This is a genomic window from Variovorax sp. Soil_C_17, assembly GCF_057657265.1.
The window spans coordinates 276,041-388,186 of record NZ_JBDGIT010000002.1; the positions used below are offsets into that span (position 1 = coordinate 276,041).

The following is a 112,146-nucleotide window of genomic DNA, read 5'->3' on the forward strand; positions in this document are numbered from 1 at the left end:
GCCGGTGGTGATCAGGCACTCGTGGAGCCTGGTGCGCTTGCTCACGCGGATGCGGCGCTCGTTCATGAAGGCGCCGCGGCCGCGGGTGGCGGTGAACAGGTCGTTGCGCGTCGGGTCGTAGATGACGGCGTGCTCGACCTTGCCCTTGATCGCGAGCGCGATCGAGACGCAGTAGACGGGGAAGCCGTGGATGAAGTTGGTGGTGCCGTCCAGCGGATCGATGATCCAGACGAAGTCCGAATCCTTGGCGCCGTGCTCGGTGCCCGATTCTTCGGCGAGGATGCCGTGTCCCGGGTAGGCGCCGAGCAGCGTTTCGATGACCGCCCGCTCGCTCGCGTGATCGACCTCGGTGACGAAGTCGTTGACCTGCTTCTGCGAGACGCGCACGGCCTCGATGTCGAGCGCAGCGCGGTTGATGATGGCGCCGGCGGCGCGGGCGGCCTTGACGGCCACATTGAGCATGGGGTGCAGGTTGGGAGACGACATCGGATTGTGGGAAGAACGGCGGGCGGGGCCCTGGGAAGGCGGCCCGGCGATGCAGGCGGCGAGAATTGCGGATTTTACCGGGTCGGGGCCGGCCTCCGTCCGATCCCTCTTCCGTCCGTCCATGCGCACTCGCTTCATCCTGATCCAGACCAGCCATGCCGGCAACGTCGGCGCCGCCGCGCGCGCCATGAAGACCATGGGCTTCGACGAGCTGGTGCTGGTGGCGCCCCGCTGGGCCAACGTGCTGCGGCGCGAGGAAACCATCCAGCGCGCCAGCGGGGCGCTGGACGTGCTGGAGCGAGCCCGCATCGTCGACACGCTCGACGATGCGCTCGACGGCGTCACCCACCTCTGCGCCACCGCGATGGTGCCGCGCGACTTCGGCCCACCGACGCGCACGCCGCGCGAGCACCTGGGGCCGCTGGCCGCCGGGGACGAGCAGCACGTGGCCTTCCTGTTCGGCTCGGAGCGCTTCGGCATGCGCAACGAGGACGTGTACCGCTGCCATGTGGCGCTCAGCATTCCGACCGACCCTGACTTCGGCTCGCTGAACCTGGGCGCGGCGATCCAGGTGATCGCCTACGAATGGCGGCTGGCCCTCGGCGGCTTCGGGGTGCGCGAGGCGACCGCGCCGGTGTCGGCCGCCGACGCACGGGCGGTGGCGGGCATGCTGGAGCACTGGGAGCGCTCGCTGGTGCAGATCGGCTTTCTGGACCCGGAAGCGCCCAAGAAGCTGATGCCGCGGCTGCAGCAGCTCTTCAACCGTGCCCAGCCGACGCCTGAGGAGATCCACATCCTGCGCGGCATCGCCAAGGCCATGGCCGATGCGGCGGGCGGCGGGAGCTACAAGACCCCATCGCCCGCGCGCGATGAACCCAGCCCTTAGACTGCGCAGCCCATATCGTCATAACAAGAACATCCCATGTTCTCGCGCCTGCGCTCCGACATCCAGTGCATCCTCGACCGCGATCCGGCGGCGCGTTCGCGCTGGGAAGTGCTGACCCTCTACCCCGGCCTGCATGCCCTGGTGCTGCATCGCATGGCGCACTGGTGCTGGGGCCACGGCCTGAAGTGGGTGGGCCGCTTCGTCTCCTACGGCTCGCGCTGGCTCACCGGCATCGAGATCCATCCGGCCGCCGTCATCGGCGATCGTGTGTTCTTCGACCATGCGATGGGCGTGGTGGTCGGCGAGACGGCAGAGATCGGCGACGGCTGCACCATCTACCAGGGCGTGACGCTGGGCGGCACCTCGCTCTACAAGGGCACGAAGCGGCACCCGACGCTGGGCAAGGATGTGGTGGTGAGCGCCGGGGCCAAGGTGCTGGGCGGCTTCGTCGTGGGCGACGGCGCCAAGATCGGCAGCAATGCGGTGGTGATCAAGCCCGTGCCTGCGGGGGCGACCGCCGTCGGGATCCCGGCGCGCATCATTCCGGCCAGCACGGCAAGCAGCGGCGATTCGAGCAGCACCGAAAGGAAGTTCGAGGCCTACGGGATCACGCAGGAAGACGACCCGCTGTCGCTGGCCATGCGCAGCCTGATCGACAACGCATCGAGCCAGGAGCACCAGATCGCGCTGCTGTGGCAGGCGATCGAGACGCTGTCGGCGCAGCCGGGGAAGAAGGACTGCGTGCCCGGGGACGCAGCGACCAAGGAATGCTTCGAGGCGCAGCGGCTGACCGAACTCGTCGGCAAGTGACGCTCCGGCTCCTTCAGGGGGTCGGGGGCCGGATCGCCGACTTCGGCCTGAAGGCCTTGCACACCGCCTCGTCCGTTTCCAGATAAGGCCCACCGATCAGGTCGATGCAGTAGGGCACTGCCGAGAAGATGCCGGGCACCACCTGGGTGCCGTCGGGGCTCTTCAGCCCTTCCAGCGTTTCCGCGATGGACTTCGGCTGCCCGGGCAGGTTGATGATCAGGCTCTTGTCGCGGATCACCGCCACCTGCCGCGACAGGATGGCGGTCGGCACGAAACGCAGGCTGATCTGCCGCATCTGCTCGCCGAAACCCGGCATCTCCTTGTGGGCGACGGCCAGCGTGGCCTCGGGCGTCACGTCGCGCAGGGCCGGGCCGGTGCCGCCGGTGGTCAGCACCAGCGAGCAGCCGGCGTCGACCAGCGCGATCAATGCGGCGCTGATGGCCGCCTGTTCGTCGGGGATGAGGCGAGGTTCGAAATCGATGGGATTGCGCAAGGCGCGCTGCAGCCATTCCTGCAGTGCGGGCAGGCCCTTGTCTTCATAGACCCCACTGGAGGCGCGGTCGCTGATGGAGACGATGCCGATGCGCACCGGGTCGTGCGGGTTGCTCATAAGGCGACCTCCGCGTTCCGCGCTGCGGTGCGATCCGAGTTGGGAGCGGCCCGGCGTCTCATGCATCTTCCTCGCGCGCCTGCGCCGCGGCTTCGGCCGCATGGTCCGCGGTGCCATGCACTTCGAGCTGCGCGCGCAGCAGCTGGAACACCTCGCGGTAGGCCTTGCCCTGGCGCGGTGCCTCGCCGGGCGGACCTTCCTTGAGGTCCTTGCGCGCCTGGCGCACCAGTGCGCGCAACTGCTGGGCGTCGGTGCCGGGATGCGTTTCGATCCAGCCGCCCAGCGCGTCGTCGTCCGCGATCAGCCGGTCGCGCCAGCGCTCGGCATCGTGCAGGATGGCCGCTTCCTGGGCGGGGCCGCGGTTCTGCTCGTCGAGCGCAGCGCGGATGGCATCGAGCGTGGCGGCGTCGAGGCCGCGCATCAGCTTGCCGATGAACTGCATCTGGCGGCGCTTGCCTTCGAAGTTGGTGATGCGCTTGGCTTCGTCGATGGCGTCGCGCAGCTTGTCCCCGAGGTCCAGCTTGTCGAACAGGCCGGCGCGCAGGCCCAGCAGGGCTTCGCCCAGCGTCTGCAGTTCGGCGCTCTCGCGCTTGAGGTCGGTCTTGCTCGCCGCGTCGCTGCCTTTGAGCTCGCGCTTGAGCTCGAGGTCGAGTTCGCTGCCTTCGGCGACAAAGATGCCGCGGACGAAGTAGCCTTTCTTGGGTTTGCGGGACATAGAGGCAATCGTAAGGCCGTGAGCCGCTCCGTCGAGAACGGGGGCGCAAGTATCATAGCCGCCACATGAGCACCTCTTCCTCGCGCGCCGACTCCGGCTTCGCCTACAGCCGTTCCTTCTTCGAAAACCTGGTCGACTCGGCCCTGGCGCACGCCAGGAAGCTCGGCGCCACCGACGCCGGCGCAGAGGCGTCCGAGGGCTGCGGCCTCAGCGTCTCGGTGCGCAAGGGCGAGCTCGAGAATGTCGAGCGCAACCGCGACAAGTCGCTGGGCGTCACGGTCTACGTGGGCCACCGCCGCGGCAATGCCAGCACCTCCGACTTCTCCGAGGCGGCCATCGCCCAGACGGTCCAGGCGGCCTACGACATTGCGCGCTTCACGGCCGAAGACCCGGTCAGCGGCCTGCCCGACGAAGCCGACATCGCGACCGAGCAGCCCGACCTGGACCTCTTCCACCGCTGGGACATCACGACCGAGCAGGCCGCCGCGCTGGCGCTGGAATGCGAGGCCGCGGCGCTGTCGACCGACAAGCGCATCACCAACAGCGAAGGCGCCGGCGTCTCGGCGCAGCACAGCCACTTCTTCAGCGCCCACACGCGCGGCTTTCGCGGCGGCTATGCCAGCTCGCGCCATTCGATCTCGGTGGCGCCCATCGCGGGCAAGGGCGACGACATGCAGCGCGATGCCTGGTACAGCTCGATGCGCTCGGCCGAGGAACTCGCGAGCCCCAAGGCGGTCGGGCGCTATGCCGCCGAGCGGGCGCTGAGCCGCCTGAAGTCGCGCAAGATCAAGACCACCGAATGCCCGGTGCTGTTCGAATCGCCGCTGGCTGCGGGCCTGCTGGGCGCGCTGGTGCAGGCCACCAGCGGAGGTGCGCTGTATCGCAAGAGCACGTTCCTGCTCGACTCGCTGGGCAAGCCGGTGCTGCCCTCGCACATCGACGTGCTGGAAGACCCGCACATCCCGCGCGGCAAGGGCAGCTCGGCCTTCGACGACGAGGGCGTGGCCACCCGCAAGCGCAAGGTGGTCGACGGCGGCCGGCTCGAGGGCTACTTCCTGAGCACCTACTCGGCGCGCAAGCTGGGCATGAAGACCACCGGCAATGCCGGCGGCTCGCACAATCTCACCCTGAGCTCGCGCCGCACGAAGCAGGGCGACGACCTCGACGCCATGCTGGCCAAGCTGGGCACCGGCCTGTTCGTGATCGAGCTCATGGGGCAGGGCGTCAACTACGTCACCGGCGACTATTCGCGCGGCGCCAGCGGCTTCTGGGTCGAAAACGGGAAGATCGCCTTTCCGGTGCAGGAGATCACGATCGCCGGCAACCTGAAGACGATGCTCATGGGCATCGAGGCGGTCGGCGCCGATGCCTACAACTACGGCGCCAAGACCACCGGCTCGCTGCTGGTGAACCGGATGAAGGTGGCCGGCAGCTGATCGCCGCTTGCCAGTTCCGCGTTCAGGGGCCGCGGGATCGGTGAAGGTCCTGTAGGGGTGCGGATGGAGCAGCCCATAGGCGCGTTCGGCCGTGGCCAGGCCGGTATGGCCGTGCGAACCACAGGGCCCGCCCGGGCAGCCGCCAACTATTGCGCGAGGGCGGCGCGCAGCCTGTCGATGGCGCGGACGTAGGGCGCGGTGAAGCCGTCGAGCGGCGCATCGGGCGCCAGCCAGCTGAAGCGGAAGACCAGCCCGTGCTCCGCGGGGCTGCCGCTGGCCGTGTGCTCGAAGTGCTCGGGCAGGTGCGCCGGCGCGCGCATCAGAAACAAGTGCCAGAGCTGGGAGGTTTTTTTCCGGTTGCCTTCGCTGCCGGCTTCGCACTCGCGGTCCAGCGTGCCCAGGGGCACCAGCTCGCCCTCGTAGACGATGCCCGATTCCTCCAGCAACTCGCGCCGGACCGCGTCCTCGGGCGTCTCGCCGGGCTCGACGGTGCCCTTGGGCAGCTGCATCCCGGCATCGCCGGGATGAAAGAAGACCAGCAGCCGGTCCCGGTCGTCGACCAGGCAGGCGCAGGCCTTGAGCACCTGCTGCGCGGGCACGCTCAGCCGCCCGAGAGCGCGGCCTTGACCGCGGCGCTGACGAGGCCCATGTCGGCCTTGCCGGCCAGGCGGGTCTTCACGGCGCCCATCACTTTGCCCATGTCGCCCGGGCCTTTGGCGCCCAGTTCGGCGACGATCGCCTTGACTTCGGCCGCGATCTCATCGGCGCCCATGCGCTGGGGCAGGTAGACCTCCAGCACCTTGATCTCGGCGGCCTCCTTGTCGGCGAGGTCGGTGCGCCCGCCCTGGGTGAAGGCGGCGACCGAGTCCTTGCGCTGCTTCACCAGCTTGTCGACGATGGCGACGACCATCGCGTCGTCCAGCTCGATGCGTTCGTCGACTTCCTTCTGTTTGAGGGCGGCCAGCAGCAGGCGAATGGTGCCCAGGCGCTCCGAGTCCTTGGCGCGCATCGCGGTCTTCATGTCTTCGGTGATCTGGTCCTTGAGGCTCATGGCTTTGCTTTCGAGGAGGGGGCGGAAAAGACAAGAGCCGCGGCAGGTGATCCCTGGCGCGGCTCGAGGCTCTGAACAGGCGTCGGTGTGGTCCGACGCAGCGGGTGCCAGCTCAGTACAGCTTCTTGGGCAGCTGCATGCTGCGCACGCGCTTGTAGTGGCGCTTGACGGCGGCGGCCTTCTTGCGCTTGCGCTCGGCGGTCGGCTTCTCGTAGAACTCGCGGGCGCGAAGATCGGTCAGCAGGCCGAGCTTTTCGATGGTGCGCTTGAAGCGGCGCAGGGCGACGTCGAAGGGCTCGTTTTCTTTAACGCGGATGGTGGTCATTTAAAAATCGGTTGCTTGAATTTTTGCCTGGGGAAGATCGGGCCCCGGGCCGGGTTTCCTCAACACGAAAAGGGGTGGGCCGTTGAGGGGTGGCCAAAGTTAGCCGGGCATTATAGCGTGATCCGCACTCGCCTCCAGGGCCTGCGCGCAGGCATGTGCGCTGGCCCAGGCCCACTGGAAGTTGTAGCCGCCCAGCCAGCCGGTCACGTCCACCACCTCGCCGATGAAATACAGGCCGGGCTGCTTCGATTCCATGGTCTGCGAGGACAAGTCCCGGGTGTCGACGCCGCCGGCCGTGACTTCCGCCTTCTTGTAGCCCTCGGTGCCGCTGGGCGTGATCTGCCAGCGGGCGATGCGCTCGGCCAGCGCTGCGAGCGCCCGGTCGGCCGCTTCGTTGATCGGGCGCTGCAACGCCGCGTCCTGCCCCACCCAGGCGTCGGCCAGCCGGGCCGGCACCAGGCCGGCCAGCTCGTTGGCGATGCGCTTGCGGGAGCGCTGCTTGGCCTCGGCCAGCGCGGCCTGCATGTTCACGCCAGGGGCGAAGTCGATGTCCAGCGGCGCCCCGGGCTGCCAGTAGCTGGAGATCTGCAGCACCGCCGGGCCGGAAAGGCCCCGATGGGTGAACAGCAGGTCCTCGAGGAAGACCGTCCGTTCCTTCTTGCTGCCGGTCGCGATCTGCACCGGCAGCGCGAGGCCGGCCAGGTCGGCGTAGGGCGCCCAGGCCTCGCCGCCGAAGGTCAGGGGCACCAGGGCGGGGCGGGGCGGGACCACGCGCAGGCCGAATTGGGCCGCGAGCCGGTAGCCGAAGTCGGTGGCGCCGATCTGGGGAATGGACAGGCCACCGGTCGCCACCACCACCCGGGGCGCGCGCACCTCGCCGCGGCTGGTCTGGAGCCGATAGCCCTCGCCCGGCGTGAAGCCGATCTCGCCGACGCTGCAGGGCTGCCAGTGCGCCACGCCGCCGGCCGCGCATTCGGCCAGCAGCATGTCGATGATCTGCTGCGAAGCGCCGTCGCAGAAGAGCTGGCCCTTGTGCTTCTCGTGGTAGGCGATGCCGTGGCGCTGGACCAGGTCGATGAACTGCTGCGGCGTGTAGCGCGACAGCGCCGAGCGGCAGAAGTGCGGGTTGCCGCCGATGAAGTGGCGCTGCGGCGCGCGCACGTCCAGGTCGCGGTTGGTGAAGTTGGCGCGGCCGCCGCCGGAGATGCGGATCTTCTCGCCGATGCGCTCGGCGTGGTCGATCAGCAGCACCTTCAGGCCGCGCTGGCCGGCCAGCCCGGCGCAGAACAGGCCGGCCGCACCGGCGCCGACGACGATGGCGTCGAATGTGTTCGCTGCCCCCATCAGCCCTTCCACAGGAACGGGAACTTCAGCTGCTTGAAGAAGCCGTTCGGCACGTAGTCGCCCACCACGCCGTAGCGCTCCGGCCACAGCCGGGTGCTCTTGACCGCGGTGCCGAAGAGGTAGTCGAGAAAGGCATAGTGCGCGGCGTAGTTCTTGTCGATGGCCTCGTCGTCCTGGCTGTGGTGCCAGTGGTGGAAGTTGGGCGTGACGATCACGTAGCGCAGCGGCCCGAGGCGCACGCTCACGTTGGCGTGGTTGAAGACGGCCTGGAAGCCCACCACCACGATGTAGGCGTCGATCACTTCCTTGCTGAAGCCGAGCACGTAGATCGGCGCCAGCACCAGCGTGCGGGTGATCAAGAGCTCGAGGATGTGCTGGCGCGAGCCGGCCAGCCAGTCCATGCTCTTCACGCTGTGGTGTACCGCGTGCAGGCGCCAGAGCAGCGGCACCTCGTGGTAGGCGCGGTGCGTCCAGTACTGCACCAGGTCGGCCACCAGGATGATCAGCAGCAGCCCGGCCCAGAAGGGCAGCCCTGCGACCCAGCCGCGCACGCCGTCGTTGGCGGCCCAGCCGAAGAGCTTGTGCACCAGCAGGTTGGTGGCCAGCAGCACGAAGCCCACGATCATGTGGTTGACCACGAAGTGATGGAAGTCGGTCTGCCACTCGGCGCGCAATACCGGCTGCTCCTTGCGGTGGGCGAACAGCTTCTCGATGAAGATGAAGATCAGCGAGGAGCCCAGCAGGTCGAGGATGAACCAGTCCAGCCCGATGTAGGGCGTGTTGTCGGCGAAGTCGTTGACCGGCACCTTGTGCCCGCCCAGCAGCGCCGCGGCCGCCACCAGCAGGAAGGCGAAGGCCGAAAGCCAGCGCGAGCGGTTGAAGATGATGTTGACCAGCGCCAGCCCGCCGGCGATGACCATGGCCGTGAGGAGCACGAGGCGCATCACGTCCACGTCGTAGCTGCGGCGCAGCTCGGGCGTGCTCAGGTACTGCGGGAAGTGGAAGACCAGCACGCCCAGGAAGCACAGGACCGCCAGCGAGAACGCGATCGTCCCCGTGACCAGGCCCCGGCCGCGTTGCAGCTCGCCGTGGCTCTCGACGAATTCGTTCAGTTTCTCGAGTTCCAGCATGCCCATCTCCGCCCGTTGTTCTTCAGGGCGGAGATTCTAGGTCGGCAGGCCCTGCCGGCGGGCTGGCCGAATGGCCGATTCAGGTGCCGAAGCGCGTGGCCGGCAGGCCTGCCGCGGCCAGGCCGCGCAGCACATCGCCCACCACGATCACGGCCGGGCTGCCCAGCCCGGCGGCCACCACGTCGCGCGGCAGATGCGCCAGCGTGGTCGCGACATGGCGCTGCTGCGGCAGGCTGGCATGCTGGATCACGGCCACGGGCGTTTCGCCGGCCAGGCCATGCAGCAGCTGCTCCTGGATATGGGCCAGGCCCGAGACGCCCATGTAGATCACCAGCGTCAGCCGCGCATCGCGCGCCGTGGCCGCCAGCTGGCGCCAGTCGGTGGGATGCTCGGCGGCCGCATGCCCGGTCTTGGCATGGCCCGTCACGAAGACGACGCCCTGCGCATGGTCGCGGTGCGTGAGCGGCACGCCCAGCGCAGTGACCGCGGCCAGGCCGGCCGTGATGCCGTTGACCACCCGCACCTCGATGCCTTCCTCGCGCAGGTGCTCCACCTCCTCGCCGCCGCGGCCGAAGATGAAGGGGTCGCCGCCCTTGAGGCGCACCACCGTCTCGCCCTCGCGCACCGCGGTGATCATCAGCCGCTCGATGAAGGCCTGCGGCGTGCTTTTGCAGCCGCCGCGCTTGCCCACGTGGATGATGCGGGCGCCGGGTCGCGCGTAGGCCGCAAGGATCTCTTCGCTCACCAGGTCGTCCACCAGCAGCACGGTGGCCGCCTGGATCGCCTTGACGGCCTTGATGGTCAGCAGCTCCGGGTCGCCCGGACCGGCGCCGACCAGCGTGCAGCTGCCGTGATGGGAAAGATGGCTCATTGAAAAACCTCCGCGCTGCGCGCTACGGTATTCGACTTGGGAACGGCCCGGCGTCTCATGCTTGCTCCATGTCGTGGCTCAGTTGCAGGACATGGCGGACCTGCTGCGCGATGGCGTCCGGTACCGGTGCCTGGCCGGCCAGCACGCGGCGCGTGTAGTCGGCGGTGGTCTGGACATCGATGTCGGCCGGCAACCCCGGCACCTCGGACAGCGTGCCGGGTTGCTGCGCCTGTAGCGCGATGCGTCGCCCCTTGACGAAGCCGTCGACCTGGCCGGTGCGGCGCGGATCGGCCACGCTCTCGCCTTCCAGTCCGCGCGAGAGCAGGGCCGTCGCGCCCATCAATTCGAAGGTGGCGGCCATCGATTCGGCATAGGCCGGATGCGTGTAGCTGCCGACCACCACGCAATCGCCCTCGCAAGGCTGCATCAGCTTCACCACGCTGTGGCCGGGATTGCGCAGGCCCACCACGCGGCGCACGTCGAGCAGGCGCTTGAGGCCCGGGCTGAGCAGCGCGGTCGGCGCGAACACCACCTCGCCATCGGCGATGGGCCGGATGTGCTCGAGCGGCTGCACATCGAGCGCCGCGAGCACGTTGGACGACAGCACCCGCGTGGATTCGGTGGCTGCGCCGTGCACCAGCACCGGCAGCCCCTCGCGCGCCAGCAGCAGCGCGAGCAGCGGCGTCAGCACCGGCAGCCGGCGGGCGCCGTTGTAGCTGGGCAGCACCGCCACCGGCCGGCCGGCGGCCGGGAAGCGCGCCAGGCGCGCGTGCGTGGCATCGAGAAAGCCCGCCATCTCCTCGGGCGTCTCGCCCTTGATGCGCATGGCCAGGCAGAAAGCGCCGGTCTCGAGGTCGGTGACGGTGCCGTCGAGCACCTGGCCGAACAGGTCGCCGGCCTGCGCGCGGTCCAGCGGCTTCGCGCCGCGCGCGCCGCGGCCGATTTCCTTGATGTAGTGGCTGATTCCCATGGGTGCCCGGATTGTCCCGCAAGGCTTATGCCGCACGGCGCGGTCGCTTATGCCCCGGCGTGCAGCAGGGGTTGGGCCTGCGCCGTGCATGGCGGGTCTCATGGCGCGGTCGCCAATGCGGGACTCGCACGCACCATGCGCTTGAGCTCGGGCAGGCAGGAGCCGCAATTGGTGCCGCATTTCAGCGCAGCCTGCAGCGCGCCGAGGCGCCCTTCGTCCGAACCCGTCGCTTCCGCCAGCCGTTCGGCAATCGCGGTCTGGGTGACGCCGAAGCAGCTGCACACGACCTTGCCGCGCGCTGTGACGCCGGCCGGCGCGGTCGAGCCGGGCTTGAGCAGCTGGCGGCCGTAGGCCTGGGCGGGCAGGCGGTCCTGCAGCAGCGCCTTGATCCAGGCCTCGGCGCGGGTGTCGCCGGCCAGCAGGAAGGCTTCGAGGCGCGCGTCCTGGCCGTCGCGCACCAGCCGCGCCGCGCGCCGCTGGCCGTGCTTCTTGTCGGCATAGCGCAAGCTGTCGGCGCCGTGCAGCGAGAGCAGCTCCTCGATGCGTGCCAGCACCTCGTCCGGAGGCGCTTCGTACGCGGCGCCGCGGAACAGCACGCCGGTGCGCTCCGATCCGCCGCCCTCCAGGGCGCCGCCGGCGCCGAAGGGCACGCAGCTCGCGAACACGAAGGAGGGCATCAGCGTGCGCAAGGCCTCGTGAACGCGCAGGGCGGCATCGCCAGGCAGCCAGCCCACGGCCAGGAGGGTCCAGGGAAGCTCGGCCTTGAGGATCTTCACGGCCGCGTGCTTGAGCTCGGGCTGCTTCGAATCGGGGCAGAAGGCCGGCGTCGTGAGCACGTTGACGCCTGCGAGCCGCTCGCCGGTGCTGGAGCGGCCGCTCAGGTATTCGCCGCCCCAGTGCATGGCGATGAAGGCCTGGCTCAGGCCCACGTCGGTGCTGCCGGCCACGGGCAGCACGATGGAGCCGCGCCGCGAGGTGACATGCACCAGCTCGCCTTCGCGCAGCTGGCGGCGTGCCATGTCCTGCGGATGCATCTGCACCGAAGGCTCCGCGACGTGGCCGAACAGCCGGCCCAGCGTGCCGGTGCGGCTCATGCCATGCCATTGGTCGCGCAGGCGCCCGGTGGTGAGCGAGAAGGGATGGCGCGCGTCGCGCGGCTCGGCCACCGGCTTGTAGGCCACGTCGACGAAGCGGGCGCGGCCGTCCGGCGTGGGGAAGATGCCGTCTTCGTAGAGGCGCGCGCGGCCGGTGGATTCGCCCTCGCGCAAGGGCCATTGCCGGGGCGCGGCCTCCAGCATTTCATAGCTCATGCCGGTGATGTCGAGGTCGCGGCCGCGGGTGGATTCGCGGTGCTCCTTCCACACCGATTCCGCATCGGGATAGGGAAAGAGCGTGTCCGTGCGCCCGAGCCGCGCTTCGAGCCGGCGCGCGAAGTCGGCGGCGATCAGCCAATCGTCGCGCGTCTCGCCGGGACGTGCCACCGCGTTGCGCACGCGCGAGATGCGGCGCTCGCTGTTGGTGACGGTGCCGTCCTTCTCGCCCCAGGTGGTGGCGGGCAGCAAAAGGTCGGCGTGGTCGCAGGTGGCGGTGGTCGAGAAGGCTTCCTGCACCACCACGAACTCGCAGCGCTCGAGCGCCCGGCGCACGGTGGCCTGGTCGGGCATGGACTGCGCCGGGTTGGTGCAGGCAATCCACAGCGCGCGGATCTCGCCGTCGGCCGCGGCCTGGAACATCTCGACCGCCGTCTTGCCCGGCTTCTCGGGCACCGACGGAACGCCCCACAGGGCCGCCACCTCGGCGCGGTGCGCGGGGTTGGCGAGATCGCGGTGCGCCGACAGCAGGTTGGCCAGGCCGCCCACTTCACGCCCGCCCATCGCGTTGGGCTGGCCGGTCAGCGAGAAGGGGCCGGCGCCCGGCTTGCCGATCTGTCCGGTCGCCAGGTGCAGGTTGATCAGGGCCGCATTCTTCGCGGTGCCCGAGCTCGACTGGTTCAGGCCCTGGCAATAGAGGCTCAGCGTGGCGGGCGAGGTGGCGAAGAGGCGCGCGGCCTCCAGCAGGTCGTCCTTGGAGATGCCGCAGACCTGCGCCACGCGCTCGGGCGTGCAGTCGCGCACGGTGCGCTTGAGCTCGTCGAAGCCGGTGGTGTGGGCCGCGATGTAGGCGGCATCGGTCCAGCTTTCCCACAGCATCAGGTGCAGCATGCCGTGGAACAGCATCACATCGGTGCCGGGCTGCAGCGCGAGATGGAGGTCGGCGATCTCGCAGGTGTCGGTGCGGCGCGGATCGGCCACGACGATCTTCATCGACGGGTTGGCCGCCTTCGCATCCTCGATGCGGCGAAACAGGATGGGGTGCGCCCAGGCGGTGTTGCTGCCGGCGATGAAGAGGCACTGCGCGTGCTGGAAGTCGTCGTAGCAGGCCGGCGGCGCGTCCGCGCCCAGCGTCTTCTTGTAGCCGGCCACCGCGCTGCTCATGCACAGGCGCGAGTTGGTGTCGATGTTGTTGGTGCCGATCAGGCCCTTGGCAAGCTTGTTGAAGACGTAGTAGTCCTCGGTGAGCAGTTGGCCGGAGACGTAGAAGCCGACCGCGTCGGGGCCGTGGTCGCGGATGACCTGGGCGAACTTGTCGGCGGCGCCGTCGAGGGCGGCGTCCCAGCCGATGGCTTGCGGCGTTGCGCTGCGCTGAGCACGGCGCATGGGCTGCAGCAGGCGCGTCTGCATCGTGACCGCCGCGGAGGCAGTGAGGTGCAGCGTCGAGCCCTTGGTGCAGAGCCGGCCGAAGTTGGCGGGGTGGTCCGGATCGCCGCGCACGCCCGTGATCTGATCGCCTTGGGATTCGATGACGACGCCGCAGCCCACGCCGCAATAGGGGCAGGTCGAGCGGGTCTCGCGCTGCTCCCTTTCCCTCGGGGAGAGGGTGGGGGTGAGGGCGCCGGGCGTATCCATCGCGAACCTCGCTGCCCTCACCCTAGCCCTCTCCCAGGGGGAGCGGGGACAAGGCAATGTGCCGCGCCGGGCCGGCGACCGGACGCGGCAGGTCGATCGCGTGCGTGGCGAGCTCGTTCGCATCCAGGTGCACCACCTCCTCGACCACCTTGACCGCGAAGCGCGGCGTGCATCCCTCGTCCGGCGCCTTGGCGCAGCCGTCGTCCAGCCCGATCGCCCAGTTGTGCAGCGGGCAGGCCACGCTGGTGCCGAACACGATGCCCTGCGACAGCGGGCCGCCCTTGTGCGGGCAGCGGTCGAGCAAGGCGAACACCTGGTTCTCGGCGTTGCGGAACACCGCGACATCGAGGCCCTCGCTGCGCGCCACGCGGCGCGCGCCCAGCACGGGGATGTCGTCGACGCGGCAGATGGCTTTCCATTCACTCATGGTCGTGGTCCTTTCAGGCGGCTTGGGTGGCGGTGTCGACGACGGCGACGGGCGTGAACTGGCGCACGTCGACCGAGGCCTGGCTGGACTCGAACCACGGATCGGGTTCGCCGTCGAGCGCGAACTGCAGCCGCTCCCACAGGGCCTTGCGGCCCTCGGCGTCCTCGAGGATCTTCTTCTTCACGTAGTCCAGGCCGACGCGCCCGATGTAGTGGACCGTGCGCTCGAGATACCAGCCTTCCTCGCGGTAGAGCTGCAGGAAGGCGCCCGAATACTCCATCACCTCCTCGGCGGTCTTGGCCTTGAACAGGAACTGCGCCACCTCCGTCTTGATGCCGCCGTTGCCGCCCACGTAGATCTCCCAGCCCGAGTCGACGCCGATCACGCCGACGTCCTTGATGCCGGCCTCGGCGCAGTTGCGCGGGCAGCCCGAGACGGCGAGCTTGACCTTGTGCGGCGAGTACATGGCCCACAGCGCGCGCTCCAGGTCCTTGCCCATCTGGGTCGAGTCCTGGGTTCCGAAGCGGCACCATTCGCTGCCCACGCAGGTCTTCACCGTGCGCAGCGACTTGGCGTAGGCAAAGCCCGAGGGCATGCCGATGTCCTTCCAGACGTTGGCCAGGTCCTCCTTCTTCACGCCCAGCAGGTCGATGCGCTGGCCGCCGGTGACCTTGACGGTCGGGATCTTGTACTTGTCGGCCGCGTCGGCGATGCGCCGCAGTTCATCGGGCGTGGTGTGGCCGCCCCACATGCGCGGGATCACCGAATAGGTGCCGTCCTTCTGGATGTTGGCGTGGCTGCGCTCGTTGATGAAGCGGCTCTGCGGATCGTCCTTGGCCTCCTTGGGCCAGGTCGAGATCAGGTAGTAGTTGATGGCGGGCCGGCAGGTGGAGCAGCCGTTGGGCGTGCGCCAGCCCATGCCGCGGTAGACCTCCGCGTGGCCGAGCCAGTGCTCCTTGCGGATGGCGTCGCGCACGTCCTGGTGGCTGGCATCGGTGCAGCCGCAGATGGCCTTCTTCTTCGGCGTGGCCGAGTAGTCGCCGCCGGCGGTGAACATCAGGATCTGCTCGACCAGACCGGTGCAGGAGCCGCAGGAGGCGCTGGCCTTGGTGTGCTTCTTGACTTCTTCCAGCGTGAACAGGCCCTTGTCCTTGATCGCCTTGCAGATGGTGCCCTTGTTGACGCCGTTGCAGCCGCAGACCTCGGCATCGTCGGGCATGCTCGCCGCCTTGTTGTGGCCCTCGTGGCCGGTGTCGCCGATGTTCGACTCGCCGAACATCAGCTTGTCGCGGATGTCGTGCACGCTGCGGCCGTCGCGCAGCAGCTTGAAGTACCAGCTGCCGTCCACCGTGTCGCCGTAGAGGCAGGCGCCGATCAGCTTGTCGTCCTTGATCACCAGCTTCTTGTAGACGCCGCCGAAGGGATCGCTCATCACGATCTCCTCGCAGCCGTCGCCGCCCATGAAGTCGCCGGCGGAGAACAGGTCGATGCCCGTCACCTTGAGCTTGGTGGAGGTGAGCGAGCCCGAGTAGCGGCCGATGCCGAAGTGCGCCAGGTGGTTGGCCGCCACCTTGGCCTGCTCGAACAGCGGCGCGACGAGGCCGTAGGCGATGCCGCGGTGCGCGGCGCATTCGCCCACCGAGTAGATGCGTGCGTCGGTCACGGTCTGCATGGTGTCGTTGACCACGATGCCGCGGTCGCAGTGCAGCCGCATCTTCTGTGCCAGGTCTACGTTCGGGCGGATGCCCACCGCCATCACCACCAGGTCGGCGGCGGTTTCGGTGCCGTCCTTGAAGCGGATGGCCTTCACGCGGCCGTCCTCGCTGCCCACCAGCTCCTGCGTCTGCGCGCCGATCAGGAACTTCAGGCCGCGGTCCTCCAGCGACTTCTGCAGCAGCTTGCCCGCCACGTCGTCGAGCTGGCGCTCCATCAGCCAGGGCATGACGTGCACCACGGTCACGTTCATGCCGCGCAGCATCAGGCCGTTGGCGGCTTCCAGGCCCAGCAGGCCGCCGCCGATGACGACCGCATTCTTGTGCGTCCTGGCGGTCTCGATCATGTAGTCGGTGTCGGCGATGTCGCGGTAGGCGATCACGCCCTTCAGGTCCTTGCCGGGCACCGGCAGCATGAAGGGATTGGAGCCGGTGCACATCAGCAGCCGGTCGTACTCGGCCTCGGTGCCGTCCTCGGCGCGCACGATGCGCTTGACGCGGTCGACCTCCACCACCTTCTTGCCGGCGTGCAGGGTGATGTTGTTCTCGGCGTACCACTCCCAGCTGTTGAGAATGATCTCGTCCACCGTCTGCTCGCCGGCCAGCACCGGCGACAGGAGGATGCGGTTGTAGTTGGGATGCGGCTCGGCGCCGAAGACGGTGATGTCGTAGAGCTCGGGCTCGATCTTGAGCAGCTCCTCGATCGTGCGCACGCCGGCCATGCCGTTGCCGACCATCACGAGTTTCATCTTCTTCATGGGGTGGACCTTTCTGGACTCAAGCAAAGGAGGAACTCGTGGCTTGCATGGACAATGCCGCGCCATGAGCTTCGAGGTTGAAATCGGCTACAGCAGCCATCGCGGGCCGCGCCCGCAGAACGAGGACTTCGCCGGTGCGGTGCATGCGCCCCGCGGGGAGGAGTCGCGCGGCCTGATCGCGGCGATCGCCGACGGCGTCTCTTCCGGCGGCCACGGACTGGAGGCGGCGCAGACCACGGTCATCGGCTTGCTGGGCGATTACTTCGCGACGCCGGACACCTGGGAGCCGACGGTGGCCATGGACCGCCTGATCGCCGCCCAGAACGCCTGGCTGGCCGACCACAACCGGCGCCGCCGCCACGACGGCGCCATGACCACGCTCACGGCGCTGGCCCTGCACGGCCAGAGCTACACGCTGGCCCACGTGGGCGACACGCGCGCCTGGCGCGTGCGCCGGGGCGAGGGCGCGGCCACGCCGCTGACCGTCGACCACGCGCTGGACCATCCGGACCTGCGCAGCCGCCTGACGCGCGCCGTGGGCCTCGACGATCACGTGCGCGTCGACTACCTGCAGGGCGAGCTGCGGGTGGGCGACTGCTTCGTGCTCAGCACCGACGGGGTGCATGGCGTGCTGAAGCCGGCGCGCGTCGCCGAGATCGCGCTGGCCGCCGGCGCGCAGCAGGCCAGCGATGCGCTGGTCGACGCCGCGATCGCCGCCGGCACCCGCGACAACGCCACGGCCCTGGTCATTCGCGTGCTGGGCCTGGACGCGCGCCAGCTGCACGACGAGCTGGGCGATGCGCGCCGCCTGGCGCCGCCCGTTGCGCTGAAGGTGGGCGATGTGCTGGACGGCTACGCCATCACCGCGCTGGTCGCCGACACCGGCGTGCACCGGCTGTACCAGGCCCGCGATGCACAGACCCGCGCGCTGGTGGCGATCAAGACGCTGCACCCTTCGCGCGCCAGCGACCCCGAGGAACGCGCCATGCTCGCGCACGAGGCCTGGCTGGGCCTGCGGGTGGGCGCGCGCGGCGAGCCCGGCTTCGTGCGCGTGCACGAGCGCGGCGACGACGCCAGCGCGCTCTACACCGTGTTCGACTGGCATGGCGGCCGCACCATCGAGCAGATGCTGCGCGCGGGCGCCCGCCCGAGCGTCGCGCAGGTGGTCGAGGCCGCGACGCAGATCTGCAAGGCGCTGGGCCGGCTGCACCGCCACGGCGTGGTGCACCGGGACATCAAGCCCGGCAACCTGCACCTGGGCGAGGACGGGCACTGGCGCATCCTCGACCTGGGCGTGGCGCTGTCCGGCCGCGAAGGCGCGGCGCAGCGCGAGCTGCACGCCGGCACGCCCAGCTTCATGAATCCGGAACAGTGGGAGGGCGCCTTGCCCGATGCGGGCAGCGACCTGTTCGCGCTGGGCGTGGTGTTGTACCAATGGCTGTGCGGGCGCCTGCCCTACGGCGAGATCGAGCCCTACCAGGGCGCGCGCTACCGGCGCGACCCGGTTGCCCTGTCGCGCATTCGCCCCGACGTGCCGATGTGGCTCGACCACCTGGTGCGCAAGGCGGTGGCGCGCGACCAGCGGCAGCGCTTCGAGACTGCCGAGGAGATGCTGCTCGCGCTGGAGCGTGGCGCCGCCCGCCCGGTCGGCGCGCCGGCCGCCACGCCGCTCGCACGACGCGACCCGGCCCTGCTGTGGAAGCTCGGGCTGGCCGCGTCGCTGCTCTTCAACGCGCTGCTCGTCTACTGGCTGCTGTTCCTGCCGCGCTGAGCGCGAGAGGGGGCGGGGGCGGGGCATGGTCATGACCGTCCTGCGCTGCGGCGCATGGGGCGCACGGGCCGATCGGCCTCGTGGTTCGCGGCGTGCGGCGCCGTGCGCGCGCGTCCGCCTTTTTCCGCCCAGGTGCGCGTCCAGCGGATCTGCATGACCCGCATCACGCCCAGCATCACGAGGGCGAGCACCGCGAACAGCACGAATCCCCAGGTGTAGCTGCCGAGGTATTGCTTCGACAGGCCCATCGCATTGGGCACCAAACCGCCGCCCAGGGCGCCGATCTCGCCGATCATCGAGCCGGCCACCGCCGTGGTGGTGGGCCAGCGCAGCGGAACCAGCTGGAACAGCGCGCCGTTGCCCGCACCCAGCGCAGCGAAGCAGACGATCAGCAGCAGGGTGGTCAGCGCGAGCGAGCTCGACGTGAAGCCGATCAGCGCCAGCGTGACGGCCGACACCCCCAGCACCAGCGTCAGCGTGTTGACGCCGCCCCAGCGGTCGGAGATCCAGCCGCCCATCACGCGCACCGCGGCGCCCATGAAGGCCGCCAGCATCGTCAGCTGCCCCGCCTGCACCTTGCTCACGCCGAACTGGTCGTAGTAGTAGGAAGGCAGGAAGGTGATGAGGCCGATGAAGCCGCCGAAGGTGATGCCGTAGATCAGGCTGAAGGCCCAGCCGTCCTTCTCGAACAGGCAGGCCATGTGCTCGCGCAGGCTGGCGTGGCTGTCGACGTCCGGCGGCTCCTGCGCGAAGAGCGCCATCACCGCCATCGGGACCAGGATGGCCACCGCCGCCACACCGTAGACGGCCTGCCAGCCGAGCCACTGCGCCAGCGGCGGCGCGACCAGCACCGACAGCGCCGTGCCCACGTTGCCCGCGCCCACCAGGCCCATCGCCAGGCCCTTGTTCTGCGGCGGGAAGGAGCCCGAGCCCAGCGACAGGGCCACGCCGAAGCTGGCGCCGGCGATGCCCAGCAGCACGCCCATCGCCAGCAGGTCGTTGAAGCTGTGCACCATGAAGAAGCCGAACAGCATCGCCACCGCGATCAGGCCCATCTCCACCAGCGTGGCGTTCTTGCGGCCGATGTACTGCGACAGGATGCCCAGCGGGAATCGCATCAGCGCGCCCGCGATGATCGGAATCGACAGCATCAGTCCCTTCTGCGCGGGGGTGAGCTGGAAGGTCTCGCTGATGAAGGGCGCCATCGCGCCGTTCAGCACCCAGATGCAGCACGAGAACATGAAGTAGAAAAATGCCGCGAAGAGGGTGGGTGCGTGCCCGGAGCGCAGGAAGGACTTGAAGCTGGACATGGCGTTGCAGTGGCGATGGCTGTGCGAAAGGCACCCGCTCGGCCGTGGCGCGGCCGCGTGGATGGGCGATGAAAGGGGGGTGTCCCGCCGGGAACCGGCTGGAGGGACTGGCGGTGATGGAGCCCCTGCCGGGACCCGGCCCGGCGCACCGGCCGGGAACTTCACCAAAGCGGTGCTTCGTTACACCACGACGTGGATCACGCAATTCGCGTGCCAGCCGCCGGCCCGCTATGCTGCGATCGCCCGAAAAGCTGTACCTCCCATGAATCGACTCCTGCTCGTTTTGCCCGACCTGGCTGCCGATGCGCCGCCCGAAGCCCTGCGTCAGCTCCTGGCGGACGCCGATGCGGCAGCCATCGGATGGGCCACCTGCGACACGATGGTGCAGGAGGCTGCCTTGCTCGCGCCGCAGCAGGTGCTGGTCCACCAGCCGGCATCGATCCCCGACCTGCAGGCCGCGCTGCGGGCCTGGGCCGGCGCGCCGCCGCTGTCGGTCGTCGTGGCCAGCAAGCCACTGCCGCCGCAGGTGCATGAAGAACTCGTCGCGCTGGGCGTACAAGCCTGGTCGTGCGCCGACAGCCTGGATGCGTCCACCCTGCGCGCCGTGCTCGCGCGTGCGCAGGCGCGCTGGCAGCGCGAGGCGGCGCTGCGCGACACGCTGGCGCGATCGCTCGCGCACCTGGACGAGCGCAAGTGGGTGGACCGCGCCAAGGGACTTCTGATGACGGCACGCGGCATCGGCGAGGACGCCGCCTTCGGGCTCTTGCGGGGCGCGGCGATGCATGCCAACTTGCGCGTCGGCGAGCTCTCGCGTTCGGTTGTCGAGGCCGCGCAGTGGGCCGAGGCCATCAACCGCGCCGGCCAGCTGCGCATGCTCTCGCAGCGGCTGGTGCGCCTGGCGGCACAGGGGCTGGCGGGCGTGGATGCGCGCCGCAGCCGCACGCTGCGCAGCGAGTCGGTCACACGGGTCAAGGACAACCTCGCTCATCTCGCCGGCCTCCCGCTGGATGCGACCAGCACGCAGGCGCTGGGCGCGGTGCGCTCGGCCTGGGAGGCCCTGGATGCCGCGCTGGCGGCGCGGCCCGGACCTGCGGCGCTGACCGTCATCGATGCCAGTGCCGAGGCCTTGCTGAACGCCGCCGAGGCGCTGACGGACGTGCTGGAGTCCTCGGCCGGCCGGCGAGCGCTGCGCATCGTCAATCTCTGCGGCCGGCAACGCATGCGGGCGCAGCGCCTGGCCAAGGACGCGCTGCTCGCCTCGATGCTGCCGGAGGGCGCATGGAGCGCCCGATTGGCGTCGACGATGGACGCCTTCGAGGCCTCGCTGCTGGAGCTGGAACGTGCGCCGCTGAGCTCGCCCGAGATCCGCGCGGCGCTCAGCGGCGCGCGCGACGAGTGGCTGCGGCTGGTGCGTGGCGTGCGCCAGGCCGACCGGGCCGAGGGACGCGCCGACCTGGTGCGCGCCACGGAGGTGCTCGCCGATACCTTCGACCGGCTCACCGCCTCGTACGAACACAGTCTGCAGGTCATCATGTCCTGAGCCGGTGTCCGGCGGTCGGCAGTGCGGGTCAGGCCGCCGCCTTCTCCACGTGCGCTTGCCGCGTGTAGAGGAAGTCGATCACGGCTTTGCGGGCGTGGACGTAGACCGGGTCTTCCGCCAGCGCCACGCGGTCGCGCGGGCGCGGCAGGTCCACCGCCAGCACCTCACCGATGGTGGCGGCGGGGCCGTTGGTGAGCATCACGATGCGGTCGGATAAGAGCACCGCTTCATCCACGTCGTGCGTGACCATGACCACCGTGCTGCGCGTCTTCGCGACGATGGCCAGCAGTTCGTCCTGCAGCTTGGCGCGGGTGAGCGCGTCGAGCGCGCCGAAGGGCTCGTCCATCAGCAGCACCTTGGGTTCCATCGACAGGGCGCGGGCGATGCCCACGCGCTGCTTCATGCCGCCCGAGATCTCGCCGGGGCGTTTCTGTGCCGCGGGCGTGAGGCCGACCAGCGCCAGCGCCGCTTCGGTGCGCGCCTTGAGCTGCGCCCTGTTCTCGGTGGCCGAGAACACGCGCTCCACCGCGAGGTAGACGTTCTCGTAGCAGCTGAGCCAGGGCAGCAGCGAGTGGTTCTGGAACACCACGGCGCGCTCCGGGCCAGGGCCCGTGATCTCGCGGTTGGCGCACAGCAGCGCACCTTGGGTGGGCGTGCTCAGCCCGGCGATCAGGTTCAGCAGCGTCGACTTGCCGCAGCCCGAGTGCCCGATCAGCGTGATGAACTCGCCCTTGGCAACGTGCAGGTCGATGTCGCGCAGTGCCAGGAAGCTGCCCTTGGGCGTCTTGAAGCGCTGCTCCACCCCCTCGATCTGGATGTATTTCATGGTGGACCGATCGTCCTGAGCTTGTTGCAAGGTCATGCCTTCACCTCTTCGAATGTGAATGCCGTGGCGATCCGGATCAGGGCGAACTCGAGCACCAGCCCGACGATGCCGATCACGAAGATCGCGATGATGATGTTGGCGACGTTGAGGTTGTTCCATTCGTCCCAGACCCAGAAGCCGATGCCGACGCCGCCGGTCAGCATCTCGGCCGCGACGATCACCAGCCAGGCGGTGCCGACCGCCAGGCGAACGCCGGTCAGCATGTAGGGCAGCACGGCGGGGAACAGGATCTTGGTGAGGATCTTCCACTCGGAAAGATTGAGCACCCGCGCCACGTTCATGTAGTCGCTGGGCACGCGCTGCACGCCCACCGCGGTGTTGATGATCATGGGCCAGATCGAGCAGATGAAGATGGTCCAGATGGCGGCCGGGTTGGCGCCCTTGAAGACCAGCAGGCCGATCGGCAGCCAGGCCAGCGGCGAGACCGGGCGCAGCAGGCTGATCAGCGGATTGAACATGCGCGCGAGGAAGCTGAAGCGACCGATCGCGAAGCCGGCCGGAATGCCGACCGCCGCCGCGAGCCCGAAGCCCAGCGCCACGCGCTGCAGCGAGGAGAGCACGTTCCAGCCCACGCCCTGGTCGTTCGGGCCCTTGCTGTAGAAGGGGTCGCTGAACACGGTCAGCGCCTGCTGCCAGACGGTGCCCGGCGAGGGGAAGCCGTTGGTGCTCTTCAATGCGACCAGCTCCCAGATCAGGACCAGCAATGCGAAGCCCAGGATCGGCGGCAGCAGGCGCGACCAGATCCAGCTGAAGTCGCGCGGCGTGCGCGGGATGGGCTCGGGCGCCTGCTGCACGGACGCTGCCGCCGCCACAGGCGCCGGCGCGACGCTCTTCGCGGGTGCGGCGACACGCCCGGAAACGGCTTCGAGGGGGGAGTGAAAGACGGCACTGACCATGGGGTTCTCCTCAGACATTCAGCTTGAAGGAATCGGCGTACTGCTTGGGGTTCTTCCCGTCCCACACCACGCCGTCGATCAGCTTGCTGGTGCGCAGCAGGTCCTTGGGCACCGGAGTCTTGCTGGCCGCCGCGGCCTGCTTGTAGACATCGACGCGGTTGATTTCGGTGGCCACCTTGAGGTAGTCGGGGTGCTCCTTCAGCAGGCCCCAGCGCTTGTGCTGCGTGAGGAACCACATGCCGTCGGACAGGTAGGGGAAGGTCGCCGCCCCGTCGTTGTAGAACTTCATGTGGTTGGGGTCGTCCCAGTTCTTGCCGAGGCCGTTCGTGTAGCGGCCCAGGATGCGCTGGTTGATCGCGTCCACGCTGGTGTTGACGTAGCTCTTGTCGGCGATGGTCTCGGCCATCTTGTTCTTGTTCTGCAGGCCGGTGTCGATCCACTTGCCGGCTTCGAGAATCGCGGCCGTCACCGCACGCGCGGTGTTGGGGTATTTCTTGACGAAATCCGAGGTGGTGCCCAGCACCTTTTCCGGGTGGTCCTTCCAGATGTCCTGCGTGGTCACGGCCGTGATGCCGATGCCATCCATGATCGCGCGCTGGCCCCAGGGCTCGCCGACGCAATAGCCGTCCATGTTGCCCACGCGCATGTTGGCGACCATCTGCGGCGGCGGCACGGTGATGACTTTGGCATCCTTCAAGGGATTGATGCCGTTGGCCGCCATCCAGTAGTAAAGCCACATCGCGTGGGTGCCGGTCGGGAAGGTGTGCGCGAAGGTGTATTCGCCCTTCTCGGCGCGCATGACCTTGGCCAGCGAGGCGCCGTCGACCGCGCCCTTGTCGGCCAGCTTCTTCGACAGCGTGATCGCCTGGCCGTTGTTGTTGAGCGTCATCAGGATGGCCATGTCCTTCTTGGGGCCGGCCGTGCCCAGGTGCACGCCGTAGACCAAGCCGTAGAGCACGTGGGCGAAGTCGAGCTCGCCGTTGACCAGCTTGTCGCGCACGCCGGCCCAGCTGGCTTCCTTGCTCGGCACGATCTTCACGCCGTACTTCTTGTCGATGCCCAGCACCGAGGCCATGACGACGCTGGCGCAGTCGGTCAGCGGGATGAAGCCGATCTTGACTTCCTCCTTCTCGGGCTTGTCGGAGCCCTGGGCCCAGACGGCGGCGCGCAGCGCGGGGTCGAGCCCGACGGCGCCAACGGCGGCGGCCTGCAGGACGCGGCGACGGCTCAGTTTCGGTTTCAGCAGATCGTTCATGGGACGCACTCCGAAGGTGAAAAGACGAGAAGGCAAAAAGCAAAAAGGCGCCCGCACCACGCAGGGGGCCGCTCGTGAACGAGCCCTTGCGGAATGGGGACGCCTTTGTCCGGTTGTGGTGGCCCGCACCCGCCGTTGGATGCCGCCTGCCTGTAGGCCCTTGCGAGCCTGATGCAAGCTCTTCAAAGCAAGGCGCGTGCCAGTGAGCTCGCGCCTTGGGTTGCTATCGAATCAGTAGCGCGAGCGGCCGGCCTGCAAAGGCAGGCGCGGCAGGTCCTTTGCAAGTCTTCTGCTGGCACCCATGTTGTGCGGCGCACCAATTCAGACCGGGATGCTCAGCGCACGGGATCGCTCGGCAGGTACTCCGCCATCGAGAGCACCGATTCGGCCACCTCGACCAGCCGCCGGCCCTGGCTCATCGCGGTCCGGCGCAGCATCTTGTGGGCTTCCTCTTCGCTGAGCCGGCGGTGCGCCATCAGGAGGCCCTTGGCGCGCTCCACCAGCTTGCGCTCGTTGAGTGCGGCGCGGACGGTCTCGAGCTCGTCGCTCATGGCCTGAAGCCGGTGCGACTGTTCCTGCACCATTTCGAGCACCGAGCGTTCCAGCTGGCGGCCGATGGGAGCGGCCGCGGCCAGGGCGCGCGGCGTGCTGCCGTCCCCCTCGGCAGGAGGCAACTCGTCGAAGAAGGCGGCCGCCTCCTGGAGGGGCTCGACCGCCAGCTCGGCGAACAGCGATTCGTGGGCCTGCAGCTCGGCACGGGCGCGCGCCGTTTTCTGCTCGCAGATCAGGCGCAGGTCGGCGGCCAGGCGCTCCTCGATGCCTTGCATCGCATCGATGCGGCGGGAGCAGCAGTCGAACCAGACCTGGCTCAGCTCGGCGTCCAGGTTCACGCCCGCCGGCGCCGCGCAGGCGATGCGCCGCAGGCGTTCCTGCTCGGCCAACTGCGGGGCGGACTGGTTGTTGCGCCAGAGCTCGCGCAGCGCCGGGCCCGAGAAGTCGGCGAAGACCTGGAAGCAGCGCTCCTGCGACTCGATCAGATGCACCCATTGCTGCTGGCGCGCGCCGTCGTTGCGGCCGGAGGCGAAGGCCGCCGCGCCGCAGGCGCGTTCCTGGCCCGCGAACTCCTTGCCCTGCATGAAATTGAACATGGCCACGAGGAGGCGCGAGATCTCCGGATCGGTGGCACCGTCCGCGGCCTCGAACACCACGGCCAGCAGCCCCGCGACCAGCTTGACGAAGGCGGCCGTGGCTTCGGCGGCCGACAGCTCCATCGCGCCGATGCGGCGGCGCAGCTCGGGCAGGGCGTCCAGGCCGGGCAGGACCCAGGCGATGCGGCTGAAGAGGCGCGCGCCGTTGCCGATGCGCACCGCCTCGGTGTCGAGCTGGTCGAAGGTGTTGCGCACGGATGCTTCCGCGCGCAGGCAAACGGCGATCTGCGCTTCACGCTGCGCCGCGAAGCGCCGCCCGCCCGACGCCAGCAGCACGTTCGAGAGGCCACGCTCGCGCTGCAGGGCGTGGACCAGGCCGCCGATGGTGCCGACGAGCGCACTGGTGCGCGCGAGCTGATCGAGTTCGTCGATCTCGCAACGCAGCGCGGCGATCAGGAAACTCAGTCCGGATTTCATCGTGGTGTGGGGCGGGGCGGCGGGCCGGTGGCCCATCCGAAGGACATGCAGCAACAATCGTGCCTCGGCACATCCGCGCCCCTACACTCGTCGCATGCTTGTATTGGGAATCGAATCGTCCTGCGACGAGACCGGCGTGGCCCTGGTCGAGTCGGGCGCCACCGGGCTGCCGCGCCTGGCCGCCCATGCGCTCCACAGCCAGATCGCGATGCACCAGGCCTATGGCGGCGTGGTGCCGGAGCTGGCGAGCCGCGACCACATCCGGCGCGTGCTGCCGCTGGCGCAGCAGGTGCTGTCCGAGGCTGGCCATGGGCTGGCCGACATCGACGTCGTCGCCTACACGCGCGGGCCGGGACTGGCCGGCGCTCTGCTGGTGGGCGCGGGCGTGGCCTGCGCCCTGGCGGCCGCCCTGGGCAAGCCGGTGCTGGGCGTGCATCACCTCGAGGGCCATCTGCTGTCGCCCTTCCTCAGTGCCGACCCACCGGAATTTCCCTTCGTGGCGCTGCTCGTCTCCGGCGGCCACACGCAGTTGATGCGGGTGGACGGGGTGGGGCGCTACCAGCTGCTGGGCGAGACCATCGACGACGCAGCCGGCGAAGCCTTCGACAAAAGCGCCAAGCTGATGGGCCTGCCCTATCCCGGCGGCCCCTGGCTTGCAAAGCTGGCGGAGCAAGGCGATGCCGCCGCCTTCAAGCTGCCGCGGCCGCTGCTGCACAGCGGCGACCTCGATTTCTCCTTTGCGGGGCTCAAGACGGCGGTGCTGACGCAGGCGCGCAAGCTCGGCGATGAGCTGGCGTCGCGCAAGGCCGATCTCGCGGCCTCGACCCAGGCGGCGATCGTCGACGTGCTGCTGAAGAAGTCGCTTGGCGCCCTCGAGCAGAGCGGTCTGAAGCGCCTGGTGGTCGCCGGTGGCGTGGGCGCCAATCGCGAGCTGCGCACGCAGCTGGACGCGGCCTGCGCCAAGCGCGGGGTTCGGGTGCACTACCCCGAGCTGCATTTGTGCACCGACAACGGCGCGATGATCGCGATGGCCGCCGCCATGCGGCTGCAGTCCGGCCTGCAGGCCGCGACGGATCGCTATGCCTTCGACGTCAAGCCGCGATGGCCACTGGCGTCGCTGGATGCGCCGGAGCCGCAGTTCGGCTGAGCGCGCCCTTGCGGCCGCTGCGCGCGGGCAACGGCAGCACGTCGAGCATCTTGCGCCAGAGCTGCGACCACTGCGGCCAATCGTGGCCGCCTTCCGTCGTGAACACGCGACCGGCCGGCAGCGCCTCGGCCAGCAGGCGGTGGTTGGACGCGAAGCGGTCGGCCAGTCCGAAGCCCAGGTACAGCGGGGGCAGCCCCGTGGCAGGCTTGGCGGCGGCGTACTGCTGCAGCCAGGGCCAGAGCTTGCGGTCGACCTCCTGGTCCGGCGGCGGACCTTCGGGGGCTTTCCAGGCGCGCAGGCCGCCGGCCTTGTGGATCTCGGCGCCGAGCGGGCGACGTCCCAGATAGGGCGCCAGCGCCACGATGCCGTCGACGGCGCCGGGCTTGGCCAGTTCGTGAATGAGGGCGCCGAAGCCGCCGATCGAGATGCCGATCAGCCAGAGCGACTTGTAGCCCAGGGCCCGCTGCGGCTGGAGGATGTCGTGGTGCAGCCGCTCGATGAAGGTCTGGTCGTAGTAGTAGGAGACGTCGGCATCGACGAGGAGGGCGTCGGCCGCCAGGTCACGCTCCCGGACTGCGCTGATGAAACCTTCGCGCTCGAACTCTTCAGGCTTCAGGAAAGCGCCCGGCAGGAAGACGAGCAGGGTGTCCGAGCGAGATTCGTTACAGGCAGGTTTCAGGTGCGTTTTCATGGTTGCTTCATCAAGCGCGTGTGACCTCTTGCCGCGTATGCAAGTCGAGCGGACCACTCGCTCAAAACGAGGAAGAAAGCATTGGAAAACGCCACAAATGTGACGTTTTCAAACACATTTTGTGTCCAGGAACGAAAAAGGCCGGCAACAAAAAGTTACCAGCCCCCTTCAGCTTCTTGCGCCTTCAGTGTTTCTGCAACACCTTGGTGTCCGATCAGTTGATCGTCAGCTGGGACACATTGCTGATCGGAACCAGCTTGCCGAGCTTCAGGGTCAGGACGCCGTGCTCGAGCTTGGCTTCGCTGGCTGCGACGTCGATGTCCTGCGGCAGCTCGTAGGCCGCCTTGAACTGGCGCTTGGCGTCGGCCTTGCTCTCGATGCGCACGATGGCACCTTCGATGCCGATCGTGAGGTCTTCACGCGCGAAGCCCGGGACGTCGAGGGTGACGGTCCAGCTCTTGTCGTCCTGCTCGACGTTGAGCGACCGGCGCGTTGCGGAGAACGCGTCGTTGACGAAGCGCTCGAAGCTGCGGTCGTAGGCGCGCGGGGCGAAGCGGGTGGCGCGGAGGGCGGGTTCGAAAAACATGGGAGGACTCCTGAATGAACACAATGGGGACAAGAAGGTGTGTCCCTTACACTGCGCGGCCTTTCAACAGAGCGCCGCTTGCCGTCTCATCTAGGCGCGGCCCCAAGCGTTTCAAGATGAGTCATTCCAGCTTTATTTGCCGCCGCAGGGCCTTGAAATTCGCGGCCGCGACGCTATGCGCGGCGGCGGTGCCCGCGGTACACGCGCAGCCCGCGAGCCCGATCCGGCTGGCGCTGGTCGAGAGCATGAGCGGGCCATTCGCCAACACCGGAGAAGCGGTGTTCCGCAACCTGCTGTGGGCGGTGGAGCGCGTGAATGCGCGCGGCGGCATCAGGCTGCCGGGCGGTGCGCGCTTTCTGCAACTGGACCGCTACGACAGCAAAGGCCAGAACGAGGAAGCCCTTTCGGCGCTGCGCGCTGCGATCGACGACGGTGCGCGCATCGTGCTCCAGGGCAACTCCTCGGCCACGGCTGCGGCGCTGTTGGACGCCATCGAGAAGAACAACGAGCGCGATCTTTCCCGGCGCGTGCTCTTCCTCAATTACTCGGCGGTGGACCCGGTGCTCACCAACGAGCGTTGCAGCTTCTGGCACTTCCGCTTCGACGCCCATGCCGACATGCGCGTCACCGCACTCATGGATGTGATGAAGAACGACGCCGGGCTGAAGCGCGCCTATCTCATCGGCCAGGACTACAGCTTCGGCCAGTCGGTGCTGCGCGAGTCCAAGCGCCAGCTGGCGGCGTTGCGGCCCGATGTGCAGATCGTCGGCGAGGAACTGCACCCGATGGGCCGCGTGAAGGACTTCGCTCCCTACGCGAACAAGATCCTTGCGAGCGGGGCGCAGGCCGTGGTCACGGGCAACTGGGGCAACGACCTCACGCTGCTGGTGAAAGCGGCGCGCGAGGCGGGCTTCAACGGTAGCTTCTATACCTTCTATGGCAATGCGCTCGGCGCGCCGGCGGCCATCGGCGACGCCGGCATCGGACGCGTCGTCGCGGTGGCCGACTGGCTGCCCAATGTGCAGACGCGCGAGTCGGAGAGCTTCTATCGGGCCTTTCGCGACCGCTTCCCCAAGCCGGCCGACGACTACGTGCACATGCGGATGCAACTGCTGGTCGAGGCGCTGGCGCAGGCCCTGGAGCGTGCCGGCAGCACCGAAACCGTGGCCGTCGCCCGGGCGCTCGAGAAGGCCGAGCTCAGCCTGGCCGGACAGAGCGGCCGCATGCGCGCCGCCGATCACCAGTTCCAGCAGTCCCTGGTGGTCGGCGTGATGGACCGGCAGGGCAGCCCCGGCGTCAAGTTCGACGTCGAGGGGTCGGGCTATGGTTTCCGCGTGGTGCGCACCATTCCAGCCGAGCGTGCCGAAATGCCCACCAGCTGCAAGATGCAGCGTCCATGAACCCCGAACAAGGAAAAGCCCAAGATGCGCGAAGCCATCCATAACCTCGAAGCCTCCAAGATCCGCGAGGTCGCCAATGCCGGCATGGGCCGTGCCGACGTGCTGGCCTTCTGGTTCGGCGAAGGCGACGAAGTGACGCCGGAGCCGATCCGCCAGGCGGCCATCGAATCGCTGCAACAAGGTGAAACCTTCTATGCCCACAACCTCGGGCTGCCGGAGCTGCGCGAGGCCGTCGCTCGCTACATGAGCGGGCTGCACCCCGCCGTCGACGCCGCGCGCATCGCCATCACCTCGGGGGGCGTGAGCGCCCTGATGCTGGCGGTGCAGGCGCTGGTCGATGCCGGGGACGAGGTGGTGGCGGTTACCCCGGTGTGGCCCAACCTGACGGCGCAGCCGGCGATTCTGGGGGCGCGCGTGCGCAGCGTGTCGTTGGTACCGCGTGCCGGGCAGTGGACGCTCGACCTCGACGCGCTGCGCGCGGCCGTGACGGCGGCGACGAAGCTGCTGGTCATCAATGCGCCCAACAACCCGACCGGCTGGACGCTGACGCGCGCCGAGCAGCAGGCGATCCTCGACCATTGCAGGGGCACCGGCACCTGGATCCTGGCCGACGAGGTGTACGAGCGGCTTTACTTTGAGCCGACACCCGGCGGATGCGCGCCGAGCTTCCTCGACGTGTCGGCGCCGGACGACCGCCTCGTCGTGGTCCACAGCTTCTCCAAGAGCTTCCTCATGACCGGCTGGCGCCTGGGCTGGCTGGTCCTGCCGCCTTCATTGGTGGAGGGCATGGGCAAGCTGATCGAATTCAACACCTCCTGCACCAGCGTGTTCACCCAGCGCGCGGGCATCGCGGCACTGGCGCACAGCGCGGAGATCACGCCGCGCGTGGTCGCCCACCTGAAGGCCTGCCGTGACACCCTGGTGCCTCTGCTGGCCGAGCTTCCCGGCGTGCAGGTCGCGCCGGCGCGCGGCGGCATGTATGCCTTCTTCCGCCTGGAGGGCTTCGACGACTCGCTCGCGCTGGCCAAGCGCCTGGTGGCCGAGGCCGGGCTCGGCCTCGCGCCCGGCAACGCCTTCGCCCCGCAGGCGCAGGGCTGGCTGCGCTGGTGCTTCGCCTCCCGGGACCCGCAGCGGCTCGTGCAGGGCGAGGAGCGGCTGAGGGGATGGCTGGCGGCGCAGTCCGGGGGCTGAGAAGCCGAGGGGCCTAGGGGCTGCAGCCGGCCTCGGCCGCAGGCTCGCTGGACTCGGGGCGCACCGCCCGGCTGTCGGCCGGCCACGGGCCCGCTCGAGTCGCCGATGTATAATCCCAAGGCTTTGCATGCCGCAAGGCGCACGGCAAGTGCAGTTCCAGCGCTGGCCGCAAGTCAAACATCCCGGAACAGGAAACACACCGCATGATCGCAGCCTCCATCAAGGCCGAAGTTGTCAAGGACAACGCCCGCGCCGCCAACGACACCGGCAGCCCCGAAGTGCAAGTCGCACTGCTGACCGCCCGCATCAACGAACTCACCCCGCACTTCAAGACGCACGCCAAGGACCACCACGGTCGCCGCGGCCTGCTGCGCATGGTGAGCCGCCGCCGCAAGCTGCTCGACTATCTGAAGTCGAAGGACGCCGACCGTTACACCGCGCTGATCGCCAAGCTGGGTCTGCGCAAGTAAGCTGATTCGCATGAAGGAACGCCTGGGTTAGTCCGCTAGCTCAGGCGTTTTTTACTTCCGCGAATCGAACCAGGAGTGCCGTACAGAGCGAAGCTGTGTCATTCCAATGGAGTTCTCCCCGAGCTTCCCTGGAATGGCATCGTGTTCTGAAAAGCGCTCCATCCCCGCGGAACCTGCGACCGCCGCAGGCCGATCCGCCCACAAGAAACAGGAGCTAGACATGAGCCTCTTCAACAAAGTCACCAAGACCTTCCAGTGGGGCGACAAGACCGTCGTCATGGAAACCGGCGAAATCGCCCGCCAGGCCAGCGGCGCCGTCGTGGTCGACATCGACGGCACCGTCGTGCTGGCGACCGTGGTGGCCTCCAAGTCCGCCAAGCCGGGCCAGGACTTCTTTCCGCTGACGGTCGACTACATCGAGAAGACCTACGCCGCCGGCAAGATCCCCGGCAGCTTCTTCAAGCGCGAAGCCAAGCCCAGCGAGCTCGAGACCCTGACTTCGCGCCTGATCGACCGCCCGATCCGCCCGCTGTTCCCGGAGGGCTTCCTGAACGAGGTGCACGTGGTGATCCACACGCTCTCGCTCAACCCTGAAGTCGATGCCGACATCGCCGCCATGATCGGCGTGAGCGCCGCGCTGTCGATTTCCGGCATCCCCTTCAACGGCCCGATCGGTGCCGCGCGCGTGGGCTATATCAACGGCCAGTACGTGCTGAACCCGGGCCAGACCGCGCGCAAGGAGTCGCAGATGGATCTGGTCGTCGCCGGCACCGAAGCGGCCGTGCTGATGGTCGAGTCCGAAGCGCTGCAATTGAGCGAGGAAATCATGCTCGGCGGCGTGGTGTTCGGCCATGAGCAATCGGCCATTGCGATCAACGCCATCCACGAATTGGTGCGCGAAGCCGGCAAGCCGGTTTGGGACTGGCAGCCGCCGGCCGAGGACGAGGCCCTCGTCGCCAAGGTCACGGGCCTGGGCGAGGAAAAGCTGCGCGCCGCCTACCAGATCCGCAGCAAGCAGGCCCGTACGCAGGCCCTGCGCGAAGCCAACGCGAGCGTGATGGAGTCGCTCAAGGAAAGCGGCGAGGCTTTCGACGCAGGCAAGGTCAGTGACCTGCTGTTCGCCATCGAGTCGAAGATCGTGCGCAGCCAGATCCTGTCGGGCGAGCCGCGCATCGATGGCCGCGACACCCGCACCGTGCGCCCCATCGAGATCCGCAATGGCGTGCTGCCCCGCACCCACGGCTCGGCCCTGTTCACGCGCGGCGAGACGCAGGCGATGGTGGTGACCACGCTGGGCACCGAGCGCGACGCGCAGCGCATCGATGCGCTGGCCGGCGAGTACGAAGACCGCTTCCTGTTCCACTACAACATGCCTCCCTTCGCGACCGGCGAAACGGGCCGCATGGGCTCCACCAAGCGCCGTGAAGTCGGTCATGGCCGGCTTGCCAAGCGTGCCCTGGTGGCTTGCCTGCCGACCAAGGAAGAGTTTCCCTACACCATCCGCGTGGTGTCGGAGATCACCGAGTCGAACGGCTCCTCGTCGATGGCCTCGGTCTGCGGCGGCTGCCTTTCGATGATGGATGCCGGTGTTCCGATGAAGGCGCACGTGGCCGGCATCGCCATGGGCCTGATCAAGGAAGACAACCGCTTCGCCGTGCTGACCGACATCCTCGGCGACGAGGACCACCTGGGCGACATGGACTTCAAGGTGGCCGGCACGACCAACGGCATCACGGCGCTGCAGATGGACATCAAGATCCAGGGCATCACCAAGGAGATCATGCAGGTCGCCCTGGCCCAGGCCAAAGAAGCGCGCATGCACATCCTGGGCAAGATGCAGGAAGCGATGGGCGAGGCCAAGGCCGAGGTGTCCAGCTTCGCGCCGCGCCTGTTCACGATGAAGATCAATCCCGAGAAGATCCGCGACGTGATCGGCAAGGGCGGCTCGGTGATCCGCGCGCTGACTGAAGAGACCGGCACCCAGATCAACATCGACGAGGACGGCACCATCACGATCGCCTCGACCGATCCGGCCAAGGCCGAGGAGGCCAAGAAGCGCATCGAGCAGATCACGGCGGAAGTCGAGATCGGCAAGATCTACGAAGGCCCGGTCACCAAGATCCTGGACTTCGGCGCGCTGATCAACCTGCTGCCCGGCAAGGACGGCCTGCTGCACATCAGCCAGATCGCGCACGAGCGCGTCGAGAAGGTGACCGACTACCTGAGCGAAGGCCAGATCGTGAAGGTCAAGGTGCTCGAGACCGACGACAAGGGCCGCGTCAAGCTGTCCATGAAAGCGCTGACCGAGCGTCCGGCCGGCATGGAGTACAGCGAGCGTCCGCCGCGCGAGGAGCGTGGCGAGCGTCGTGACCGCGGCGACCGTGGCGATCGGCCGCCCCGTGGCGAGCGCGCACCGCGGGCCGAGAACGCCGAGCCGGCGGGCGAGCAGGCCTTGGCGGTCGAGCAGGACTCGCGTCCGCACGAGCCCAACGGCGGCGACCGCCAGGCTTGAGAGGCGAGGGCGGGGACGCCCTTGCCGTCGTTCAACCCTGCGTCCGCCCGTGAGGGCGGGTGTTTTCAGCCGAGAAAAGCATGAAAGCCATTGAAATCACTTCCTTCGGCGCACCCGAGGTGCTGCGCGAGGCCGAGCGGCCGGCGCCGGTGGCCGGTGCGGGCGAGGTGCTGATCCGCGTGGCCGCCAGCGGCGTGAACCGCCCCGACGTGCTGCAACGCACCGGCAACTACCCGGTGCCGCCGGGCGCCTCGGACCTCCCGGGCCTCGAGGTCGCCGGTGAGATCGTCTCGGGCGATGCCGCGGCCATGAAGGAAGCCGGCTTCGCGGTCGGCGACCGTGTGTGCGCGTTGATTGCGGGCGGCGGTTATGCCGAGCTCTGCGTGGCCCCTGTCGTCCAGTGCCTGCCGGTGCCCAAGGGCTGGAGCGATGCCGAGGCGGCCTCGCTGCCCGAGACCTTCTTCACCGTGTGGAGCAACGTGTTCGACCGCGGCCGCCTGCAGAAGGGCGAGACCCTGCTGATCCAGGGTGGCACGAGCGGCATCGGCGTGACCGCGATCCAGCTCGGCAAGGCCTTCGGGGCGACGGTGATCGCGACCGCGGGCAGCGACGAGAAGTGCGAAGCCTGCAGAAAGCTCGGCGCCGACCATGCGATCAACTACAAGACCGCCGACTTCGCCGAGGAGGCCAAGCGCCTGACCGGCGGCAAGGGCGTCGACGTCATCCTCGACATGGTGGCCGGCGCGTATGCGCCGCGCGAGGTCGAATGCCTGGCCGAGGATGGCCGGCTCGTGATCATCGCGGTGCAGGGCGGCACCAAGAGCGAATTCAATGCGGGCCTGGTGCTGCGCCGGCGGCTGACCATCACCGGCTCGACGCTGCGGCCACGGCCGATCGCCTTCAAGGGCGCGATCGCCAAGTCCCTGCGCGAGAAGGTGTGGCCGCTGCTCGAGAGCGGTGCCGTCAAGCCCGTGATCCACAGCGCGTTCGCGGCGGGCGGCGAGCCCAGCGGCGCCGCGCAGGCCCATGCGCTGATGGAAACGAACCAGCACATCGGCAAGATCGTGCTGACCTGGTGAACGACGGAAATAACATGACGACGAAGAAGAAACTCATCGCCGGCAACTGGAAGATGAACGGCAGCCTGGTTGCCAACGAGGCGCTGGTAAAAGCGCTGCTGCTGGGCGTGGGCGCGCCCGCCTGCGAAGTCGCCGTGTGCGTGCCGGCGCCATATCTGGCGCAGGTGCAGTCGCTGGTCGCCGGATCGCCCATCGCGCTGGGTGCGCAGGACGTGTCCGCCCAGCCGCAGGGCGCGTTCACCGGCGAGCAGTCGGCCGCGATGCTGAAGGATTTCGGCGTGCGCTATGCGATCGTGGGCCATTCGGAGCGCCGCCAGTACCACGGCGAAACCGACGAGCTCGTGGCGGCCAAGACCGCCGCTGCACTTGCAAACGGCATCACGCCGATCGTGTGTGTCGGCGAGACGCTGGCCGAGCGCGAAGCGGGACACACCGAGGAGGTGGTCAAGCGCCAGTTGGCGGCCGTGATCCATGTCAATGGCCATTGCATCAGCGAGATCGTGGTCGCCTACGAACCCGTCTGGGCCATCGGCACCGGCAAGACCGCGACGCCCGAGCAGGCACAGTCGGTGCACGCGCTGCTGCGCGCGCAGCTGCACCACGCTGCGAACGAGCACGCGGCGGGCATCCGCATCCTCTACGGCGGCAGCATGAACGCTGCCAATGCGGCCGAGCTGCTGGCCCAGCCTGACATCGACGGCGGGCTGATCGGCGGCGCCTCCCTCAAGGCCCCCGACTTTCTGCAGATCATTGCTGCGGCAGGCTGATACAGCGCTGCCGCTAACGAATTTAGGAGTTAGAACGAATGAACGTGGTCCTCAACATCCTCGTGGGCGTGCAGATGCTCGCAGCGCTCGCGATGATCGGGCTGATCCTGATCCAGCACGGCAAGGGCGCCGACATGGGCGCCGCCTTCGGCAGCGGCAGCGCGGGCAGCCTGTTCGGCGCCAGCGGCAGCGCGAACTTCCTCTCGCGCACCACCGGGGTGCTCGCCGCAGTCTTCTTTGCATGCACGCTGCTGCTGGCCTACTTCAGCCATTCGCGTCCCACCGGCGGCGGCAGCCTGCTCGAGCGAGCCGTGGTTGGCACGCCGGCGCCGGCGCCCGCGCCGGCCGCATCGGGACCGGCATCGCAGATTCCGACCGGCAATGCGCCTGCCACGCCAGCTTCGGGTGCACCTGTACCGGCCGCACCGGCTTCGGGCGCCGCGCAGATCCCGACCAAGTAAGCCGAGGTCTTTCGGCCGGACGGATGGCGACTCGATGTTCCTTGTCGTTTTCAGTGCGTCACCAAAAGAAAACGGCTCCGTTTCAGGGTAAACTCTAAAGCTGTCCGGAAAGCCAAAACCTCACAGGTTCCTCATGCCATCCGGACATGCAAACACCGCCGTCGTGGTGAAATTGGTAGACACGCTATCTTGAGGGGGTAGTGGCGAAAGCTGTGCGAGTTCGAGTCTCGCCGACGGCACCAAATCTCGCCGACAGGAGGCTTCATCTTCCTGTCGGCGTTAAGCGGTAAAAGACCCCGATGAACCTCGATTCCTACCTCCCCGTCCTGTTGTTCATCCTGGTCGGAGTGGGTGTTGGCGTAGCGCCCCAGGTTCTCGGTTACATCCTCGGCCCCAATCGGCCCGACACCCAGAAGAACTCGCCCTACGAATGCGGCTTCGAGGCCTTCGAAGACGCGCGCATGAAGTTCGACGTGCGCTATTACCTCGTGGCGATTCTCTTCATTCTTTTCGACCTCGAGATCGCCTTTCTCTTCCCGTGGGCGATTGCGCTCAAGCAGATCGGACCGGTCGGCTTCTGGGCCATGATGATTTTTCTCGCCATCCTCGTCGTGGGCTTCGTCTACGAATGGAAAAAGGGTGCGCTCGATTGGGAATGACAAGGAACCACGATGGCCATTGAAGGCGTCATGAAGGAAGGCTTCGTCACCACGACCTACGATTCGGTGGTGAACTGGGCCAAGACGGGATCGCTCTGGCCGATGACCTTCGGCCTCGCCTGCTGCGCGGTGGAAATGATGCATGCGGGCGCGGCGCGTTACGACATCGACCGCTTCGGCATGCTGTTCCGTCCGAGCCCGCGCCAGTCCGATCTGATGATCGTGGCCGGCACGCTGTGCAACAAGATGGCGCCGGCCCTGCGCAAGGTCTACGACCAGATGCCCGAGCCGCGCTGGGTGCTCTCGATGGGCTCCTGTGCCAACGGCGGCGGCTACTACCACTACAGCTACTCGGTGGTGCGCGGCTGCGATCGCATCGTGCCGGTGGACGTCTACGTGCCGGGCTGCCCGCCGACGGCCGAGGCGCTGCTCTACGGGATCATCCAGCTGCAGCAGAAGATTCGCCGCACCAACACGATCGCGCGTGCCTGAGAAGCGAGAGACGATGACCGACTTTGCGATTTCTCCCGAGGCACTGCAGACTCAGATCACCGAAACGCTCGGCACCAAGGCCAAGAGCGTGACCGTCGCGCTCGGCGAGGTGACGGTGGTGGTTCCTGCCGCCGACTACCTCGAAGCCGCGCGCCTGCTTCGCGATGCACCCGGCTGCAGGTTCGAGCAACTGATCGACCTCTGCGGCATGGACTACTCCGACTACCGCGAAGGCGAGTGGGAAGGCGAGCGCTTCTGCGTGGTCTCCCATCTGCTGTCCGTGAGCCTCAACCAGCGCGTTCGCCTCAAGGTCTTCGTGCCCAACGAAGACCTGCCGGTGGTCGATTCGCTGACCGGCATCTGGAACGCAGCCACCTGGTTCGAGCGCGAGGCTTTCGACCTTTACGGCATCGTGTTCGAGGGTCACGACGACCTGCGCCGCATCCTGACCGACTACGGCTTCATCGGCCATCCCTTCCGCAAGGACTTCCCGGTCTCCGGCCACGTCGAGATGCGTTACGACGCGGAGCAGAAGCGCGTGATCTACCAGCCGGTCTCGATCGAGCCGCGCGAGATCACCCCGCGCGTGATTCGCGAAGACAACTACGGCGGATTGCACTGAGACCGACATGGCCGACATCAAGAACTACACGCTGAACTTCGGACCCCAGCACCCTGCAGCCCACGGCGTGCTGCGCCTGGTGCTCGAGCTCGACGGCGAGGTGATCCAGCGCGCCGATCCGCACATCGGCCTCTTGCACCGCGCGACCGAGAAGCTCGCCGAAAGCCGCACCTACATCCAGTCGCTGCCCTACATGGACCGGCTGGACTACGTTTCGATGATGAGCAACGAGCACGCCTACTGCCTCGCCATCGAGCGCATGCTGGGCCTCGAGGTGCCGGTGCGAGCGCAGTACATCCGCGTGATGTTCGCCGAGATCACGCGCCTGCTGAACCATCTGCTGTGGCTGGGTGCACACGGCCTGGACTGCGGTGCGATGAACATGCTCATCTACTGCTTCCGCGAGCGCGAGGATCTGTTCGACCTCTACGAGGCGGTGTCGGGCGCGCGCATGCACGCGGCCTACTTCCGTCCGGGCGGCGTCTACCGCGACCTGCCGGACGCGATGCCGCAGTACAAGGTCAGCAAGATCAAGAACGCCAAGGCGATCGAGAAGCTCAACGAGAACCGCCAGGGCTCGATGCTCGATTTCGTCGACGACTTCTGCAAGCGCTTCCCCAAGATGGTCGACGAGTACGAGACGCTGCTCACCGACAACCGTATCTGGAAGCAGCGCACCGTGGGCATCGGCGTGGTCACGCCCGAGCGCGCACTCAACCTGGGCTTCACCGGTCCGATGCTGCGCGGCTCCGGGGTCGAATGGGATCTGCGCAAGAAGCAGCCCTACGACGTCTACGACAAGATGGAATTCGACGTGCCGGTCGGCAAGACCGGCGACTGCTACGACCGTTACCTGGTGCGCGTCGAGGAGATGCGCCAAGCCAACCGGATCATCCAGCAGTGCTCGGCCTGGCTGCGTGCCAACCCCGGCCCGGTGATCACCGACAACCACAAGGTGGCCGCACCTGCGCGCGAATCGATGAAGGCGAACATGGAGGAGCTGATCCACCATTTCAAGCTCTTCACCGAAGGCTTCCACGTGCCCGAGGGCGAGGCGTATGCCGCCGTGGAGCACCCGAAGGGCGAGTTCGGCATCTATCTCGTGAGCGATGGCGCCAACAAGCCCTACCGCCTGAAGATCCGTGCACCCGGCTTCCCGCACCTGGCAGCGCTCGACGAAATGTCGCGCGGCCACATGATCGCCGACGCGGTCGCGGTGATCGGCACCATGGACATCGTCTTCGGCGAAATCGACAGGTGAGCGAACGAATGACTCCCGACACCCCCCACAGCACCCAGGCGCCGCTGTCGGACGCCACACTGGCGCTCTTCGCGCGCGAGGTCGCCAAGTACCCGCCGGCGGGCAAGCAGTCGGCCGTGATGGCCCTGCTCACGATCGTGCAGAAGAACGAGGGCTACGTCAGCATGCAGCGCGAGCGCGAAATCGCGGCCTACCTCGGCATGGCGCCGATCGCGGTGCACGAGGTCACGACCTTCTACAACATGTACAACCAGCAGCCGGTGGGCAAGTTCAAGCTCAACGTCTGCACCAACCTGCCGTGCCAGCTGCGCGACGGGGCGGTGGCGCTGGCGCACCTCGAGAAGAAGCTCGGCATCAAGATGGGCGAGACCACCGCCGACGGCATGTTCACCCTGCAGCAGAGCGAGTGCCTCGGCGCCTGCGCCGATTCGCCCGTGATGCTGGTCAACGACCGCACCATGTGCAGCTTCATGAGCAACGAAAAGCTCGATCAGCTGGTCGACGGCCTGCGCGGCGCCAAGGCGGAGGGCGCGCAATGATGACGCCCGAGCAAGTGCTCTCGCAGTTCCAGGCCACCGGCGTGCAGACCTGCTTCCATGACCGCCACATCGAGCCCCAGATCTACGCCGGCCTCGACGGCACCAACTGGCGCCTGGCCGATTACGAAGCGCGCGGCGGCTACAAGGCGCTGCGCAAGATCCTCAGCGAAGGCCTCACGCCCGAGCAGGTGATCGCCGAAGTCAAGGCCTCCGGCTTGCGCGGCCGCGGCGGCGCGGGCTTTCCGACCGGCCTGAAGTGGAGCTTCATGCCGCGCCAGTTCCCCGGCCAGAAGTACCTGGTCTGCAACTCGGACGAGGGCGAGCCGGGCACCTGCAAGGACCGCGACATCCTGCAGTTCAACCCGCACATCGTGATCGAGGGCATGGCCATCGCGGCCTACGCGATGAGCATCAGCGTGGGCTACAACTACATCCACGGCGAGATCTTCCAGACCTACGAGCGCTTCGAAGAGGCGCTGGAAGAGGCGAGGGCGGCCGGCTTCCTGGGCGACAACATCCTGGGCAGCAGCTTCAGCTTCCAGCTGCATGCCTCGCACGGCTTCGGCGCCTACATCTGCGGCGAAGAGACGGCGCTGCTCGAATCGCTGGAAGGCAAGAAGGGCCAGCCGCGCTTCAAGCCGCCGTTTCCGGCCAGCTTCGGCCTCTACGGCAAGCCGACCACCATCAACAACACCGAGACCTTCGCCGCGGTGCCGTGGATCATCAACAACGGCGGCGTGGCGTATCTGGAGTGCGGCAAGCCGAACAACGGCGGTACCAAGATCTACTCGGTCAGCGGCGACGTCGAGCTGCCCGGCAATTACGAAGTGCCGATGGGCACGCCCTTCTCGAAGCTGCTCGAGCTCGCCGGTGGCGTGCGCAAGGGCCGCCAGCTCAAGGCCGTGATCCCTGGCGGTTCCTCGGCACCGGTGCTGCCGGCCTCGATCATGATGGAGTGCACGATGGACTACGACTCCATCGCCAAGGCCGGCTCGATGCTGGGCTCCGGAGCCGTGATCGTGATGGACGACAGCCGCTCGATGGTCGAGTCGCTCAAGCGCCTCTCTTACTTCTACATGCACGAGTCCTGTGGCCAATGCACCCCGTGCCGCGAGGGCACAGGCTGGCTTTGGCGCGTGGTGGACCGCATCCACAATGGCCACGGCAAGCCCAGCGACATGGACCTGTTGAACTCGGTCGCCGACAACATCCAGGGCCGCACCATCTGTGCGCTGGGCGATGCTGCCGCGATGCCGGTGCGGGCCATGATCAAGCATTTCCGACACGAGTTCGAGGCCTTGATTCCGGGTTACGTCCCCAAGGCACCGGTCAAGGCCTGAGCGAGAAAACAAAACATGGTTGAAATCGAACTCGACGGCAAGAAGGTCGACATCGTCGAAGGCAGCATGATCATGCATGCGGCCGACAAGGCGGGCACCTACATCCCGCACTTCTGCTATCACAAGAAGCTCAGCATCGCGGCCAACTGCCGCATGTGCCTGGTCGACGTCGAAAAGGCGCCCAAGCCGATGCCGGCCTGCGCCACGCCGGTGACGCAGGGCATGATCGTGCGCACCAAGAGCGACAAGGCCATCAAGGCCCAGCAGGCGGTCATGGAGTTCCTGCTGATCAACCACCCGCTCGACTGCCCCATCTGCGACCAGGGCGGCGAGTGCCAGCTGCAGGACCTCGCCGTCGGCTACGGCGGCTCCTCCTCGCGCTACGAGGAAGAGAAGCGCGTGGTCTTCCGCAAGGACCCGGGTCCCCTCATCAGCATGGAGGAGATGACCCGGTGCATTCATTGCACGCGCTGCGTGCGCTTCGGCCAGGAAGTGGCCGGCGTGATGGAGCTCGGCATGTCGCACCGCGGCGAGCACGCCGAGATCGAGACTTTCCTCGGCAGCTCGATCGATTCCGAGCTTTCGGGCAACATGATCGACATCTGCCCGGTTGGCGCGCTGACCAGCAAACCCTTTCGCTACAGCGCCCGCACCTGGGAACTGTCGCGCCGCAAGTCGGTGAGCCCGCACGATTCGACCGGCGCCAACCTGATCGTTCAGGTCAAGAACAACCGCGTGATGCGCGTGGTGCCGCTGGAGAACGAAGACGTCAACGAGTGCTGGATCGCCGACCGCGACCGCTTCTCCTACGAGGCGCTGAACGGCCCCGAGCGCCTGACGCAGCCCATGCTCAAGCAGGGTGGCCAGTGGCAGCAGGTCGACTGGCAGACCGCGCTCGAGTACGTGGCCAACGGCCTCAAGCAGATCAAGGCCGACCATGGTGCGCACAGCATCGGAACGCTGGCCAGCCCGCACAGCACGGTGGAAGAGCTGCACCTGGCCAAGCTGCTCATGCAGGGCCTGGGCAGTGCCAACATCGACTACCGCCTGCGCAACGCCGAGTTCGGCGCCTCCGAGGGCGTGCGCTGGCTGGGCACCTCGGTCGCTTCGCTGTCGCAAATGCAGCGCGTGCTGGTGATTGGCAGCAACCTGCGCAAGGACCATCCGCTGTTCGCGCAGCGCATTCGTCAATCGGTGCGCAAGGGCGCGGCGCTCAGTGCGCTCACCGCCCCTGAACTGCTGGCAGACGACGAAGCCTGGGCGATGCCCGTGGCCAACGCCGTGCGCGTGCCGGCGCAAGACTGGATCGACACGCTCGCCGAGATCGCCTCGGCGGTCGCCGCGACGACCGGCGCCGCGGGGCCGATCGCCCGTTCCGCCGAACCCGGCGACGCGGCCAAGGCCATCGCTGCCTCGCTGCTCGGCGGCGAGCGCAAGGCCATCCTGCTGGGCAACGCGGCCGCCCACCACGCCGAAGCCCGCGCGCTGCTGGCATTGGCGAACTGGATCGGCGCCCAGACCGGCGCCAGCGTCGGCTATCTCACCGAGGCGGCCAACACCGTCGGTGCCCAACTGGTCGGCGCACTGCCCATGGATGCCGGCCTGAACGCCGGCGAGATGCTGCAGGGTGCGCTCAAGGCGGTCCTGCTGCTCAACACCGAGCCGGTTTTCGACTCGGCTGCCGGCACCAAGGCGGCCGATGCACTCACGCATGCCCAGATGGTCGTGACGCTGAGCCCCTTCAAGGCCAACCTCGACTTCAGCGACGTGCTGCTGCCGATCGCACCCTTCAGCGAAACGCCGGGTACCTTCGTCAACGCCGAGGGCCGCGTGCAGGGTTTCCACGCCGTGGTGAAGCCGCTGGGCGAGACGCGCCCCGCCTGGAAGGTGCTGCGTGTGCTGGCCAACCTGCTGGGCCTGCCGGGCTTCTCCTTCGAGTCGGCGGCCGAGGTCCTGGCCGACACCGGCCTGGCCCCCGGCCTCGTCCCGGCCGACAGGCTGAGCAACGCCACAGCGGCTCGCCCCGACGGCGAGCGCGTTCCCGACGCCGCGGCGCCGGCCGTCGCCGCCATCTACCAACTCGATTCGATCGTGCGCCGTGCGCCTTCGCTGCAACTCACCGCCGATGCGCGCGCCGCGCAAGCCGAGGAGGTGCTCGCATGATCGACAGCCTGCATGGATTCGGCCTCGGCCTGGTCGCGGCCCCGTGGTGGACCGCGGTCGCCTGGCCGGTGATCTGGACGCTGATCAAGATCGTGGTGGTGGTGCTGCCGCTGATGGGCGCCGTGGCCTACCTCACGCTGTGGGAGCGCAAGGCCATCGGCTTCACGCAGATCCGTCTGGGTCCGAACCGCATCGGTCCGCTGGGTTTGTTGCAGCCCATTGCCGACGCACTGAAGCTGCTGACCAAGGAAATCATTCTCCCGACGGTCGCCAACAAGGGCCTGTTCCTGCTGGGCCCGATCATGACCATCATGCCGGCCCTGGCTGCATGGGCGGTGATCCCCTTCGGTCCCGACGTCGCGCTGGCCAACATCAACGCCGGCCTGCTGTTCGTCATGGCCATCACCTCGCTCGAGGTCTACGGCGTGATCATTGCGGGCTGGGCCTCGAACTCCAAGTACGCCTTCCTGGGAGCGCTGCGCGCCTCGGCGCAGATGGTGAGCTACGAGATCGCGATGGGCTTCTGCTTCGTCGTGGTGCTGATGGTCTCCGCCAGCCTCAACATGACCGACATCGTGATGGGGCAGGGCAAGGGCCACTTCGCCTCGATGGGCATCGGCTTCCTGTCGTGGAACTGGCTGTCGCTGCTGCCGATCTTCGTCGTCTACTTCATCTCCGGCCTGGCCGAGACCAACCGCCATCCCTTCGACGTGGTGGAAGGCGAGTCGGAAATCGTCGCCGGCCACATGATCGAGTACTCGGGCATGAGCTTCGCGATGTTCTTCCTGGCCGAGTACGCCAACATGTGGCTGGTCTCGATCCTGTGCGCGGTCCTGTTCCTCGGCGGCTGGCTGCCTCCCTTCGATTTCCTCGGCTTCATCCCCGGCTGGATCTGGCTGGGCCTCAAGACCTTCGTCGTGGTCACCATGTTCCTGTGGGTCCGCTCGACCTTCCCGCGCTTCCGCTACGACCAGATCATGCGTCTGGGCTGGAAGATCTTCATCCCGGTCACGCTGGTGTGGCTGGTGGTGGTCGGCGCCTGGATGCAGACCCCGTTCAACATCTGGAAGTAACTGGAATCGCCATGGCTGCGACCACTGCAACTACCAACACACCGTTCTCGCTCAAGGACTTCCTGTCCAGCTTCATGCTGGTCGAGCTGTTCAAGGGCCTGGCCATCACGGGCAAGTACGCCTTCAGCCGCAAGATCACGGTGCAGTTTCCGGAAGAGAAGACGCCGCTCTCCCCGCGCTTCCGCGGCCTGCATGCGCTGCGCCGCTACGAGAACGGCGAGGAGCGCTGCATCGCCTGCAAGCTCTGCGAAGCCGTGTGCCCGGCGCTCGCCATCACCATCGAATCGGACGTGCGCGACGACGGTTCGCGCCGCACCACGCGCTACGACATCGACCTGACCAAGTGCATCTTCTGCGGCTTCTGCGAGGAAAGCTGCCCGGTCGATTCCATCGTCGAGACCCACATCTTCGAATACCACGGCGAAAAGCGCGGCGACTTGTACTTCACCAAGGACATGCTGCTGGCCGTAGGCGACCGCTACGAAAAAGAAATCGCTGCCAACAAGGCAGCCGATGCCAAGTACCGCTGAGGCGGACCTGGCCCGATAACAAACAACGAAACCGATCCATGGACGTCAAGACCGGTCTGTTCTACCTGTTCGCCGCGGTGCTGCTCTTCGCGGCCTTCCGCGTCATCACCTCGCGCAATCCCGTGTATGCGGCGCTGTACCTGGTGCTGGCCTTCTTCCAGGCCTCGGCCATCTGGCTGCTGCTGCGCGCCGAGTTCCTTGCGATCTCGCTGGTGCTGGTCTACGTGGGCGCGGTGATGGTGCTGTTCCTGTTCGTGGTCATGATGCTCGACATCAACGTCGACGCGTTGCGGCAGGGCTTCTGGAAGCACTTCCCGCTTGCAGCGGGCATCGGCGCGCTGATCGCGCTCGAGATGGCCGCGGTGCTGATGGGCGGCTTCCGCCTGGCCGAGCCGCGCCGACCAATGGCCACCGGCCCCGACACCTCCAACACCCTGGAGCTCGGCAAGCTGCTCTACACCGAATACCTCTACCCGCTGGAGATCGCGGCCGTCATCCTGCTCGTGGCCATCGTCGCCGCCATCGCGCTCACGCTGCGCACGCGCAAGGACAGCAAGTACGTGAACCCCTCCGACCAGGTGCGCGTGAAAGCGCGCGACCGCGTGCGCATCGTGCAGATGCCCGTGACGCGGGCCGCGCAGCCGGTGGCGGACGAAGCGCCTGCAGCCGGGGAGACCAAGGCATGACCATCACGCTCGGACACTTTCTCTCGCTGGGCGCGATGCTCTTCGCGCTGTCGGTGATCGGCATCTTCCTGAACCGCAAGAACCTGATCGTGCTCCTGATGTGCATCGAGCTGATGCTGCTCGCGGTCAACGTGAACTTCGTCGCCTTCTCGTACTTCCTGGGCGACATGCACGGCCAGATCTTCGTGTTCTTCATCTTGACCGTGGCCGCGGCCGAGTCCGCGATCGGGCTGGCGCTGCTGGTGCTGCTGTTCCGCAACAAGTCGAACATCAACGTCGACGAACTCAATGCGCTCAAAGGCTGAGAGAAACATGTACCCCCACGCTCCTCACTTCGTGAACTCGCTGCCACCCGCGGGTGCGCAGCCCGCCTTTGGGGCGGCCCGGCGGGCGGTCTCGGCATGAGCGCAACTCTTTCCGCATCCGCACTGCTGGCCGTGCCGCTGGCACCCCTGGTCGGCTCGCTGCTTGCCGGCCTGTTCGGCACCAAGTTCGGCGGCAACCGCTTCGGCCGCCGCGCCTCGCACTCGATGACCATCCTGGGCGTGTTCATCGCCTTCGTCATCTCGGCCATGACGCTCAAGAGCGTGGTGGCCGACGGCGCCCGCTTCAACGCCACCATCTACGAATGGATGGTGGTCGACGGCATCAAGATGGAGATCGGCTTCCTGGTCGACGGCCTCACGGCCATGATGATGTGCGTCGTGACCTTCGTCTCGCTGATGGTGCACATCTACACCATCGGCTACATGGAAGAGGACGAGGGCTACAACCGCTTCTTCGCCTATATCTCGCTCTTCACCTTCTCCATGCTGATGCTGGTGATGAGCAACAACATGCTCCAGCTCTTCTTCGGCTGGGAGGCCGTGGGCCTGGTGTCCTACCTGCTGATCGGCTTCTGGTACAACAAGCCGAGCGCCATCTTCGCCAACCTCAAGGCCTTCCTGGTCAATCGCGTGGGCGACTTCGGCTTCATCCTGGGCATCGGCCTGATCGCCGCCTATGCCGGCACGCTGAACTACGGCGAGGCCTTCGCCAAGGCCGATGAACTGGCCAAGCTGAGCTTCCCCGGCACCGAATGGATGCTGATCACCGTGATCTGCATCTGCCTGTTCATCGGCGCCATGGGCAAGAGCGCCCAGTTCCCGCTGCACGTGTGGCTGCCCGATTCGATGGAAGGCCCGACCCCCATCTCCGCGCTGATCCATGCGGCGACCATGGTGACGGCCGGCATCTTCATGGTGGCGCGCATGTCGCCCCTGTTCGAGCTGAGCGACACGGCACTGTCCTTCGTGCTGGTGATCGGCGCCATCACGGCGCTCTTCATGGGCTTCCTGGGCATCATCCAGAACGACATCAAGCGCGTGGTGGCCTATTCGACGCTCTCGCAGCTGGGCTACATGACGGTCGCGCTGGGCGCCTCGGCCTACTCGGTGGCGGTGTTCCACCTGATGACGCACGCCTTCTTCAAGGCGCTGCTGTTCCTCGGCGCCGGCTCGGTGATCATCGGCATGCACCACAACCAGGACATCCGCTGGATGGGCGGCGTGCGCAAGTACATGCCCATCACCTGGATCACCTCGCTGCTGGGCTCGCTGGCGCTGATCGGCACGCCGCTGTTCGCGGGCTTCTACTCGAAGGACAGCATCATCGAGGCCGTGCACGAGAGCCACCTCTGGGGCGCCGGCTTCGCCTACTGGGCGGTGCTGGCGGGCGTGTTCGTCACGGCCTTCTATTCCTTCCGCATGTACTTCCTTGTGTTCCACGGCAAGGAGCGCTACGACCAGAACCCGGATGTGCACCACCACGAGCCGGACGCCGAGCCCGACCATGGCCACCACGACGATCACTCCACGCCGCATGAGTCGCCGTGGGTGGTGTGGCTGCCGCTGGTGCTGCTGGCCATTCCCTCGGTGGTGATCGGCTACATGACCATCCAGCCGATGCTCTTCGGCGAGTTCTTCAAGGATGCGATCGTCGTCGACGCCGGCAAGCACCACGCGATGAAGGAACTGGCCGAGGCCTTCCACGGCCCCATGGCCATGGCCCTGCACGGGCTGACCGCGGCGCCGTTCTGGCTGGCGCTGGCCGGCGTGGTGCTGGCCTGGTACATGTACCTGATCAATCCGGCGCTGCCGGAGGCCATCAAGCGCGCCTTCGGCCCGGTCTACCGCCTGCTCGAGAACAAGTACTACATGGACTGGATCAACGAGCACCTGATCGCGCGCGGCACGCGCGGACTGGGCACCGGCCTGTGGAAGGGCGGCGACCAGGGGATCATCGACGGCGCCATCGTCGACGGCTCCTGGAAAGCGATCGGCCGCATCGCCGGCGTCGTCCGCTGGATGCAGTCGGGCTACATCTATCACTACGCCTTCGCGATGCTCCTGGGCATCTTCATCCTCATGACGTATTTCGTCTGGTTCAACAGATAAACCGCGCGCCACTGGAGAAAAGCAAAAATGGGTTTGTTGAGCCTTGCCATCTGGGTGCCGATCGTCTTCGGCGCCGTGCTGCTGGCCATCGGTCGCGACCAGCACGCGAGCATCGTGCGCTGGATCGCACTCGTCGGCTCGATCGTGAGCTTCCTGGCCACCGTGCCGCTCTACACGCGCTTCCAGAACGGCACCGCCGCGATGCAGTTCGTCGAGAAGAGCAGCTGGATCGAGCGTTTCAATGTTTTCTATCACGTCGGCCTCGACGGCCTGTCGCTGTGGCTGGTGCTGCTGACGGCCTTCATCACGGTCATCGTCGTGATCTCGGCGTGGGAGGTGATCACCGAGCGCGTCAATCAGTACATGGGCGCCTTCCTGATCCTCTCGGGCCTCATGATCGGCACCTTCTCGGCGCTGGACGGCGTGCTCTTCTACGTCTTCTTCGAGGCGACGCTGATCCCGATGTACCTGATCATCGGCATCTGGGGCGGCCCGAAGAAGATCTATGCCGCCTTCAAGTTCTTCATCTACACGCTGCTCGGCTCGCTCCTGACGCTGGTCGCGCTGATCTACCTGTACAACCGCTCGGGCGGCAGCTTCGACATCCTGAGCTGGCACAAGCTGCCGCTGACGGCCAGGGAGCAGACCTTCCTGTTCTTCGCCTTCTTCGCGGCCTTCGCGGTCAAGGTGCCGATGTGGCCGGTCCACACCTGGCTGCCCGATGTGCACGTCGAGGCGCCCACCGGCGGCTCGGCCGTGCTGGCGGCGATCATGCTGAAGCTGGGCGCCTACGGCTTCCTGCGCTTCTCGATGCCCATCGCGCCTGACGCCTCGCACGAATGGGCCTGGCTGATGATCGCGCTTTCGCTGATCGCGGTGATCTACGTCGGCCTGGTGGCGCTCGTGCAGCAGGACATGAAGAAGCTGGTGGCCTATTCGTCGGTCGCCCACATGGGCTTCGTCACGCTGGGCTTCTTCATCTTCAACGAGATCGGGATCTCGGGCGGCATCGTCCAGATGATCGCGCACGGCTTCGTCTCGGGCGCCATGTTCCTTTGCATCGGCGTGCTGTACGACCGCGTGCATTCGCGCCAGATTGCCGACTACGGCGGCGTGGTCAACACCATGCCCAAGTTCGCGGCCTTCGCGCTGCTGTTCGCCATGGCCAACTGCGGCCTGCCCGCGACCGCCGGCTTCGTCGGCGAATGGATGGTGATCATCGGCGCGGTCAAGGCCAACTTCTGGCTGGGGGTGGGCGCGGCGACGGCGCTGATCTTCGGCGCGGCCTACACGCTGTGGATGTACAAGCGGGTCTACCTGGGCCCGGTGGGCAACGACCACGTGAAGGCGCTGGACGACATCAACGCCCGCGAGTTCCTCATGCTGGCCCTGCTCGCAATCGCGGTGCTGTGGATGGGCCTGTATCCCAAGCCCTTCACCGACGCGAGCAATGCCTCCGTGAGCGAGCTCCTGCGCCACGTCCAGACGTCCAAGATTCCAGGCTGAGCAGCCAGGCCCCAAGAGAACGAGATGATTGACAAACTCAGCTGGATGACGATCTACCCCGAGATGGTGCTGCTGGTCATGGCCTGCATCATCGCGCTGGTGGATCTGTCCACGACCGACACCCATCGCACGCGCACCTACGTGCTGACCCTGCTCACGCTGGCCGTGGTGGCCGTGCTCACCGGCATGCAGGCCACCGACGCCACGAGCCACTACGGCTTCGGCGGCATGGTCGTGAGCGACCCGATGGGCAACTGGCTCAAGTGCTTCGCCTCCGTGGCGCTGATGGTCACCCTGGTCTACGGCCGTCCCTACGCGGCCGACCGCGGCATGCTGCGCGGCGGCGAGCTCTTCACCATGAGCATGTTCTCGCTTCTGGGCATCTTCGTGATGATCTCGGGCAGCAACTTCCTGGTGATCTACCTCGGCCTGGAGCTGCTCACGCTGTCGAGCTACGCGCTGGTCGCGCTGCGGCGCGACAACGCGGTGGCCAGCGAGGCGGCGATGAAGTACTTCGTGCTCGGCGCCATGGCCAGCGGCTTCCTGCTCTACGGCCTGTCGATGATGTACGGCGCCACCGGCTCGCTCGACACCACCGAGGTCTTCAAGGCCATTGCCAGCCGCAAGGTCAACCACCAGGTGCTGGTCTTCGGGCTGGTGTTCATCGTCGCCGGCCTGGCCTTCAAGGTCGGCGCTGCGCCGTTCCATATGTGGGTACCCGACGTCTACCAGGGCGCGCCCACGGCCGTCACGCTGATGATCGGCGCGGCGCCCGAACTGGCCGCCTTCGCCATCATCATCCGCCTGCTGGTCGAGGGGCTGCTGCCGCTCGCGTTCGACTGGCAGCAGATGCTGGCCTTGCTCGCCATCGCCTCCCTGCTGGTGGGCAACCTGGCCGCCATCGCGCAGACCAACCTCAAGCGCATGCTGGCCTACTCGACCATCTCGCAGATGGGCTTCATGCTGCTGGGCATGGTGGCGGGCGTGGTCAACAACAGCACCTACAACGCGCAGTTCGCGTACAGCGCGGCGATGTTCTACATCGTCACCTACGTGCTGACCACGCTGGCGAGCTTCGGCATCATCCTGCTGCTCGCGCGGGAGGGCTTCGAGAGCGAGGAAATCACCGACCTCGCCGGCCTCAACCAGCGCAGCCCGCTCTATGCCGGCGTCATGGCCATCGCCATGTTCTCGCTGGCGGGCATCCCGCCGCTGGTCGGCTTCTACGCCAAGCTGGCCGTGCTGCAGGCGCTGATCGCCTCCGGCCAGGGCCTTTACATCGCGCTGGCGGTGTTCGCGGTCGTGATGTCGCTGGTCGGCGCGTTCTATTACATCCGCGTGGTCAAGGTGATGTACTTCGACGCGCCGGTGACGGCGACCACCGTCTCGGCGCCGCGCGACGTGCGCACCGTGCTGGCCGTCAACGGCGCGCTGATCCTGATCCTGGGCATCGTGCCCGGCGGGCTCATGTCGTTGTGCGCCCAGGCCATCGTGGCCACGCTGGCCGGCTGAGGGTCGTGTCGCAGGGAGCTTCGGTCTGGGTGGTGCTGCTCGTCGCGTTGCTGGCGGCCAATCTGCCCTTCCTGAACGAGCGCCTGCTCGGCATGGTGCCGCTCGCGGCGCGCGCCAAGTCGCTGGCCCTTCGGCTGGGCGAGCTGGTGATCCTCTATTTCGCCGCCGGCGGCATCGGGCTCCTGTTCGAGCGCCGCGCCGGCCAGATCGCGCCCCAAGGCTGGGAGTTCTACGCCGTCACCGGGGCGTTGTTCCTCGTGCTCGCGTTCCCGGGCTTCACCTGGCGCTACCTCCTCAAGCATCGGAAATGACGGACGACGCACATCTGAAGGAAGAGGGCATCGCCAGCGAGCTGCTCTTCAAGGGCAACTTCCTGGAGGCCAAGCGCGACACCGTGCGCCTGCCGGACGGCAAGACTGCGACCCGCGAGTACATCGTTCACCCCGGCGCGGTGGTGGTGGTGCCGTTGCTCGATGACGGCCGCGTGGCGATGGTGCGCCAGTACCGCTACCCGATCGACCGGGTCATGACCGAGTTTCCGGCCGGCAAGCTCGACCCCGGCGAGGACCCCTTGGTGTGTGGCCTGCGCGAACTGCAGGAGGAAACCGGCTACACCGCACGCGAGTGGGCCCATGCCGGCGCCATGCACCTGGCGGTGGCCTATTCGACCGAGATCATCCACATCTACTTCGCGCGTGGCCTCACCGTGGGCAGCCAGCAGCTCGACCACGAGGAGTTCGTCGAGCTGACCGCGGCCACCCCCGCTCAGCTGCTGGAGTGGTGCCGCGACGGCACCGTGTCGGATGCCAAGACGCTGACCTGCACGCTCTGGCTGCAGAACGTCCTGTCCGGCGCATGGGTGCTCGACTGGAAAAGCGCCGACTTCCCACCCGCCGGCCCATAATCCGCGCATGAAGGTCCTCAACCTCCAATGCGCGCACGGCCACGGTTTCGAGGGCTGGTTCGCGTCCAACGACGACTTCGAGACGCAGCTCGCCGGCGGCCTCGTGTCCTGCCCCCTGTGCGGCGACACAGCCATCACCAAGCTGCTCACCGCGCCGCGCCTCAATCTCGGCAATGCCAAGCCGCCCGCCGAGCCTGCCCCCGTGCCCGCCGTCGTCCAGGGCGACTCGCCCGAGGGCCGCTGGATGCGTGCGGTGCGCGAGGTGATGGCCAAGACCGAGGACGTCGGCGACCGCTTCGCCGCCGAGGCCCGCAAGATGCACTACGGCGAGGCCGAGGAGCGCGGCATCCGCGGCCAGGCCACGCGCGAGGAAGCCAAGGATCTGCTCGACGAGGGCATTTCGGTCTTCTCGCTGCCCCTGCCGCCGGCGCTCAAGGAAACGCTTCAGTAGCTGCGCTCGCTGTCTCAGGCTGCGAACTGGAGCGCCGCCAGCCGCCCATACACCCCGTTGCGTGCCACCAGTGCCGCGTGCGTTCCCTGTTCCACGATGCCGCCGTGGTCGAGCACGATGATGCGGTCGGCCCTCTGCACCGTCGCCAGCCGGTGCGCGATGACCAGCGTGGTGCGGTTTGCCATCGCCGATTCCAGCGCCGCCTGCACCATGCGCTCGCTTTCCGCATCGAGCGCGCTGGTCGCCTCGTCGAGCAGCAGCAGGGGCGGGTTCTTGAGCATGGCCCGCGCGATCGCGATGCGCTGGCGCTGGCCGCCTGACAGCCGCACCCCGCGCTCGCCCAGGAAGGTGTCGTAGCCCTCGGGCAGCGCCCGCAGGAAGCCGTCGGCGAAGGCGGCGCGCGCCGCGGCGTACACCTCCTCGGCGCTCGCCTCGGGCCGGCCGTAGCGGATGTTCTCGAAGGCGCTGGCCGAGAAGATCACCGCGTCTTGCGGCACCAGCCCGATCCGCGTGCGCAGCGCGTCGAGGGCGAGCTCGGCGAGCGGCGCGCCGTCGAGCAGGATGCGGCCCGACTGCGGATCGTAGTAGCGCAGCAGCAGCTGGAACACCGTGCTCTTGCCCGCGCCGCTCGATCCCACCAGCGCGACCGTCTCGCCGGGTGCGATGTCCAGGCTGAAGTCCCGCAAGGCCGGCGTGCCGGGGCGCGAGGGGTAGTGAAAGCCGATCTGCTCGAAGCGCACGGCGCTGCCGGCCGCCGGCACCGCCGCCTGCGCGGGCCGCGTCGGCGACACGATCGCCGGCCTGGCATGCAGCAGCTCCATCAGCCGCTCGGTGGCGCCGGCGGCGCGCAGCAGGTCGCCGTAAACCTCGCCCAGCACCGCCGCGGCGCTGGCCAGGATGATGACGTACACCACCGTCTGCCCCAGGTGCCCGGCCGTGATGTCGCCGCGCAGCACCGCCTGCGTGCCCTGGTACAGGCCCCAGAGCAGCGCGGCCGAGGTGGCGATGATGATGAAGGCCACCAGGACCGAGCGGGCCTTGGTGCGGCGCACGGCGGTGCGGAAGGCGCTGTCGGTGGAGGCGTCGAAGCGCGCCGCCTCGCGCGCCTCGGCGGTGTAGCTCTGCACCACCGGAATGGCGTTCAGCACCTCGGCCGCGATCGCGCTCGAATCGGCCACCCGGTCCTGGCTGGCGCGCGAGAGCCGGCGCACCCGGCGACCGAACCACATGCTGGGCAGCACGACCAGCACCAGAATGCCCAGCACCTGCACCATCACGTACGGATTGGTCCAGACCAGCATGCCCAGCGCGCCGATGCCCATCACCGCGTTGCGCAGGCCCATGCTGAGCGAAGAGCCGACCACCGTCTGCACCAGCGTCGTGTCGGCCGTCAGCCGCGACAGCACCTCGCCGGTCTGCGTGGTCTCGAAAAAAGCCGGGCTCTGGCGCAGCACGTGGGCATAGACCGCGTTGCGCAGGTCGGCCGTGACGCGCTCGCCGAGCCAGCTCACCGTGTAGAAGCGCGCCGCCGAAAAAACGCCGAGTGCCACGGCGACGGCGAAGAGGGCGAGGAAGTGGTCGCGCAGCGCCATCGTCTGGGCGCCGCGGTCGGCCACGATCAAGCCGCCGTCGATCAGGCCACGCAAGGCCAGTGGAAACACCAAGGTGGTCGCTGCCGCCAGGACCAGGAACACGGCGGCCAGTGCGATCTGGACGCGGTAGGGCCGCAAGAAGGGGGCCAGGCCGGAGAGCGATCGAGGGGAGCCTTTGGCGGCCGAGACAGGGGAAACCATGAGCCGGATTCTAGCCAGCGCTTGCCCATTCAAAGGCAGCCTTGACAATTACTGTCATGACAACTAATAATCGCGACATGTCCCAGCCCACACCTCCGGAAGCCGACGCGCCGGTGCCCCTCGAGGGATCGCCCGCGATTCCGGACTTCTACCAGCCGGAGGGCTACCTCGCCGAGGAAAGCGTGGGCCACATGATGCGCCGCATCACCACCATCGTCGGCCAGCTCGTCTCCAACAAGATGTCCGAGCCCAGCGGGCCGACCTTTCCGCAGTGGGCGCCTCTCTTCAAGCTCTACCTGGGCCATGCCGAGACCGTCGCCGAACTCGCGCGCGAATGCCAGCTCGACACCGGCGCCATGACGCGGCTGCTCGACCGGCTCGAAGCCAAGGGCCTGTGCCGGCGCGTGCGCTCCTTGTCCGACCGGCGCGTGGTCAATATCGAACTCACCGAAGAGGGCCGCGAAGCGGCGCGCCAGGTGCCCCATGTCCTGTGCAGCGTCCAGAACGAAGTGCTGGCCGGCTTCAGCCGGGACGAGTGGCAACAGCTCAAGGGACTCCTTCACCGCATGCTCGACAACGCCCAGGCCATCGCGGCTCGTGGAGAAAAGAATGATTCCGCTTCTTCCTGAATTCGCACGGCGTCCCACGACCGCCATGGCCGCCGCGGCCGTGCTGTTCCTGGCCGGTTGCGCCGACATGGGCCACATCGATTCGCGAGCGAACCTGCGCGATGCCGATTCGCTGGGCCTGTCCAGCCAGGCTGCCGCGCTGGCCGCGCCCGCCGTCGACAGCCGGTGGTGGCTGGCCTTCGGCGACGCCCAGCTGAATGCCCTGGTCGATCAGGCGCTGCAAGGCAACCCCAGCCTGCAGGTCGCACGCGCCCGCCTCGAACGCGCCCAGGCCGCGGTCGGCGTGGCGGAAGCCGCCCGCAAGCCCAAGCTCGACGGCCAGCTCGACCTCACGCGCGAGAAGTTCAGCGGCAACTCCATTTATCCCGCGCCGCTCGGCGGCTCGATCCAGGAACTCGGCACGCTGCAGCTCAACGCGAGCTGGGAGCTCGACTTCTTCGGCAAGAACCGCACTGCCATCGAAAGCGCGGTCGGCGCCGCCCATGCCGCGGCGGCCGATGCCGATGCGGCCCGCGTGCTGCTGGCCAGCAACGTGGCCCGTGCCTATTTCCAATGGGCGCGCCTGGACGACCAGCTTGCCGTGGCCAAGCGCACGCTCACGCAGCGCGAGGAAACCCTCAAGCTCGTGCGCGACCGCGTCTCGGCCGGCCTGGACACGCGCCTGGAGCAATACCAGAGCGAAGGCGGCCTGCCGCAAGCGCGCCAGCAGATCGAGGCGCTCAACGAGCAGATCGAGATCGCCCAGCATGCGCTGGACGCGCTGGTCGCCAAGCCCGGCGCCGCCCAGGCCCTGGCCGCGCCGAAGCTCGCCGGCATTCGCCCGATCGCGCTGCAGCCTGCGATCCCGGCCAACCTGCTGGGACGCCGTGCCGACATCGCCGCCGCGCGCTGGCGCGTCGAGGCGGCCACCAGCGACGTCGCCAACGCCAGGACCCAGTTCTATCCGAACGTCAACCTGGTGGCCTTCGCCGGCTTCTCCGCCCTCGGCTTCGGCAATCTCACCAAGTCGGGCAGCGAGCAGTGGGGCGTGGGCCCGGCCGTGCGGCTGCCGATCTTCGAGGGCGGCCGGCTGCGCGCCAACCTGCGCGGCAAGACGGCCGACCTCGACGCCGCGATCGAGAGCTACAACGCCACCGTCCTCGATGCCGTGCGCGACGTGGCCGACCAGGTCAGCAGCGTGCAGTCGGTCACGCGCCAGCAGGCAGAGCAGGCCGCATCGCAGCGCGCCGCCGAGTCCGCCTACGACATCGCCGTGCAGCGCTATGGCGCCGGCCTCGGCAACTACCTCAACGTGCTCACGGCCGAGACCACCGTGCTCGCCGAACGACGCCAGGCCGTCGACCTGGCCGCGCGCGCCCTCGAGACCCAGGTGGGCCTTGCCCGCGCATTGGGCGGCGGCTGGCAGCCCGAAAGGCTGTAACTGCATCCGTCCGCCGCGGCCTGCAAGCCCGCGGCATGTCATCCCTGAACAGCAAAGCGCCAATCCGAAGGACATTCCCATGGACAGCAGCAACGACAACACCGCAGACGCCGCAGTCGATGCCCCGGCCCCCGGCAACAACAAGCGCCGCCGCGCGCTCACCGTGCTCGCCGCCGCCGTGGTGGTCGCCGGCGCCGGCTGGGGCGCCTACGAATGGCTGGTTGCCAGCCACTTCGAATCGACCGACAACGCCTACGTGCAGGGCAACGTGATCCAGATCACGCCCCAGATCGGCGGCACCGTGATGGCCATCATGGCCGACGACACCGACCTGGTGAAGACCGGCCAGCCGCTGGTGCAGCTCGACCCGGCCGATGCCAAGGTGGCCCTCGAGCAGACCGAGGCGGCGCTCGGCCAGGCGGTGCGCCAGGTGCGCACCCTCTACGCCAACAACGGCTCGCTGGCGGCGCAGGTCTCCCTGCGCCAGGCCGACATCGCGAAGGCCCGGAGCGACATCGCCCGCGCGCAGGACGACCTCGAGCGCCGCCAGGCGCTGACGGGCAACGGCGCGGTGTCGAAGGAAGAGCTCAACCATGCCGAGACCGCACTGGCCAACGCGAAGAGCGCGCTGGCCGCGGCGCAGGCCGGCGTGATCGCTGCGCGCGAACAGCTGGCCAGCAACCAGTCGCTGACCGAGGGCACCACCGTCGAGCAGCACCCCAGCGTGCAGGCCGCCGCCGCCAAGGTGCGCGAGGCCTACCTCGCGACGCAGCGCGTGGCGCTGCCGGCGCCGGTCGAAGGCTACGTGGCCAAGCGCACCGTGCAGCTCGGCCAGCGCGTCGCGGCCGGCACGCCGATGATGTCGATCGTGCCGCTGAACCAGGTGTGGGTCGACGCCAATTTCAAGGAAGTGCAGCTGCGCAACATCCGCATCGACCAGCCGGTGAAGCTCACGGCCGACGTGTACGGCAAGAAGGTCGAGTACACCGGCCGCGTGGCCGGCCTGGGCGTGGGCACCGGCGCGGCCTTCGCGCTGCTGCCGGCGCAGAACGCCACCGGCAACTGGATCAAGGTGGTGCAGCGGGTGCCGGTGCGCATCGCACTCGACGCCGGGCAGCTCAAGGCCAACCCGCTGCGCGTGGGCCTGTCGATGGACGTGGAGGTCGACGTGCGGCACAAGGGCGGCAAGACGCTGGCCGATGCGCCGCGTGCCACCGCACTGGCCCAGACGCAGGTCTACAGCCGGCTCGACCAGGGCGCCGACGCCGAGGTGCAGCGCATCATCGCGGCCAACCTGGGCCGCGCCCCGGCGCTCGCCGGCACGGCGAAGCAGCCGCACGGCGCCGCGCCCGCCGCCGGCTCGGCCGTCTCGCACGTGAATCCGATCTGAGCCATGGCCACCGCTGCGGCTCCCGCTGCCCATCCGCCGCTCGAAGGTTCGGCCCGCCTGTGGGGCACGATCGCGCTCTCGGCCGCGACCTTCATGAACGTGCTCGACACCTCGATCGCGAACGTGTCGTTGCCGGCCATCTCCGGCGACCTCGGCGTGAGCTCCACGCAGGGCACCTGGGTCATCACCAGCTTCGCGGTCGCCAACGCGATCGCGGTGCCGCTCACCGGGTGGCTCACCCAGCGCTTCGGCCAGGTGCGCCTCTTCATGGCCAGCGTGCTGCTGTTCATCATCAGCTCGTGGCTGTGCGGCCTGGCGCCCAACATGACCACGCTGATCGCCTTCCGCGCGCTGCAGGGCTTCGTGGCCGGGCCGATGATCCCGTTGTCGCAGACGCTGCTGCTGTCGAGCTATCCGAAAGCCAAGGCCGGGCTCGCGATGGCGATGTGGTCGATGACCACGCTGGTCGCCCCCGTCATGGGCCCGCTGCTCGGCGGCTGGATCACCGACAACATCTCCTGGCCCTGGATCTTCTACATCAACATCCCCGTGGGCCTGCTCGCCGCCGGCATCACCTGGGGCATCTACCGCAAGCGCGAGAGCAGCACGCGCAAGGTGCCGATCGACGGCATCGGCCTGGCGTTGCTGGTGCTGTGGGTGGGGTCGCTGCAGCTCATGCTCGACAAGGGCAAGGAGCTCGACTGGTTCCATTCGCCCGAGATCGTCGCGATGGCGGTGGTGGCGGTGGTCGGCTTCGCCTTCTTCCTGGTGTGGGAGCTGACGGACAAGCATCCGGTGGTGGACCTGTCGCTTTTCAAGCGGCGCAACTTCTGGTCCGGTGCGCTCGCCACCGCGGTGGCCTACGGGCTGTTCTTCGGCAACGTCGTGATCCTGCCGCTGTGGCTGCAGCAATTCATGGGCTACACCGCCACGCAGGCCGGCATGATCATGGCGCCCGTGGGGCTGCTGGCGATCGTGTTCTCCCCGATGGTCGGCCTCACCGTGGGCAAGATCGATCCGCGCCGCTACGCGACCTTCTCCTTCCTGGTGTTTGCGCTGGTGCTGTGGATGCGCTCGAACTTCAACACCCAGGCCGACTTCTGGACCATCATGATCCCGACCGTGATCCAGGGCGTGGCGATGGCCTTCTTCTTCATCCCGCTGGTGACGATCACGCTGTCGGGCCTCGCGCCCGACCGCATCGCGGCGGCCTCGGGCCTGTCGAACTTCGCGCGCATCACTGCCGGTGCGATGGGCACCTCGATCGCGACCACGCTGTGGGAGAACCGCGCGGCGCTGCATCATGCGCAATTGGTCGAGTCGATCAATCCGGGCAGCGCGGCCGCCAACAGCGCCATGGCCGGGCTGAGTGCGAGCGGCTTCTCCGCCGAGCAGGTGCTGGGGCAGATCAACCGCATCGTGGACCAGCAGTCCTTCATGCTGGCGGCCAATGACGTGTTCTACGCGTCGGCGGTGCTGTTCCTGCTGCTGATTCCCTTCGTGTGGCTCGCGAAGCCCGTGCGCAGCCCCGGCGCCGCGGACGCTGCCGCAGGCGCGCATTGATCCTTCGCGGCGCGAGTCGTTCCCGCACCGCAGCATAGGCATTTGCCCCAGTAGGCAAGTCGTTCAGCGGCTGCAAACAATGCGTTCCGCGCAGCCATGGTGGCGCGCTCAAATGAACCGCATGACCGATCTTCCCTGCCAGTATCCGGCCGACCGCGCGAGATGAGCGACATCATTCTCGAAACACGCCAGCTCACCAAGGAATTCAAGGGCTTCACCGCCGTCAGCAACGTCGATCTGAAGGTGGTGCGCGGCTCCATCCATGCCTTGATCGGGCCCAATGGCGCGGGCAAGACGACCTGCTTCAACCTGCTCACCAAGTTCCTCGAGCCCACCTCGGGAACCATCCTCTTCAACGGCCACGACATCACGGGCGAGCGCCCCGCGCAGATCGCGCGCCGCGGCATCATCCGCTCCTTCCAGATCTCCGCCGTGTTTCCGCACCTCACGCTGCTCGAGAACGTGCGCCTGGGCCTGCAGCGCGCGCTCGGCACCTCCTACCACTTCTGGAAGAGCGAGAAGACCCTCAAGCCGCTGGATGCCCGCGCTCGCGCGCTGCTGGCCGAGGTCGGCCTGGAGGACCTCGCCGACGAACAAACCGTCAACCTGCCCTACGGCCGCAAGCGCGCGCTCGAGATCGCGACCACGCTCGCCATGGAGCCCGAGCTGATGCTGCTCGACGAGCCCACGCAGGGCATGGGCCATGAAGACGTGCACCGCGTGGCCGAACTGATCAAGCGCGTCTCGGCCGGCCGCACCATATTGATGGTCGAGCACAACATGAGCGTGGTCTCCACCATCGCCGACACCATCACGGTGCTGCAGCGCGGCGCCGTGCTCGCCGAAGGGCCGTATGCCGAGGTATCTCGGAACCCGCAGGTGATGGAAGCCTACATGGGCACCACCGACGGCCAGCTGCAGGGAGCCCATTGAATGAGCGTTCCTGCACTCGAGATCAAGGACCTCCATGCCTGGTACGGCGAATCCCACGTGCTGCACGGCGTCGACATGGTCGTGCAGCCCGGCGAGGTCGTCACGCTGCTCGGCCGCAACGGGGCAGGGCGCACCACCACGATGCGCGCCATCCTGGGCCTGACCGGCGCGCGCAAGGGCAGCATCAAGGTCCACGGCACCGAGACCATCGGCATGGCCACGCACCGCATCGCCCACCACGGCATCGGCTACTGCCCGGAAGAGCGCGGCATCTTCGCCAGTCTCTCGGCGGAGGAGAACCTGCTGTTGCCGCCCGCACTCAAGGGGCCGGACAAGGGCATGTCGGTGGAGGAGATCTACGCCATGTTCCCCAACCTGGCCGAGCGCCGCAACAGCCAGGGCACCCGGCTGTCGGGCGGCGAGCAGCAGATGCTGGCGGTGGCGCGCATCCTGCGCACCGGCGCCAGGCTGCTCTTGCTCGACGAGATCTCGGAGGGACTGGCCCCGGTGATCGTGCAGGCCCTCGCCCGCATGATCCACACCTTGCGCGGCAAGGGCTACACGGTGGTCATGGTGGAGCAGAACTTCCGTTTTGCAGCGCCGCTGGCCGATCGCTTCTACGTGATGGAGCACGGCCGCATCGTCGAGAAGTTCGGTGCGGCCGAGCTCGAAGCCAAGATGCCGACGCTGCACGAATTGCTCGGCGTCTGATCCCGTTCACTTTTTTTTTGACTGAAGGAGACACCATGAAGACTGCATTCACCGCGATCGCGCTGGCCGTCGGCGCACTGGCCCTGGCTTCCGGCGCACAGGCGCAGGAGAAGGTCAAGATCGGCTTCGTCACCGACATGTCCAGCCTCTACTCCGACCTCGAAGGCAAGGGCGGCGCCACCGCGATCGAGATGGCCATCGCCGACTTCGGCGGCAAGGCGCTCGGCCAGCCCATCGAACTGCTCACGGCCGACCACCAGAACAAGGCCGACATCGCCGCCTCCAAGGCGCGCGAATGGATCGACACCGCGGGCGTGACCATGGTCTTCGGCGGCACCAACTCCGGCACCGCACTGGCCACCGCGAAGGTCGCGCAGGAGAAGAAGCGCGTCTACTTCAACAACGGCGCCGCCAGCTCGGCACTCACCAACGACCAGTGCAGCCCCTACACCGTGCACTACGCCTACGACACCGTCGCGCTCGCCAAGGGCACCGGCGCCACGGTGGTCGAGCAGGGCGGCAAGAGCTGGTTCTTCCTGACCGCCGACTACGCCTTCGGCCACGCGCTGGAAGCCGACACCAGCCGCATCGTCAAGGAAAAGGGCGGCACGGTGGTGGGCACGGTGCGCCATCCGCTCAATGCTTCGGACTTCTCCTCCTTCCTGCTGCAGGCACAGAACTCCAAGGCGCAGATCCTGGGCCTGGCCAACGCCGGCGGCGACACCATCAACTCCATCAAGGCCGCGCGCGAATTCGGCATCGGCAAGACGATGAAGGTGGCGGGCCTGCTGGTCTTCCTGAGCGACATCCACAGCCTGGGCCTGAAGAACACCGAGGGCCTGCTGCACACCACCAGCTGGTACTGGGACTTGAACGACGAGACGCGCAAGTGGGCCACGCGCTATTTCGACAAGACCAAGCGCATGCCCACCGACATCCAGGCCGCCGACTACTCGGCCACCATGACGTACCTGAAGGCGGTCGAGGCTGCCAAGAGCACCGATGCCGACAAGGTGATGGAGCAGCTCAAGAAAATGCCGATCAGCGACTTCTACGGCAAGGGCCAGATCCGCGCCGACGGCCGCTATGTGCACGACATGTACCTGGTGCAGGTCAAGGCCGCGTCCGAGTCGAAGAAGCCCTGGGACTACCTCAAGGTGGTCAAGACGCTGCCGGGCGAGCAGGTCTTCACGACGAAGGCCGAGTCCAAGTGCGCCCTCTGGAAATAAGCTGACCCCTCGATCCCGATCATCGTTCTTCCCTGTATGCAAATTTCGCTGCCTGCCCTGCTGAGCCAGCTCCTCCTCGGGCTGGTCAACGGATCGTTCTACGCGATCCTGAGCCTCGGGCTCGCGGTGATCTTCGGCCTGCTCAACGTCATCAACTTCGCGCACGGCGCCCTGTTCATGCTGGGCGCGGTGCTGACCTGGATGGCGATGAACTACCTCGGGATCAACTACTGGGTGATGCTCATCGCGGCGCCGATCGTGGTCGGCCTCTTCGGCGTCGTCATCGAGCGGCTGCTGCTGCGCTGGATCTACAAGCTCGACCATCTCTACGGCTTGCTGCTCACGCTGGGCCTCACCCTCTTGATCGAGGGGGTGTTCCGCTCCGTCTACGGCGTCTCGGGCCTGCCCTACGACACGCCCGATGCGCTCGCCAGCGCCACCGACCTCGGCTTCATGATCCTGCCCAACTACCGGGCCTGGGTGGTGGTGGCCTCGCTGGTGGTCTGCTTCGCCACCTGGTTCGTGATCGAGAAGACGCGCCTGGGCGCCTACCTGCGCGCCGGCACCGAGAACCCGCGCCTGGTGGAAGCCTTCGGCGTCAACGTGCCGCTGATGATCACGCTCACCTACGGCTTCGGCGTGGCGCTCGCCGCCTTCGCGGGCGTGCTGGCGGCGCCGGTGATCCAGGTCTCGCCGCTGATGGGGCAGAACCTCATCATCGTGGTCTTCGCGGTGGTGGTGATCGGCGGCATGGGCTCGATCATGGGCGCCATCCTCACGGGCCTGGGCCTGGGCGTGATCGAAGGCTTCACCCGCGTCTTCTATCCCGAGGGCTCGTCCACCGTCGTCTTCGTGATCATGGTCATCGTGCTCCTGATCCGGCCGGCCGGCCTGTTCGGCAAAGAGAAGTGAAGCGGCTCACTCGATGATGAAGAACAACAACATCTCCCTCGTCCTCTACGGCCTGCTGCTGCTCGCGCTGATCGTCGCGCCTTTCCTCGGCGCCTACCCGGTGTTCGTGATGAAGCTCATGTGCTTCGCGCTGTTCGCCTCGGCCTTCAACCTGCTGCTCGGCTACACGGGCCTGCTGTCCTTCGGCCATGCGGCCTTTCTCGGCGGCTCGGCCTACATCGCCGGGCACGCCATGAAGGTCTGGGGCCTGACGCCCGAGCTGGGCCTCATCGCCGGCACCCTCACCGGCGGGCTGCTGGGCTGGGTCTTCGGCGTGCTGGCCATCCGCCGCCAGGGCATCTATTTCGCGATGATCACGCTGGCGCTGGCGCAGATGGTCTTCTTCATCTGCCTGCAGGCCAACTTCACCGGCGGCGAAGACGGCCTGCAGGGCGTGCCCCGCGGCAAGCTCTTCGGCGTGATCGACCTGCAGAACGACCTGACCATGTACTACGTGGCACTGATCATCGTGGTCGTCGGCTTCCTGCTGATCGTGCGCACCATCCACTCGCCCTTCGGCCAGGTGCTCAAGGGCATCAAGGAGAACGAGCCGCGCGCGCTCTCGCTGGGCTACGACGTGGGCCGCTTCAAGCTGCTGGCCTTCGTGATCTCGGCCGCGCTCTCGGGCCTGGCCGGCTCGCTCAAGACGCTGGTGCTGGGCTTCGCCACGCTGTCCGACGTGCACTGGACCGCCTCGGGCCAGGTGATCCTCATGACGCTGGTGGGCGGTCTGGGCACGCTCTCCGGCCCGCTGGTCGGCTCGGCCGTGGTGGTGCTGCTCGAGAACAAGATCGGCGAGTTCGGGCACCTGCTGGCCAGCCTGACCTCCATCGAATGGTTCGGCACGCTGGGCGAATCGGTCACCATGGTCACGGGCCTGATCTTCGTGATCTGCGTGCTGGCCTTCCGGCGCGGCATCATGGGCGAGATCATTGCCTTCATGTCGCGGCGGCGGTAGCGCTCCGTGTCTGCGAGATCCGGACGATGAGGAGCGTCGAAGCAGTCTGCATCGACGCGACAGAAGACCAGACCAGATCGGTATGTGTCGGATCGGGCTTCGGCGCACAGAGACTGGCGCTCTGCCGAGATGGTCGCGGAAAGTGCCGCGGCTGCCTCGATGCCATGTGAACTGGATACGATTGCGCGCCCGACCCTCCCCGGCTCGGCAGAACGCCGATCGGGCTGGGCCCGCCTCGCTACCTGAGGCCAAGCGCTGGGCGTTTCCGAACAGCAATCACATGACGGCCCCATCTCGAAGACAACCGGACGGAATCTTTGCCCGAAGCTACGGAGTCGTGCTCCTCTTCAACGAGCGCCCGCTGCCGGACGGCGCGAGCCTGGTGGAGGCGGTGCAGCGCCGCCTTCCCGGGTGCGAGCTCATGCGCCCCGCCAAGGACGCCTTTGCCTTCGTTCATCCAGCGCATGCCGTCCTCTGCAATGACGGGGCCGTGCCGGCTCGAACCTTGATCTTGAAGACGGACGATCTCCTCGACCCCGCGACGCTGGAGCAGCCTCTCCAGCAGTCCTGGTCCTGGCTCGAGGCGAGCAACGCCGTTCGCGATGCTCGCCACATGCTGCTCCTGAGCGACCTCATGTCCTCCGGGCTCCCGTGCAAGGAGCGGCTGCGGCTCTTCCAAGGCGTGCTCGCCGGCGTCGTCGACATGCTCCCGTGTGCCGGCATCCATTGGCGGGAAGCCGGACAGATCGTCTCTCCCGGCGCCTTTCTCGCCGCGGTCGACGAGCATGGTCTGCAGTTTCCCTTGCCTGGCGCGGTCAATGTCCGGTTCTACCGAACCATGGGCAGCGACAAGGCCGACGGCGGCGACATCATCATGGACACGCTCGGGCTCGGCGCGCTGGGCCTCGTCGACATCCAGTGTCATTTCCGCGGACTCGACCCCGGCGAGGTCAGCAGGGTCCTCTTCGGCCTGGCGCTCCACATTTATGACGCCGGCCCCAGGTTCGAGAACGGCCACACCGTGCAGGGCATCACCGCAGCCCAGAAATGGACCGTCAACTTCGAAGAGAGCATCGTTGCGCCCAAGCGCCCCGTCCTGGACCTGACGCCGCACGCGCCGCATGCGGCCGGCCGCTAGTCAAGAGCAAACTGCAGATCCTTCATCCCCAGAGCCCCACCATGTGGCAACCCGCCCAGCGCTACCCCGATCCCGCCATCGAGATTCTCGACCCCCGCTTCGCGAAATACCGCTTGATGAGCGCGGCCGTCGAGCGCCTCGCCACCGGCTTCCGCTGGGCCGAGGGACCGGTGTGGTTCGGCGATGGCCGCTGCCTGCTGTGGAGCGACATCCCCAACAACCGCGTGCTGCGCTGGGACGAGGAGACCGGCGCCGTCAGCCATTTCCGCAAGCCCTCGAACTTCGCCAACGGCCACACGCGCGACCGGCAGGGCAGGCTGCTTTCCTGCGAGCACGGCACCCGGCGCGTGACGCGCACCGAGTACGACGGCGCGATCACGGTGATCCTCGACAGCTTCAAGGGCAAGCGCCTCAACTCGCCCAACGACATCGTGGTCAAGTCGGACGATTCGATCTGGTTCACCGATCCGCCTTTCGGCATCCTCGGCCACTATGAAGGCCATGCGGCGGAGCCCGAACTGCCGACCAACGTCTACCGCGTCGACGGAAAAACAGGCGAGGCCACCGTGGTCTGCAGCGACATCGAGCGCCCCAACGGCCTGTGCTTCTCGCCCGACGAGCGCCTGCTCTACGTGGTCGAGTCGGGCAGCACGCCGCGGCGCATCCGCGTGTTCGACTTGAGCGATGACGGCCAGGGCCTGAAGAACGGCCGCGTGTTCGTGCAGGCCGACCCGCAGGGTTCGCCGGACGGCTTTCGCTGCGATGTCGACGGCAACCTCTGGGCCGGCTGGGGCACCGGCGAGGGCCGCGACGGGGTGATGGTGTTCGCGCCCGACGCCACGCCCATCGGCCGCATCGCGCTGCCGGAGCGCTGTGCCAATGTCTGCTTCGGCGGCGCGGCGCGCAACCGGCTGTTCATGGCGGCGAGCCAGTCGCTCTACGCGCTCTACGTCAACACGCAGGGCGTGCGCGGCGGCTGAGCCTCTCAGGCCCGGCCCAGCAGCCGGCGCAGCACGGTCTTCAGCGGACTCGCCCCGAAGATGAGCCGCGAGTACGAGACGAACATGCCGCGTGGCAGCAGCAGGCTGCCGTAGTAGTAGAGGCGGTACTGCCTCGGCCCCTGGCGCGTGTCCGGGTGGCGCAGCGCCCGCCGCAGCAGGCCGAGGTCCTTGCCCTCGCCGGACAGCCAGCGCTCCAGGAAGCTGAGCCACAGATAGCCGCCCTGGTCGTCGAGCCGCCGCCACAGCGCGGAGGCGCCCGGCCGGTGGCGTTCAAGCTGCGCGCGCAGCCAGAGGTCGAAGCGTGCCGCCCGCTGCCGCATCGCCTTGATCTGCTCCACCGACACCATCGAGCCCTTGGTCGCGGAGGCTCCGTGTACGCGGTAGCGCGTCAGCGGCTCGGGAATCCAGGCGCTCGGGCTGATCAGCGCCGCGGCGGTGCACAGCTGCAGGTCCTGGTACATCCCGCGATCGGTATCCAGCGGACCGATGGCCTCGAGGACTTCGCGCCGGAAGGCCAGGCCCGAGGTCAGCGAGAGCACGGGGCAGGAAGCGGCCTTCAGGGTCTCGGCGGCAAGCCAGCCCTCGGGGGCGCGCCCGCCGGGGTAGTAGGGCGCGAGGCCCAGATGCGGCTGCCCCTCCGAGAAGCGCTGCATGGCGTTGTGCGTCCACCCGGGAAGGTGCCCGCCCACGCGCCCGCGCAGCGCAGCCAGCACCTTCTCGACGCGTTCCGGCGCCATTGCGTCGTCGGCATCGAGCAGCAGCACCACGTCGCCGGTGCAGGCGGCGAGCGCCGCATTCGTGGCTGCGCAGATGCCGCCGTTGCGCTGGTGGATGGGCAGGACCCGGGAGAAGCGCGCGGCATAGCCGTCCAGCACCTGTGCGGTGTCGTCGGTCGAGCCGTCGTTCACCACCACGATCTGGTCCGGCGGCACGGTCTGCGCCAGGCAGCTGTCCAGGCACTCTGGCAAGAAGCGGCCGTAGTTGAAGCAGATGACGGCGACGCTGACCGTCGGCGCGGCAGGCAGCGCATCCAGAGCCATGGGCTCCATGGCGAACAGTGCAACCGGCGGGATCTCTGCTGCTTTCACTAAAGGCTTCCCCCAAGGCCACGCGGGCCCGCGTTCCCGAATTGTGCCCCCGGATGTGGAGTACATCGCAAGTGTTACAGCTGGCGCCCCGCGGACCCGGCCGGCACGCTCATAGAGGCATTCCACGATTGAGCGCAGCTCAACCGAGGGCTAAGGTCCCGGCATGGATCGCCTGCCGCCCCTCAACGCCATCCGCGCCTTCGAAGCCGCCGCACGCCACATGAGCATCACGCTCGCGGCCGACGAGCTCAGCGTCACGCCGGGCGCTGTCAGTCGGCAGATCAAGAGCCTCGAGGAGACGCTGGGCCTGCAACTGCTCAAGCGCGGGCACCGGCAGATCGCGCTCACGCGGCAGGGCGCCGACTACTACCGCGCGGTGGCGCGCGCGATCGAGTCGCTGCGCGACGCGACGCGCCGGCTCAAGCGCCGCAGCCAGCGCAAGCAGCTCAAGATCCGCGCCTACACCACCTTCGCCATGCGCTGGCTGATCCCGCGGCTGTCGGGCTTCCATGCCGCGCACCCGGACGTCGAGGTGCTGCTGAAGGCGTCGCTCGAGCCGGTGGACTTCCGCAAGGAGGACATCGACGGCGCGATTCGCCTGGGCGACGGCAACTGGCCTGGCACCCACAGTTACCGGCTGCTCGACAACGTCCTGGCGCCGGTCGCCAGCCCCGAGCTGCTGAAGAAGGGGCCGAAGCTCAAGCGTCCGGCCGACCTGGCGCACTACACGCTGCTGCACACCATCGCCCGGCCGGACGACTGGGCCTTTTGGCTGGAGGCGGCCGGTGGTGCCGGCCGGCTCGACCCGCGCGCCGGCATGACCTACGAGAGCTCGGCGATGAGCTACGCCGCCGCGATCGAGGGCCAGGGCGTCGCGATGGCGCAGCTCTTCCTGGTCGAGAAAGACCTGGAGGAAGGCCGGCTGGTGATGCCCTTCGGCAAGACGCTCGACATGGGCGACTTCACCTACTACCTGCTCACGCCCGGCCATCGGGACGAGCCGGCGCACATGACGACCTTCAGGCTCTGGATGATGGAGCAGTTCAGGAAGGCTCAGCCGGCGAAGGCCGGCGCAGCGACCTGAGCCTCCGTGTCCGCGCAACGGATCGCCCCGGCGCCCAGCAGCGCCTCGATCTCCCCGTCACCGAAGCCGGAGGCGCGCAGCACCTGCCGCGTGTGCTCCCCGCAGGAGGGAGCCGCCCGGTGCGCTTGCGCATTGGCCTGCGCGCTGTCGACCGGGAAGCCCGGCATGCGGATCGTCCCGTGCAGCGGATGCTCGACCTGCGCCAACATGCCGTTGGCCTCGAGCTGTGGGTGCCGCGCGAGGTCCTCGTAGCTCGCCACCCGCGCACACAGGATGTCGGCGGCGCGCAGCAGCGGCAGCCATTCCTCGGTCGTGCGCGTCTTCAGCACCGCCGTCAGGATCTCGACCAGGGCCCCGCGGTTGGCGACGCGCAGGGGCGAGGTGGCGAAGCGCGGATCGGTCGCGAGCCGGGGCAGGCCCAGCAGTGCACACAGCTTCGTCCAGCGCTCGGGCATGTAGGCGGCGATCATCAGCCAGCCATCGCGCGTCTCGAAGGCCTGGTTGGGTGCCGAGTAGGGCGCCGCGCTGCCGACGCGCACCGGCAGCTGCGCGTCGGCGAAGTAGCTGGTGATGGACGATTGCTGCAGCGCCAGCGCGGCATTGATGAGGCTCACGTCGAGCTGGCCGCCTCGTCCGTCGCGGGCGCGCTGCGCAAGCTTGGCGAGCACGGCCATGACCGCGACGTAGCCGGTCATCACGTCGACGATCGGCGCCTGCACCTTGCAAGGCTCCGCGCCTTCGGTCCCGATGAGGCTCATGAGGCCGGAATCCGCCTGCACGATGCCGTCGACGCCCGCGCGCTGGGCATAGGGGCCGGTCTGGCCGTAGGCCGAGATGGAACAGTAGATGAGCCCGGGATGCGCGCCGGCGAGCGCCTCGAAGCCCAGGCCCAGCCGGGCCATCACGCCCGGCCGCATGCTCTCGACCACGATGTCGGCGCCGGCGACGAGGCGCCTCGCCACCGCCACGCCGCCTTCCGTCTTCAGGTCGAGCGACACACCCAGCTTGTTGCGGTTGAAGCCGTGGTAGAGCGCTGCGTCCTCGCCGATCCAGCCGGGCCCGAGGCCGCGGCCGAGCTCGCCCTCGGGCGATTCGATCTTGAGCACGCGCGCGCCCATGTCGGCCAGCAGCATGGTGCAGGTCGGTCCCGCGCCGATCTGCGTGAAGTCGACGACCGTCAGGCCGTCCAGGGCATGGCGAAGCATGGTCAGGCTCCAGGGGAAGAAGGTGTGGGGCTGCGCTTGAAGGCGCCTTGGGCAGTGGCAACCAGCTCGCCCGCTTCGGTGAGGAGCTCGCCCGATGAAAAGTAGAGGCTGCGCCCCGCCTTCGTGACCTTGCCCGTGGCGCGCAGGCGGCCGGTGCCGGCGCGGCGAAGGTAGTTGATGGCAAGCGACACCGTGACCGCCTGCCCCATCGCCTCACCCTCTCGCGCGGCCAGGCCGGCGTAGCCGCAGGCCGCGTCCAGCAGGGTCGCCGCGACGCCGCCCTGCAGGCTGCCCTGGCGGTTGAGGTGGCGCGCGTCGACCTCGACCTGGAAGGTGGCATGGCCCGCGCCCACCTCCACAGGCACGATGCCCAGGTACTCGAGCAGCGGGTTGTCGGCGCCGCCCGGTGCGTCGGCGAATCCGGCCGCGCTCACGGCGACACCTTGATGCCGTTGTCGTGGATCACCCGTTCCCAGCGCTTGAGCTCCTGGCCGATGTACGCCTTGAGCTCCGCCGGCGTCGAGCTCTGCACCTCGAAGCCCTGGCCGGCGATCTGCCTGGCCACGGCCGGGTCCTTCAACGCAGCGGCCATCGCCTCGTTCAGCTTGTTCACCACCGCGGCCGGCGTCTTCGCCGGCGCCAGCAGGCTGTACCAGAGGCTGGCGTCGTAGCCTTTCATGCCGGCGTCGCCGAAGGTGGGCAGCTCCGGCATGAGGGCGGTGCGCTTCTGCCCCGCCACACCCAGCGCGCGCAGCTTGCCGGCCTGGACGTGCTGCGCCACCGAGGCGTAGGTCGCGAACGAGACCTGCACCTGCCCGGCGATGAGGTCGGTGATCGACGGCCCCGTGCCGCGGTAAGGCACATGCAGCATCTCGGTCTTGTTGAGCTTGGCGAAAACCTCGCCGGCCAGGTGCTGCGGCGTGCCGTTGCCGGGGCTGCTGTAGTTCAGCTTGCCCGGGTGGGCCTTCGCATGGGCGATGAACTCCGGCAGCGTCTTGTACGGCTCCTGGATGTTCGCGACCAGCACGATGGGCACCGAGCCCAGCAGGCCGACCGGCTCGAAGTCGCGCTCGATGCGAAACGGCACCTTCATGTCGAGGAAGGGATTCATCGTGACCTGGCTCGATGCGATGACGAGGGTGTAGCCGTCGGGCGCGGCCCGCGAGACCAGCTCGGTGCCGAGGTTGCCGCCGGCGCCGGGCCGGTTGTCGATGACGATGGTCTGGCCCAGCAGCTGGCCCATGCGCGGCGCGATCGCGCGCGCCAGGATGTCGTTGCCGCCGCCGGGGGCGAAGGGAACGACCAGCGTGATCGGCTTCTGCTTCGGGAACTCGGCCTGCGCCGCGGCCGGCAGGGCCAGCGTCGCCATGAATGCGGCCAGTGCCACGAGGGCGTGGCGGCGGGTGAGGGTGTTCATGCTCTGTCTCCTTGGTGGAATGGGCGGTCGCCTCAGCGGCCGGTGTAGGCAGGGGGGCGCTTCTCGGCAAAGGCCTTGCGGCCTTCGAGGCGGTCTTCGGTGTCGCGCAGCACGCCCCAGTAAAGCTCGGTGAGCTGCTGCGCGTCGGCCTCGCTCAGGTGCTGCGTCCGGCGCGAGAGCTTCTTGATGGCCTGCACCGCCAGCGGCGCATTGGCGGCCACGGTCTGCGCGAGCGCCAGCGCGCGGTCCATCAGGGCCTGGGGCTGCACCACCTCCGTCACGAGGCCGATGCGATGGGCCTCGGCCGCGGCGATGCGCTCGCCGGTCAAGGCCATTCGCATCGCATGGGCGGAGGGCACCGCCTTCAGCAGGCGGTGCAGGCCGGACACCGCGGGAATCGACCCCACCTTCGCTTCCGGCAGCCCGAAGCTGGCGCTGGAGGATGCGATGCGCAGGTCGCACTGCAGCGCGATCTCGAGGCCGGCTCCGAGGCAATGGCCGTTCACCGCTGCGATGACCGGCTTCCAGACGCACAGCTCCGTCAGGTCCATCAGGCGGATGTACAGGCCCAGGTCCGCGGAGCGTTCGGCGGACTGGAACACCGCTTCCGCATAGCCCGCCGGAGAGGTCTGCGTTCCCTTCAGGTCGGCGCCGGCACAGAAGGCGCGCTCGCCCGCGCCGGTGAGGATGGCGGCGCGCAGGTCGCCGCGATCGCGCACTTCCGCCAGGTGCGCGCGCAGCTCGCGCAGCGCCTCCACGTTCAGGGCGTTGAGCGCCTGCTGCCGGTCGATGGTCAGCACGGCGACTGCGCCGTGGGTCTCGAATCGAACGTTCATGGCCTCACCTCACACGCTCGGCGAAGACAGGCTGCGCCCGCCGCACACGTACAGCGTCTGCCCCGTCACATAGGACGACCGGGGGTCGAGGAAGAACACGACCGCGTTGGCGATGTCCTCCGCGGTGCCGATGCGCTTCACCGGCACGGAGCCCTTCAGGCGTGACTGGACCTCGGGCGCGAAGTTGCGGAACAGCGGCGTGTCGACGATGCCCGGCGCGACGGCGTTCACCGTCACGCCCTGGGAGGCGAACTCGATGGCCAGCGAGCGCGTCAGGCTCACCACGCCGCCCTTGGCCGCCGAGTAGTTGGCCTGGCCGAAGCCGCCCAGCCAGGCGCGCGAGGAGATGTTCACGATGCGCCCATGGCCGTGCTCGATCATCCCCGGCAGCACCGCGCGGCAGCACAGGAACTGCGAGCGCAGGTTGGTGTCGATGACCAGGTCCCAGTCCTCGTCGCTCATCTTCAGAAAACGCATGTCGCGCACCGCGCCGGCGTTGTTGACGAGGTGGTCGATGCGGCCGGCCTTCTGGACGACCTCTGCCATCGCCCGGTCGACCGCGGCGGAGTCGGTCAGGTCGACGGTCACGCCGATGGCCTGGAAATCCTCGCGGGCCAGCGAGGCGACCGCATCGTCCAGGGCCGCGGCGTCGCGGTCCAGCAGCGCCACGGCCAGGCCTTCCTGCGCGAGGCGCTTCGCGATGCCGAGGCCGATGCCGCGGGCGGCGCCCGTCACCACGGCCACCCGGCCCGGTTCGAATCGTGCAGCAGTCATGCTCAGACTCCCAGGAGGTGGACGGAAGAGGCCGCGTGATCGACGCCGGCAATCCCGCCGCCGGTGCACTGCGCCAGCCCGATGCGCGCATTCGCCACCTGGCGTGCGCCGGCACGGCCCTGCAGGTGCCACATGAGCTCCACCATCTGCGCCACGCCGGTGGCGCCCAGCGGATGGCCCTTGGCCAGCAGGCCGCCGCTCGGGTTGACCGGCACGCGGCCGCCCAGCGCGGTCGCGCCGGAGCGCAGCAGCGGCACCGCCTCGCCGCGCGGCGCCAGGCCCAGCGCCTCGTAGTACAGCAGCTCGGCGATGGTGAAGGCGTCGTGCAGTTCGACCACGTTCACGTCCTGTGGACCGACGCCCGCCTGCTCGTAGGCCTGGCGTGCGGCGCGGGCCGTGATCTCGGCATCGAGGATGTCGTCGTCGGCTTCTTCGCGGATGCCGGAGACGACGACCGAAGACAGCACCTTCACCGGCTTCTGCTTGCTCCCGGGGCGCGTGCTCAGGACCACGGCCGCAGCGCCGTCCACCTGCGAGGGGCAGCACTGCAGGAGCGTCAGCGGGTCGGCGATCATGCGCGAGGCCAGCACTTCTTCGACCGTGGTTTCGGTGCGCTGCTGCGCATGGTCGTTGAGCGAGCCGTGACGGCGGTTCTTCACCGCCACGGCGGCCAGGTCGGCCGGCGTCGCGTCGCGCTCGTGCAGGAAGCGCGTGCCGCGCATCGCATACACCGCCGGCAGCACCATGCCGGCCTTCGCGTAGAGCTCGGTCTTGTGGTCGTTGCGCTGCAGCGGAATGGTGCCGCCGCCCAGTGCCGTGAGCTGCTCGATGCCGAAGACCAGCACCGTGTCGTACTGCTGCGCGAGCAGCGCATGGCGCGCCAGATGGACGGCGGTGGCGCCGCTCGCGCAGGCGTTCTCGACGTTGTAGACCGGGATGCCGGCAAAGCCCAGGTCGCGCACGATCAGCTGCCCGAGGATCATGCCCCCGAGCACGTTGGCGCAGTAGATGGCCTGGATCTGGTCCTTGGCGACGCCCGCGTCGTCCATGGCCTTCAGGATGGCTTGCTGCGCCAGCTCGGGCGCCAAGACGCCGGGGTGGCGGCCGAAGGGCGTCATCGCGCCGCCGGTGATGTGGATGTCCTGCATGCTCGTGCTCCTTGGCTGAATCAGTGCTCGACGGCCACGAAGACGTAGCCGAATCGTTCGTCGGGGCGCGCGGCATAGCGCTCGCCGATGGCAGGCCGCGGCTTGCCGCAGAGCCGGCCGAAGAGGCGCACCGGGCCGGGGAGGTCGACGTAGCCGAGCGCGTAAGGGGCCTCGCCGCTCTTGGCGCTCGGGTGGATCACGGTGTAGCTGTAGACCGCGCCGACGGCATCGACGGCGACGGTCTCGTGCCGGCCCGCGAGCGGCGAGGCGGGCGGCAGCGCGGGAAAGACCAGCGCGCCGCCGGCACGCTCGCGCGAGGCGAGGAGGGCGGGTTCGGGAGCGGTGCTCCACAAGGGGTACGAAAGCTCGGGCACAAAAGTCTCCTGGTTCTCAAGGAAGCCGGCACGAAGCCGGTGGGATGAGTGGAGTTTTGGCTTTCGAGCCCGAATGCTCAAACGATATTCATGGGGCCGACGATTGAGAAAAACGCAAGCAGGCCGATGGTCGCGAGGCGCGCGAGGCGCTGCCAGAATGTGGCAGCGCAAGTGCTGCGCGGAGAACCTCCATGTCTCTTCTCGTCCTTGGCCTCGTCCTGTTCCTCGGCATTCATTCCGTGTCGATCGTCGCCCCGGCCTGGCGCGACAGGCAGATCGCACGCCGCGGCGAAAAGCCCTGGAAAGGCGTCTACGCCCTGATCTCGCTCGCCGCCCTGGTCCTGCTCATTCATGGCTACGGCCTCGCCCGCCAGGCACCGCTGGTGCTCTACGCGCCGCCGCCCGCGCTGCGCCATGTCGCGATGCTGCTGATGCTGCCGGTGTTTCCCCTGCTGTTCGCGGCCTACCTGCCCGGGCGCCTGCAACGCGCGGCCCGGCATCCCATGCTGCTGGCCGTGATGTTCTGGGCTGCGGCGCACTTGCTGGCCAATGGCACGCTGGCCGACCTGCTCCTGTTCGGCGGCTTCCTCGTCTGGGCCGTGGCCGACCGGATTTCCGTGGGCCGCCGCGCCGTGCCTCGCAAAGTGCCGGGCGCACCGCCGAGTGCGGTCAATGACATCGCGGCGCTCGCGGGTGGCCTGTTGGTCTACGCGGGCTTGCTGTTCTGGGGGCACGCCTGGCTGACCGGGGTGCCGCTGCTGGGCTAGATCAGTAGACGTCGCGCCGGTAGCGGCCCTGCGCGATGAGGGCGTCCAGCCCTTGCGCGCCCAGCACCTCGCCGAGCGCCGCGTCCACGCCGGGCGCCATGCCTTCGAGGCTGCCGCACACGTACACCACGGCGCCTTCGGCGATCCAGTGGCGCAGCTCGCCGGCCGCCTCGCGCAGGCGGTCCTGCACGTACACGCGTTGCGCCTGGTCGCGCGAGTAGACGAGGTCGGCGCGCGCCAGCAGGCCCAGCGCCTGCCATTGCGCGATCTCGTTGGCGCAGATCGCGTCGTGCGCGGACTGGCGCTCGCCGTACACCAGCCAGTTGCGGCCATGCCCACGCCGCGTGCGTTCGCGCAGGTGCGAGCGCAGGCCCGCGAAGCCGGAGCCGTTGCCGATGAAGATGCCGGGCCGGTCCTCGTCCGCCGGCCCGAAGCCCGGGTTGGCGACCAGCCGCATCTCGATGTCCGCGCCGAGCGGCGCGTGCGCGGTGAGCCAGCCGGAGGCGAGTCCCAGGCCGTTGTCGTGCCGCGCCTGCCGCACCAGCAGCTGGACGCAGCCGTCGGCAGGGATCGACGCGACCGAGTACCTGCGCGGCGCGAGCGGCAGCTGCGCGCCGCCGTCCGGATGGCGCGGCAGCACCTCGACCAGCGCGCCCGGTGCCCAGCTTCGTTCGCCCGTGGAGCGCAGCTCGATCTCGAAGAGCGGATCGCCCTGGCTGCCCTCGTTCAGCAGGGTGCGGCGCGCGAGGCGCCAGGCTTCGAAGGCGCGGCCGGAAGGCGCGGACGGCTGCTGCGCCTGCCAGGCGTCGATGCGCAGGTCGAAGGCATCGGCGATCGCACGCTGCCAGCGGCCGATCGCCTCCGGGTTGCCGTTGTCGACCTCCACCATCGGGAACAGCGCCTGCGCGCCCTGGCTGCGCAGGTCGTGGTCGAGCTTGCGGCCGAAGCCGCAGAAGGTGGCGTATTGCCAGTCGCCGAGCGCGAGCACGCCGTAGTGCACATGCCGCAGCTGCGGGCCCGCCTGCTGCGCGAACCTGCGCGCGAAGGCGCGCGCCGCATCGGGCGGATCGCCGTCGCCGAAGGTGCTGACCACCCACAGCACCTTGCGGAAGTGCAGCAGCGCATCGACGCTCAGATCGGACAGAGTCTTGACCACCGTGCCGACGCCGGCCGCGTGCAGCGCGCCGGCGGTCTGCAGGGCGACGCGCTCGGCGTGGCCTGTCTGCGTGGCGAAGGCGATCAGCACCTGCTCGCCCCCTTGCGCCGGGACGGCAGGCGGCAGGCCCAATCGCCCGCGCTCCGCGCGCACCGCACGCTTCGTGCGGCGGCGGCCCAGGTACAGCATCCAGCCGGTGATGGCGAACAGCGCCAGGGCCAGGGCGCTCGACATCATGGCGATGCGGCCCGGCAAGCCCCAGTAGCTGCCCATGTGCAGGGCATAGATGCTGCTGACGAGCCGGCCGGCCAGCGGCTTGTCGGCATGGCGCTCGTGCTGCATCGCCTCGCCGGTGGCGGCGTGCAGGTACAGCCGGTTGCGCGCGCGCTCGTGCTCGGGCTCGGCGCGCAGGTAGGTGGCCTCGACCTGCGAGGCATTGCGCGCGGGCAGTCGCAGCGTGACCTGGCTCCAGTCGCCCGAGGTCGTTTGCTGGAAGGAGCGCCATACGCGCTGCAGGTCGAGCCGGACCGGCGCGCCGGCGGCGCCCTGCATGCGCTGCATGCGCGCGGCACGCCCTTCGCCTGCCGCATCGTCGACCCGCGTGCGCACCGCGTCGAAGGCCCAGTAGAGCCCGGTGGACGCGGACAGCAGGTAGGCGAGCAGCGCGAGGGTGCCCGCCACGGCGTGCAGGTTCCACAGGAAGGCGCGGCCGCTGAGCGCGAAGTCGAGCCGCAGCCAGTGGCGCCACGCGAGCGGCCGCCGCGGCCAGCGCAGGTACAGGCCCGACAGTGCGAGCACCAGAAGTGCCACGGCCAGGGTGCCCGTGACCGGCTTGCCGGTGTCGCGCGGCAACAGCAGCCAGCGGTGCAGGCTTTCGGCGAACTCGAAGAAGGCCTCGGCGCGGGGCTCGGGCTGCAGGGCGCCGGTGTAGGGATCGGCCAGGCGCGTCTCGCCGGCGCGCTCGCCGGCCGGCGGCGCGAAGTTCACGCGTGCCGGGCGGCCTGCCTCGGCGAACAGCGTCAGCGCCGCCACGCGCCGCCCCGGCTGCGCGGCCTGCAGCCGCTCCAGCAGCTCGGCCGGGGCGAGGGGCCGGGCATCGGCCGCATGCGGCAGGCGACGCAGGGCCGGATCGATCAGGTCGGTGATCTCGGCGCGGAAGGAAAGGAGCGCGCCGCTCAGGCCGATGACGAGCAGCAGCGATCCGGCCGTGATGCCGATGAACCAATGGATCTGGAACCAGGCGCGTCGCAGAAGAGCCATGCTGCCTGCTCCCTCAGAGGTCGACCTTGACGGTCGCCTTGATCGTGCGTGGAACGCCCACCGCCAGCCGCGTGCCGGCCGCCGACCAGTAGCGCTTGTCGCCCAGGTTGTCGATGTTGAGCTGCCACAGCGTGCGCTTGCCGAAGAGCTTCGTGACATAGCGCGCGCCGGCCGCGAAGATCGTGGCGCCGCCGATGAAGCCCTGGTTCAGGTCGTCGATCGGCCGCCTGCCGGTGTAGTAGGCGCCGCCGTTGACCGAAAGCCCCGGCACCGCCGCGATGTCGTAGGAGAGGAAGGCGCTCGCCGTGTGCTTCGCCGTGTTCTCGGGCCTCTTGCCGTCGTATTGGGCGTTGATGTCGCGGAACTGCGCATCCAGCGTCTGGGCCGAGAGTTGCCAGGCGAGCTGCCGCGTCAGCTGCCCCTGCGCCGAGAGCTCGAGGCCGCGATAGCGTTGGCGGCCGTCGGCCACGAAGGTATTGGCGCTGTTGGTGTAGGCGCCGGGCCGCTCGATGTCGAAGAGCGCGGCCGACAGCAGCATGCCCGTGCCGGTGAGCCAGCGCAGCCCGGCCTCTTTCTGCTTGCTGATGCCCGGCGGCATGCGGTTGTTCTGGTTCGCGGTGCCGGCAGGCGCGACTTCGCCTTCCTCCACGCCCTCGGCATAGGAGACATAAGCCATGAGGTCGGGCGTGAACTTGTAGCTCAGCGCGGCCAGCGGCGTGGTCTTCTTCACGTCGTAGTCGATCTGCGGCAGCGTGGCGCTCGCGAACTGCGTGCTCTCGAAGCGTGTGTGCCGCACGCCCGCCACCAGTTGCCATTCCGGCGAAAAGACGATGCGGTCGAGCGCATACAGGCCCAGCTCCCGGCTGTCCTGCGCGCCGGTGGTGGGCTGGGCGGGCAGCGCCGTGAGCGGCAGGAAGCCGATGGCGCGCGGAAAGTACAGGTTCTGCGCCGTGGTGGCGCCGCCGTAATTGCGCTGGAAGATCGGGTCCTGGCGCTTGTCGCTGCGCGCCGCGCCGAGCGTGAGCTCGTGCTGCACGCCGCCGGTCGCGAAGGTGCCGAAGAGCTCCGTGCGCAGCAGGTCGGAGCTCTGCTCCAGGTGCTGCACATTGCCGGTGATGCGGCCGGCGCCGGTGCGCACGTTGTAGTTGCCGAACATCGCCAGGCGCCGGTCGCGCTGTGCTTCCGAATGGCCGGCCTCCACCATCAGCGACCAGTGGTCGCCGAGCGAATAGTCGGCGCGCAGCTGGCTGTTCTTGACCTCGGCCTCGAACACGGCCCACGGCGGGCCGATCAGCTTGTGCGGGTCGGGCAGCGCCGGCAGCGGGATCACGCCGTTGACGGCCGCCAGGCGCACGATGCCCGCCTGCTCGACGATGCTCTTGCGGTAGTACTCCAGGTCGGCCTTGAGCCTGAGCCGGCTGTTGATGCGCCAGTCGAAGGCGGCCGACAGGAATTTGCGGTTGCCGTCCACGCCGTCGATGGTCGAGCCGAGCTGCCCGCCGGCCGCGTTGATGCGCAGGCCGTACTGGTTCTGCTCGCCGAACTGCCGGCCCAGGTCGACGAAGCCCTGCACCGTGCCCTGGTCGTCGAAGCTGGTGCCGATCGAGCTGACCGGCGTGCTGCCCGCGCGCTTGGTGACGAGGTTGATCACGCCGGCCGGCGAGGTGAAGCCGTAGTAGAGCGCGGAGGCACCCTTGAGCACCTCGACCCGCTCCTTGTTCTCCAGCGGCATCTCGGACACGTTGGGAATCGCGAGCGAGCCGTTGAGCCGGAAGTTGGTGCGGTTCTCGACCGCGATGCCGCGGATCACCAGCTGGTCGAAGGTGTCGCCGCCGTTCTGCTGGCGCGTGACGCCGGCCGTGTTGCGCAGCACGTCGTAGATGCCGGTGGCGCCCTGCAGCTCGATGACTTCGCGCGTGACCGTGTTGACGGTGGCCGGCACGTCCATGATGCTGGCCCCGCGAAAGGTGCCGGCCTCGACGGTGTCGGCGACGAAGCCGCTGCTGCGGTCGGATCGGACGGTCACCGCGCCGAGCTCGCCGCCGGCCGCGGGGGTGGAAGGAGTGGCTTGCGCGCAGGCGAGCTGGGCCGCCAGTGCGAGCGGCATCGCAACGAAGAACTTGTGCATGGGATCGCCGGGCCGGCGGGCCGGGCCCGGGCGACGGTGTTCGTATCGAGAAGAGGGACGCGGGATTGTAGGCGATCAAATGAGAGTTATTCTCATTTTCTGGCCCTCGCTACATCCGCAACGGCTGCGCGTACCCCGTCATTTCCAGATAGCCGCGCCCGATGCGCCGGCCGCTGTCGTCCAGCAGCTCGCTCAGGCCCTCCCAGTAGACGCCGCCGGTCGAGCCGCGGCTGTCGAGCTCTTGGTCGTCGAGCAGCGCCTGCACGGTGAAGTCGCCCGAGGGCGTGGCGATGCGCCAGCGCAGCGGATAGACGGCGCGGGTGCGCGGGCTGGTCCAGGGCCTGGCGCCTTCGAAGCGGACTTCATCGGCGCCGAACACGCGCTGCCGTCCGTCCGCGCTGCGCAGCGCGCCGCCGAACCAGAGGGCCGAGCCATCGCGCCGGCGGATGCGGAAGGCCATCAGCGCAGCGCCGTCGTCGAGGTTCATGCCGATCCAGTCCCAGCCGGACGCATCGGGGTGCAGGTAGGCCTCGCTCCATTCGTGGTCCAGCCATGCACGCCCCTGCACCTCGAAGCCGCGGCCCTGGAGGCTCAAGCGGCCCTGCGTCGCCAGCTGTGGTTCGCTGTAGTAGTAGCTGGCTTGTTCGGCTTCCGGGCCCTTGCGCGACAGGCCCTCCTTGCCTTGCAGCAGCACGGGCTGGGTCGGCGCAAAGCGCAGGTCCAGCGCGAAGCCCTCGGCCGGCAGCCGGGCCGCGTAGCCGTCGGCATGGCGCTTGAGCGTCCAGTTGCGCAGCCGGACGTCGGTGTCTTCCTCGGAAGCCGACGCGACGCCGAAGCCCGCACGCGCGATGCGCTGGTCGTGCCAGAGCTTGCGCCCCTCGAGGTCGGTGATGGCCGCGTGCGCAAAGATCAGCTGGCGTGCCGCGAAGGCCGAGCGCATGTGCTGCGTGGCATCGACGCGCGCGCGGAAGAAGGTGAGCTGGAAGCCGAACTCGCGCGTGCCGGAGCGGGCGTGTCCCGTGATGTACCACCACTCGGTGCGCAGCTCCGGGTGGCTGCCGAAGTCGCGCGGAAACTGCAAGGTGCGCAGCGGCAGCGACCACGCGGGCGGCATCGCCAGCGCCGTCATGGCGAGCAGGGCGCGCCGCGACCACAGTCCGTGCGCGCCCATGTGCATCAGCCCGCGAGCGCCGACTGCACGCGCTGCTCGGCCGCGCCGCAGTCGCCGAAGTTCTGCGCCACCCAGGCGGCGTCGTGGTAGCTCGGCAGGTAGCGTTCGCCGGCATCGCACAGCAGCGACAGGATGGAGCCCGGCCGCCCGGCCGCGCGCATCTCGCGAGCCACGGCCAGCATGCCGATGAAGTTGGTGCCCGTGGAGGGCCCGACCTTGCGGCCCAGCAGGCGCGAAAGCACGCGCATCGCGGCGACCGAATCGACGTTGGGCACCTCGATCATGCGGTCCACCAGCGAGGGAATGAAGCTGGGCTCCACCCGCGGGCGGCCGATGCCCTCGATGCGCGAGCCCGGTGCCGTCAGCGTCGCGTCGCCGCTTCGGTGGTAGGCCCCGAACACCGATCCTTCGGGGTCGGCCACGCAGATCTGCGTGTCGTGGCAGCGGTAGCGCACATAGCGCCCGATGGTCGCGCTGGTGCCGCCGGTGCCCGCGCCCACCACGATCCAGGCCGGCACGGGGTGCCGCTCGTGCGCCATCTGCTGGAACATGCTCTCGGCGATGTTGTTGTTGCCGCGCCAGTCGGTGGCGCGCTCGGCGTAGGTGAACTGATCCATGTAGTGGCCGCCTTCGCGTTGCGCCAGCGCGCGGGCCTCGTCGTAGACCTGTGCCGCGTGCTCGACGAAGTGGCAGCGGCCGCCGTAGAAGTCGATCTGGGCGATCTTCTCGGGCGAGGTGCTTCGCGGCATCACCGCGATGAAGGGCAGGCCCAGCAGGCGCGCGAAGTAGGCCTCGCTCACCGCGGTCGAGCCGCTCGAGGCCTCGACGATGGTCGTGCCCTCGCGGACCCAGCCGTTGCACAGCGCGTAGAGGAAGAGCGAGCGCGCCAGCCGGTGCTTGAGGCTGCCGGTCGGATGCGTCGATTCGTCCTTGAGGTAGAGCTCGATGCCGTGCGCCCCGAAGCCCGGCAGCGGCAGCGGAATCAGGTGCGTGTCGGCGCTGCGCTGGTAGTCGGCCTCGATGCGGCGGATGGCGCCGGCGAGCCATCCGGCGCAGGCGGGAGTGGATGCTGTCATGGCCGCATTGTCACCAGTCTTCCTTGACCGCCAGCACCGCGTCGCGCGAGGCCGCCGCGCGGCCGGCCAGCCAGGCGGTGACGGTGCCGGCCGCCACCACCGCGACGCACAGCGCGGCCAGGCGTGCCCAGGGCACGAGCAGGTCCATGGTCCAGTGAAAGCTCTGCGGGTTGACCACGTGCACCAGCACCACCGCGACCGCAAGGCCCAGGCCCAGGCCGGCCGCGGCGCCGATGGCGGTCCAGGCCGCGCCTTCGCCGGCCACCACTGCCAGCACCTGCGCGCGCGTGAAGCCCAGGTGCGCGAGCAGCCCGAACTCCTTGCGGCGCGCCAGCACCTGCGCGCTGAAGCTGGCCGCGATGCCGAACAGCCCGATGCCGATGGCCACCGCCTGCAGCCAGTAGGTGACGGCGAAGCTGCGGTCGAAGATGCGCAGCGAGGTCGCGCGCAGCTGGCCGACGGAGGCGATCTCGACCGCATCGGCCGTGCCGAGCTCGCGCGTGGCCAGTGCGCGCACCGCCTGCTGCACCTGTGCCTCGTTCGCGCCCGGGGCCAGCCACAGCGCGACGTCGCTCACGCTGCGGTCGCCGGTGAGGCGCTCGAAGTCGGGCGCGTGCATCGTGATGGCACCGAACTGCCGCACGTAGTCGCGCCACACGCCGGCCACGAAGAAGCGGGTGCCGCCGCCGAAGGCGCGCTCCAGCGGCTCGAAGGGCGCGCCGGGCTTGGCGCCGTAGAGCTCGACCATGGCTTCGCTCACGTAGACGCCGACCGCCTCCGCCGGCACCGGCAGCGCCGCGCCGAGCAGGGGCAGCGAGCGCGCGGCATCGTCGTCGAGGCTGCGCGAGATCAGCGTCACCGAGGGCCGCGCCGGATCGAGCAGCAGCGCGCGCGTGCGCAGCGTGCCGGTGCGTGCCACGCCCGGCAGCGCCGACAGCGCCTGCACCAGGGCCGGCGTGAAGGCCGCCTGCTCGCCGCCGACCGAGCCGCCACCGCCGCCGCTCGCGCTGCGCACGTACAGATCGGCCGGCAGCACCACGTCGAGCCACTGCGTCACCGACTCGCGAAAGCTCGCCACCATCACGGTGAGCGCGACCGCCAGGCTCAGGCTCGCCACCACGCCGCTGACGGCCACCGCCGCGGTCGCGCGCATGCGCCGTGCCCGCTCGATCGCCAGCATGGGCAGCACGCGCCGCGCGAACAGGGGTGCCAGCCGGTCGTAGAGCAGCGCGATCAGCCAGGGCAGGGCGGCGATGCCGCCCACCAGCAGGAAGCCCACCGAGAGATAGGCCGCGATCGGAATGCCGAAGACCGCGGGCGCGGTGGCCAGCGCGATGCCGGCGGCGATCAGCAGCAGGGCCAGCTTGTGCGCGCCGCCCCGGGCGTGCGCAGTGCCGAGGCCCTTGAGCGTCTGCGCCTCGGGCAGTGCCTGCGCCGCGCGCGCCGGCCACCAGCCGCCCACCGCCGCGGCCAGCAGCCCCAGGCCGCCGTAGAGCAGCGCCGGCCCCCAACGCCAGCGCAGGGTCGGCGCCACGCCCTCGAAGTAGCCGCCGCCGAGGTCGCCGCCCAGCACCCGCAGGCCGAAGGCGGCGAGCGCGGTGCCGAGCGCGAGCCCTGCGATGCTGCCGATCAGGCCTAGCGCCAGCGACTCCGCCAGCACCAGCTGCAGGCGCTCGCGCGGCGTGAGGCCCAGCACGCCCAGCAGCGCGAACTGCTGGGCACGCTTGGCCACGCTGAGCGCCAGCACCGAGAACACCAGGAAGGCGCCGGTGAACAGCGCCACCAGCGCCAGCACCGTGAGGTTGACGCGGTAGGCGCGCGAGAGATTGCTCACGCGCTCGGCCGCGTCGCCGGGCTCGGCGATCTGCAGCTTCGAAGGCCAGCCCGGCGATTCGCGCAGCGTGCGCATGAAGGCTGCGCGATCGGTGCCCGGCGCAAGCCGCAGGTCGATGCGCGTGAGCTGGCCGGCGCGGCCGAACAGGTCCTGCGCGGCGCCGATGTCCATCACTGCCAGCGCGGCGCCGCCGGCCGCCACCTGGCCGGAGATGAGCAGCTCGCGCGTTTCCGTGCCCATGCGCAGCTGCAGCCGCGTCGCGCCTTCGCCGAGCGCGTTGCGCGCGGCCGCGTTGAGGAACACGGTGTCCGGCGCCATCAGGGCGAAGCGGTCGGCATCGGCGGCCGGCCTGGGCATCAGCGCGGGCGCGATCGAGGGCAGCAGCAGCGCATCGACGCCGAGCACGCGCAGCGGCAGCCGGCGGCCATCGCCGGGCAGGGCCGCCACGGCCTGGGTCTCCAGCACGGGGCTGGCGAGTTGCACCTGCGGCAGCTGTGCGACGCTGGAGAACAGCGACTCGTCGAAGCTGCCTTGCGCGGCGCGCAGCTCCAGGTCGGGCTGGCCGTTGACCGAGCGCACCGCGCTCGAGAACTCGTCCAGCGCCGAGGCATTGATCAGATGCACCGAGAAGGCCAGCGCCACCCCGAGCATCACCGCCAGCACGGCCGCGGCGCTGCGCCACGGGTGGTGGCGGAGTTCTTGCCAGGAGAAGGTGCGGAGAAGGGTGCGCATCGGGGCCGATTCTGCGCGCTGCCGGGGTTGGGCTCATCGAGCAGCGCGCACAGTGCATGGAACAGCTGACCTATCTGATAGGCGCGTGCGAATTCACCCTGATCACAGTGGTGATCAACAAGCTTGCGCACCGAGCCAGGTAGGTACAGCGATCCGATCCATCCCTATCACTTGGCACTGCAATTCGGCCTGCAGCGATCGCCAGCCGGAAATCGGCTGCCCGAGCATCCTCAAACGGTAGGAGGCCCCGCACCCGCATGCCGCCTATGCTCCGGCCGGCATGTCAGAAGAAGATCGAGAACTCTCCACCGCGGCCGCCGCCGAAGCCCTCCGGGAGGAACTGCACGAGTCCCAGCGCATCCTCTCCGCGCTGCACGCCGCAGTACGCAGGCGCTCGGCGAACAACCCGAACATGAACCGCCTCCTCGCCACGCTGGCGAGCGCGCTCGACGAGATCGAGGTGCAGCTCAATGCCGCTCGGACTGCGTCGACAGGCAGTTGCGCACCGCGACGCTCGCGCTGAGCCCGGCTGCGCCCGGCGGCCCGGGTCACGGGCAGTCTCAAGGTGCATTCGCCAGGAAGAGGTGGACGCTGGCGGCGACCGCCAGCAGCTCGCGCTCGCGGCGCGGATGGCCGACCAGCTGCACGCCGATCGGAAGGCCCTGCGGCCCGCGCAGCCCGGGCACGTTGACGCAGGGCAGGCCCAGCAGGGTCCAGACGCGGCTGAAGACGGGGTCGCCCGTGGCGGCCAGGCCGGCCGGCGCCTCGCCCGGGGCGGCCGGCACCAGCAGGGCGTCGAGCCCCTCCATCAGGGCGCGCACGGTGCGCCGGCCTGCATCCGCCTGCGCGAGCGCCTGGCGGTAGTCGGCCTCGGCGCACTCGCGCCCGCTCTGCAGCAGGGCATGCAGGGCTGCGCTGAGCTGCCCCGGATGCTGCCGCCATTCGATGTCGAGCTGGCGCGCAGCCTCGTAGGCCATCACCGTCTTCTGCGCCGCCAGCAGCCCGGCCGTCGCGGCAGGCATCGCGGCATCGCGCAGCACGACGCCGGCCGCTGCGGCGAGCTGCAGCGCCTGCTCGAAGGCGGCCGCGCCGCCGGCATCGGCCGCGGGCCATTCATGGGTGCGGCAGGCGCCCAGGCGCAGCGCGCCCGGTGCCGGCGGCTGCAGGGACTCGAAGGCGGCGCCGGCCATCGCGCAGCGCATCAGCTCCAGGTCGTCGGCGCTGCGCGCCAGCCAGCCCAGCGTGTCCAGCGAGGGCGAAAAGGGCTTGATGCCTTCGAGGCTCGCCAGCCCGAAGCCCGGCTTGAGCGCGAACACGCCGCAGTAGGAGGCCGGCCGGATCAGCGAGCCCGCGGTCTGCGTGCCGAAGGCGAGCGGCACCATGCCGTCGGCCACTGCGGCGGCCGAGCCGCTGGAGGAACCGCCGGGCGTGTGCGCCGGGTTGCGCGGATTGGCGGTGGGCCCGGGCTGGAAGTAGGCGAACTCGGTGGTCACGGTCTTGCCCATCACCACCGCGCCGGCCGCACGCGCGGCGGTCACGCAGTGCGCGTCGGCGGCAGGGCGGAAGCCTTCGTAGATCGGCGAGCCGTAGCGCGTGGGCAGGTCGGCCGTGGCGATGATGTCCTTGACGCCCAGCGGCACGCCGCCCAGCAGCCCGGGCACGCCGCGCGCATCGAGGGCGCGCGCGGCGGCCAGCGCGCCTTCGGCATCGAGGTGCTGCCAGGCGTGGATCGAGGGCTCGCGCTCGGCGATGCGGTCGAGGGCGGCGCGGGCCACGGCCTCGGCGCTCAGCTCGCCGCGGGCCAGGCCCTGGCGCAGCGCGACGGCGGTCATCCCGGCGTAGGCGCTGCCGTTCATGCCAGGACTCCCGCGCTGCGCAGCGCCGCGATGTCCTCGTCGCTGCGGCCGAGGATGTCGCGCAGCAGCGCCTCGCCATGCTCGCCCACCATCGGTTCGCGCACGACCTGCGCCCTGCCGCCGCCGGCGAAGCGGGCCGGCTGCGGCACGATGCCGATCTCGCCGAACACGGGGTGCGGCACCCGTGCCTCGACCCCGCGTGCGCGCACCTGCTCGGAGGCCATGGCCTGTCCGAGGTCGTGTACCGGGCCGGCCGGGATGTCGTGGGCCCGGCAGCGCGCCACCGCCTCCTCGACCGTCAGGCCCGAGAGCCAGTCGGCGATCAGCGGGCGCAGTTCGGCCTCGTGCGTGCGGCGCGCGGCGCCGTCGGCAAAGCGCGGGTCCGCGGCCAGCGCGGGCCGGCCCATCGCCTCGCACAGCCGCGCGAACAGGGCATCGGTGGGCACCACCAGCGTGAGGTGGCCGTCGCGCGCCGCGAAGCAGTCCACCGGCACGGTGACCGGGTGGCGGTTGCCCACCCGCCCGGGCGCGCGGCCGGCGGCGCGCAGCTGGCTCAGGCCCGTCATCTGCAGCGACATCATCGCGTCGAACATCGCAAGGTCGATGGTCTCGCCGGTGCCGGTGCGGCTGCGCGCCTGCAGCGCGGCCAGCACGGCCCAGGAACCGAAGAGGCCGGTCCACAGGTCGCTGATCGATTCGCCCGTCGCCGTGGGCGGGCCCGCGGGATCGCCGGTGAGCGACATCAGGCCCGACATGCCCTGGATGATCAGGTCGTAGGCCGGCAATCCGGTGGCCGGACCGTGCTGGCCGAAGCCGGAGATGCTCAGGTAGACCAGCCGCGGGTTAAGGGCGCGCAGCGTGCCGGCGTCCACGTGCAGCCGCTTCGCCACGCCGGGGCGGAAGTTCTCCACCACCACGTCGGCCGTGGCCGCGAGCTCCGCCACGATGGCCTGCGCGCGTTCGTCCCGCAGGTTGAGCGCCAGGCTCTTCTTGTTGCGGTTGATCATCGAGAAGTAGACGCTCGTGCCTTCGAGGAAGGGGCCGAAGTGGCGGGCGTCGTCGCCGCCCGGCGCCTCGATCTTGATCACCTCGGCGCCGAGGTCGGCCAGGAGCGCGGTGCAGTACGGTCCCGAGAGCACGCGCGACAGGTCGATCACGCGCAGGCCGGTCAGCAGTCCCATGGATGTTTCTCCTCGGATTCAGAGCGAAGGCAGTTGAAGGCCATGGCGTGCGGCGGTCTCGATCGCGATGGGGTAGCCCGCATCGGCATGGCGCATCACGCCGGTGGCCGGATCGTTCCACAGCAGCGTCTCGATGCGGCGTGCGGCGTCGTCCGAGCCGTCGGCCACCACGGCAATGCCGGCATGGGTGGAAAAGCCGATGCCCACGCCGCCGCCGTTGTGCACGCTGACCCACGAGGCGCCGCAGGCCGAGCTCAGCAGCGCGTTGAGGATCGGCCAGTCGGCCACGGCGTCGGAGCCGTCGAGCATGCCCTCGGTCTCGCGGTTGGGGCTGGCGACCGAGCCCGAGTCCATGTGATCGCGGCCGATGGCGACCGGTGCCGACAGCTCGCCGCTGGCCACCATGTCGTTGATGGCGAGGCCCGCGCGGTGCCGCTCGCCCAGGCCCAGCCAGCAGATGCGCGCCGGCAGCCCCTGGAAGCGGACGTGCTCGCGCGCGAGCGCGAGCCAGCGCTGCAGGGGCTTGTCGTCGGGGAAGAGCTGCGCGAGCCGCGCGTCGGTCTTGTAGATGTCCTCCGGATCGCCCGACAGTGCGACCCAGCGGAAGGGGCCCTTGCCGCTGCAGAACAGCGGCCGCACGTAGGCCACCACGAATGAGGGGAACTCGAAGGCGCGCGCCACGCCGCCGTCGAAGGCGACCTGGCGGATGTTGTTGCCGTAGTCGAAGACCGGGATGCCCATGTCCTTGAAAGCCAGCATCGCCTCGACGTGCACGACGATCGAGCCGCGTGCCGCCGCTTCCACCGCGGCCGGGTCTGCGGCACGCGCTTCGTTCCATTGCTGCTCGCTCCAGCCCGCGGGGATGTAGCCGTTGCGCAGGTCGTGCGCCGCGGTCTGGTCGGTCACCACGTCGGGCCGCATGCCGCCCGCCTGCGCACGGCGCACGAGTGCCGGCAGCATCTCTGCGGCATTGCCCAGCAGCCCGACCGACAGGCCGATGCGGCGTTCCTTCGCGTCGGCGATCAGCGCCAGCGCGTCGTCCAGGTCGCGGGCCTGGCGGTCGAGGTAGCCGGTGCGCAGCCGCATGTCGATGCGGCTCTGACGCGCCTCCACGATGAGCACCGCGGCCCCCGCCAAGCGCCCGGCCAGCGGCTGGGCGCCGCCCATGCCGCCCAGGCCCGCGGTCAGCAGCCAGCGGCCGGCCAGCTCGCCGCCGAAGTGCTGGCGCGCCACCTCGCAGTAGGTCTCGTAGGTGCCCTGCACCGTGCCCTGGCTGCCGATGTAGAACCAGGAGCCGGCCGTCATCTGGCCGTACATCATGAGCCCCTGGCGCTCGAGCTGGTTGAAGTGGCTGGCCGTGGACCAGTGCGGCACCAGGTTGGCATTGGCGATCAGCACGCGCGGCGCGCCGGCGTGCGTGCGGAACACCCCGACCGGCTTCCCCGACTGCACCAGCAGCGTCTCGTCGGGCCGCAGCCGCTGCAGGCTGGCGACGATGCGATCGTAGGCGTCCCAGTTGCGTGCCGCCTTGCCGATGCCGCCATAGACCACCAGCTCGTCCGGACGCTCGGCCACCTCGGCGTCGAGGTTGTTCATGAGCATGCGCAGCGCGCCCTCGATGCGCCAGTCGGCGGTGTTCAGTTGCGTGCCGCGCGGCGCGCGCACCGGGCGGGGGCCGGCGGTTGTCAGTCGGTCGTTCATCGCAGGTCTCCGGAAGGCTCCGCCAGCAGCACGCTCTTGCCGACCGTGCCGCGCTGCGCCAGGTCCTGCAGCGCCAGCGGCAGCTCGGCGAAGGTGTAGCTCCTCCCCGGTGCGACGCGGATCGCGCCGCGCGCATGCAGGCCGAGCAACGCATCGACGGCGCGCTGCACCTGCGCCAGGCTCCAGTCGTGCGACCAGTAGACGCCGAGCGCCGAAAGGTTCTTCAGCAGCAGGCGGTTGGCCGGGATCTGCGGGATCTGCCCACTCGAGAAGCCGACCAGCAGCAGGCGGCCGTTGCGCGCGATGCAGCGCAGGCTCTGCAGCGTGGCGTCGCCGCCCACGGTGTCGACCACCACGTCGGCGCCGCCGTGTTCGCGCACGATGTCGGCCCACGGGTCTTCCATGCTGACCACCTCGTCGGCGCCGGCGGCGCGGCAGGCCTCGAACTTGGCCCGGTGGCCGACCAGCGCGATGGTGCGCGCGCCCGCCGCGCGCACCAGCTGCAGGCAGGCCAGGCCCACGCCGCCGGCCGCGGCATGCACCAGCACCGTCTCGCCCGCCTGCAGCCGCGCACGCTCGTGCAGCGCGATCCAGGCCGTGGGCCAGACCACCGGCAAGGTCGCGGCGGCGGCATCGTCCAGGCTCTCGGGCAGGCGGATCGCCATCGTCTCGCGCACCGCGGCGCAGTCGGCGAAGCCGCCCCATTCCACCTTGGCAGCGACGCGCTCGCCCACGTGCAGCGTGCTGCCGGGCGGCGCCTCGATCACGCGGCCGGCGATCTCCTGCCCGGGCGAGAAGGGCGGCGGCGGCTTCACCTGGTATTGGCCCTTGAGCATCAGCAGGTCGGAGAAGTTGAGCGCCGCCGCCGTGACCTGCACCAGCACCTCGCCCGCCTGGGGCACGGGGCGCGGGACCTCGAGGCGCTGGAGGGCGGCGATGCCGGTGGGCTGGTCCACCAGCCACGCTTTCATCGTCGGCTTGTTCATGTGGGCCACGCGTGATCCCCATTGCTAGAATGAATTTTCCCCACCGTCCCGGAAGCGCCGTGCCCCCAGTCCAAGGCGATCGAACGGCAGGCGAGGGCAGCGCCGAGCTCCGCGCGCCCGACTTCTCGCTGCGCCAGCTCTCCTATTTCGTCGCGGTCGCGCGCCACCAGTCGCTGCACAAGGCGGCCGATGCGCTGCATGTCTCGGCGCCCGCAGTCTCGGCGGCCATCGCGCACCTGGAAGCCACGCTCAACGTCCAGCTGTTCCAGCGCCGCCATGCGCGCGGCCTGGTGCTGACCGAGGCCGGCAGCGCCTTTGCCGTGGAGTGCCGCAACCTGCTGCAGCAGGCCTGGGAACTCGGCTCGGGGCGGCTCATGGACCACCACGAGATCCAGGGCCATGTGCATCTGGCGTGCCTGTTCTCCTTCGCGCCTTTCGTCATCCCGCCGCTGATGCGCCAGTTCGCCGATCGCTTGCCGAAAGCGCGGCTGTTCTGGCACGAGGGCCATCACGAGTACCTGCTCGAAGGCCTGCAGACCGGCGCCTTCGACCTCGCGCTGATGTACGACTTCGAGGTGCCCTCGGGCATCGAGTGCATCGTGCTGCGGCCCGCGCCGCTGCAGGCGGTGCTGCCGGCGGGGCATCCGCTGCTGGGCAAGCCGAAGCTCACCATCCGCGAGCTCGCGACCGAGCCGCTGATCCTGCTGGACCTGCCGCGCACGCGCAACTACATGCTGTCGGCCTTCAGTGCCGACGGCGTGGCGCCGCGCATCGCGCACCGCGTCTACTCGATGACCATGCTGCTCGGCCTGGTGGCCAATGGCCACGGCTTCTCGCTCCTGAACTTCTGCCCGCCGGACACCCACTCGCGCGAGCTCGAGTCCACGCTGCGCACGCCCAACCTGGTGCTGGCGCATTCGCATCGCTACCGATTCACGCGCACCGCGGCCGCGGTGGTCGAGATCGTCACCACGCTGGTCGACGACCTGGCCTTCACGGCCGGCTGAATCCGGGCAGCGGCGCATGGTCGGCTCACCGGGTCGCTGAAACTCACTGCGAGGAGGCAAGCTCGAACTTGCCGCCCTTCACCGTCAGCATGACCACGCTCTCCGGCTTGGTGCCGAAGTGATCGGTGGGCGAGTAGGCATAGATCGCGGTCACGCCGACATGGCTCTTGGTGCCTTCGATCGCGTCGCGCACGGCCGCCGGGTCGGTGCCGGCCTTGCGGATCGCCTCCATCAGCAGCATCGCGGCGTCGTAGCCGTTGCCGGCGAAGGTGGCGGGCAGCTTGCCGTACTTCTTCTCGTAGTCGCGCACGAAGCCCTCCACCACCGCCTTCTGCGCGTCTCCCGCCGGCAGCGAGGCAGTGACGTAGAGCTTGGACGAGGGCAGCAGCACGCCGTTGGCCGAATCGCCGGCCAGCCGCAGGTAGTTGAAGTCGTTGGCCGAATGCGCGAGGTACAGCGGCGTCTTGATGCCGAGCGCGCGATGGTTCTTGGTCGAGATGGCGAGTCCCGGTCCGGTGGCCCAGGCCACGGTCGCCTGCGCGTCGGAGCCCCGGATCTTGGTGAGCTGCGGCGAGATGTCGGTGTCGGCATTGCCGAAGGTCTCCTTGGCGACGATCTGCACGCCGAAATCGCCCGCCAGCTTTTCCAGTGAATCGCGCCCGCTGGTGCCGAAGGCCACGTCGGAATTGAGGATGGCGATCTTCTTGATGCCCTTGGCCTGCATGTCCTTGAGCATCGCGGTCTGCACCACCACGTCGGTCAGCGGCGCGAGGAAGGTGAACTTCTTCTGCTCGGGCGGCAGCACGATGCCGCGCGAGGCGCCGTTGGAGATCATCGGCACCCTGGCCTTCTCGATGGTGTCGACCACCGCGAAGGAAGAGCCGCTGCTCATCGGGCCGATGATCGCGACCACCTTTTCCTGCTCGATCAGCCGCTTGGCGGCCGACACCGTCTTGGTGTTGTCGCTCTCGGAGTTCACGTTCACGAACTGCACCTTGCGGCCGTTGATGCCGCCTGCCGCGTTCACCTGCTCGACGGCGAGCATCGCGCCGTCCAGGCCGGGCTGGCCCAGCGAAGCGACGAAGCCGGAGGTTTCGAGCAGGCCGCCGATCTTGATGTCCTGGGCGTGGACGCCCGCTGAGACGAGCAGGGCGAGTGCGAGGGCTGCGAAGCGTTTCATGGTGGGCTCCTTCGGGGTTGCAGATCGGTGAAAACGTCGGCGAGCGCCTGCTCGAAGTGCGCGACCGAGGCCTGCCAGATGCCGCCGCCGATGCGGCCGCGCTCGCCCCGCGCGTCGAGGACGCCGAGCGCCACCACGGGCGCCTTGCGCGTGGTGGCCACGGCACGCGCCGACAGGCCGCAACGCGCGTGCGATGTGGCGAAGGCCGGGTGCGCATCCCACAGCAGTGCGCGCGCGAGCGCCTCGGGCGGCTCGGGGAGCCAGGCGCCCAATGCCTGCCGCTGCAGCGGCGCGTGGGCGAAGGCCATGGCGCCGAGTCCGAAGGCCTCGATCAGCGCGCTGTCGCCGATGGCGGGCAGGCGGTCGGATTCGGCGACGCCGTCCTCGAGCTTGCCGGCCGGCGGCGAGGACGCCGCCGTGTACCAGCGGCCCGGCCGCGCGGCGAGCTGCAGGCCCATCTGCACGCCGTTGCCGCCCATGGCGGTGACGAAGGCGCTGCCGGCGATGCCCTCGGCGGCTCCCAGCATGCACTTGACGGCGGCCATCCAGAGGTTGAGGAAGAAGCTCGGCGAGGCCGACAGGAAGCGGCGCGCCTCGCTGCTGGGCCCTTCGCCGGGCGGCAAGGCGAAAGCCTGCATGAGCAAGGCTGTGGCGGCCTGCGTGCGTCCGTGGCAGTCGTCGCCATCGGCCAGCGCCTGGTCGGCGATCGGCAGCAGGTCGATGCCGCGCCGGCAGGCGGGGCGGATGGCATCGGCGAAGGGACCATTGAGCCAGCGCAGATGGGCCACCACCTCCGGCCCCGGCAAGCCCAGGCGCAGGGCCGGGCCGCTGCCTCCGTTGAGTGGGGCACAGGCAGGCCCGGCCGTCCCGGCTGCATCGTGGACCACCTGCACCTGCTGAGAAGGCGACAGCACCGAGGCCAGCGGCTCGGCGCAGCGGTGGTCCTGCGCCGGCGCGAGGCGGATGCGGCCGTCCGCCAGCATCGCGAGCGCGTCGCTGCGGTCCCCGGCCCAGCCTTCGAACACCAGCGCCGCGGCGGCCGAATTGGCGACGGGCGCCGGGACGGCGGCAGCGTTCTCGAAGGGCGGTCCGGCGTGCAGCACCGTGCGCGCGGGGAAGTCGATCGCCTCGCCGGCGGGCCGCAGGTCGGCCAGCCGCGGCCGCACCCGCGCGATCGCATCGAAGGCGAGGGCGTCCGCTTCGTTCGTCATGCAGCGGCCACCATCGGCTCGTTCGCCGCGCGCGGATCGTCGCCTTCCCACCCCAGGTAGGCCTGCGCGATGTCCGGCCGCTCCAGCAGCTCGCGGCTGCTGCCCTGGGCCACCAGCCGGCCATTGACCAGGATGTAGGCGCGGTCGGCCACCTGCAGTGCCGAGCGCGCGTTCTGCTCCACCATCAGCACGGTCACGCCCAGTTGCGTGAGCCGTGGCAGCGACTCGAGGATTTCGCGCGAGACCTGCGGCGCCAGGCCGAAGGAAGGCTCGTCCAGCATCAGCAGCTTCGGCCGGTTCATGAGGGCACGGCCGATCGCGAGCATCTGGCCCTCGCCGCCCGAGAGCGTGCCGGCCTGCTGGTGCAGCCGCTCGCGAAGCTGCGGGAAGAAGCGCAGCACTTCCTCCAGCACCTCGTCCAGCTCGGCGGCGGCGCGGCCCATGGGCCACAGCAGGTTCGCGAGGCCCGACTTGCGCACCTGCGCATAGCGCCCGACCAGCAGGTTGTCGCGCACGCTCAACGCCGGGAACAGGGCGCGGCCTTCGGGCGCGAGGCTGATGCCGAGGCCGGCGCGGGCCTCCAGCGGCACACCCGCGAGATCGACGCCACCGAATTGCAGGCGGCCCGCGGCCGGCGGCTCGGCCCCCGCGATGGCCTTCAGCAGGCTCGACTTGCCGGCGCCGTTGGCGCCGATCAGCGCGACGATCTCGCCCTGGCGCACCTCGAGGCTGACCTGGTCGAGCGCCGTCAGGCCGTCGTAGCGCACCGCAAGCCCTTCGATGCCGAGCAGCTGCGGCGCGATCGAGGCGGTGGCGGCCGGCCGCACGGTGGCGGCCACGTCGGTGTTGCCGAGGTAGGCCTCGATCACGGCCGGGTCGGCGCGCACTTCGTCCGGCAGGCCGCGCGCGATCATGCGGCCGTGGTCGAGCACCACCATGCGCTCGGCGAGCCGGCCCACGAAGCCCAGGTCGTGCTCGACGAAGACCACCGTGCTGCCGCGCTGGCGGATGCGCAGGATCACCTCGACCAGCAGGTTCTTCTCCACCGTGTTGAGCCCGGCGCCGGGCTCGTCGAGGATCAGCAGCTCAGCGCCCGTGGCCAGCGCGCGCGCCACGGCGAGCAGGCGCTGCTGGCCGGCGGTCAGTTGTGTCGAGGGGGCGTCGGCGAGGTGGTCGAGGCCCACCACCTGCAATTGCTTCAGTGCCTCCTCGCGCAGTTGCTGCCGCACGCGCGGTGCGCGGCCGAAGCCGAGCAAGCCGTCGAGCACGCCGCTGCCGCTCTTCGCCACGCCGGCGGCCATCACGTTTTCGCGCACCGAGAGGCCGCGCAGCACCTCGGCGCCCTGGAAGGTGCGCACCAGGCCCCGGCGGTTGACCTGCTCGGCCGGCAGGCGGTCGATGCGCTCGCCCTTGAAGTGCACCTCGCCGCTGTTCGCGGGCACCGCGCCCGAGATCACGTTGAGCAGGGTGGACTTGCCCGCGCCGTTGGGGCCGATGAGCGCCAGGATCTCGCCCCGGCGCACGTCGAAGGACACGGCGTCGAGCGCCTGGAGCCCGCCGAAGCGTCGGCTGACCTCGCGCACCTCGAGGAGGACCTCGCCTCGGGTCATTGGAAGACCTCCGCGCCATGCGCTGCGGTGCTGTTCGCCTTCGGAGCGGCCGTGCGGCTCACTGGAGTACCTTCGCCTTCGGCTGCGGTGCTATTCGCCTTGGGAGCGGCCCGGCGGCTCACTGGAGTACCTTCGCCTTCGGCTACGGTGCTATTCGCCTTGGGAGCGGCCCGGCGGCTCATGCGGCAGACTCCTTGCCGGCGGCAACGATCCGGCGGTACGCGTCGACCAGCCCGGCCAGCAGTCCGCGCGGGCAGTAGATCATCACCACCACCAGCAGCACGCCGTAGATCACCACGTCGTAGCGGCCGAAGGGCTTGAGCAGCTCGCTGATCAGCACCACGAAGAACACGCCGAAGAGCACGCTCCAGGTGCCGGCGAAGCCGCCGAGCGCGACGATCAGCAGCAGCCGGATGGAGAAGCCGACGTCGAAGGGCCCGGGGCTGATGTAGCCCAGCCAGTGCGCGTAGAGCGCGCCGCCCAGGCCGGCGTAGGCGCCGCTGAGCGCCATGATCTGCCTTTTGAGCCGCGCGCTCGCGATGCCGATGGAGCCGGCCACCGGCTCGCTCTCCGCCACCACGCGCATGCTGAGGCCGGCCGGCGACTGCACCAGATTGCCGGCCAGCAGCATCCCCGCGAGGCAGACCGCCCAGACCAGCGGGTACATCGCCATGTCGGAGCCGAGGGCGAAGCCGCCGAGGGCCAATGGCCGGATGTCCGAGAGACCGTCCTGCCCGCCGGTCAGCCAGCGCCACTCGACGAAGCCGACGTGCACGATGATGCCGAAGGCCAGCGTGGCCATCGCGAGATGGTGGCCGCGCAGGCGGAACACCAGCCAGCCGATGGCCCAGGCCGTCAGTGTCGAGAGCGCCGTGGCGAGCACCAGCGCCAGCCAGGGGTTCAGCCCCAGCGACTTGGTGACGATGGCCGACGCGTAAGCGCCCAGGCCCACGAAGGCCGCATGCCCGAGCGAGATCTGGCCGGTGTAGCCCATCAGCAGCGACAGGCCCAGGGCCGGCAGCGCGAACAGCGCGGCCACCACGAAGAGGTTGGTCAGGTAGGCATTGCCGAGCGCATACACCGCGGCCAGGAAGCCCGCCAGGAGCAGCAGCTTCTTCGTCATCGCTTCACCGTGCCGAGCTCGCCGAGCAGGCCGCCCGGGCGCAGGAAGAGGAAGACCAGCAGCATCACGAACGCGATCGCGTTCTTGAAGCCGGAGCTCAGGTAGCCGGTGGAAAAGGCCTCGAGCAAGCCGAGCACCAGCCCGCCGAGCGCAGCCCCGATGGGGTTGCCGAAGCCGCCGATGATGCAGGCCACGAAGCCCTTGATGCCGAGGAAGACGCCGCTGTCGTACTGCATGAGCGCGATGGGCGCGACGATCACGCCCGCGATGGCGCCGGTCAGTCCCGACAGCAGGAAGCCGATGGCGCGCATCGTGCGCGTGGGAATGCCCATCAGGCCCGCCGCGCGGGGGTCCATGGCGCAGGCGCGGTAGGCCTTGCCGAGGTAGGTGCGCGTGTAGAACACGTAGAGCGCCACCATCAGCAGCGCGGCGCTGCCCAGGATCCAGAGGGCTTGCGGCGGCACGGTCACGCCGCCCAGGCTGATCGGCTGCTCGCCCGAGAAGGCGGGCAGGGGCTGCGCATCGGTGCCCCAGACGAGCACCGCGATGCCCTGGAAGGCCACGCCCACGCCGATGGTGATGATGATGCCGCGCATCACGTCCGGCCCCGCAGGCCGGATCGCCACGCGCTCCATCACGACGCCCAGCAGTCCCACCGCCAGCACCGAGGCCGCGATCGCCACCGGCAGCGAGGCGCCGAAGCCCAGCAGGCCCACCGCGCCGAGGGCGCCCAGCATCGAGGCGTCGCCCTGGGCGAAGTTGACGATGCCGGTCACGTTGTAGACCGCGGTGTAGCCGATCGCGATCAGGCCGTAGATGCAGCCCACCACGAGGCCGGAGGCCAGGTACTGGAAGAACTCGGTCATGCCGGCGTCCCCGCGGGCGCGACCTGCATCCACGACTCCGAGAAGGCGAGGAAGGCCGTGCTCTTCTTCGTGTCGGCGAAGTCGCGCACGGCGATGCGGCCCTTCAGCGGCTTGCCGTTGATGGTGACCTCGGCCTCCGAGGCGTCGAGGAAGAGGCTGTACATCTGGTGCTCCTTGGTCGGGCCCTTCTCGGCCGGCATGTCGACCGCATAGGGCTGGCCGAGGCCGCCCCAGGTCATCACCACCTCGAAGCCGTCGGACTTCACGATCTCCTGGTAGCGCGAGCGCGTGTCGCCGGCGCGCTGCACCTCGGTGGCCGCGAGGTAGCTGATCGCGCCGATGCCCGGCGAGACGCGGAAGGAGGCGAAGCGCGAGAAGAACCGGTCGACCAGGAAGCGCGCCAGCGCCTCGTTGTCGCTGATGCAGAAGTTGTGCACCTCGGGCAGGCCGCGGGCGGTGCCGGGCTGGTCGAGCACGACCACGCCGCTGCCCATGCCGTAGGGCGAATAGACCACGCGGAAGAAGGTCGCCAGGCCGGTCCAGGGGCCGTCCTGCGTTTCCTTCAGGTAGATGCCGGGGTTTTCGCCGGTCCAGTCGACGCGGCCGGGATGGATGGGGGATGGCATGAAGAGCGCTCCTCGGACGGCGTTGGGTTCGGGTGTCGAAGGGCCTTCAGGCCACGGCCTCGCGCCGGCGCTCGGCGTATTCGCGGATCAGCGCGCGCACCTGCTGCAGGCGGTCGGCCTGCTCCTGGTGCGGGCCCTTGACGACGATCTCGGTGATGGCCTTGCCCACCGCCCGCACGAGTGCGCCGTCGGCCTCGCGGTCTTCGCCGCGCGCGGGAACGGGCACGACCGTGTCGTGCGTGTAGGTCGGGATCAGGCCGCCGCTGCGTACCGGCGAGAGGGTGGGCTCGCCGCCCTCGGCCACGCGCCTGATCTGGCGGCGCAGCAGCTGGCGCAGCATGGCCACGCCGCGGTCGCAGCGGGTGAGGTTCTCCAGCGCGTGGATCGCAATGGGGCGCTGCGAGATCTGCGCGTCGTAGTCGCCGGGGATGCGCTGGCGCTCCTCGTAGGGCCGATCGCCGCCCTGGCCGAAGAAGTCCACCGACTCGGGGCCGCACCGGCTCTCGTCGGCCAGGCCGCGCGGGTCGGCGTCGGGATGGAAGTGGCGCCAGCCGATGATGCGGCAGGTCGTGTTGTCCACCGGCGTGGTCCAGCGCGTGATGGCCACGCGCGCGAACTCCTTCGGGGTCGAGCCGTCTTCCCACACATGGCCCACCTGCGCCAGGTTGGGCAGCAGGATGTCGTTGGAGCGCACCCAGACGTTGTCGCCCCAGCGGCGCGAGGTCACGTAGATCATGCCGGTAGGCGTGGGCACGAAGTCCATCTCCGGCAGTTCGCCCCAGACGTCCGCGAAGTGCGAGAAGCTGATGCGCGTGTGCAGGAACACCGCGTGCGCCGGGTCCATCACGTTCTCATGCACCTGCAGCCAGTTGCAGGGGTAGGTGATGTAGTAGGGCACGAGCCGGTCGCCGGGGTGCTCGTAGGAGTCGTAGATCGGGAACTCGGGCTTCAGCGCGGGCGGGCCGAAGTAGCCGAAGACCAGGCCCTTGTACTCGTGCACCGGGTAGGCGCCATGGCAGAGGCTGTGGCGCAGCGTGGATTCGGGCGGGTCGCCGGGCGTCTCGAGGATGGTGCCGTCCACGCCGTACAGCCAGCCGTGGTAGCAGCAGCGCAGGCCGTTCTCCTCGCAGATGCCGAACTCGAGCGAGCTGCCGCGGTGACTGCAGTGCGGCTCCAGCAGGCCGACCTGCCCGTTCTTCGCGCGGAACAGCACCAGCGTCTCGCCGAACATGCGCACCTTGACCGGCAGCTCGCCCAGCTCGGACGACAGCGCCACGGGCTGCCAGAAGCGGCGCAGGTATTCGCCGGCCGGCGAGCCGCGCTCGACATGGGTGAGTTCCGCGTCCTCCGCCGGCGTCTTCTCGCGCTCGTAGGCCGAATAGGGTTTGATCAACAAGACCTTGTAGGACATCCGTGGCTCCGTGCATGCCCCGTGGGGACGGGCGGTGCGAGGGATCGTAGGGATGGCCGGAGGCCTGGACAATTCACATGATCGATGCGGAAAGTTCAGCTTTTCCGAACGTCAGGGTTCACCCGCACCCGAGACTGGCGCGTGGTATCTTTTGAACAAGCTTGCCGCATCAGCGCCCATCCAAACCACCGGCCGCAGCACGCGCGAACGTAGCCGCGCGGCTCACCAGGAGTCATCGCCATGGAACACATGATTCAGCTGCACATCGAAAAGCTGCCCGAGGGCGTGTACCTCGCCACCAGCGACGAGGTGCAGGGCCTCATTGCGCAGGGCCGCACCATTCAGGAGACCATCGAGATCGCACGCGATGTGGCCAGGAAGTTGATCGAGGCGCAGAGCGGCCCCAGCAACCCTCCGCTGCGGCCGGTACGCGAGGCCTTCGACTACCCGCTCATCGTCGCCACCTGATGGGCGCACTGGCGGGCTTTCGATATCAGGACGTCGTCAAGCGGCTGAAACAACTCGGCTTGGAATTCCACCGCCAGGCCGCGGGCTCGCACGAGATCTGGTTCAACCCCGCGCTGAATCGGTACACCACCATTCCCAATCACCCCGGCGACATGCCGGAGGGAACGCTGCGCGCAATCCTCAAGCAGGCGGGCATCGACGCCGAGTCCTTTCTGCAAAGGTAGGCGCAGCCTCCGAATACTTCAGGCAGCGTCGGTCCGTTCCGGCGCGAACATCGCCTCCATCTCGCGGCGCAGCCTGTACGCATGCGTCGTGCTGTCCATCGCCACGTCGGCCCAGCAAAGGCTCTGGCCCTTCTTCACCGGGCGCACCAGCTTCACGTTGTGCGCGAGGCCGAGCGGCAGTCCGCCGAGCCGCATCGAGCGTTCGGCCGGCAGCAGCTTGCCCCACACCGTGTAGCCGCCTTCGCCGTCGAGCGTCTCGCCCGCCGCGAGGTCGCGCTTGGCGGTGGCGACCACGTCGGCGTTCCAGCAGGTGGCCACGCCCGTGGGCTCGCCGCGCAGCGCCACGCTCGCGACCGACACGCCGACCTCCAGGCCGATCAGGTGCCAGCGCTTGTAGAGGGTGAAGTAGCGCCCGCTCGGATCGGTGTGGGCGTTGTATTCCTCGAAGCAGTTCCTGATGTAGTCGGTCTCGGCCTCGACCGTGACCCACACGCCCATGCGGATGTCGTAGGGGATGCGGCGGCCGTCGGCCTCCAGCGAGGACACCACCTCCACCATGCCCTTGCGCTCGAGCACGCCGCCTTCGCTCTTCGGCCGCGTGACGAAGGGGATGTCTTCCACGCTGGCCGGCGGGTAGAGCAAGCCGTCGGAGGGCACGCCGAGGCCGGTGGCGTTGGCGACCGCGGCGCTTTCGATCGAGGGCTTGGAGCCGTCGAGGAAGCTGTTGAACATCTTGGGGTTGAGGCCGCCGCGCTTCGCCTGCTCGGGCGTGAGGCCGTAGTGGCCCCACACCGTCTCGGGCGTCGATTCGCTGAAATGCGGCAGCCACTTGTGGCCGCGCCCGGCCGCCACCACCGGGAAGCCGCAGGTGCGCGCCCAGTCGACCAGGTCGCAGATCAGCGCCGGCTGGTCGCCGAAGGCGAGCGAGTACAGCACGCCGGCCTGCTGAGCGCGGCGCGCGAGCAGCGCGCCGCAGAAGGCGTCGGCCTCGACCGTGACGTTGACCACGTGCTTGCCGTGGGCGAAGGCATCGAGGCAGTGCTCCACGGCGGCGACGGGGTTGCCGGTGCACTCGACCACGATGTCGATGGACGGCTCGCGGGTCAGGGCCTGCCAGTCTTCGGTGATCCAGGTCGTGCCGTTCTGCAGCGCCTCCTGCACCGAGCGGGCGGCGGCACGCTCGGGCTTCCAGCCGACGCGCTCGAGGTTCGTGCGCGCCGCATCGGGCGACAAGTCGGCGATGGCCACCAGTTGCACGCCGGGCGTGCGCGGGACCTGCGCCAGGTACATGGCGCCGAACTTGCCGGCGCCGATCAGGCCGATGCGCACCGGCTTGTTCTCGGCGGCGCGCTGCTGGAGTCGTTGATGCAGGCTCATGGGTCAGGCTCTCAAAGGGGTCGATGTTCTCGCGACGGCGCTCGCATGTTCACCGCCGCGAGCAGACGCTGACGACCACCTTGCAAGGCTCGGTCGGCAGATGGCTTTCGCATTGGCTTGCCGCCGCCTTGCTTGCCGCGCTGGCCGTGGGCGCGATGGCCGTGCCCCATTCCCCGTAGTTGCCGGTGGCGAGCGCGCCGCAGGCGCGATCGAAGTAGGCGCGGACGGCACAGGCGCCCGGGCGGCCCGCTGCGCGATCGCACTGGGCGCGGGCGGCAAGCTCGGCGGCGCTGCGGGAAGGCTGGTCGTAGGCGTAGCCGTACCACCCCTGCTGGGTCGCGATCGCGCCCCAGCTCGGGCCGGGCGCGGCCCGCACCGGGAACACGGCGATCACCCCGCATGACAGCAGCGCAAGCAGGCCACGCAGGCGAGCGGAACATGATCGAAAGCGCATCCCGGAAGGATCGCACAACCAGTGGAGCGCAACAGCCGATTCGAACGTACGCCGCGCCAAGGAGGGCCTTGCTGCACATGCGCGCAATGGCTTCGGCTTTTCGACTGTCACTTCACTGTCCACGGCCAGGCACGATGCCGCCTGCGCTCAGGTGCAGCACCCGGTCGGCCCGCGCCGCGGCGGCCTCCGAATGCGTGACCAGCACCAGGGAGGCGCCGTGCTCGCGCGTCTGCGCGAACAGCACCTCCATCACCTTCGCCGCGGTGCCCGGGTCGAGATTGCCGGTGGGCTCGTCGGCCAGCAGCAGCGCGGGCCGGTGCACCAGCGCACGCGCGATGGCCACGCGCTGCAGCTGGCCGCCGCTCAACTGCTGGGGGAGGCGTTCGCCCAGGCCCGCGAGGCCCACGGCCTCGAGCATGTGCGCCACGCGCGCCGGGGCCGTCTGCTTCAGCAGCATCAGCGGCAAGGCGACGTTCTGCGCCACGTCCAGGTGGGGCAGCACATGGAAAGCCTGGAACACGAAGCCCACCTGGCGGCGGCGCCAGAGCGCGCGCGCCTCGCCGTCGAGCCTGCCGATGTCGACGCCGTCGTGCACGATGGTCCCGGCGTCCCAGCTGTCCAGGCCGGCCATGCAGTTGAGCAGCGTGGACTTGCCCACGCCAGATTCGCCGACGATGGCGACGAACTCGCCGGGCGCGACCGCGAGCGAGACCTGCTCGAAGACGGTGCTGTCGCCGTAGCGCTTGGCCAGGCCCTCGACCTTCAGCGTCATGGCGTGCCTTCGCCTGCGGCTGCGGTGGGTGCGGCTCGGCGGCTGATCGGCGTACCTTCGCCTCCGGCCACGGTACGAGCCCCCTTCGGAACGGCCGGGCGGCGGCTCATTCGATCTCGCCCACCGCGGTCACGATGCGCGCGATCGCATCGGGCGCTTCGGCCGGCACGACGCGCCGTGCGGGCATGCTGCGCAGCCAGGTGATCTGCCGCTTGGCGAGCTGGCGCGTGGCCGCGATGCCGCGCTCGCGCAACTCGGCCAGGGGCCAGGCGCCGTCCAGCGCCTCCCAGGCCTGGCGGTAGCCGACGCTGCGCATCGAGGGCAGGTCCGGCGCGAGGTCGCCGCGCGCGCGCAGGGCCAGCACCTCGTCGAGAAAGCCTGCCGCCAGCATCGCGTCGAAGCGCTCGGCGATGCGCTGGTGCAGCCACGCGCGCTCCGCAGGTTCGAGCGAGAAGAGCGCGAGCGGCGGAAGGCCGCCTGCACGTTCCGAGGCATGGAAGCTGGAGATCGCGCGCCCGCTCGTGAGCCAGACCTCCAGCGCGCGCTGGATGCGCTGGCTGTCGTTGGGTGCGAGCCGTGCGGCGGTGGGCGCATCGACCTGCGCCAGCTTCGCATGCATCGCCGGCCAGCCCAGTGCGGCGGCCTCGGCTTCCAGGCGGCTGCGCAGGTCCGGGTCGGCTGCGGGCATCGCGTCGATGCCTTCGGCGAGCGCCTTGAAGTACAGCATGGTGCCGCCCACCAGCAACGGCAGGCGGCCCCGTGCGCGGATCTCGGCAATGAGGCGCGTGGCATCGGAGACGAAGGCCGCCGCGCTGTAGGGCTCGCGCGGATCGCGGATGTCGATCAGGTGGTGCGGCGCGACGGCGCGCTCGGCGGCGGTGGGCTTGGCGGTGCCGATGTCCATGCCGCGGTAGACCAGGGCCGAGTCGACGCTGACGATCTCCACCGGCCGCGCGCGCGCGATCGCGAGCGCGGCCGCGGTCTTGCCGGAGGCCGTGGGCCCGGCCAGGGCCACGTAGCCGGCCTCAGTGGGCATGGGGTTCGGCGGTGCAGCGCGCCGGCGGGGGAGAGGCGCGCGAGGCGGGGGTGGCGGCGGAAGCTGCGGTGGGCGGCATGCGCCCGAGGGTAGCAAATGCGATGCGCCGAAGCGGCGGGGCGGAAATCAGATCTTGTGCGGCGGCGCCGAGCCGGCATCGCGCTGCTCGGCGGGCTGCGCCGGCTGCGCGGCAGGTGTCACGCGCGGCGCTTGCGCTTCATCCGGGGCCTGGGCTGCGAGCACGGTGGGGGGCTTCATGCGGAACAGCTGGGCCAGCGCGGCGCGGTACTGCACCTCGCCGATGGAACCGGTACTGTGGTGCGAGCCGCCCTCGACCAGCACGAACTGCTTGGGCACGGTGGCGGCCTCGTAGAGCTTGCGTCCGAGGGTCGGGTTGATCAGGCTGTCGGCGCTGCCGTGCACCACCAGCAGCGGGGCGCCGATGTTCTTGACCTTGGCGATGGCCTCGAAGCGCTGCGTGAGGAAGGGACCGAAGGGCAGCCAGCCCCACTTGAAGCTGCCGACCACGTCGGCGATGGAGGTGAAGGTGCTCTCGACGATGGTGCCGCTTTCGTCGTTCACCTGCGCGGCCAGGTCGATGCCGATCGCTCCGCCCAGCGAGTGGCCGAAGATGTAGCGGTGCTGCTTAGGGTGCCGCGCCGCCAGCCAGATCCAGGCGGCGCGCGCGTCTTCGCGGGCGGAGTCTTCCGAGGGCAGGGCCTTGCTGCTCTTGCCGAAGCCGCGGTAGTCGATGGCCAGCACCGAGAAGCCCAGCTCGTGCATGCGCCGCATTCGGGGCGCCGAGCCGGCCACGTTGTAGCGCGCACCATGCAGGTACAGCAGCACCGGCGTGTCGGCCGACTCCGGCGCGCCGCCCAGCCACAGGCCGTGCAGCCGGGCCGGCCGGCCGGTGACCTTGGAATCGAAGTCGATCCAGACATGCTCCATGCCTTCGCTCATGGCCTCGGAGTTGCCCCAGCTGCGGTCGCTGGGCTGGAAGATCCATTCGCGCTGCCGCTCGTCGAGGGTGGAGCAGCCCCCGGCCAGCAAGGCGACCAGGGCGGTGGCGGAGGCGAAGAGGGACCAGGACTTCATCGGAAAGCTGAATGACAGGCGATTGAGACGAAAGTTCAACTCAAGAGTGCCATGCAACGGCCGTGCCCGGGATCTCGATGACGCGTGAAAACCCTTGGTTACGCGGCCAACTTGCGACAAATGTACAGAAGTTGGCGGCAGGCAGCCTCAGCGGCCGCGCATGAAGAGGCTGTCCAGCTCTCTGACCGACAGCTGGCGCCAGGTGGGCCGGCCATGGTTGCACTGGTCGGAGCGCTCGGTGGCTTCCATCTGGCGTAACAAGGCGTTCATCTCGTCGATGGTCAGCCGCCGGTTGGCGCGCACCGCGCCGTGGCAGGCCATGGCCCCGAGCAGCTCGTTCTGGGCGCGCTGCACCACGGTGCTGGCGTCGTGCTGCGCCAGCTCGGCCAGCACGCTGCGCGCCAGCTCCACCGGGTCGCCGTCGGCCAAGGTGCCGGGCACCGCCCGCACCGCCAGCGTGCGTGGCGAGAAGGGGGTGATCTCCAGGCCCAGCGCCGGCAGCACCGCGGCGCAGGCCTCCGCGGTGGCGATTTCCTGGGGCGTGGCGGCGAAGGTGGCGGGGATCAGCAGCGGCTGGCTGGCAATGGCGGCGCCGTCCAGCTGGGTCTTCAGGCGCTCGTAGACGATGCGCTCGTGGGCCGCATGCATATCGACGATCACCAGCCCCTGGCTGTTCTCGGCCAGGATGTAGATGCCCTGGAGCTGGGCCAGTGCGCGGCCCAGGGGCCAGGCCTCGCCGTCCGCCGCCGGCGTGGGCCGGGCGGCCGGCTGCGCGACAGCGACGGCCGGGAAGGCCTCCGCCGATGCCGGCGCAGTGCTTGCCAGGGAGGTCGCCGGCGGCTCGCGCCGCTCGCTGGGCCACATCGCTGCCGCGTCGCCCAAGCCGCGCTCGGCGGCGAAATGCATCGACGGCTGGCGCCAGGTCGGCGCCACGGGCGCGCTGCGCGGCTTGAAGAAGGGTTCGGCCGGCGCCGATGCTGCATCGCCGGCGCGCGGGGCGGCCAGCGCGTTCTCGATCGCATGGCGCACCGCCTGGTGCACCTCGCGCCCGTCGCGGAAGCGCACCTCGATCTTGGTCGGATGCACGTTGACGTCGACCCGCGCCGGATCGATCTCGAGGTAGAGCGCGTAGACCGGCTGGCGCTGGCCGTGGAGCACGTCTTCATAGGCGCTGCGCACCGCGTGGGCCAGCACCTTGTCGCGCACGAAGCGGCCGTTGACGTAGAAGAACTGCTGGTCGGCGCGCGAGCGCGCGGCATCGGGGATGCCGGCGCGGCCCGTCACGCGCACCGGGCCGGCAGCATGCTCGACCGCCACGCTCTGCGCGACGAACTCGTCGCCCAGCGTGTCGGCCAGGCGCGGCTCGCGCGCCTGCGCAGCGCGCCATTGCTCGACCAGCTTGCCTTCGTGCCAGACCGCGAAGCCGACCTCGGGCCGTGCGAGTGCATGGCGCCGCACGGCCTCGATGCAGTGGGCCAGCTCGGTGGCGTCGGTCTTCAGGAACTTGCGGCGCGCGGGCGTGGCGAAGAAGAGCTCGCGCACTTCGACGGTGGTGCCGGTGGCGCGGGCCACGGGGCGCAGCTCGCCGGTGCGGCCATCGAGTGCGAAGGCGCTGTCCGCGCCGGCCGCACGCGACAGCAGGCTGAGTTCGGCGATGGCATTGATGGCGGCCAGCGCTTCGCCGCGAAAGCCCATGGTGCCCACGGTCTCGAGCTCGCCGAGGCTCGCGATCTTGCTGGTCGCGTGGCGGCGCAGCGCCAGCGGCAGCTCGTCGCGCGGCAGGCCTTGGCCGTCGTCCTCGACCGAGATCAGGCGCACGCCGCCGGCCGCGAGCCGCACCGTGATCTGGCGAGCGCCGGCATCGAGGGCGTTGTCGAGCAGTTCGCGCACCACCGAGGCCGGACGCTCCACCACTTCGCCGGCGGCGATCTGGCTGATCAATTCGTCGGGGAGTTCGCGGATGGGGCGGCGCGCAGCCGGGGGGAGGGCAGAGGGAAGGGCGCTCACGCAATGATTCTAGTGGGCCGTAACAGTCGATACGGGGGTGAAGGCCGAGTCGACGGCGTGCAGGGCAAGGCGCAAGGCGCAGCAATAGCCGATGCCATTGCGAGCATTTGCAACGCCGCCATGCGCGTCTTCGGCGCGGCAGGCACTTCCGAATTGGCTGGTACGGTCCACAAGGGTTTCCCGGAGGGCACGCGCGCCGCACCCGGATAATGCGCGGCCATGGAAATCATCAGCTTCTTGGTCGACTTCATCCTTCATGTCGACAAACACCTGGAGACCTTCGTCGCCGCGTACGGCCCCTGGGTCTATGCGCTGTTGTTCCTGATCGTCTTCGTGGAGACCGGGCTGGTGGTCATGCCCTTTCTTCCGGGCGATTCGCTGCTCTTCATCGTGGGCGCGCTGTGCGGCGCGGGGCTGATGAGCTTCGGGATCGCGGTGCCGATCCTGATCGCCGCGGCGATCCTGGGCGACCAGTGCAACTACAGCATCGGGCGCTACTTCGGGCCCAAGGTCTTCCAGTGGGAGAGCTCGCGCTTCTTCAATCGCAGGGCCTTCGACCAGGCCCACGACTTCTACGAGCGCTACGGCGGCATCACGATCGTTCTGGCGCGCTTCATGCCCTTCATCCGCACCTTCGCGCCCTTTGTGGCAGGGGTGGCCGAGATGACGCGCGGCAAGTTCACGCTCTACAACATCGGCGGGGGCCTGCTCTGGGTGGTGGGCCTGTGCACGGCCGGCTACCTGTTCGGCAACCTGCCCTTTGTGAAGGAGCACCTGGACAAGATCATCTGGGCATTGATCATCGTGCCCGGCTTGATTGCCATCTTCGGTGCCTGGCGCGCGGGCCGCACGCCTTCATCGGCGCGTTGATCGGCGCAAGTCCAAAAAAAAGGCGTGCCATCGGCACGCCTTGCTCGTTCATGCGAGAAGCGCAGGGTCAGTAGGTCGGGCCGTTGTAGGGGTAGTAGCCACTGCGTTGCCCGCGGTAATAGTTGCGCTCGTCGGCGCGACGACCCACCTGGTTGCCGACCAGGCCGCCGATGGCCGCACCGCCCACCGTGCTGGCCGTATTGCCGCCGATGGCGTTACCGATCACCGCGCCGCCCACTGCGCCGCCGGCCGTGCCCCATTGCTCATTCGGACCTGCCGCGCAGCCCGTCAGTGCCATGATGGCTGTGGCCGCACCGGCCGTGATCCAGAGACGTGTGTTCATGATGTCCACCTTTCGATGAGTGATGAAGACATTGTCGAAAGCTGGCATGTCGCGCTTGTAGGAGCCTGCCGCACCCCCTTGCCCGAGAGTGCGCGGAGAGTCCGTGCAACTAGAAGCAACAGCGAAGTCGTCCGCGCGACCGTGCGTCAGCGCTGCGACGCAGTCACGGCAATGCCGCGGATCTGCCCGGCGGCCCGAGAGGGCGCAGGCCTCGGAAAGGCTTTCGAATCGAAGCGATGCAGCAGCTCGGCCTCACGCACCCGCGCCAGCGCGACGTTGGCCTGCTTCACATGCCCGAAGCCGCGCATCTGCAGCGGCAGCAGCGCGATCTCGGTCGCGATCTTCAAGCGATCGGCGTCGAGTGAAGGCAGCAGCGACTCGATGCGCCGGCGATAGTCCTCGATCAACGCACGCTCCATGCGCCGCTCCTCGGTGTAGCCGAAGGGATCGAGCGCGGTGCCGCGCAGCCGGCGGCCCTGGGCCAGCAGCTTCATCGCCGGCATCATCCAGCCGCCCAGGCGCAGCTTGCGCGGCGGCCGGCCCTGGCGGGTGCGGCTCAGCACGGGCGGCGCCATGTAGAACTCGAGCTTCAGCTCGCCCTCGAACTGCTGCTGCAGCGAGCGCGCGAATTCGCCGTCGGTGTACAGGCGGGCCACCTCGTACTCGTCCTTGTAGGCCATCAGCTTGAGCAGGCCCTGCGCCACCGCGCGCGTGAAAGGCAGCGTGGGATCGGCGTGCAACGCGGCCTCGCGCTGCTGCACTGCGTCAACGGTGTCGGCATAGCGCCTGGCGTAGCCGGCGTTCTGGTAGGCCGCCAGGTGGGCCACGCCGCGCTCGATCAGCGCCTCCAGCGGCTCGGGCCGTGCGGGCTCGGCCGATTTGCTGCGCAGCAGCGCGGCCGCGGCCTCCGGATCGCCGGCGGCGAGGCGGCCCAGGGAGAAGGCGAGCTTGTTGTTCTCCACCGCGACGCCATTGAGCTCGATGGCGCGCAGCAGCGCCTCCAGACCCACCGGCACCAGCCCGCGCTGCCAGGCATAGCCGAGCGCGAGGATGTTGGAGACGATCGAATCGCCGAGGAAGGCCTCGGCCAGTGCTTGCGCATCGAGCGTCTCGACGCGCTCGGCGCCGGCGGCAAAGCGCAGCTTGTCGAGCAGGAGCGGCGCCTTGAGGCTGGCGTCTGGGTTGTGCAGGCTCTCGGCCACCGGCGTTTCGTGGGTGTTGGCGAGGATGCGCGTGCGGCCGTGGCGCACGGTGCCGAGCGCGTCCGCGGAGGCGCCCACCACCAGGTCGCAGGCCAGCAGCGCATCGGCCTGCTGCGTGTCGATGCGCACCTGGTTCAGGCGCCAGTGGATGTCGGCCAGCCGCACGAAGCTGAGCACCGAGCCGCCCTTCTGCGCGAAGCCCATGAAGTCGAGCACGCTGGCGCTCTTGCCCTCCAGATGCGCCGCCATCGTGACCAGCGCGCCGACGGTGACGACGCCGGTGCCGCCGACGCCGGTCACCAGCAGGTCGTAGGGGCCGGTCCAGGCATGCGGCGCCGGGCGCGGCAGCGCGTTCACGCGCTGCATGAAGGCGTCGGCGCCGGCGGCCAGCGCACCGGTCTTCTTGCGCGGGCCACCGCCCAGCACGCCGACGAAGCTGGGGCAGAAGCCCTGGGCGCAGGAGTAGTCCTTGTTGCAGCTGCTCTGGTCGATCTTGCGCTTGCGGCCCAGCGGCGTTTCCAGCGGCAGCACGGCGATGCAGTTGCTCTGCACCGAGCAATCGCCGCAACCCTCGCAGACGCGCTCGTTGATGTAGACACGCCGGGCCGGATCGACCAGCTCGCCTTTCTTGCGGCGGCGGCGCTTCTCGGCGGCGCAGGTCTGCTCGTAGATCAGCACGGTGACGCCGGGGATCTCGCGCAGGCGCCGCTGCACCGCATCGAGCTCGGCGCGGTCGTGGAACTCGGTGCCGGCGGGGAAGCGTTGCCGGATGCCGTCGTACTTGCCGATGTCGTCCGACACCACCACCACCTGCTTGACGCCCTCGGCCTCCACCTGGCGCGCAATGCCGTCGACGCTGATGATGCCGTCCACCGGCTGGCCGCCGGTCATCGCCACCGCATCGTTGAAGAGGATCTTGTAGGTGAGCGTGGCCCGCGCCGCGACGGCCTGGCGGATCGCAAGGTAGCCCGAGTGGTAGTAGGTGCCGTCGCCGAGGTTCTGGAAGACGTGCGGCACGCGGGTGAACATCGCATGCGACACCCAGTCCACGCCTTCGCCACCCATCTGGATCAGCCCTTCGGTCTCGCGGTCCATCCAGCTGGCCATGAAGTGGCAGCCGATGCCGGCCTGCGCATGCGAGCCCTCGGGCACGCGGGTGCTGGTGTTGTGCGGGCAGCCGGCGCAGAAGTAGGGCAGGCGCTTGACGCTGTCGCTGGCATTGGACAGCAGCTCGGGGGGCGTGAAGTCGCGCACCAGGTGGCGCCGGTCGAGGTCGGGGAAATGAGCAGCCAGCCAGTCGGCCACGACCTGGATCAGGCGCGAGGGCCGCAGCTCGCCGAGCGCGCTCACCAGCGGCCTGCCTTGCGCGTCCTGCTTGCCGACGATGACCGGACGCTCGGCGGCGTTGTAGAACATGGTGCGCAGCTGGTCCTCGACCACCGGGCCCTTTTCCTCGATCACCAGGACTTCCTTCAGGCCCTGGATGAAACAGTTCATGCGGGTCGGCTCGATGGGATAGGTCAGGCCCAGCTTGTAGATGCGCAGGCCGTGGACCGCCAGGGCCTCGGTGGTCACGTCGAGCCGGCGCAGCACCTCCATCAAGTCGTAGTGCGCCTTGCCGGCGGTGACGATGCCGACCGTCGCATCGGCACTCTCCACGATCAGGCGATCGATGCTGTTGACGCGGGCGAAGGCGCGCACCGCGTCGAGCTTGGCATGCAGGCGCTGCTCGATCTTGAGCGAGGGCAGGTCGGGCCAGCGGTAGTGCAGGCCATCGGCCGGCGGCGCGTAGCCGGTGATGCGGCGCACCGTGTCGCCGTCCTGCCAGGTGGCGGCGCGGGCATTCACCAGGTCGAGGTCGACGGTGGTGGCGCTCTCCACGATTTCCGACAGCGCGGTGAAGCCCACCCAGTTGCCCGAGAAGCGCGACAGCGCCCAGCCGTACAGCCCGTACTCCAGGTACTCGGCGACGCAGCTCGGCGAGACCACCGGCGCATGCCAGGACTGGAAGGCCTGGTCGCTCTGGTGCGGCATCGAGGAAGACACGCAGCCGTGGTCGTCGCCGGCCACCATCAGCACGCCGCCATGGGCCGAGGCGCCGTAGGCATTGCCGTGCTTGAGCGCATCTCCGGCGCGGTCCACGCCCGGGCCCTTGCCGTACCACATCGCGAACACGCCGGCGCAGGTGCGCTCGGGATCGGCCTCGACGCGCTGGGTGCCGAGCACGGCGGTGGCACCGAGCTCCTCGTTGATGGCGGGCAGGAAGCGGATGCCGCTTTCGTCGAGCTTCTTGCCGGTCTTCCACAGCGCGAGGTCGACCATGCCCAGCGGCGAGCCGCGGTAGCCGCTGATGAAGCCGCGCGTGTCCAGGCCGGCGGCCGCATCGCGCTGGCGCTGCATCAGCATCAACCGCACCAGCGCCTGCGTGCCGGTGAGAAAGACGCAGCCGCCGCTGGCCCAGAGGCTGTCGCTGAGGCGGTAGTCGGGGCGGACCAGGGGCGCCGGGGCTGTGGTGTCTGCCATGGGCTTGGATGTTTCCTCGCGAGACTAACGCTGGGTGATGACGAAAAATGCAGGACGTCGCCTCGCGTCGCGCCATGGCCGATGAAGCCGGCGATGTGGTCGAGCCACGGCGCCCTGTTGCCTACAGCTCGCGGCTGCGCGCCAGCGGCGGGTTCTGCGCGAAATAGCGGTGGATGCCCCGCATGAGGGCATCGGCGAGGTCTTCCTGGTAGGCGCTGCTGCGCAGCTTGGCCTCTTCTTCGGGATTGCTGATGAAGGCGGTTTCCACCAGCACGCTGGGAATGTCGGGCGCCTTGAGCACCGCAAAGCCGGCCTGCTCGACCCGCGGCTTGTGCAGCCGCGCACCGATGCCGCGGATCTCGCCCAGCATGGCGCCGCCGAGTTTGAGGCTGTCGTTGATCTGCGCGGTGGTGCTCATGTCGAGCAGGGCGCGCTGCACCTGCGCCTCGTGCGAGCCGACGTTCACGCCGCCCACCTTGTCGGCCTGGTTTTCCTTGTTGGCGAGCCAGCGCGCGGCACTGCTGGAGGCACCGGTCTGGCTGAGCGCGAACACGCTGGCGCCGCGCGCCTCGGGCGTGGTGAAGGCGTCGGCATGGATGCTCACGAACAGGTCGGCCTGCACCCGGCGCGCCTTCTGCACGCGCGTGCCCAGGGGGACGAAGAAGTCGGCGTCGCGCGTGAGGAAGGCGCGCATCGGATTGCCGTTGACGCTGCTGGCGTTGATGCGGTCGCGCAGTCGAAACGCAACCTGCAGCACGATGTCTTTTTCGCGCGTGCCGTTGGGGCCGATGGCGCCGGGGTCCTCGCCGCCATGGCCGGGATCGAGGGCGACGATGATGATGCGGTCGGTACGGCTCGCGGTGGCGGTGCCGCCGTTGCCGTTGCGTGCCGTTGCCGACGGCGGCATGGCAGGCATGACGGGCGCCGTTCCCACGACCGGGGGCAGCGGTGCGGGGGCGACCAGCGCGGGGGCAGGCGCGGCGGCGCCGCCGGGCGAGGGGGCAGGGCGCATCGA

General features: G+C 69.0%; 101 protein-coding genes, 1 tRNA gene and 1 pseudogene (2 of these 103 only partly in view). 49 read left to right on the forward strand and 54 right to left on the reverse strand.

The window, feature by feature from the left end:
* On the reverse strand, positions 1-486 hold the 5' end (the start) of the coding sequence (locus AC3A6Y_RS09955) for an inositol monophosphatase family protein (protein ID WP_487868065.1). Its footprint begins 540 nt before the window's first position; 486 of the gene's 1,026 nt are visible here — the first part of the coding sequence; it begins with the start codon at positions 484-486; its stop codon lies beyond the left edge, outside the window.
* A gap of 121 nt (positions 487-607) precedes the next feature.
* Between AC3A6Y_RS09955 and AC3A6Y_RS09960 the strand changes: the two genes are divergently transcribed.
* Both AC3A6Y_RS09960 and cysE read left to right on the forward strand, forming a co-directional pair.
* Entirely contained in the window at positions 608-1,372 is a 765-nt protein-coding gene (locus AC3A6Y_RS09960; RefSeq protein ID WP_487868066.1) for an RNA methyltransferase, read from the forward strand.
* Positions 1,373-1,408: 36 nt separating this feature from the next.
* Positions 1,409-2,182: a serine O-acetyltransferase gene (cysE, locus tag AC3A6Y_RS09965; RefSeq protein WP_487868067.1), complete on the forward strand. Its 774-nt coding sequence runs from the start codon at positions 1,409-1,411 to the stop codon at positions 2,180-2,182.
* Positions 2,183-2,195: 13 nt separating this feature from the next.
* Here cysE and mog read toward each other — a convergent pair whose 3' ends face one another.
* Together mog and yjgA are read right to left on the reverse strand one after the other, a co-directional pair.
* Positions 2,196-2,792 (reverse strand): molybdopterin adenylyltransferase, encoded by a 597-nt coding sequence (gene mog, locus AC3A6Y_RS09970; RefSeq protein ID WP_487868068.1) that lies wholly within the window; start codon positions 2,790-2,792, stop codon positions 2,196-2,198.
* A 58-nt stretch (positions 2,793-2,850) separates the two neighbouring features.
* Positions 2,851-3,507, reverse strand: coding sequence for a ribosome biogenesis factor YjgA (gene yjgA, locus AC3A6Y_RS09975; RefSeq protein WP_487868069.1), 657 nt, complete (start codon positions 3,505-3,507; stop codon positions 2,851-2,853).
* 65 nt (positions 3,508-3,572) lie between these two features.
* On the opposite strand from yjgA, the gene pmbA reads away from it, so the two are divergent.
* Positions 3,573-4,943, forward strand: coding sequence for a metalloprotease PmbA (gene pmbA, locus AC3A6Y_RS09980; RefSeq protein WP_487868070.1), 1,371 nt, complete (start codon positions 3,573-3,575; stop codon positions 4,941-4,943).
* A gap of 146 nt (positions 4,944-5,089) precedes the next feature.
* On the opposite strand, the gene AC3A6Y_RS09985 is transcribed toward pmbA, so the two are convergent.
* From AC3A6Y_RS09985 to nirB, 10 genes are all read right to left on the reverse strand, one after another.
* Entirely contained in the window at positions 5,090-5,542 is a 453-nt protein-coding gene (locus AC3A6Y_RS09985; RefSeq protein WP_487868071.1) for an NUDIX domain-containing protein, read from the reverse strand.
* Positions 5,543-5,544: 2 nt separating this feature from the next.
* Positions 5,545-5,994 carry a GatB/YqeY domain-containing protein gene (locus AC3A6Y_RS09990; RefSeq protein WP_487846004.1) on the reverse strand — a complete coding sequence of 150 codons (450 nt, stop codon included), beginning with the start codon at positions 5,992-5,994 and terminating at the stop codon, positions 5,545-5,547.
* Between the two features lie 112 nt (positions 5,995-6,106).
* Positions 6,107-6,319: a 30S ribosomal protein S21 gene (gene rpsU, locus AC3A6Y_RS09995; RefSeq protein WP_007833691.1), complete on the reverse strand. Its 213-nt coding sequence runs from the start codon at positions 6,317-6,319 to the stop codon at positions 6,107-6,109.
* Between the two features lie 99 nt (positions 6,320-6,418).
* A complete protein-coding gene (locus AC3A6Y_RS10000) occupies positions 6,419-7,663 on the reverse strand; it encodes a BaiN/RdsA family NAD(P)/FAD-dependent oxidoreductase (protein WP_487868072.1) in 1,245 nt (414 codons plus the stop codon).
* Positions 7,663-8,793, reverse strand: a complete 1,131-nt coding sequence (locus AC3A6Y_RS10005; RefSeq protein ID WP_487868073.1) for a sterol desaturase family protein — start codon at positions 8,791-8,793, stop codon at positions 7,663-7,665. The genes AC3A6Y_RS10000 and AC3A6Y_RS10005 overlap by 1 nt, the downstream gene beginning before the upstream one ends.
* Before the next feature lie 79 nt (positions 8,794-8,872).
* Positions 8,873-9,664 carry a uroporphyrinogen-III C-methyltransferase gene (gene cobA, locus AC3A6Y_RS10010; protein WP_487868074.1) on the reverse strand — a complete coding sequence of 264 codons (792 nt, stop codon included), beginning with the start codon at positions 9,662-9,664 and terminating at the stop codon, positions 8,873-8,875.
* 55 nt (positions 9,665-9,719) lie between these two features.
* Positions 9,720-10,634 (reverse strand): DNA-binding protein YbiB, encoded by a 915-nt coding sequence (gene ybiB / locus AC3A6Y_RS10015; protein WP_487868075.1) that lies wholly within the window; start codon positions 10,632-10,634, stop codon positions 9,720-9,722.
* 98 nt (positions 10,635-10,732) lie between these two features.
* Positions 10,733-13,579: a nitrate reductase gene (locus AC3A6Y_RS10020; RefSeq protein ID WP_487868076.1), complete on the reverse strand. Its 2,847-nt coding sequence runs from the start codon at positions 13,577-13,579 to the stop codon at positions 10,733-10,735.
* Positions 13,580-13,601: 22 nt separating this feature from the next.
* A complete protein-coding gene (nirD, locus tag AC3A6Y_RS10025) occupies positions 13,602-14,006 on the reverse strand; it encodes a nitrite reductase small subunit NirD (protein ID WP_487868077.1) in 405 nt (134 codons plus the stop codon).
* Between the two features lie 13 nt (positions 14,007-14,019).
* A complete protein-coding gene (nirB, locus tag AC3A6Y_RS10030) occupies positions 14,020-16,476 on the reverse strand; it encodes a nitrite reductase large subunit NirB (RefSeq protein WP_487868078.1) in 2,457 nt (818 codons plus the stop codon).
* Positions 16,477-16,540: 64 nt separating this feature from the next.
* On the opposite strand from nirB, the gene AC3A6Y_RS10035 reads away from it, so the two are divergent.
* Complete coding sequence (locus tag AC3A6Y_RS10035) at positions 16,541-18,247, forward strand: bifunctional protein-serine/threonine kinase/phosphatase (protein ID WP_487868079.1); 1,707 nt, start codon at positions 16,541-16,543, stop codon at positions 18,245-18,247.
* Between the two features lie 29 nt (positions 18,248-18,276).
* On the opposite strand, the gene AC3A6Y_RS10040 is transcribed toward AC3A6Y_RS10035, so the two are convergent.
* On the reverse strand, positions 18,277-19,557 hold the full coding sequence (locus tag AC3A6Y_RS10040) for an MFS transporter (protein ID WP_487868080.1): 1,281 nt from the start codon (positions 19,555-19,557) through the stop codon (positions 18,277-18,279).
* A 262-nt stretch (positions 19,558-19,819) separates the two neighbouring features.
* Between AC3A6Y_RS10040 and AC3A6Y_RS10045 the strand changes: the two genes are divergently transcribed.
* Positions 19,820-21,097 carry an ANTAR domain-containing response regulator gene (locus AC3A6Y_RS10045; protein ID WP_487868081.1) on the forward strand — a complete coding sequence of 426 codons (1,278 nt, stop codon included), beginning with the start codon at positions 19,820-19,822 and terminating at the stop codon, positions 21,095-21,097.
* Between the two features lie 28 nt (positions 21,098-21,125).
* On the opposite strand, the gene AC3A6Y_RS10050 is transcribed toward AC3A6Y_RS10045, so the two are convergent.
* The 4 genes from AC3A6Y_RS10050 to AC3A6Y_RS10065 all read right to left on the reverse strand — a co-directional run bounded on the left by AC3A6Y_RS10050 (position 21,126) and on the right by AC3A6Y_RS10065 (position 25,759).
* Positions 21,126-21,959, reverse strand: coding sequence for an ABC transporter ATP-binding protein (locus AC3A6Y_RS10050; protein ID WP_487868082.1), 834 nt, complete (start codon positions 21,957-21,959; stop codon positions 21,126-21,128).
* Positions 21,956-22,879: a nitrate ABC transporter permease gene (gene ntrB / locus AC3A6Y_RS10055; protein ID WP_487868083.1), complete on the reverse strand. Its 924-nt coding sequence runs from the start codon at positions 22,877-22,879 to the stop codon at positions 21,956-21,958. Before ntrB ends, AC3A6Y_RS10050 begins: the two co-directional genes overlap by 4 nt.
* A gap of 10 nt (positions 22,880-22,889) precedes the next feature.
* The gene (locus tag AC3A6Y_RS10060) at positions 22,890-24,134 is read right to left on the reverse strand and encodes a CmpA/NrtA family ABC transporter substrate-binding protein (protein ID WP_487868084.1); all 1,245 of its coding nucleotides are present in this window, start codon (positions 24,132-24,134) and stop codon (positions 22,890-22,892) included.
* A gap of 335 nt (positions 24,135-24,469) precedes the next feature.
* Entirely contained in the window at positions 24,470-25,759 is a 1,290-nt protein-coding gene (locus AC3A6Y_RS10065; RefSeq protein ID WP_487868085.1) for a nitrate- and nitrite sensing domain-containing protein, read from the reverse strand.
* A 94-nt stretch (positions 25,760-25,853) separates the two neighbouring features.
* On the opposite strand from AC3A6Y_RS10065, the gene tsaD reads away from it, so the two are divergent.
* Positions 25,854-26,906 carry a tRNA (adenosine(37)-N6)-threonylcarbamoyltransferase complex transferase subunit TsaD gene (gene tsaD, locus AC3A6Y_RS10070; RefSeq protein ID WP_487868086.1) on the forward strand — a complete coding sequence of 351 codons (1,053 nt, stop codon included), beginning with the start codon at positions 25,854-25,856 and terminating at the stop codon, positions 26,904-26,906.
* Here tsaD and AC3A6Y_RS10075 read toward each other — a convergent pair.
* Positions 26,851-27,597 (reverse strand): alpha/beta hydrolase, encoded by a 747-nt coding sequence (locus AC3A6Y_RS10075; RefSeq protein WP_487868087.1) that lies wholly within the window; start codon positions 27,595-27,597, stop codon positions 26,851-26,853. The genes tsaD and AC3A6Y_RS10075 overlap by 56 nt on opposite strands.
* Before the next feature lie 214 nt (positions 27,598-27,811).
* Complete coding sequence (locus AC3A6Y_RS10080; RefSeq protein WP_487868088.1) at positions 27,812-28,183, reverse strand: Hsp20/alpha crystallin family protein; 372 nt, start codon at positions 28,181-28,183, stop codon at positions 27,812-27,814.
* Between the two features lie 116 nt (positions 28,184-28,299).
* Between AC3A6Y_RS10080 and AC3A6Y_RS10085 the strand changes: the two genes are divergently transcribed.
* The 25 genes and pseudogenes from AC3A6Y_RS10085 to AC3A6Y_RS10205 all read left to right on the forward strand — a co-directional run bounded on the left by AC3A6Y_RS10085 (position 28,300) and on the right by AC3A6Y_RS10205 (position 52,236).
* Positions 28,300-29,583: a branched-chain amino acid ABC transporter substrate-binding protein gene (locus AC3A6Y_RS10085; protein ID WP_487868089.1), complete on the forward strand. Its 1,284-nt coding sequence runs from the start codon at positions 28,300-28,302 to the stop codon at positions 29,581-29,583.
* Positions 29,584-29,601: 18 nt separating this feature from the next.
* A pseudogene (locus AC3A6Y_RS10090) lies at positions 29,602-30,774 on the forward strand (pyridoxal phosphate-dependent aminotransferase); the annotation flags it as partial.
* 203 nt (positions 30,775-30,977) lie between these two features.
* A complete protein-coding gene (gene rpsO / locus AC3A6Y_RS10095; protein ID WP_007837783.1) occupies positions 30,978-31,244 on the forward strand; it encodes a 30S ribosomal protein S15 in 267 nt (88 codons plus the stop codon).
* A gap of 220 nt (positions 31,245-31,464) precedes the next feature.
* The gene (gene pnp, locus AC3A6Y_RS10100; protein WP_487868090.1) at positions 31,465-33,756 is read left to right on the forward strand and encodes a polyribonucleotide nucleotidyltransferase; all 2,292 of its coding nucleotides are present in this window, start codon (positions 31,465-31,467) and stop codon (positions 33,754-33,756) included.
* An 80-nt stretch (positions 33,757-33,836) separates the two neighbouring features.
* Positions 33,837-34,835, forward strand: a complete 999-nt coding sequence (locus AC3A6Y_RS10105; RefSeq protein ID WP_487868091.1) for an NAD(P)H-quinone oxidoreductase — start codon at positions 33,837-33,839, stop codon at positions 34,833-34,835.
* 14 nt (positions 34,836-34,849) lie between these two features.
* Positions 34,850-35,602 (forward strand): triose-phosphate isomerase, encoded by a 753-nt coding sequence (gene tpiA / locus AC3A6Y_RS10110; protein ID WP_487868092.1) that lies wholly within the window; start codon positions 34,850-34,852, stop codon positions 35,600-35,602.
* 38 nt (positions 35,603-35,640) lie between these two features.
* Positions 35,641-36,063, forward strand: a complete 423-nt coding sequence (gene secG / locus AC3A6Y_RS10115; RefSeq protein ID WP_487868093.1) for a preprotein translocase subunit SecG — start codon at positions 35,641-35,643, stop codon at positions 36,061-36,063.
* 157 nt (positions 36,064-36,220) lie between these two features.
* A tRNA-Leu gene (locus AC3A6Y_RS10120) sits at positions 36,221-36,305 on the forward strand.
* A gap of 57 nt (positions 36,306-36,362) precedes the next feature.
* The gene (locus tag AC3A6Y_RS10125) at positions 36,363-36,722 is read left to right on the forward strand and encodes an NADH-quinone oxidoreductase subunit A (RefSeq protein WP_106554210.1); all 360 of its coding nucleotides are present in this window, start codon (positions 36,363-36,365) and stop codon (positions 36,720-36,722) included.
* Between the two features lie 12 nt (positions 36,723-36,734).
* Positions 36,735-37,214, forward strand: coding sequence for a NuoB/complex I 20 kDa subunit family protein (locus AC3A6Y_RS10130; protein WP_021008163.1), 480 nt, complete (start codon positions 36,735-36,737; stop codon positions 37,212-37,214).
* A 13-nt stretch (positions 37,215-37,227) separates the two neighbouring features.
* Entirely contained in the window at positions 37,228-37,836 is a 609-nt protein-coding gene (locus AC3A6Y_RS10135; RefSeq protein ID WP_487868094.1) for an NADH-quinone oxidoreductase subunit C, read from the forward strand.
* Positions 37,837-37,843: 7 nt separating this feature from the next.
* Positions 37,844-39,097 (forward strand): NADH-quinone oxidoreductase subunit D, encoded by a 1,254-nt coding sequence (locus AC3A6Y_RS10140; RefSeq protein WP_487868095.1) that lies wholly within the window; start codon positions 37,844-37,846, stop codon positions 39,095-39,097.
* A gap of 8 nt (positions 39,098-39,105) precedes the next feature.
* Entirely contained in the window at positions 39,106-39,636 is a 531-nt protein-coding gene (locus AC3A6Y_RS10145) for an NADH-quinone oxidoreductase subunit NuoE family protein (RefSeq protein WP_487868096.1), read from the forward strand.
* The gene (gene nuoF / locus AC3A6Y_RS10150) at positions 39,633-40,976 is read left to right on the forward strand and encodes an NADH-quinone oxidoreductase subunit NuoF (protein WP_487868097.1); all 1,344 of its coding nucleotides are present in this window, start codon (positions 39,633-39,635) and stop codon (positions 40,974-40,976) included. Before AC3A6Y_RS10145 ends, nuoF begins: the two co-directional genes overlap by 4 nt.
* A 15-nt stretch (positions 40,977-40,991) precedes the next feature.
* A complete protein-coding gene (nuoG, locus tag AC3A6Y_RS10155; RefSeq protein WP_487868098.1) occupies positions 40,992-43,139 on the forward strand; it encodes an NADH-quinone oxidoreductase subunit NuoG in 2,148 nt (715 codons plus the stop codon).
* The gene (gene nuoH, locus AC3A6Y_RS10160; protein ID WP_487868099.1) at positions 43,136-44,212 is read left to right on the forward strand and encodes an NADH-quinone oxidoreductase subunit NuoH; all 1,077 of its coding nucleotides are present in this window, start codon (positions 43,136-43,138) and stop codon (positions 44,210-44,212) included. Before nuoG ends, nuoH begins: the two co-directional genes overlap by 4 nt.
* A gap of 11 nt (positions 44,213-44,223) precedes the next feature.
* Positions 44,224-44,742: an NADH-quinone oxidoreductase subunit NuoI gene (gene nuoI / locus AC3A6Y_RS10165; RefSeq protein WP_487868100.1), complete on the forward strand. Its 519-nt coding sequence runs from the start codon at positions 44,224-44,226 to the stop codon at positions 44,740-44,742.
* A 38-nt stretch (positions 44,743-44,780) separates the two neighbouring features.
* Positions 44,781-45,428: an NADH-quinone oxidoreductase subunit J gene (locus AC3A6Y_RS10170; protein WP_487868101.1), complete on the forward strand. Its 648-nt coding sequence runs from the start codon at positions 44,781-44,783 to the stop codon at positions 45,426-45,428.
* Positions 45,425-45,733 carry an NADH-quinone oxidoreductase subunit NuoK gene (gene nuoK, locus AC3A6Y_RS10175; RefSeq protein WP_106554218.1) on the forward strand — a complete coding sequence of 103 codons (309 nt, stop codon included), beginning with the start codon at positions 45,425-45,427 and terminating at the stop codon, positions 45,731-45,733. The genes AC3A6Y_RS10170 and nuoK overlap by 4 nt, the downstream gene beginning before the upstream one ends.
* Positions 45,734-45,829: 96 nt before the next feature.
* Positions 45,830-47,863: an NADH-quinone oxidoreductase subunit L gene (gene nuoL, locus AC3A6Y_RS10180; protein ID WP_487868102.1), complete on the forward strand. Its 2,034-nt coding sequence runs from the start codon at positions 45,830-45,832 to the stop codon at positions 47,861-47,863.
* 27 nt (positions 47,864-47,890) lie between these two features.
* On the forward strand, positions 47,891-49,369 hold the full coding sequence (locus tag AC3A6Y_RS10185) for an NADH-quinone oxidoreductase subunit M (protein WP_487868103.1): 1,479 nt from the start codon (positions 47,891-47,893) through the stop codon (positions 49,367-49,369).
* Positions 49,370-49,393: 24 nt separating this feature from the next.
* Entirely contained in the window at positions 49,394-50,881 is a 1,488-nt protein-coding gene (gene nuoN, locus AC3A6Y_RS10190; protein ID WP_487868104.1) for an NADH-quinone oxidoreductase subunit NuoN, read from the forward strand.
* 5 nt (positions 50,882-50,886) lie between these two features.
* The gene (locus AC3A6Y_RS10195) at positions 50,887-51,192 is read left to right on the forward strand and encodes a DUF2818 family protein (RefSeq protein ID WP_309964341.1); all 306 of its coding nucleotides are present in this window, start codon (positions 50,887-50,889) and stop codon (positions 51,190-51,192) included.
* Positions 51,189-51,785, forward strand: a complete 597-nt coding sequence (locus tag AC3A6Y_RS10200; protein WP_487868105.1) for an NUDIX domain-containing protein — start codon at positions 51,189-51,191, stop codon at positions 51,783-51,785. The genes AC3A6Y_RS10195 and AC3A6Y_RS10200 overlap by 4 nt, the downstream gene beginning before the upstream one ends.
* A gap of 7 nt (positions 51,786-51,792) precedes the next feature.
* Positions 51,793-52,236, forward strand: a complete 444-nt coding sequence (locus tag AC3A6Y_RS10205) for a DUF1178 family protein (RefSeq protein ID WP_487868106.1) — start codon at positions 51,793-51,795, stop codon at positions 52,234-52,236.
* 14 nt (positions 52,237-52,250) lie between these two features.
* Here the strand turns inward: AC3A6Y_RS10205 and AC3A6Y_RS10210 are convergent, their stop codons facing one another.
* Positions 52,251-54,029, reverse strand: a complete 1,779-nt coding sequence (locus AC3A6Y_RS10210; RefSeq protein ID WP_487868107.1) for an ABC transporter transmembrane domain-containing protein — start codon at positions 54,027-54,029, stop codon at positions 52,251-52,253.
* A gap of 77 nt (positions 54,030-54,106) precedes the next feature.
* Here AC3A6Y_RS10210 and AC3A6Y_RS10215 point away from each other — a divergent pair, with 77 nt between their 5' ends.
* The 11 genes from AC3A6Y_RS10215 (at position 54,107) to AC3A6Y_RS10265 (ending at position 65,931) form a co-directional block, all read left to right on the forward strand.
* Entirely contained in the window at positions 54,107-54,658 is a 552-nt protein-coding gene (locus AC3A6Y_RS10215) for a MarR family winged helix-turn-helix transcriptional regulator (protein ID WP_487868108.1), read from the forward strand.
* Positions 54,659-54,683: 25 nt separating this feature from the next.
* On the forward strand, positions 54,684-56,078 hold the full coding sequence (locus AC3A6Y_RS10220; RefSeq protein WP_487869041.1) for an efflux transporter outer membrane subunit: 1,395 nt from the start codon (positions 54,684-54,686) through the stop codon (positions 56,076-56,078).
* Between the two features lie 79 nt (positions 56,079-56,157).
* Positions 56,158-57,468, forward strand: a complete 1,311-nt coding sequence (locus AC3A6Y_RS10225) for an EmrA/EmrK family multidrug efflux transporter periplasmic adaptor subunit (RefSeq protein ID WP_487868109.1) — start codon at positions 56,158-56,160, stop codon at positions 57,466-57,468.
* A 3-nt stretch (positions 57,469-57,471) separates the two neighbouring features.
* The gene (locus AC3A6Y_RS10230) at positions 57,472-59,031 is read left to right on the forward strand and encodes a DHA2 family efflux MFS transporter permease subunit (RefSeq protein ID WP_487868110.1); all 1,560 of its coding nucleotides are present in this window, start codon (positions 57,472-57,474) and stop codon (positions 59,029-59,031) included.
* Positions 59,032-59,193: 162 nt separating this feature from the next.
* Positions 59,194-59,964: an ABC transporter ATP-binding protein gene (locus tag AC3A6Y_RS10235; protein WP_487868111.1), complete on the forward strand. Its 771-nt coding sequence runs from the start codon at positions 59,194-59,196 to the stop codon at positions 59,962-59,964.
* Positions 59,965-60,675, forward strand: a complete 711-nt coding sequence (locus AC3A6Y_RS10240; protein ID WP_487868112.1) for an ABC transporter ATP-binding protein — start codon at positions 59,965-59,967, stop codon at positions 60,673-60,675.
* 35 nt (positions 60,676-60,710) lie between these two features.
* Positions 60,711-61,904 (forward strand): ABC transporter substrate-binding protein, encoded by a 1,194-nt coding sequence (locus AC3A6Y_RS10245; protein ID WP_487868113.1) that lies wholly within the window; start codon positions 60,711-60,713, stop codon positions 61,902-61,904.
* 36 nt (positions 61,905-61,940) lie between these two features.
* The gene (locus AC3A6Y_RS10250; protein ID WP_309964353.1) at positions 61,941-62,816 is read left to right on the forward strand and encodes a branched-chain amino acid ABC transporter permease; all 876 of its coding nucleotides are present in this window, start codon (positions 61,941-61,943) and stop codon (positions 62,814-62,816) included.
* 16 nt (positions 62,817-62,832) lie between these two features.
* Complete coding sequence (locus AC3A6Y_RS10255; protein WP_487868114.1) at positions 62,833-63,813, forward strand: branched-chain amino acid ABC transporter permease; 981 nt, start codon at positions 62,833-62,835, stop codon at positions 63,811-63,813.
* A 337-nt stretch (positions 63,814-64,150) separates the two neighbouring features.
* Positions 64,151-64,951 carry a DUF4261 domain-containing protein gene (locus tag AC3A6Y_RS10260; protein ID WP_487868115.1) on the forward strand — a complete coding sequence of 267 codons (801 nt, stop codon included), beginning with the start codon at positions 64,151-64,153 and terminating at the stop codon, positions 64,949-64,951.
* A gap of 41 nt (positions 64,952-64,992) precedes the next feature.
* The gene (locus AC3A6Y_RS10265) at positions 64,993-65,931 is read left to right on the forward strand and encodes an SMP-30/gluconolactonase/LRE family protein (protein WP_487868116.1); all 939 of its coding nucleotides are present in this window, start codon (positions 64,993-64,995) and stop codon (positions 65,929-65,931) included.
* 5 nt (positions 65,932-65,936) lie between these two features.
* On the opposite strand, the gene AC3A6Y_RS10270 is transcribed toward AC3A6Y_RS10265, so the two are convergent.
* A complete protein-coding gene (locus AC3A6Y_RS10270) occupies positions 65,937-67,001 on the reverse strand; it encodes a glycosyltransferase family 2 protein (protein ID WP_487868117.1) in 1,065 nt (354 codons plus the stop codon).
* Between the two features lie 202 nt (positions 67,002-67,203).
* On the opposite strand from AC3A6Y_RS10270, the gene gcvA reads away from it, so the two are divergent.
* Entirely contained in the window at positions 67,204-68,124 is a 921-nt protein-coding gene (gcvA, locus tag AC3A6Y_RS10275; protein WP_487868118.1) for a transcriptional regulator GcvA, read from the forward strand.
* Here gcvA and AC3A6Y_RS10280 read toward each other — a convergent pair.
* From AC3A6Y_RS10280 to AC3A6Y_RS10310, 7 genes are read right to left on the reverse strand one after another with little or no spacing between them, the layout of a single operon-like run.
* On the reverse strand, positions 68,094-69,329 hold the full coding sequence (locus AC3A6Y_RS10280) for a CaiB/BaiF CoA transferase family protein (protein ID WP_487868119.1): 1,236 nt from the start codon (positions 69,327-69,329) through the stop codon (positions 68,094-68,096). The genes gcvA and AC3A6Y_RS10280 overlap by 31 nt on opposite strands.
* A 2-nt stretch (positions 69,330-69,331) precedes the next feature.
* Positions 69,332-69,763, reverse strand: coding sequence for a PaaI family thioesterase (locus AC3A6Y_RS10285; protein WP_487868120.1), 432 nt, complete (start codon positions 69,761-69,763; stop codon positions 69,332-69,334).
* Positions 69,760-70,746: a Bug family tripartite tricarboxylate transporter substrate binding protein gene (locus AC3A6Y_RS10290; RefSeq protein WP_487868121.1), complete on the reverse strand. Its 987-nt coding sequence runs from the start codon at positions 70,744-70,746 to the stop codon at positions 69,760-69,762. The genes AC3A6Y_RS10285 and AC3A6Y_RS10290 overlap by 4 nt, the downstream gene beginning before the upstream one ends.
* A gap of 32 nt (positions 70,747-70,778) precedes the next feature.
* Positions 70,779-71,582 (reverse strand): enoyl-CoA hydratase/isomerase family protein, encoded by an 804-nt coding sequence (locus AC3A6Y_RS10295; RefSeq protein ID WP_487868122.1) that lies wholly within the window; start codon positions 71,580-71,582, stop codon positions 70,779-70,781.
* Between the two features lie 9 nt (positions 71,583-71,591).
* Positions 71,592-72,356, reverse strand: coding sequence for an SDR family NAD(P)-dependent oxidoreductase (locus tag AC3A6Y_RS10300; RefSeq protein ID WP_487868123.1), 765 nt, complete (start codon positions 72,354-72,356; stop codon positions 71,592-71,594).
* A 2-nt stretch (positions 72,357-72,358) separates the two neighbouring features.
* Positions 72,359-73,504, reverse strand: a complete 1,146-nt coding sequence (locus AC3A6Y_RS10305; RefSeq protein ID WP_487868124.1) for a thiolase family protein — start codon at positions 73,502-73,504, stop codon at positions 72,359-72,361.
* A 20-nt stretch (positions 73,505-73,524) separates the two neighbouring features.
* Positions 73,525-73,878, reverse strand: a complete 354-nt coding sequence (locus tag AC3A6Y_RS10310) for a Zn-ribbon domain-containing OB-fold protein (RefSeq protein ID WP_487868125.1) — start codon at positions 73,876-73,878, stop codon at positions 73,525-73,527.
* Between the two features lie 191 nt (positions 73,879-74,069).
* On the opposite strand from AC3A6Y_RS10310, the gene AC3A6Y_RS10315 reads away from it, so the two are divergent.
* Positions 74,070-74,645 carry an NnrU family protein gene (locus tag AC3A6Y_RS10315; protein WP_487868126.1) on the forward strand — a complete coding sequence of 192 codons (576 nt, stop codon included), beginning with the start codon at positions 74,070-74,072 and terminating at the stop codon, positions 74,643-74,645.
* A gap of 1 nt (position 74,646) precedes the next feature.
* Here AC3A6Y_RS10315 and AC3A6Y_RS10320 read toward each other — a convergent pair whose 3' ends face one another.
* From AC3A6Y_RS10320 to AC3A6Y_RS10340, 5 genes are all read right to left on the reverse strand, one after another.
* A complete protein-coding gene (locus tag AC3A6Y_RS10320) occupies positions 74,647-77,061 on the reverse strand; it encodes a PepSY domain-containing protein (RefSeq protein ID WP_487868127.1) in 2,415 nt (804 codons plus the stop codon).
* Between the two features lie 13 nt (positions 77,062-77,074).
* Complete coding sequence (locus AC3A6Y_RS10325) at positions 77,075-79,189, reverse strand: TonB-dependent siderophore receptor (RefSeq protein ID WP_487868128.1); 2,115 nt, start codon at positions 79,187-79,189, stop codon at positions 77,075-77,077.
* 109 nt (positions 79,190-79,298) lie between these two features.
* The gene (locus AC3A6Y_RS10330; protein ID WP_487868129.1) at positions 79,299-80,360 is read right to left on the reverse strand and encodes a lipocalin-like domain-containing protein; all 1,062 of its coding nucleotides are present in this window, start codon (positions 80,358-80,360) and stop codon (positions 79,299-79,301) included.
* A 5-nt stretch (positions 80,361-80,365) separates the two neighbouring features.
* Positions 80,366-81,436, reverse strand: a complete 1,071-nt coding sequence (locus AC3A6Y_RS10335; protein WP_487868130.1) for a PLP-dependent cysteine synthase family protein — start codon at positions 81,434-81,436, stop codon at positions 80,366-80,368.
* A 10-nt stretch (positions 81,437-81,446) separates the two neighbouring features.
* Positions 81,447-84,002: an ABC transporter permease gene (locus AC3A6Y_RS10340; protein WP_487868131.1), complete on the reverse strand. Its 2,556-nt coding sequence runs from the start codon at positions 84,000-84,002 to the stop codon at positions 81,447-81,449.
* Between the two features lie 280 nt (positions 84,003-84,282).
* Between AC3A6Y_RS10340 and AC3A6Y_RS10345 the strand changes: the two genes are divergently transcribed.
* A complete protein-coding gene (locus AC3A6Y_RS10345; RefSeq protein WP_487868132.1) occupies positions 84,283-84,525 on the forward strand; it encodes a hypothetical protein in 243 nt (80 codons plus the stop codon).
* A gap of 37 nt (positions 84,526-84,562) precedes the next feature.
* Here AC3A6Y_RS10345 and AC3A6Y_RS10350 read toward each other — a convergent pair whose 3' ends face one another.
* Genes AC3A6Y_RS10350 through AC3A6Y_RS10365 form a run of 4 tightly spaced genes read right to left on the reverse strand, consistent with a single transcriptional unit; the run spans position 84,563 to position 89,726 of the window.
* Positions 84,563-85,858, reverse strand: coding sequence for an amidase (locus tag AC3A6Y_RS10350; protein ID WP_487868133.1), 1,296 nt, complete (start codon positions 85,856-85,858; stop codon positions 84,563-84,565).
* Positions 85,855-87,039 (reverse strand): CaiB/BaiF CoA transferase family protein, encoded by a 1,185-nt coding sequence (locus AC3A6Y_RS10355; RefSeq protein ID WP_487868134.1) that lies wholly within the window; start codon positions 87,037-87,039, stop codon positions 85,855-85,857. Before AC3A6Y_RS10355 ends, AC3A6Y_RS10350 begins: the two co-directional genes overlap by 4 nt.
* A gap of 18 nt (positions 87,040-87,057) precedes the next feature.
* Positions 87,058-88,740, reverse strand: coding sequence for a urocanate hydratase (gene hutU / locus AC3A6Y_RS10360; protein WP_487868135.1), 1,683 nt, complete (start codon positions 88,738-88,740; stop codon positions 87,058-87,060).
* Positions 88,737-89,726, reverse strand: a complete 990-nt coding sequence (locus tag AC3A6Y_RS10365) for an NADPH:quinone oxidoreductase family protein (protein ID WP_487868136.1) — start codon at positions 89,724-89,726, stop codon at positions 88,737-88,739. Before AC3A6Y_RS10365 ends, hutU begins: the two co-directional genes overlap by 4 nt.
* 59 nt (positions 89,727-89,785) lie before the next feature.
* Between AC3A6Y_RS10365 and AC3A6Y_RS10370 the strand changes: the two genes are divergently transcribed.
* Positions 89,786-90,733 (forward strand): LysR family transcriptional regulator, encoded by a 948-nt coding sequence (locus tag AC3A6Y_RS10370; RefSeq protein ID WP_487868137.1) that lies wholly within the window; start codon positions 89,786-89,788, stop codon positions 90,731-90,733.
* Positions 90,734-90,776: 43 nt separating this feature from the next.
* On the opposite strand, the gene AC3A6Y_RS10375 is transcribed toward AC3A6Y_RS10370, so the two are convergent.
* The 7 genes from AC3A6Y_RS10375 to AC3A6Y_RS10405 all read right to left on the reverse strand — a co-directional run bounded on the left by AC3A6Y_RS10375 (position 90,777) and on the right by AC3A6Y_RS10405 (position 98,760).
* Positions 90,777-91,913 carry an ABC transporter substrate-binding protein gene (locus AC3A6Y_RS10375; RefSeq protein ID WP_487868138.1) on the reverse strand — a complete coding sequence of 379 codons (1,137 nt, stop codon included), beginning with the start codon at positions 91,911-91,913 and terminating at the stop codon, positions 90,777-90,779.
* Positions 91,910-93,124, reverse strand: coding sequence for a YlbE family protein (locus tag AC3A6Y_RS10380; protein ID WP_487868139.1), 1,215 nt, complete (start codon positions 93,122-93,124; stop codon positions 91,910-91,912). The genes AC3A6Y_RS10375 and AC3A6Y_RS10380 overlap by 4 nt, the downstream gene beginning before the upstream one ends.
* Positions 93,121-94,734 carry an ATP-binding cassette domain-containing protein gene (locus AC3A6Y_RS10385; protein WP_487868140.1) on the reverse strand — a complete coding sequence of 538 codons (1,614 nt, stop codon included), beginning with the start codon at positions 94,732-94,734 and terminating at the stop codon, positions 93,121-93,123. Before AC3A6Y_RS10385 ends, AC3A6Y_RS10380 begins: the two co-directional genes overlap by 4 nt.
* 178 nt (positions 94,735-94,912) lie before the next feature.
* On the reverse strand, positions 94,913-95,857 hold the full coding sequence (locus AC3A6Y_RS10390) for a branched-chain amino acid ABC transporter permease (protein ID WP_487868141.1): 945 nt from the start codon (positions 95,855-95,857) through the stop codon (positions 94,913-94,915).
* The gene (locus tag AC3A6Y_RS10395) at positions 95,854-96,723 is read right to left on the reverse strand and encodes a branched-chain amino acid ABC transporter permease (RefSeq protein WP_106554393.1); all 870 of its coding nucleotides are present in this window, start codon (positions 96,721-96,723) and stop codon (positions 95,854-95,856) included. The genes AC3A6Y_RS10390 and AC3A6Y_RS10395 overlap by 4 nt, the downstream gene beginning before the upstream one ends.
* Positions 96,720-97,349 (reverse strand): hypothetical protein, encoded by a 630-nt coding sequence (locus AC3A6Y_RS10400; RefSeq protein ID WP_487868142.1) that lies wholly within the window; start codon positions 97,347-97,349, stop codon positions 96,720-96,722. The genes AC3A6Y_RS10395 and AC3A6Y_RS10400 overlap by 4 nt, the downstream gene beginning before the upstream one ends.
* 46 nt (positions 97,350-97,395) lie before the next feature.
* Positions 97,396-98,760: an aromatic ring-hydroxylating dioxygenase subunit alpha gene (locus AC3A6Y_RS10405; RefSeq protein ID WP_487868143.1), complete on the reverse strand. Its 1,365-nt coding sequence runs from the start codon at positions 98,758-98,760 to the stop codon at positions 97,396-97,398.
* Between the two features lie 240 nt (positions 98,761-99,000).
* Here AC3A6Y_RS10405 and AC3A6Y_RS10410 point away from each other — a divergent pair, with 240 nt between their 5' ends.
* Both AC3A6Y_RS10410 and AC3A6Y_RS10415 read left to right on the forward strand, forming a co-directional pair.
* Positions 99,001-99,228, forward strand: a complete 228-nt coding sequence (locus tag AC3A6Y_RS10410) for a type II toxin-antitoxin system HicB family antitoxin (RefSeq protein WP_487868144.1) — start codon at positions 99,001-99,003, stop codon at positions 99,226-99,228.
* A complete protein-coding gene (locus AC3A6Y_RS10415; RefSeq protein WP_487868145.1) occupies positions 99,228-99,452 on the forward strand; it encodes a type II toxin-antitoxin system HicA family toxin in 225 nt (74 codons plus the stop codon). The genes AC3A6Y_RS10410 and AC3A6Y_RS10415 overlap by 1 nt, the downstream gene beginning before the upstream one ends.
* 18 nt (positions 99,453-99,470) lie before the next feature.
* Here the strand turns inward: AC3A6Y_RS10415 and AC3A6Y_RS10420 are convergent, their stop codons facing one another.
* The 6 genes from AC3A6Y_RS10420 to mutL form a co-directional block, all read right to left on the reverse strand.
* Positions 99,471-100,829, reverse strand: coding sequence for an NAD(P)H-dependent oxidoreductase (locus AC3A6Y_RS10420; RefSeq protein ID WP_487868146.1), 1,359 nt, complete (start codon positions 100,827-100,829; stop codon positions 99,471-99,473).
* Positions 100,830-100,878: 49 nt separating this feature from the next.
* The gene (locus AC3A6Y_RS10425) at positions 100,879-101,283 is read right to left on the reverse strand and encodes a DUF4189 domain-containing protein (RefSeq protein ID WP_487868147.1); all 405 of its coding nucleotides are present in this window, start codon (positions 101,281-101,283) and stop codon (positions 100,879-100,881) included.
* Between the two features lie 112 nt (positions 101,284-101,395).
* Entirely contained in the window at positions 101,396-102,055 is a 660-nt protein-coding gene (locus AC3A6Y_RS10430; RefSeq protein ID WP_487868148.1) for an ABC transporter ATP-binding protein, read from the reverse strand.
* A 106-nt stretch (positions 102,056-102,161) separates the two neighbouring features.
* Positions 102,162-103,091, reverse strand: coding sequence for a tRNA (adenosine(37)-N6)-dimethylallyltransferase MiaA (gene miaA / locus AC3A6Y_RS10435; protein WP_487868149.1), 930 nt, complete (start codon positions 103,089-103,091; stop codon positions 102,162-102,164).
* Between the two features lie 126 nt (positions 103,092-103,217).
* The gene (locus AC3A6Y_RS10440; protein ID WP_487868150.1) at positions 103,218-104,186 is read right to left on the reverse strand and encodes an alpha/beta hydrolase; all 969 of its coding nucleotides are present in this window, start codon (positions 104,184-104,186) and stop codon (positions 103,218-103,220) included.
* Positions 104,187-104,333: 147 nt separating this feature from the next.
* The gene (mutL, locus tag AC3A6Y_RS10445) at positions 104,334-106,193 is read right to left on the reverse strand and encodes a DNA mismatch repair endonuclease MutL (RefSeq protein ID WP_487868151.1); all 1,860 of its coding nucleotides are present in this window, start codon (positions 106,191-106,193) and stop codon (positions 104,334-104,336) included.
* Positions 106,194-106,412: 219 nt separating this feature from the next.
* Here mutL and AC3A6Y_RS10450 point away from each other — a divergent pair, with 219 nt between their 5' ends.
* Complete coding sequence (locus tag AC3A6Y_RS10450) at positions 106,413-107,063, forward strand: DedA family protein (RefSeq protein WP_487868152.1); 651 nt, start codon at positions 106,413-106,415, stop codon at positions 107,061-107,063.
* Between the two features lie 67 nt (positions 107,064-107,130).
* On the opposite strand, the gene AC3A6Y_RS10455 is transcribed toward AC3A6Y_RS10450, so the two are convergent.
* The 3 genes from AC3A6Y_RS10455 to AC3A6Y_RS10465 all read right to left on the reverse strand — a co-directional run.
* A complete protein-coding gene (locus AC3A6Y_RS10455) occupies positions 107,131-107,406 on the reverse strand; it encodes a YMGG-like glycine zipper-containing protein (protein WP_487868153.1) in 276 nt (91 codons plus the stop codon).
* 146 nt (positions 107,407-107,552) lie between these two features.
* Positions 107,553-111,131 (reverse strand): indolepyruvate ferredoxin oxidoreductase family protein, encoded by a 3,579-nt coding sequence (locus AC3A6Y_RS10460; RefSeq protein ID WP_487868154.1) that lies wholly within the window; start codon positions 111,129-111,131, stop codon positions 107,553-107,555.
* Between the two features lie 121 nt (positions 111,132-111,252).
* On the reverse strand, positions 111,253-112,146 hold the 3' portion of the coding sequence (locus tag AC3A6Y_RS10465) for an N-acetylmuramoyl-L-alanine amidase (protein ID WP_487868155.1). Its footprint extends 612 nt past the window's final position; the window shows 894 of its 1,506 coding nt (coding positions 613-1,506); its start codon lies off the right edge, out of view; it ends in the stop codon at positions 111,253-111,255.

Coding starts and splice junctions, on each gene's coding strand:
- AC3A6Y_RS10365 (WP_487868136.1), bottom strand. CDS start 89,726: ATGAACAAGCCGACGATGAAAGCGTGGCTGGTGGACCAGCCCACCGGC.
- AC3A6Y_RS10035 (WP_487868079.1), top strand. CDS start 16,541: ATGAGCTTCGAGGTTGAAATCGGCTACAGCAGCCATCGCGGGCCGCGC.
- AC3A6Y_RS10185 (WP_487868103.1), top strand. CDS start 47,891: ATGGGTTTGTTGAGCCTTGCCATCTGGGTGCCGATCGTCTTCGGCGCC.
- cobA (WP_487868074.1), bottom strand. CDS start 9,664: ATGAGCCATCTTTCCCATCACGGCAGCTGCACGCTGGTCGGCGCCGGT.
- AC3A6Y_RS10320 (WP_487868127.1), bottom strand. CDS start 77,061: ATGGCTCTTCTGCGACGCGCCTGGTTCCAGATCCATTGGTTCATCGGC.
- AC3A6Y_RS10215 (WP_487868108.1), top strand. CDS start 54,107: ATGTCCCAGCCCACACCTCCGGAAGCCGACGCGCCGGTGCCCCTCGAG.
- AC3A6Y_RS10400 (WP_487868142.1), bottom strand. CDS start 97,349: ATGCCATCCCCCATCCATCCCGGCCGCGTCGACTGGACCGGCGAAAAC.
- AC3A6Y_RS10210 (WP_487868107.1), bottom strand. CDS start 54,029: ATGGTTTCCCCTGTCTCGGCCGCCAAAGGCTCCCCTCGATCGCTCTCC.
- AC3A6Y_RS10330 (WP_487868129.1), bottom strand. CDS start 80,360: ATGGGCGCGCACGGACTGTGGTCGCGGCGCGCCCTGCTCGCCATGACG.
- cysE (WP_487868067.1), top strand. CDS start 1,409: ATGTTCTCGCGCCTGCGCTCCGACATCCAGTGCATCCTCGACCGCGAT.
- AC3A6Y_RS10240 (WP_487868112.1), top strand. CDS start 59,965: ATGAGCGTTCCTGCACTCGAGATCAAGGACCTCCATGCCTGGTACGGC.
- AC3A6Y_RS10250 (WP_309964353.1), top strand. CDS start 61,941: ATGCAAATTTCGCTGCCTGCCCTGCTGAGCCAGCTCCTCCTCGGGCTG.
- AC3A6Y_RS10425 (WP_487868147.1), bottom strand. CDS start 101,283: ATGCGCTTTCGATCATGTTCCGCTCGCCTGCGTGGCCTGCTTGCGCTG.
- AC3A6Y_RS10080 (WP_487868088.1), bottom strand. CDS start 28,183: ATGTTTTTCGAACCCGCCCTCCGCGCCACCCGCTTCGCCCCGCGCGCC.
- nuoL (WP_487868102.1), top strand. CDS start 45,830: ATGAGCGCAACTCTTTCCGCATCCGCACTGCTGGCCGTGCCGCTGGCA.
- yjgA (WP_487868069.1), bottom strand. CDS start 3,507: ATGTCCCGCAAACCCAAGAAAGGCTACTTCGTCCGCGGCATCTTTGTC.
- AC3A6Y_RS10315 (WP_487868126.1), top strand. CDS start 74,070: ATGTCTCTTCTCGTCCTTGGCCTCGTCCTGTTCCTCGGCATTCATTCC.
- AC3A6Y_RS10265 (WP_487868116.1), top strand. CDS start 64,993: ATGTGGCAACCCGCCCAGCGCTACCCCGATCCCGCCATCGAGATTCTC.
- tpiA (WP_487868092.1), top strand. CDS start 34,850: ATGACGACGAAGAAGAAACTCATCGCCGGCAACTGGAAGATGAACGGC.
- pmbA (WP_487868070.1), top strand. CDS start 3,573: ATGAGCACCTCTTCCTCGCGCGCCGACTCCGGCTTCGCCTACAGCCGT.
- nuoN (WP_487868104.1), top strand. CDS start 49,394: ATGATTGACAAACTCAGCTGGATGACGATCTACCCCGAGATGGTGCTG.
- AC3A6Y_RS10430 (WP_487868148.1), bottom strand. CDS start 102,055: ATGACGCTGAAGGTCGAGGGCCTGGCCAAGCGCTACGGCGACAGCACC.
- AC3A6Y_RS10270 (WP_487868117.1), bottom strand. CDS start 67,001: ATGGAGCCCATGGCTCTGGATGCGCTGCCTGCCGCGCCGACGGTCAGC.
- nuoI (WP_487868100.1), top strand. CDS start 44,224: ATGGCTGCGACCACTGCAACTACCAACACACCGTTCTCGCTCAAGGAC.
- AC3A6Y_RS10000 (WP_487868072.1), bottom strand. CDS start 7,663: ATGGGGGCAGCGAACACATTCGACGCCATCGTCGTCGGCGCCGGTGCG.
- AC3A6Y_RS10325 (WP_487868128.1), bottom strand. CDS start 79,189: ATGCACAAGTTCTTCGTTGCGATGCCGCTCGCACTGGCGGCCCAGCTC.
- AC3A6Y_RS10340 (WP_487868131.1), bottom strand. CDS start 84,002: ATGCGCACCCTTCTCCGCACCTTCTCCTGGCAAGAACTCCGCCACCAC.
- AC3A6Y_RS10460 (WP_487868154.1), bottom strand. CDS start 111,131: ATGGCAGACACCACAGCCCCGGCGCCCCTGGTCCGCCCCGACTACCGC.
- AC3A6Y_RS10375 (WP_487868138.1), bottom strand. CDS start 91,913: ATGAAACGCTTCGCAGCCCTCGCACTCGCCCTGCTCGTCTCAGCGGGC.
- AC3A6Y_RS10455 (WP_487868153.1), bottom strand. CDS start 107,406: ATGAACACACGTCTCTGGATCACGGCCGGTGCGGCCACAGCCATCATG.
- AC3A6Y_RS09960 (WP_487868066.1), top strand. CDS start 608: ATGCGCACTCGCTTCATCCTGATCCAGACCAGCCATGCCGGCAACGTC.
- AC3A6Y_RS10005 (WP_487868073.1), bottom strand. CDS start 8,793: ATGCTGGAACTCGAGAAACTGAACGAATTCGTCGAGAGCCACGGCGAG.
- AC3A6Y_RS10255 (WP_487868114.1), top strand. CDS start 62,833: ATGAAGAACAACAACATCTCCCTCGTCCTCTACGGCCTGCTGCTGCTC.
- AC3A6Y_RS10020 (WP_487868076.1), bottom strand. CDS start 13,579: ATGGATACGCCCGGCGCCCTCACCCCCACCCTCTCCCCGAGGGAAAGG.
- AC3A6Y_RS10305 (WP_487868124.1), bottom strand. CDS start 73,504: ATGCAGGACATCCACATCACCGGCGGCGCGATGACGCCCTTCGGCCGC.
- gcvA (WP_487868118.1), top strand. CDS start 67,204: ATGGATCGCCTGCCGCCCCTCAACGCCATCCGCGCCTTCGAAGCCGCC.
- AC3A6Y_RS10220 (WP_487869041.1), top strand. CDS start 54,684: ATGGCCGCCGCGGCCGTGCTGTTCCTGGCCGGTTGCGCCGACATGGGC.
- AC3A6Y_RS10395 (WP_106554393.1), bottom strand. CDS start 96,723: ATGACCGAGTTCTTCCAGTACCTGGCCTCCGGCCTCGTGGTGGGCTGC.
- AC3A6Y_RS10235 (WP_487868111.1), top strand. CDS start 59,194: ATGAGCGACATCATTCTCGAAACACGCCAGCTCACCAAGGAATTCAAG.
- AC3A6Y_RS10085 (WP_487868089.1), top strand. CDS start 28,300: ATGAGTCATTCCAGCTTTATTTGCCGCCGCAGGGCCTTGAAATTCGCG.
- AC3A6Y_RS10060 (WP_487868084.1), bottom strand. CDS start 24,134: ATGAACGATCTGCTGAAACCGAAACTGAGCCGTCGCCGCGTCCTGCAG.
- rpsO (WP_007837783.1), top strand. CDS start 30,978: ATGATCGCAGCCTCCATCAAGGCCGAAGTTGTCAAGGACAACGCCCGC.
- AC3A6Y_RS10105 (WP_487868091.1), top strand. CDS start 33,837: ATGAAAGCCATTGAAATCACTTCCTTCGGCGCACCCGAGGTGCTGCGC.
- nirD (WP_487868077.1), bottom strand. CDS start 14,006: ATGAGTGAATGGAAAGCCATCTGCCGCGTCGACGACATCCCCGTGCTG.
- rpsU (WP_007833691.1), bottom strand. CDS start 6,319: ATGACCACCATCCGCGTTAAAGAAAACGAGCCCTTCGACGTCGCCCTG.
- hutU (WP_487868135.1), bottom strand. CDS start 88,740: ATGAACGACCGACTGACAACCGCCGGCCCCCGCCCGGTGCGCGCGCCG.
- AC3A6Y_RS10050 (WP_487868082.1), bottom strand. CDS start 21,959: ATGACCTTGCAACAAGCTCAGGACGATCGGTCCACCATGAAATACATC.
- AC3A6Y_RS09990 (WP_487846004.1), bottom strand. CDS start 5,994: ATGAGCCTCAAGGACCAGATCACCGAAGACATGAAGACCGCGATGCGC.
- AC3A6Y_RS10230 (WP_487868110.1), top strand. CDS start 57,472: ATGGCCACCGCTGCGGCTCCCGCTGCCCATCCGCCGCTCGAAGGTTCG.
- nuoF (WP_487868097.1), top strand. CDS start 39,633: ATGATGACGCCCGAGCAAGTGCTCTCGCAGTTCCAGGCCACCGGCGTG.
- secG (WP_487868093.1), top strand. CDS start 35,641: ATGAACGTGGTCCTCAACATCCTCGTGGGCGTGCAGATGCTCGCAGCG.
- AC3A6Y_RS10130 (WP_021008163.1), top strand. CDS start 36,735: ATGGCCATTGAAGGCGTCATGAAGGAAGGCTTCGTCACCACGACCTAC.
- AC3A6Y_RS10140 (WP_487868095.1), top strand. CDS start 37,844: ATGGCCGACATCAAGAACTACACGCTGAACTTCGGACCCCAGCACCCT.
- AC3A6Y_RS10295 (WP_487868122.1), bottom strand. CDS start 71,582: ATGAACGTTCGATTCGAGACCCACGGCGCAGTCGCCGTGCTGACCATC.
- AC3A6Y_RS10345 (WP_487868132.1), top strand. CDS start 84,283: ATGTCAGAAGAAGATCGAGAACTCTCCACCGCGGCCGCCGCCGAAGCC.
- AC3A6Y_RS10200 (WP_487868105.1), top strand. CDS start 51,189: ATGACGGACGACGCACATCTGAAGGAAGAGGGCATCGCCAGCGAGCTG.
- AC3A6Y_RS10335 (WP_487868130.1), bottom strand. CDS start 81,436: ATGACAGCATCCACTCCCGCCTGCGCCGGATGGCTCGCCGGCGCCATC.
- AC3A6Y_RS10225 (WP_487868109.1), top strand. CDS start 56,158: ATGGACAGCAGCAACGACAACACCGCAGACGCCGCAGTCGATGCCCCG.
- AC3A6Y_RS10385 (WP_487868140.1), bottom strand. CDS start 94,734: ATGACCCGAGGCGAGGTCCTCCTCGAGGTGCGCGAGGTCAGCCGACGC.
- nirB (WP_487868078.1), bottom strand. CDS start 16,476: ATGAAGAAGATGAAACTCGTGATGGTCGGCAACGGCATGGCCGGCGTG.
- AC3A6Y_RS10170 (WP_487868101.1), top strand. CDS start 44,781: ATGGACGTCAAGACCGGTCTGTTCTACCTGTTCGCCGCGGTGCTGCTC.
- ybiB (WP_487868075.1), bottom strand. CDS start 10,634: ATGGGAATCAGCCACTACATCAAGGAAATCGGCCGCGGCGCGCGCGGC.
- AC3A6Y_RS10415 (WP_487868145.1), top strand. CDS start 99,228: ATGGGCGCACTGGCGGGCTTTCGATATCAGGACGTCGTCAAGCGGCTG.
- pnp (WP_487868090.1), top strand. CDS start 31,465: ATGAGCCTCTTCAACAAAGTCACCAAGACCTTCCAGTGGGGCGACAAG.
- AC3A6Y_RS10245 (WP_487868113.1), top strand. CDS start 60,711: ATGAAGACTGCATTCACCGCGATCGCGCTGGCCGTCGGCGCACTGGCC.
- AC3A6Y_RS10040 (WP_487868080.1), bottom strand. CDS start 19,557: ATGTCCAGCTTCAAGTCCTTCCTGCGCTCCGGGCACGCACCCACCCTC.
- AC3A6Y_RS10380 (WP_487868139.1), bottom strand. CDS start 93,124: ATGACGAACGAAGCGGACGCCCTCGCCTTCGATGCGATCGCGCGGGTG.
- nuoH (WP_487868099.1), top strand. CDS start 43,136: ATGATCGACAGCCTGCATGGATTCGGCCTCGGCCTGGTCGCGGCCCCG.
- AC3A6Y_RS10045 (WP_487868081.1), top strand. CDS start 19,820: ATGAATCGACTCCTGCTCGTTTTGCCCGACCTGGCTGCCGATGCGCCG.
- AC3A6Y_RS10205 (WP_487868106.1), top strand. CDS start 51,793: ATGAAGGTCCTCAACCTCCAATGCGCGCACGGCCACGGTTTCGAGGGC.
- nuoK (WP_106554218.1), top strand. CDS start 45,425: ATGACCATCACGCTCGGACACTTTCTCTCGCTGGGCGCGATGCTCTTC.
- AC3A6Y_RS10350 (WP_487868133.1), bottom strand. CDS start 85,858: ATGAACGGCAGCGCCTACGCCGGGATGACCGCCGTCGCGCTGCGCCAG.
- nuoG (WP_487868098.1), top strand. CDS start 40,992: ATGGTTGAAATCGAACTCGACGGCAAGAAGGTCGACATCGTCGAAGGC.
- miaA (WP_487868149.1), bottom strand. CDS start 103,091: ATGCCCACTGAGGCCGGCTACGTGGCCCTGGCCGGGCCCACGGCCTCC.
- AC3A6Y_RS10440 (WP_487868150.1), bottom strand. CDS start 104,186: ATGAAGTCCTGGTCCCTCTTCGCCTCCGCCACCGCCCTGGTCGCCTTG.
- AC3A6Y_RS10135 (WP_487868094.1), top strand. CDS start 37,228: ATGACCGACTTTGCGATTTCTCCCGAGGCACTGCAGACTCAGATCACC.
- AC3A6Y_RS10065 (WP_487868085.1), bottom strand. CDS start 25,759: ATGAAATCCGGACTGAGTTTCCTGATCGCCGCGCTGCGTTGCGAGATC.
- AC3A6Y_RS10280 (WP_487868119.1), bottom strand. CDS start 69,329: ATGCTTCGCCATGCCCTGGACGGCCTGACGGTCGTCGACTTCACGCAG.
- AC3A6Y_RS10420 (WP_487868146.1), bottom strand. CDS start 100,829: ATGAGCCTGCATCAACGACTCCAGCAGCGCGCCGCCGAGAACAAGCCG.
- AC3A6Y_RS10290 (WP_487868121.1), bottom strand. CDS start 70,746: ATGAACACCCTCACCCGCCGCCACGCCCTCGTGGCACTGGCCGCATTC.
- ntrB (WP_487868083.1), bottom strand. CDS start 22,879: ATGGTCAGTGCCGTCTTTCACTCCCCCCTCGAAGCCGTTTCCGGGCGT.
- AC3A6Y_RS10405 (WP_487868143.1), bottom strand. CDS start 98,760: ATGTCCTACAAGGTCTTGTTGATCAAACCCTATTCGGCCTACGAGCGC.
- tsaD (WP_487868086.1), top strand. CDS start 25,854: ATGCTTGTATTGGGAATCGAATCGTCCTGCGACGAGACCGGCGTGGCC.
- AC3A6Y_RS10355 (WP_487868134.1), bottom strand. CDS start 87,039: ATGGGACTGCTGACCGGCCTGCGCGTGATCGACCTGTCGCGCGTGCTC.
- AC3A6Y_RS10300 (WP_487868123.1), bottom strand. CDS start 72,356: ATGACTGCTGCACGATTCGAACCGGGCCGGGTGGCCGTGGTGACGGGC.
- AC3A6Y_RS10410 (WP_487868144.1), top strand. CDS start 99,001: ATGGAACACATGATTCAGCTGCACATCGAAAAGCTGCCCGAGGGCGTG.
- AC3A6Y_RS10390 (WP_487868141.1), bottom strand. CDS start 95,857: ATGACGAAGAAGCTGCTGCTCCTGGCGGGCTTCCTGGCCGCGGTGTAT.
- AC3A6Y_RS10450 (WP_487868152.1), top strand. CDS start 106,413: ATGGAAATCATCAGCTTCTTGGTCGACTTCATCCTTCATGTCGACAAA.
- AC3A6Y_RS10075 (WP_487868087.1), bottom strand. CDS start 27,597: ATGAAAACGCACCTGAAACCTGCCTGTAACGAATCTCGCTCGGACACC.
- AC3A6Y_RS10125 (WP_106554210.1), top strand. CDS start 36,363: ATGAACCTCGATTCCTACCTCCCCGTCCTGTTGTTCATCCTGGTCGGA.
- mog (WP_487868068.1), bottom strand. CDS start 2,792: ATGAGCAACCCGCACGACCCGGTGCGCATCGGCATCGTCTCCATCAGC.
- AC3A6Y_RS10145 (WP_487868096.1), top strand. CDS start 39,106: ATGACTCCCGACACCCCCCACAGCACCCAGGCGCCGCTGTCGGACGCC.